Here is a 113,821-nt window from a genome sequence, read left to right as displayed (position 1 = left end):
TGATCACCGCCGACCGCGCGGGCAAGGGACTGCGGACCGCTCCCCGCGACGCGCTGATCACGTTGTCCACGCCGGAGAAAGACCTCGGGCGGGCGTTCGGCGTGCACCGGGCGATGGACGGGGTGGGCGCGTTCCTCGGCCCGTTGGTGGCCTTGGCGGTGCTCGCGGTCGCCGGCAACTCGTTCGATTCGGTGTTCGTCACCAGTTTCTGCATCGCCGCGATGGGCGTGGTGGTGCTGGTGATGTTCGTCCGCGACCACCGCACACCCGTGCCCGCCACCCCGGTGCGCCCTTCGGCGGCCTTCGGGTTGTTGCGGGACGCCCGAATCCGCCGAGTCGTGCCGGCGGCTTCGGTTCTAGGCCTGGCCACCATCGGCGACGGCTTCGTGTACCTGCTGCTGCACAAGCGGGAGAACCTGGCGATCGGCTGGTTCCCGCTGCTGGCGGTCGGCACGAGCCTGGTCTACCTGCTGCTCGCCGCACCGCTGGGCGCTCTGGCCGACCGGGTCGGGCGACTGCCCGTGATGCTCGGCGGGTATGCGTGCCTGGCCGCCGCGTACCTGCTGGTCTTCGGCCCGCTGGGCGGGTGGCCGCTGGTGGTGGTCGTGGTCCTGCTGTACGGGGTGTTCTACGCCGCCACCGACGGGGTGCTGATGGCGTTGGCCGGGCCGCTGCTGCCGGAGGGCCTGCGCACCACCGGTATCGCCCTTGTCCAGACCGGCCAAGCCCTGGCCTATCTCGGCTCGTCGGTCCTGTTCGGCCTGGCCTGGCAGTTCTGGGGCCCGGAGACCGCCACCCGCGCCGCCGCCATCGGCGTCGGCCTCGCCCTGCTCGCCACCTTCGCACTACTCGGACGCCGCTCATGACCTCCACCCGCACCCGCCTCACCGTGACCGCCGTCGCCGCCCTCGTGCTGGGCGGCGTGGCGGTCGGCTACACGGCCCTGTCCGCCCAGCCTCGGAGCAGCGCCCCCTCAGGCACCGTGACCGGGCCGAAGATCCAGGTGCTCAGCAACGGCGTGCTGTCCACCGCGTCCCGCACCGACCCTTCCGGCCCCCGCGAACTGACCGACCAGCGCTGCGACCGCGCTTATGCCGCCGGCGGCACCATCTCGTGCCTGCGGCCGGCCGGGGCTCTGAAAGCCGGGGAACTCGCGGTCCTGGACTCATCGCTCAACGTCGTCCGGACCCTGCCTTTGACCGGCTTCCCCAACCGAACGCGGGTGTCGGCCAGCGGGCGGATGGTGGGCTGGACGCTGTTCGTGGACGGCCATTCCTACGCCGCCAACGGTTTCTCCACGAGCACCGGCATCCTCGACGTGCGGACGGGGGCGGTGGTGCAGTCCCTGGAGGAGTTCACCGTGCTCGGCGAGGCCGGCGAGGACCGCAACTTCTGGGGCGTCACCTTCACCTCCGACGACAACCGCTTCTACGCCACCATGTCCACCGGCGGACACCGATACTTGGTAGAGGGCGACTTCACAGCCCGAACCGTAAAGCCGTTGGCAGACAACGTGGAATGCCCCTCCCTATCACCGGACGGCACCCGAATCGCGTACAAGGCAGCCGTGAACGGCGACCCGCAACAGGGCTGGCGGATCTCGGTGATGGACCTGTCCACCCGCACGATCACCCCCTTGGCGGAGACCCGCTCGGTAGACGACCAGCCCGCCTGGCTCGACGCGTCCACCATCGCCTACGGGATGCAACGACCCGACGGAACCAATGACGTGTGGTCGGTGCAAGCGGACGGCACCGGCACGCCAGCAGTCCTGATCCCCGAGGCCAACTCCCCTGCACCGCTCTAACTGCACGGACGGACTGCACGTGCAGGTTGACCCGGGCGGCGGGTTCCCCCGGCCGCCCGATGGGTGGGAAAATCGCAGGTGACAACGTTGTCATCACCTCCTCACCCTGCGGGAGGAAGAGTCATGCGCCTGCGTTTCCCTGCAATCGCACTCGTGACGTTCGCGGCCCTCGCCGTACCCCTGTCCGGTACGGCCTCGGCCATCACCGACCCCGCCCAGCACGTCAACCCCTTCGTCGGCACCAAGCCCGGCGGCCCGGACTTCGGGCACGGGGGTGGGGCGGGCAACACCTTCCCCGGCGCCGTCGCCCCGTTCGGCATGCTCCAGTGGAGTCCGGACACGGTCACCCACCAGCACGGCGGCTACCACTACGACGACAACCGCATCCGGGGCTTCAGCCTCACCCACCTGTCCGGCCCCGGGTGCAGCGACTTCGGCAACGTCCCCTTCATGCCGGTCCTCGGCTCCAGCCCGGTCGCCCACTCGACCTTCAGCCACGCCAACGAGCAGGCGAGCCCCGGCTACTACTCCGTCGCGTTCGACAACGGCATCCGCACCGAACTGACCGCCAACCAACGCTCCGGCGTCGCCCGCTTCACCTACCCGGCCGGCCAGAAGGCCTCCCTCTCCGTGGACGCCGCCCGCGCCTTCAACGCCGCGAGCGGGTCCATCACGGTCGGCACCGACTCCCTCTCCGGCTACACCGACAGCGGCGGGTTCTGCGGCGCGGGCAACCGGTACCGGCTGCACTTCCACGTCACCTTCGACCGCCCGTTCAGCACTGCCGGCGTGGTCCAGGGCGACACCGTCGACACCACCCGCCGCAGCGTCGAGGGCAGCGGACGCGGCAGTGTGCCGCCCTCGCCGAAGACCGCGCAGACCCAGGACGTCCCACCACCACCGGCCACCACCCAGGACGTGCAGCCGTTCGCCGCCGCCGCGTTCGTCTCGTTCGACGCGACCACGGTCACCGCCCGCGTGGGCATCTCGTTCGTCAGCCTCGACGGCGCCAAGGCCAACCTCGCCGCCGAGACCGGCACGAAGTCGTTCGACGAGGTCCGCACCCAGTCCCGGACCGCGTGGAACGGCTGGCTGGGCCGCATCGACGTCACCGGCGGCACCTCCACACAGTTGCGCACCCTGTACACGTCGCTGTACCACTCGCTGTTGCACCCCAACGTCTTCAGCGACGTGGACCGCCGGTACACCGGGTTCGACAACCAGGTCCACACCGCAGCCACCACCCAGTACGCGAACTTCTCCGGCTGGGACGTCTACCGCTCCCAAATAGCCCTCATCGCCCTCCTGGCCCCACAAGAGGCAGCCGACATCGCCCAGGCGGCGGTCAACCAGGCCGCGCAGGGCGGGTACTTCGACCGGTGGACCGTCGCCAACGGCGGCACGGGCGTGATGAACGGCGACCCGATGGCCGTCATCGTCTCCACGATCCACGCCTTCGGCGGCACGTCCTTCGACACCGCCCAAGCCCTGACCCGCATGGTCAACGGGGTGAACGACATCCGCCAGCGCCCGGGGTGGTTGCAGTTCAACAACTACGGCTACGTCCCGACCGGCCTGCCCGACGTGTGGGGTTCGGCGGCCACGACCCTGGAGTACACCAGCGCGGACTTCGCCATCTCCCAGTTCGCCGCACGCCTGGGCAACACCGCCACGGCGGAGAACTTCCTGCGGCGAGCGCAGAACTGGCGCAACATCTTCGAGTCCGGCGCGAAGTACCTCAAGCCGCGCAACGCCGACCTGACGTGGCCCGCGTTCAGCCCGACGCAGGAGAACGAGTACGTCGAGGGCAACGCCGCCCAGTACACGTGGATGGTTCCCTACAACCACCGCGGGCTGTTCGACGCTATGGGCGGCAACGCGAACGTCGTGTCCCGTTTGGACACATTCTTCACCGAGTTGAACGCCGGCCCCAAGAAGCCTTACGCGTACCTGGGCAATGAACCCACGCTCAACACGCCGTGGGCGTACGCGTACGCGGGTGCGCCCGCCAAGACGCAGGACGTGGTCCGCCGCGCCCTGACCTCGATCTTCCGGCCGGTGCCGGAAGGCTTGGTGGGCAACGACGACCTCGGTCAGATGTCGTCGTGGGCGGTGTGGGCGGCGCTGGGCATGTACCCGCAGACCCCGGGCCGGGCGGAGCTGGTGCTGGCCAGCCCGCAGTTCCCGTCGGTCCGGATCGTGCGCGGCAACGGGCGCACCATCACCATCACCGCGCCGGGCGCGTCGGACACGGCGAAGTACGTGCAGTCCTTGCGGGTCAACGGGGTCGCGTCCAGCAAGCCCTGGCTGCCCGCGTCCATCGCCAACGAGGGTGGAACGGTCGAGTTCGCCCTCGGCACCGCGCCCTCGTCGTGGGGCACCGCGCCGGCCGACGCACCGCCGTCCCACGACGTCGGCCCGTACCCGGCGCGTTCGGGCGCCATCACGGGCCTGGCCGCCAAGTGCGCCGACGCCGACCCGAGCATCGCGGGCAACGGCGCACCGGTGCGGCTGTGGGACTGCAACGGCACCCCCGCCCAGCAGTGGACGCTGGCGTCGGACGGCACTGTCCGCGCGCTGGGCCGGTGCCTCGACGTCAGCGGCAGCGGCCGGACCAACGGCACGAAGGTCCAACTGTGGGAGTGCAACGCCACGGGCGCCCAGCAGTGGTGGCCGCGCGGTGGCGCTCTGGTCAACCCGCCGTCCGGCAAATGCCTGGACGTGCCGAACAGCACCACCACGAACGGCGTCCAGTTGCAGATCTACGACTGCAACGGCACCGGCGCGCAGCAGTGGCGGGTGCCCTGACCTCGACGGGTCGTCCTCACGCCGTGAACCAGGGCGTGAGGACGGCCCGGCCGTCGTCGCCCACCAGGCGCAGCCGGACGGTCGGGTGCGGCAGCTCGGGCACCACCACCCAGCCGTCCTCCCCGATGCCGACCCGCCGCTCCCCCACCGGCGTCTCCACCACGACCTCGCCCGACGCGCCCCCGACCAGCGCCCGCAACCCGCCCGCCTCGGCCTGGACGTCCACCGACACGGCGTCGGTCTCGAAGGCCAGCACGTGGGTGTCGTCGCCGGAGCGGACCAGCTGGGCGGACTCCCACGAGTCGTGCACCAGCTCGGCCAGCTCCTCGTCCATCCGCCGGGTCGTCAACGCGGCCCGCGCCGCGCTGTCGACCCACTCGGGCACGGGATCCACCCGGTTCGCGATCGACCGCAACCGCTCGACCAGCTCGTCGTCGTCCATCACACCTCCTCGGCGAGCTTGCGCAGACGGTCCAGGCACCGGCCCCGGGACGGCCCGATGCTGCCGACCGCGATGTCCAGGACCTGGGCGATCTCGGCGTAGGAGGGCGGCGGGTCGGCCATCAGCAGCCGGATCAACCGCCGGCAGGCCTCCGGCAACCGGTCCACCGCCCGCCACAGCGCGTGGTCGCGCTCCGCGAGCAGCAACCCCTCGTCCAGCGGCGGGGCGTCGTCGGCCACGTCGGGCGGCTCCTCGTCCGCCGCCCGCCGCCGCTGCGCGCGGCGCAGCAGCTGGAGGCACTCCCGCCGGGCGGTGGTGGCCAGCCAGGCGGCCAGCCGGTCGGGCTCGGCGACCGTGCCGAGCTTCTCGACCAGCTTCAACCAGGTGTTCTGCACGACGTCGGCGCAGTCGGCGGTCCCCAGCCGAAAGCCCCGGGCGACGGACCACAGCAGCGGTGTGTAGCGCGCCACCAGCTCGTTCCACGCCGCCTGGTCGCCCTGGGCGGCGGCCGAGAGCAGCGTTGCGTTGTCCTCGCCCACGAGGCGGGATTGTTCCGCACACACACCCACGACAACCAGATGTCCCACCCGGACGTGCTGATGCACGCCACCGGCGGGCGGTTCCGCGCACAACCGCTCAGCGCCCGAACAGGCGTCCGGTGCGTCAGACCTGGACGACCTCGACACCGCGCTCGCGGAACCGGCGCACGTCTTCCTCTTTCGCGTCGGTGTCCGTCACCAGCACGTGCACCTGGGCGATCGGGCAGATCGACGCGAAGGCGCGCGCCCCGATCTTCGACGAGTCGGCCACCACCACGACCCGCCGTGCGCGTTCCGCCAGCATCCGGTTGATGTCCGCCTCACCCTCGTGGTGGGCGGAGGCCCCGGCGTCGGGGTCGATCGCGTCCACGCCCAGGAACGTCACGTCCAGGCTCAAACCGCTCAGGATCCGTCCCGCCAAAGGTGACATCAGCTCATAAGACTGCGGCCGGGCCACGCCACCGGTCACCACGAGCTTCACCTGGGGCCGCACGGCGAGCTCGTTGGCGATGTTCAACGCGTTGGTCACGACGGTGATCACCCCGTCGCCCTCGGCCCCGCCCACGTCGGCACTGGTCATCAACGCTCGCGCGACCTCGGTGGTCGTGGTGCCGCCGTTCATGCCGACCACCGCGCCGCGGTGCACCTGCTCCGCCGCCGCACGGCCGATACGCTGCTTCTCCCCGGCCCGGCGCACGGTCTTGTACCGCAACGGCAGGTCGTAGGCCACCGAGTGCGCCACGGCCCCGCCGCGGGTGCGCGTGAGCAGTTGCTGCTCGGCCAGGTGGTCGAGGTCCCGGCGGATCGTCGCACCGGACACCGCCAGCTCCTCGGCGATGTCGTCGACCTCGATCTTGCCGCGCTCGGCCAGCAGCTCCAGCAGCGCGTTCAACCGCTCGTACCGATTCACGGCCTACCTCCTGTGCATGAACATTAATGCACATTACAGATGCGCAAAAGTGCATCTGATGAACACGCCGTCACAGCGTCTCGACCCGCACCTGATCGTGCAGCCTGCGCAGCAACGGCACGTCCACGCTGCCCGCGACCGGCGCCGCGACGGCCGCCGCCGACCAGGCGACCGCCGCACGCAGCCGCATCGGCCACGACGACTGCTCCACCAGCCCGTTCGCCAGCGCCGCGACGGCCGCGTCCCCGGCTCCGGTCGGGTTGCCGCGCACCGGGAACGGCGGCACGGCCCGCCACCGACCCTCGCCGGTCACCGCGACCATCCCTTCCGGACCCAACGACAACACCACCGCGCCGGCACCCAGCGACCGCAGCCGTTCCGCACCCTCCAAGGCGTCCGCGCTGTCCACGACCTCGCGCAACTCCGCCGCGTTCGGCTTGAGCACGTCCGCGCCGGCCTCCGCCGCCGCCAGCAGGGCAGGTCCGCTGGTGTCCACGACGACGGGCACCCCCGCCTCCCGCGCCGCCGCCACCACCCGGGAACAGGTGTTCCGGGGCGTCGCCTGCGGCAGGCTGCCCGAGCAGACCAGCGCGGACGCCTCGGGCAACCGGCCCCGGACCAGGTCGAGCAGCCTGTCCCACTCGGTGTCCAGCAGCGCCGCGCCGGCCTCGTTGAACAGGGTCGCGTCCTCGTCGTCCACCACGGCCACGGTCATCCGCGTCGGCGCGTCCACGACCAGCAACGCGTGCGGCACCTCCGAGGCCACCAGGTCCGCGCGCAGCGACTCGCCCAGCACGCCGCCCACCGGCCCGACGGCCAGCGTCGCGATGCCCATCTCGTGCAGCACGCGGCTGACGTTGAACCCCTTGCCGCCGGCCCGTTCCCGCACCGACCGCACCCGGTGCGTGGTGCCCGGCACGAGCCGCTCCACCCGGTAGCTGACGTCCAGCGCCGGGTTCGGGGTCACGGTGAGGATCACCGGACGCTCCCGGCGGGCACCGCGTCCAGCACGCCCAGCAGCCGCGCCACCTCGCGTGCCATCCGGTCCCGCGCCGGACCCAGGTACTTGCGGGTGTCCACGAGCCCGGCGTCACCGAGTCGGTCGCGGACCTCGTCGGTGAAGACCTTGTTGAGGTGCGTGGAGATGTTCACCTTGGTGATCCCCGCCGTCACCGCGCGCCGCAGGCCTTCGTCCGACACGCCCGAGGACCCGTGCAACACCAGCGGAACGTCCACAGTGGACTTGATAGCGGCGATGAGGTCGTAGTCCAGTGCCGCGTCCCGCGTGGTCATCGCGTGCGAGCTGCCGACCGCGACGGCCAGCGCGTCCACACCCGTGGCGGTCACGTACTCCTTGGCCTCGCCGGGATCGGTGCGCACGCCGGGCGCGTGCACGCCGTCCTTGCCGCCGACCTCCCCCAGCTCGGCCTCCACCCAGATGCCCCGAGCGTGGCAGAACTCGGCGACCTCCTTGGTCTGCACGACGTTGTCCTCGTAGGGGGCGGTCGAGGCGTCGAACATCACCGACCCGATGCGGTGCAACGCGCCCTCCCGCACCAGCGGCACGGACTCGATGTGGTCCAGGTGCACCGCCACCGGCACCGACGACTCGGCCGCCACCGCCAGCGCCGCCTCCAGCAGCGGCGCGAGGGAACGGTGGTAGCGCACGCAGTTCTCGCTGATCTGCAACAGCACCGCGGTGCCCGCCCGCTCGGCGCCGGCGACGATCGCGGACGCGTGTTCGAGCTGGATGACGTTGAACGCGCCCACCCCGTGCCCGCCCGCGACGGCGGCGGAGACGATGGCGGCGGTAGGCCTCAGCACAATGCACTCCTCTTGGCCGCGAGCAGGGCCGCGCCACGACAGCCGGCCAGCCCGCCGAGTTCGGCCGCCACCAGGCGCGGCCGGCGTTGGAAGGTCAGGCGCTCGCGCAGCGCCTCGGACAGGGGCCGCAGCAGCACGTCGCCCGCCGCGGACAACCCGCCGCCGACGACCACCACCTCCGGCGCGAGCACGCTCGCCGTCCAGGCCAGCGCGTGGGCCAACGCCCGCACCGCGTCGTCCCACACGCGCACGGCGTCGACGTCCCGTTGCACCACCAGCCGCGCCACGTCGGCGGCTTCGGTGGGCGTGCCGGTGCTGGCGGTGTAGCGGCGGGCGATCGCGGATGCCGAGGCGATCGCCTCCAGACAGCCGGTCCGCCCGCACGCGCACGACTCGTCGTGGCCCACGTCGACGTGCCCGATCTCACCGGCGTACCCGCCCGCGTCGTGCACGCGCCCGCCCAGCACGAGAGCCGCCGCGATACCGGTCCCGATCGGCAGGAAGACGGCGTCCCGCGCCCCACGCCCGCCGCCGACCGCGGACTCCGCCAGCCCTCCCGCGCGCACGTCGTGCCCGAACGCCGTCACCCGGCCGAGCCGGTCGGCGAGCAGGGCGGCGAACGGCACGTCCCGCCACCCGAGGTTCTCCGACCACACCGCCACGCCCGCGGCCTCGTCGACGATCCCGGGGACGACCACGCCGACGCGTGCCACCCGCTCCGGGTCCAAGTCGCCGACCAGCCCGGCCACGACGTCGAGGACCCCCGCCACGACGTCCGGCCCGGGTCGCGGCGTGGGCGCGGCGGCCTGCGCGAGCACCCGGTCACCGTCGACGAGCACGGCCTTGGTGGCCGTACCGCCCACGTCGACCCCGACCACCAGCTCCACCCGCGCACCACCTGTTCACGACTGCGCTCAACTGCGCGCAATCATGCACTTTTGGTCAGAGTATGCGCAAGGAGCGCGCAGGGTCAGGCGCTGGCCGCGACCGGCACCACGACCGCCGGCGGCACCTTCAGCAGCTCGCGAACCACCCGTTGCACCAGCGGGTGTACCTCGACAAGCCCTTCGCGGTGGGTCACCAGGTGCACCCGGTGGAGGGCGCGCAACGCCGACAGGTCGTGCCCGTGCAACAACACCTCTTCGGGGATGCCATCAGACCCGAGCAACGAGACAAGTTCGAGCATCGCCGGCGCACCCGGCGACAAAGTCCGCGCCGCCTCCACCGCCCGCGCCACCACGTCCACCACCGTGCCGTCGTGCTCGTCGGCCGGCGACGACGCCGGGAACAGGTCGGCCACCGGCTGCCGGCGGTCGGCCAACCGGTCCAGGTAGGCGGGCACGGTCAGTCCCGTGTCGATCAGGAACGCCGCCGCTTGCGCCAGCGCCAACGGGTGCCCACCCAAGGCTTCGGCCAGCGCCGTCAGGTCAGAGACGTCATGCCGGGGATCGACCGACAACCGCTCCACGAGGTACCCGGTGGCCTCCTCGGTCGTGAACACCCCGACCGGCACGACCCGCACGTCCGGGCGCAGCAACACACCGTCCCGGCGGCGCGTGGTCACCAGGGTCCGCCCATCACCCTCGGGCCACAGCCCGGACAGTGAGGCGGGGTCGTCCAGGTCGTCCAACACCACCAGCCACGACGTACCCGTAGTTCGCAGCCACCCGAGGAAGAGGTCCGCCGCGTCCTCGTCGGACGCCTGCACTTCCCCCAACGCACGCCACGCCCGCGCGTACCCGGCGATCACCGACCGACGACTCGACGCCGACACCCACACCGCCACCTCGACACACGCCCGGCGGAACACAGCAGCGGCCACCTGCGACTTCCCGACCCCACCCGCCCCGGCCAGCACGACCCGCCCCGCACCCGCACCCGCCGCGACCAACTCGACCCGCTCCCGCAATGCCGCCGCCGCACCAGGCACGCGCCCAACCACAACCCGCCGTACCGCCCCCACCGGCTCCCCCGCGCCGGCCGCCGCCCCCACCACCGCCATCCCCACAGCCGCCGCCCCCGCGCCCGGCCGTGCCCCGGCGTCGGCACGCTTCTCCCGCGCCGCCCGCCACAGCTCCCGCAGCCGCCCCACTTCCCGCGACCCGCCGGTAGCCAGGACCACCGCGAGCACCGCGTCGAACTCCCGCGGCACCGACCGCCCGCCCAGCCACTCCCCCAGCCGCCGCGCGTCGACCGCCACCCGCCGCCCAGACGGCAGCACCACCCCGCCGGCCCGCCGCGCCAGCGCCTCGTCGGTCAGGTCCGGCACCCGGCCGCGCAGGCGCGCGAAAGCCGCCGCGAACTCCGACCTGGGGTCGCCCACCGCCGCCCACCTCCCTCGACAGCGAGGCTAGGTCGACCACACCCCGGTCCTCACCAGGAAGTTTCCGCTGCCTCTCGGCCCACCGGCGACCACTGGTCTGAACCGTTGACTTTCGCCGCGCGGTTCTGCAACTCTGCGAGCCCAGCACCGCAAAAACTCGACAACTGAGCGGAACTTCCTGACAAACAACGGGAACTACCAGAAGGGCCCGCACGCCCATGTCACCGACGACACGTGCCCCCGCACTTCTCACCGCCCTCGCCTTAGCCGCCTTGTCCCTGGTCACCACCCCCGCCGCGCACGCCGCCCCGGTCACCCACCTCGACCTGGGCACCCCCACGCGCATCGACCAGGTCCGCCTCACCGCCCCCGACACCGGTGACCGCACCCTCGCCGTCGAAGGCAGCCTCGACGGCCACTCGTACGCCACCCTGATCCCCGCCCGCTCGCACCGGCTCGGCCGCAACCCCACGACCCTGGACCTCGACCCGACATTCGTCCGGCACATCCGGGTCGTCGGCGATGAAGCCTCGCTCGACGTCCGCGAAGCAAGCCCCGGCGTCCAGCTCGCCGCCACCTACACCGCGAGCAGCCACACCGACGTCTACCAGCCGGCCAACGCCGGCGACGGCAACCCCGCCACCTACTGGGAGAGCCGCAACAACGCGTTCCCGCAGTGGATCCAGGCCGACCTCGGCACCACGAAGAAGGTCGACCGCCTGGTGCTCAAGCTGCCCACGGCCAACTGGGGCGCCCGCACCCAGACCCTGGCGGTGCGGCACAGCACGGACGGCACGTCGTTCAGCGACCTGCTCCCGGCGGCCGGCCACACCTTCGACCCCGCCACCGGCAACGCGGTCACCCTCGAGTTCACCGCCGCCACCACCCGGTACGTGCGGCTGGTCGTCACCGGTAACACGGGGTGGCCCGCGGGTCAGCTCGGCGAGTTCGAGCTGCACGGCCCCACCGGCGGCGACACGCAGCCGCCGACCGCGCCGACGAACCTCGCCCACACCCAGCCGCAGTCCGGTCAGATCCGCCTGACCTGGACCGCGTCCACCGACAACGTCGGCGTCACCGGCTACGACGTCTACGCCAACGGCACCCTGCGCACCACGGTCACCGGCACCACCTACACCGACACCCAGCCGGACGGGCTCGCGGTGACCTACCACGTCGTGGCCAAGGACGCCGCCGGCAACACCTCACCGCCCAGCAACACGGTCACCCGCCCCGGCACCAACAGCGAGAACCTGGCGCGCGGCAAGCCGATCACGTCGTCCGGGCACACCCACACCTACGTCGCCACCAACGCCAACGACGACAACGTGAAGACGTACTGGGAAGGCTCGGCCTACCCGAACACGTTGACCGTGCAGCTGGGCGCGAACGCCGACCTCAGCTCGGTGACCCTGCGCCTGGACCCGGACCCGATCTGGGGCGTCCGCACGCAGAACGTCCAGGTGCTCGGCCGTGAGCAGGGCGCGTCCACGTTCACGAACCTGGTGTCCGCCAAGGACTACACGTGGAACCCGGCCTCCGGCAACACGGTCACCATCCCGGTGTCCGGGCGGGCGGCGGACGTGCAGCTGAGGGTCACCGCCAACTCCGGCGCACCCGGCGGCCAGGTCGCGGAGTTCCAGGTGTTCGGCACGCCCGCACCCAACCCGGACCTGACCGTCACCGGCACGTCCTTCACCCCGGCCGCGCCGGTCGAGACCGACGACGTCACCCTGTCCGCGACCGTCCGCAACGCCGGCACCGCCCCGTCGTCCGCCACCGACGTGACCTTCTTCCTGGGCAACGACCCGGTCGGCACCACCGACGTCGGCGCGCTGCAACCGGGTGCGTCCGCCACGGTCACCTTCAACGCCGGACCGCGCGGCGAGGGGTCGCACGAGTACACGGCGAAGGTGGACGAGTCCAGGAAGGTGGTGGAGCAGAACGAAACCAACAACGCCCGCCTCCACCCGGACCGCCTGGTCGTCACCCCGGTCCCCAGCTCCGACCTCCTAGCCTCGCCGACCGCCTGGTCCCCGGGCAACCCGGCCAACGGCCAGACGACGACGTTCACCGTGGCACTGCGCAACCAAGGCACCATCGCCACCGCCGCCACGCAGAACGTCACCCTCACCCTCCTGGACGCCACCACGGGCGCGACCCTGCGCACGTTCACCGCGTCCCACAACGGTTCCCTCGCCGCCGGCACCACCACCGCCCCCATCACCCTGGGCACGTGGACCGCGGCCAACGGCAAGTACACCGTCCGCACGAAGATCGCCGTGGACGCCAACGAGATCCCCGCCAAGCAGGCCAACAACACCACCGAGCAACCGTTGTTCGTCGGCCGGGGCGCGAACGTCCCGTGGACACACGTCGAGGCCGAGGACGGCGTGACGTCCGGCGGTGCGACGAAGATCGGCCCGAACCGCACGGTCGGCGACCTGGCCGGTGAAGCGTCCGGCCGCCGAGCCGTGACCCTCGACTCCACCGGCGCGTCGGTCGAGTTCACCACCACGGTCCCGACCAACACCCTGGTCACTCGGTTCTCCATCCCGGACGCCCCGGGAGGCGGCGGCATCAACGCCACCCTGAACGTCTACGTCAACGGCACCTTCCACAAGGCCCTGGACCTGACCTCGCGGCACATCTGGCTCTACGGCAACGAGGCCGGCCCGCAGAACTCGCCCGGTGCCGGCGGTCCCCGGCACATCTACGACGAGGCGAACATCCTGCTCTCCAGCACCTTCCCGCCCGGCACCAAGATCAAGCTGCAAAAGGATGCCGCCAACACCACCTCCTACGCCATCGACTTCGTGAACTTCGAGGAGGCGACGGCCCAACCCAACCCCGACCCTGCCCGTTACGTCACACCGACCGGCTTCTCGCACCAGGACGTGCAGAACGCCCTGGACAAGTTCCGCATGGACACCAGCGGGAACCTGCTGGGCGTGTACCTGCCGGCGGGCCTGTACGAGACCGCGCAGAAGTTCCAGGTGTACGGCAAGCCGGTGCGCGTGGTCGGCGCGGGACCGTGGTTCACCAGGTTCTTCGCCCCGTCCGGCCAGGAGAACACCGACGTGGGCTGGCGCGCGGAGGCGTCCGCGAACGGCTCGCTGTTCAGCGGTTTCGCGTACTTCGGCAACTACACGACCCGCATCGACGGTCCGGGCAAGGTGTTCGACTTCCAGAACGTCTCGAACATCACGATCGAGAACCTGTGGGCCGAGCACATGGTGTGCCTGTACTGGGGCGCGAACACCGACTTCATGACCATCAAGGACTCCCGCATCCGCAACACCTTCGCCGACGGCATCAACATGACCAACGGCAGCACGGACAACCGGGTGGCCAACATCGAGGCCAGGTCCACCGGCGACGACAGCTTCGCCCTGTTCTCCGCCATCGACGCAGGCGGCGCGGACGAGAAGAACAACGTCTACGAGAACCTGACCTCGCTGCTCACCTGGCGCGCGGCGGGCCTGGCCGTGTACGGCGGCTACCTCAACACCTTCCGCAACATCTACATCGCCGACACCCTCGTGTACTCGGGCGTCACGATCAGCTCCCTGGACTTCGGCTACCCGATGAACGGCTTCGGCCCTGAGCCGACGACGTTCAGCGGCATCACCCTGGTCCGCACCGGCGGCCACTTCTGGGGACAGCAGACGTTCCCGGCGATCTGGCTGTTCTCGGCGTCCAAACCGTTCCGGGGCATCCGAGTGCAGGACGTCGACATCATCGACCCGACCTACAGCGGCATCATGTTCCAGACCAAGTACACCGGCACCACGCCGGAGAACCCCATCCAGGACACGGAGTTCCGCAACATCTCGATCAGCGGTGCCCGCAAGAGCGGCGACGAGTTCGACGCGAAGTCCGGCTTCGGCCTGTGGGCCAACGAACTGCCGGAGGCCGGCCAGGGACCGGCGGTGGGCGCGGTGACCTTCTACAACCTCCGGTTCGCCGACAACGCCGAGAACATCAGGAACACCACGACCACTTTCAAGATCACCATCAACAACTGACCGTTCGGCGCCGCCCTTCTTGGTCGAGGGGCGGCGCCTTTGTCGGCAACCGGACAGGCTGCCGGCGGACGGTTGACAGCGGTCGCGGCCGACTGCGAACCTGCGTCACGAGAGCGCTCTCACACCTCTCCTCCCTGCACAAGGAGCTGTCGTGAGACTGATCGCGCAAGGAAGCGCGGTGGCCTTGGCCATCGCGCTCACCACCCTGCCCTCGCCTGCCTACGCCACCCCGCCGTCTTCGACTTCATCTCTCGCCGAGGCCCTGCACCGCGACCTGCACCTGTCCCCCACCGACGCGGCCGTGCGCCAGGACCGGGAATCCCGGTCGGTCCCGGTAGAACAGGCCCTCCGCACCAGCTTGGGCGACCGCTTCGGCGGAGCATGGCAGGACAACGGCCTCACCATCGGCGTCCTGAACGACACCGACGCCGCCACCGTCCGCGCCGCCGGCGCCACTCCCGTCCGCGTGACACATACCGAGAAGTCGTTGTCCACAGCCAAATCCCGCCTAGACCGCACGTCCGTCCCGCAAGAGGTCCACTCCTGGTACGTCGACCCGGCCACGAACGCGGTCGTCGTCGAGGCCGCATCCACCGCAGCAGCCACGAGATTCGCCCACCAAGCCGGCGTCACCGTCCGCACCAAGATCTCCGCACCCCCGCGCCCCCTCTACGACCTACGCGGCGGCGATCAGTACGTGATCAACGGCAACACCTTGTGCTCCGTGGGCTTCGCCGTGAACAACGGCGGTTTCGTCACCGCCGGACACTGCGGCGGCACAGGCAGCCCCACACTCGGCTACAACAACGTCAGCCAGGGCACGTTCGCAGGTTCGTCCTTCCCCGACAACGACTACGCCTGGGTCCGCACAAACAGCAACTGGACCCCACGCCCGTGGGTGAACAACTACGCCGGCGGCAACGTCACCGTCGCCGGTTCCCAGGAGGCAGGCGTAGGGGCAGCGGTCTGCCGCTCCGGCCGCACAACAGGCTGGCGCTGCGGCACGATCCAAGCCAAGAACGTGACGGTCAACTACTCAGGCCGCCTGGTCCACGGCCTCACCTCCACCACGGCCTGCGCGGAAGGCGGCGACTCCGGCGGCGCATGGCTGGCCGGCAACCAGGCACAGGGCGTCACCTCCGGCGGCTCAGGCAACTGCTCGACAGGCGGCACCACCCTGTTCCAGCCGCTCAACGAGATCCTGAACGTCTACGGCTTGTCCCTGACGACCAGTGGTGGGATGACGAGGCGGATCGTCGGTTGGCAGGACAAGTGCATCGACGTGCCCAACTCCAATGGAGTGGACGGCCAACGCCTCCAACTCTGGGACTGCAACGGCACCAACGCGCAGAACTGGACGTTCCCCGGCGACGGCACCATCCGAGCATTCGGCCTGTGCATGGACGTGGCCTGGGGCTCGAGGGACAACGGCGCAGCCATCCAACTAGCCACGTGCAGCGGCAACCCGGCACAGCAGTTCGTGCTGAGCGCAGCCGGCGATTTGGTCAATCCTCAAGCCAACAAGTGCGTTGACGTCACTTCTTGGGGCGGCACCGGCACTCCTCTGCAACAATGGGAATGCACCGGCAGCTCCAACCAAAAATGGCACCTCTCTTAACCGCCTCAAACACGCTTCGCTTCCCCAACGCGCTCCGCGCTCTCAACCCCAACGCGCTTCGCGCTCTTTCGCGCGCGGAGCGCGCGGTAGGTGTTACCTACAAGTGGAGGGCCTCGGTTCCCCCACCGTATGGCCTGCCCGAAGGGCTACCACAGATTTCCCGGGGTGCAGCCAAAAAGTTTTGCGAGGAACGAGCAAAAGTTTTTAGCGGCACCCCGGGAAATCTGTGGTTGGCTCCGCCAGGCCATACGGTGGGGGAACCGACGCCCTTCACCCCCCATCGGTGGTCTCCCTGTTAGCTTTTGATCTTGAGAGCGCGAAGCGCGTCCGCTTAAGAGCGAAGCGTTGCTCTTAAAGATCTTGAAGAGCTTGAAAAGATTAAAAGAGCCTCGCCGGCGGGCAGGCCGCCAAGGATGGACACAAAGCAAAAGAAAAGGCGGGGGCTTCTTGCTTGTGTCATCCCCGTATGGCCTGGCAAAGCCAACCACATTTTCCGGGGGTTGCCGCTAAAACTTTTTGCTCGTTCCTCGCAAAAACTTTCGGCTGCAACCCCCGGAAAATGTGGTAGCCCTTCGGGCAGGCCATACGGGGATGACACAAGCAAGAAGCCCAGGCAGAGGTGTGCCGTGCGGCAGCCTTGTGAAAAGCTGTGCTGCGGTTTGGCGGTTTAGGCTAGTCCTCGTAGCATCAAGCTCCAATAGAGCCAGGGCAGTAGTCGTCGTTTGAAGAGCGTGTAGTCGGCTACTTCTTGCATGGTGTTGATGAGTGGGATCGATGGTTTTGGGCGGCCGGTGTAGTCGAATTCTGCTAGTAGCAGCGTCTTTCGGCTGGTGGTGATGGGGCAGGACGCGTATCCGTCGTATGTGCCGGGCAGGTCGTGTCCGGCTAGTGATGCCAGGAGGTTCGCTACCAGCACTGGGGCCTGTTTGCGTACTGCTGCGCCGGTCTTCGAGTTCGGGGTGTTGGCCACGTCACCTAGAGCGAAGACGTCCGGGAACTCGTTGTGCTGCAACGTTTCTCGGTCCACGTCTACGTAACCGGTGGGGCCGGCCAGTGCTGAGGACTTGATCCAGTCGGGTGCGCTCTGCGGTGGTACCAAGTGGGCGAAGGAGTAGGGCAGGGTGGTCGTGCCGTTGGGGCCTTGCACCACTACCTCGCGCGTGGGTCGGACCTCTACCGCCTCGCTCTCCAGGTGCACGTGGATGCCGTATCGCCTTGCCACGTCCTCCAGTACCGCCGCGTACTCCGGTACGGCGAACATCGTGGGTGTGGGCAGCACCAAGTGGATGTCGATGTTCTTGAGGACGCCCTTTTCGCGCCAGTAGTCGGCGGCGAGGTAGGCGATCTTCTGTGGTGCCCCGCCGCACTTGATCGGGCCGGAGGGCATGGTGAAGACGGCCGTTCCCGACCTGGTCCGTTGGATGAACTCCCAGGTCAACGGGGCGTAAGAGGCGGAGTAGTTGCTGGAGGCTCCGTCGTGGCCCAAGGCCTCGACCAAGCCGTCCAGACGGTGCCAGTCGAGTTGTAGGCCGGGGCACACCACCAAGCGGGCGTAGCGCAGGGACGTCCCGTCGGCCAGGTCTACCCGCCGTTCGAACGGGTCCACGCCGATGGCGGCCGTTCGTAGCCACCGTGTCCCGCGCGGCACGAGTTTGCGCATCGGTTTGGCTGACGTGCCGGACGGTGCTCGACCACCCCCGATCAGCGTCCACAACGGCTGGTAGTGGTGCACCTCGGAGGGTTCTACCAAGGCGACGTCACGGCCCAGGCGGCGTAATCGGGCCGCTGTGGAGATCCCGGCCGCGCCGCCGCCGATGATCACGATCTCGTGGTGCATGGCACCCCCAAGTCACCGCCGGAAATGTCCGTACAATGACGCTAGCGGGTGAGCTGGGAGCGGTTCAAGGGAGACTTCGGGCATGACGTCCCGCACGCTGGACCGGTCCGCCACCACGCCGCTGTGGCGGCAGCTCCAGGACGACCTCGTGACCCGGTTGCGGTCGGGTGAGTTCCACGCCGGTTTCCCCGGTGAGCTCGCTCTCATGGACGACTACGGGGTCAGTCGGCACACCGTGCGCCAGGCGTTGCAGCGGCTGCGTGCCGAAGGGCTGGTGGTCGCCGAGCGGGGGCGGCAGCCGAGGGTCAGTGCGGCTGCGGCCGTCGAGCAGCCGTTGGACACGCTCTACAGCCTGTTCGCCTCCGTCGAGGCGGCGGGGATGGAGCAGCGCAGTGTCGTGCGGGTGCTGGACGTGCGGGCCGATGGTGTCGTGGCCGACCGGCTTGACCTCGAAGGATCCACTCCGCTGGTGCACCTGGAACGGCTGCGACTGGCCGACGGGGAGCCGTTCGCGATCGACCGGGTGTGGCTGCCGGCCGACCTCGCGCGACCGCTGCTGACCGCCGATTTCACGCACACCAGCCTGTACGCGGTGCTGACGACCCGGACCGGCGTGCGGCTGGACGCGAGCCGGGAGACGATCAAGGCCGTCGTCCCGACCGCCGCCGAGCGGGCGCTGCTGGGGTGTGGTCCGGACGTGGCGTGCCTGTCGATCCACCGGCAGGGCAGTTCGGGCGGGCGGCCGGTGGAGTGGCGGCACACGATGGTGCGTGGCGACCGGTTCGCGGTGACCTCCGAGTTCCCGGCGGTGGGTCACCGGCCGACGAGGTCTGTGACACACCGCTGACCTCGCTTGCCCCGGTCCGTCATAATGTACGTACATATGACGGAGGTGCGTGCGATGGACGTCGAGACGATCGGCACCGCTTCGCTGGGCGACCGGAGCTACCTGGTGCACGACGGCGAGGTGGCCCTGGTCGTGGACCCGCAGCGCGACCTGGACCGGGTGGAGGAGGTCGTGGCCCGGCTGGGGGTGCGGATCACGCACGTCGCCGAGACCCACGTGCACAACGACTACGTGACCGGCGGCCTGGCCCTGGCCCGGCGGCACGACGCGGAGTACCTCGTGGCCGCCGCCGAGGACGTGGCCTACGAGCGCCTCGCCGTGCACCCCGGCGACACGCTGCCGGTGGGCGACCTGTCGGTGACCGCCGTCGCGACCCCCGGCCACACCCCGCACCACCTGGCCTACGTCGTCGGGCAGGACGGTCGGCAGGCCGTGTTCTCCGGCGGCAGCCTGCTGTACGGGTCGGTCGGCCGGACGGACCTGGTGTCCCCGGCGCGCACCACGGAGCTGACGCACGCCCAGTACCGCTCGGCGCGGGCGCTCGCGTCCCTCGCGTTGGAGAGCGCGACCCTGCACCCGACGCACGGTTTCGGCAGCTTCTGCTCGTCGGGGCCGGCGAGCGGCGCGGACGCGTCCACGATCGGCGAGCAGCTGCGGACCAACCACGCGCTCACCGATCCCGACGAGCAGCACTTCGTGACCACTTTGATCGCGAACCTCAGCGCGTACCCGTCGTACTACTCGCACATGGCGCCGTTGAACCGGGTCGGTCCGAGTGCCGCCGACCTGACCGTGCCGTCACCGCTGCGGCCGGCGGAGGTCATGGCCCGAGTCGCCACCGGGCACTGGGTGGTGGACCTGCGGTCGCGCGTCGCGTTCGCCGCCGGGCACCTGCGCGGCACGGTGGGTTTCGAGTACGGCACCAGCTTCGCGACGTACCTGGGGTGGATCCTGCCGTGGGGCGAGCCGGTGACCTTGCTCGGTTCGGAGGACGACGTGCGGGCCGCGATCCGGGACCTGGCGCGCATCGGCATCGACCGCCCTTCGGCGTCCTTCAGCGCACCCGACACCTACGCCCCCACCACGGAAGTCGTTTCCTACCAACGACTCTCCTGGCCCGCTCTGGCCGAGGCGACTTCCCCCGTCGTGCTCGATGTGCGACGGCCGGAGGAGTTCGCGGCCGGCCACATCGTCGGCGCGATCAACATCCCCCTGCACGAACTGCTCGACCGCCTCGACGAGGTCCCGGCCGGCACGGTCTGGGTGCACTGCGCGTCCGGCTACCGCGCGGGCGTGGCGGCGAGCCTGCTGCACCGCGCGGGCCGCGAGGTCGTGCACCTGGACGCCGACTGGTCACAGGTCCACGGCGTGCCCACCACATGACCGCGCTGTGCCTGGCCCTGCTCGCCGGCGCGGTGGTGGGGCTCTCGCTGGGCGCCCTGGGCGCCGGCGGCAGCGTCCTCACCGTGCCCGCGCTGATCTACTTCCTGCACTTCACGCCCCAACAGGCCACCACCGCGGCCTTGGCGATCGTCCTGGCCACGTCCCTGATGGCCCTGTTCACCCACGCCCGCGCCGGTGCAGTCCGCTGGCGCCTGGGCCTGCTGTTCGCCGCGGCCGGCGTAGCCCCGGCAGCCGTAGCCGGCACCTACCACTCCCACCTCCCCGCAGTGGTGCTGACCTGCGCTTTCGCCGCCGTCGCCACCGCAGCCGCCGTGGTCATGCTCCGCAAACCCACCCCCGCCGAACAGGTCCGCCCGCTGCGCGCGGCCGGCGTCGGCGCGGGCTTGGGCGCCCTGACTGGCTTCCTCGGCGTGGGCGGCGGCTTCCTGACGGTCCCCGCCCTGGTAGGCGCCCTGGCCGTCCCGATGACCACGGCCGTGGGCACCAGCCTGCTGGTGATCAGCGTCAACGCCGGCACCGCCTTCGCCGTCCGACTCGGCACCGTGGCCACCCTGAACTGGACCTTGATCGGCCCCTTCGCCGCCACGGCCCTGCTGGGTGCCTGGGACGGCAAACGCCTGGCAGCAAAGATCCGCCCCACCACCCTGCGCAGGCTCTTCGCCATCACCCTGCTGGGCATCGCGGCCTTCATGCTCACCGACGCCCTATTCCTCTGAGCCGCCGCTCCGCGAGCAGGGCCGCCTTCCTCAACACCCCGGCGTCCGAGCCCGAGCCCCGTCCCGCGCCGACCTCCCTATACACGGGACGCGCGAGTCGGCGTTTGGTCGCGGATCCTGCATGTCACACGATCGAGTGACTTCGATCCGGCCCCGACCTCGACCGTCTCGATCACAGCCCGCGGCACCCTACCAACCCTGTCCCGCACCCGCAGCGCGAAACGAAACGAAGCGAAGCGGAACGAAAGAACGGCCCTCGGCGCACTCGCCGAGGGCCGTCCACCGACCAGCAGGACTCAGATCTTGCCCGTCCCCGCCCCGCCGGTCACGATCGACTTCACGTTGCTCGCCGGGTCCAGCGAGTACCCGTACGGGATCGCCCTCACGGTGCCGCCCTGGTCACCCGAGCCCGACCCCACGAAGTGGTTGTTCCGGGCCACCAGGTTCGCCGCCGGCGAGTCGCCCTCGCCGCGGTGGAACGGGTCCCTGGTGTTCTCGAAGTAGTTGCCCTCCACGAGAACGCCGGCCTCCATCGTGGACGCCACGCCGTAGTCCGTCACACCGCCGTAGTAGTTGTTGTACACGTGCACGGGGTTGCCGAAGCGCACGCGCGGGTGGCGTTGTTGTGTGCCGCTGAACCAGTTGTGGTGGTAGCTGACGCGCAGCCTGCCGCGGTCTTCTCCGCCGTTGCCGTCGTCGTGGCCCAGCAGCATGGTCTTGTTGTGGCTGGAGAACTTGTTCCACGACACGGTCACGTAGTCCGACGCGCGCTTGACGTCGACCGCGCCGTCGTACCCGCTGGAGAAGCTGTTGTGGTCCACCCAGACCCGGGTCGAGTACTGGACGTTGATCGCGTCGTCGCCCCAGTTGCGGAAGTTCAGGTTGCGGACGATCACGTTCGACGCGTTGGAGATGTTCAGGCCCTGCCCGGTGATGGTGGCCGTCGAGCCGACGCCGATGATCGTCTTGTTCGACGTCACCCTCGCCATGCTGGACAGGGTGATGGTGCCGGACACGCGGATCACGGCCGCGCTGGACGAGCCGACCGCCGAGACGAACGCCGAAGCGGTGGAGACGGTCACCGGGGTGGCGCTGCCACCGCCGGTGGTGCCGCCGCCCTGGGTCGCCCAACCCTCCAGGTTGAACGACGCGGCCTGGGCCGGGACGACAGCGACCGCCGAAGCAGCGGCCACCGCCACGGCCGCCGCGAGCGCGCGCGAGATCGTGCGGGACATCAGGTTTCCTCCATACGACTGTGGATGGATGGCGGCGGTTTTCCAGCTAGGTGCAGGCGATCACCACCTCTCCACGGTGTGGGCGCGGATGTGCTCGACGTCCCAGGCGTCCCCGAGGCCGGGTGACGTCGGCAACGCGACGTGCCCGGAGGCGTCGAGCGGGTCGACGGCCGCGAGCCGGTGGGGCGGCACGCGGTCGAAGTCGTGGTGCGGGTGCAGGAGCCCGCGTTCGTACCAGCGGCCGGCTTCGGTGCCGCCCAGCACCGCCAGCGACGCGCTGCCGTCGCCGTGGATCTCGCAGTCGACGTTGAACGACTCCGCCAGGTGCACGGCCTTGATCGTGGGGGTGATCCCGCCGACGTCGGTCGGCCCGGCGCGCAGGATGTCGCACGCACCGGACCCGACCCACTCGGCCCGGCTCATGTGCTTGCCCCACGCCACTTCCGGCCCGATCACCGGGATCAGCAACTGGTCGGCCAGCCACCGGTAGGAGGACATCGACGCCTCCTCCATCGGCTCCTCGAACCAGTAGAAGTCCAACTCCTCCAAAGCTTTCCCGAGCTCCAACGCCTCGGTGCGCGAGTACCAGTGGTTGGCGTCCAGCATCAGCGCGATGTCAGGGCCGACCGCGTCCCGCACCGCCGCGCACGCTTCGATGTCCGCCCGAACGCTGGGCGCACCAGGTACGGGCGGCATCCACGTGTGCAGCTTGATCGCCCGATACCCCTGCTCCACCAACTGCTTCGCGAACGAGGCGTAGTCGCCGGGCGTGCTCAACCCACCCGGAGTCGAGTCGCCGCACATGGTGCTGGCATAAGCCGGGACTGAGGACCGCGCACCACCCAACAACTTCCACACCGGCAGCGAAGCCCGCTTCCCGACCAGGTCCCACAACGCGGTGTCCACGGAACCCAGGGCGCGGTCGGTGAACCGGCCGTGCGAGCCCCGCTGACGCCGAGCCATCAAGCGCCACAACCGTTCCCGGTCCCACGGGTCCGCCCCCACCAGCACCGGTCGGACGTAGGCCTCCAACACCGCCGGCCGCAACTGGTCGGGGTGCACCTGCACGCGCCCCACCACCCCATCGGAATCGGTGATCTCCAGCAAAGCCTCGCGCACCTCGTGCTCCGCGCTGGGGTGCCGGTGACCGCCGGAGTCCACCGCCGTCCACGCGGTCGTGGTGAACACGACCACCTCGACGCTCTCGATCACTTCCGCTCCTCCCACTCCTTCTGGGCGGCGGTCAGCTTCGTCGCCATCTCGTCCAGGAACGCCTGCGGCGCCAGGTCACCCAGCAGCACCTTCTGGTACTGCGGTTCGCTGTCGGTCTTGGTGATCGACGAGTACTGCGGCAGGTACACGGGCGCCGGCACGGTCACCGTTGCCGGGTCCTCCAGCACCCCGAGGGCCATCTTCACCGGCTGGTTGGACGCGATCCACCCCGCGTCGCGCACGTCGGTGTTCGCCGGGATCTGCCCGACCTTCTCGTTCCAGTACGAGTTCGACTCCTTCGAGGTCAGGAACTCCACGAACTTCCAGGCGGCGTCCTGGTTCTCGCTGTTCTTGAACACCGCGAACCCGTCGGTCGGGTTGGGCACCACGGTCCGCTTGCCGCTCGGCCCCACCGGCAGCGGCAGCGCCGCGACCCGGTCGCCCAGCGCCTTGGTGACATCGCCCCAGGACCCCAGGTTGTGATGCATCATCGCGACCGACCCGCCGGTGAACTGGGCGACCATCTGCGTGTAGCTGTTGTTGACGTCCGCCTCGGGCGTCGCCTTGCGGTACAGCGCGGCGACCTTCCCGACCAGCTCGGCGTTGCGCGGGTCGCCGACCGTGGACTTGCCACCGCTGAAGAACTCCGTCACCCCGGAGTACGAGTACGCCTCGGTGAGCAGCTGGAACACCGACCCCGCGCCCCCGCGGATGGTGTAGCCGTACCGGTTCGCGCTCGGGTCGGTCAGCTTCTCCGCCGCCGCGACCAGCTCGTCCCACGTCTTCGGGGGCGTGATCCCGGCCTGCGTGAACCAGTCGGTGCGGTACCAGATGACGTCGAGGTTGCCCGACGACGGAACCGAGTACAGCTTGCCGTCCGGCGCGGTCTGCCGCACGGTCTCCACCAGCGACGGCAGCAGCTTTCCCTTCAGCGCGCTGCCGTCGATCCGCTCGTCCAACGGCGCCAACGCTTCCTGCCCGACCAGGTGCGCCAGGTACGACGTGGTCACGCCGCCGACGTCCGGCGTCGAGCCACCCGCGATGGCCGTGTCGTACTTCTGCTGCACCGACGAACTCGGGATGCCGACGTACTCCACGTCGATGTCCGGGTTCGCCGTCTCGAACCGCTTGATCAGCTCCTCGTAGATCGGTGTCCGGCCAGGGCCGCCGTTGTTGTCCCAGAACACGATCGTCGTCTTGCCGTCACCGCCGCCCGACGAGCAGGCCGACAGCACCAGGGCCAACACGACCAGCAGAGCCCGCATGGTTCCTCCCGCAATCGTCATCCCTTGACCGCCCCTGCGCTCAGGCCCTGCACCAGGAACCGCTGCACGACGGCGAACACCAGCACCACCGGCACGGCCGCGACCACGCCACCCGCGGCCAGCGCGCCGAAGTCGGTGTTGAACTCCCCCAGCGCGTAGCTCAAGCCGACCGGCAGCGTGAACTTGTCCTGCCGGGAGGCGAACATCAGAGCGAACAGGAAGTTGTTCCACGCCCCGATGAACGCGAACGACCCCACCGCCACCAACGCCGGTTTCAACTGCGGCAACATCACCGCGAAGAACGCCCGCAGCCGCGTGCAGCCGTCCACCATCGCGGCTTCCTCCAGCTCCACCGGGATGTTGCGCACGAACCCGCTCATCAGGATCAACGCCAACGGCAGCTGGAAGGCCACGTCCGCGACGATCAACCCGGTGAGGCTGTTGAGCAACCCGGCCTCGCGGAAGATCACGAACAGCGGGATCAGCATCATCGCGCCCGGGATGAACTGCGTGCACAGCAACGCCACCAGGAACAGCCGCTGACCCCGGAACTTGAAGCGCGCCAACGCGTAGCCGCCCATCAGCGACAGGATCGACACGAACACCAGCACACCCAACGCGATGACCATACTGTTGTAGAAGAACGTGCCGAACCCGATGCCGTTCCACACCGTGTCGAAATGCTCGAAGGTGATCGGCCACGGCACCAGCGCGGTGGAACCCGTGGGGCGCAACGCGAACACCAGCATCCAGTAGAACGGCACGAGCGTGAACAGCAGGTACAGCCCCAGCGGCACGTGCAGCCGCAACACCCGGCTCATGCGCGACTCCCGAACTTCGACAACCGCAGGTACAGGATCGAGAAGAACAGCAGGATCACGAACCCGGCCACGGTCAACGCCGACCCGTACCCGAAGTCGTGCGAGTCGACGGCTTTCCTGGCCACGTACAAGGGCAGGGTGGTGGTCTGGTTGGCCGGACCGCCGCCGGTGAGCGTGTAGATCAGGTCGACGTTGTTGAACTCCCACACCGCCCGCAGCAGCGTGGACAGGATGATCGCGTCCTTGAGGTGCGGCAGCGTCACGCTGATGAACCGCCGCCAGCGACCCGCGCCGTCCACCGCCGCCGCCTCGTACAGGTCGTTGGGGATCGACTGGAGGTCGGCCAGCAGCAGGATCGCGAAGAACGGGACCCCGCGCCACAGCTCGGTCACCACGGTGGCCGGGAAGACGGTGGCCGGGTCGCCGAGCACCGACGTGCCCGGGTCGCCGATCCCCCACCGCGCCAGCTCCTGGAAGATGCCGGTGGACGGGTTGTAGAGCAGGATCCAGATCCCCGTGGTGAGCACCCCGGACACCGCCCACGGCGAGAACACCATCGCCCGCGCCACCCCGCGCCCGATGAAGGTCTCGTTCACGATCAGCGCCAGGACCAGGCCGAGCAGGAGCTGGAGACCGACCTCCACCACGACCCACTTGGCGCTGAACGCGAGGCTCTGCCAGAACAGTGGGTCCTCGGTGAGCATGAAGCGGAAGTTCTCCAGCCCGATGAACCCGTTCTTCCAGGGCTGGGTGACGTTGTAGCGCTGGAGGCTGTAGTGCACGACGCTGGCGATCGGGTAGACCAGGAAGACCGCCATCAGCACCAGCGTCGGCGCGATCAGCGCGTACGGCGCCCACCTCTTCGTCCTCACCGAGCGCCCGCCCGCAGGTGCTTGACCTTGTGCGCGGGCTCCAGGCCCCGGGTCAGCGTCGGCGTCCAGCCCGCGTCGCCGGCCAGCGGGGTGTCCGGGTGGGCGGCGTTGAAGGCGGCGGTGATGTCGACCCGCCGGCCGTCGACCAGGTTGCCGCGGGTGGTGATCGCGGTGCCGCCCCAGTGGCGGATCACGTCCTCGGCGGGCACGCCCTTGATGTAGTTGTTCTCCGCGACGATCTTGGACTGCACGCCCACGCCCCACGCGTAGTTGTAGGTGGGACCGGCTTCGTACAGGTTGTCGTAGACGTGGACCTGGCCGAACCGGACGCGTGGGGCGCGTTCCTCGACGTTGCGGAAGACGTTGTGGTGCACCGACACGCGGAGCTTGCCGGGGTCGGTGGTGGAGGAGTTCGAGGAGCCGATCAGCATGGTCTTGCCGTGGTCCTCGAACCGGTTGTAGGAGACCGTGACCAGGTCCGAGCCGTTGGTGATGTCCAGCAGGCCGTCGTGCTGCTCGTAGGGGCGTCCGAAGTGGACCTGCTCGGCCGATTTCGGCTGGTCGGTGAAGGTCGAGTGGTCCACCCACACGTTGGTGGCCGCGTTGAGGGAGACCGAGTCGTAGGAGGAGTTCCAGTTGCCCGTGGCGCCGTCGGTCGGGTCCCACTGCGGGAAGCAGTCCCGGGTATCGCGAAACGCAAGGTTGCGGATGATGACGTTACGTGCAGACTGCACGTGCAGACTTCCGCCGGTGATTCCCGCGCCGGGGCCGTCGCCGACGATCGTGGTGTCGTCGCCGACGCGCAACGTGATGGCCGCCGCTTGGTTGCGGGCGGACGCGGCGCGGGCGTCTTCCAGCGGGCCGGAGGGTTCGCGGTCACGGCCCCAGACATCGGGGTCATATGCGTCGAGATAAGCCTGCAAGGAATAGCCGCCGGTGGCATAAGTCGCGCAATCGGCGCGCAGGTCGATGACCCCGCGGACTTTCACCAAACGTGGCGCGGGAGCCGCCAGGGCGGCCTTCAATTCGGCCGGCGTCCGCACCACGTGCACGCTCGACGCATTCGAGCCACCGGTGGTGCCCGACCCGGCACTGGCCCAGCCGTCACCGGCCGGCAACACTTGTCTGCCCAGGTCACGCCCCGCCTGAGCAGGGGCGGCCAGCAGGCAGCACAGCACAACCGCAACCACGGCAATCCGCATGGCGACGTCCTCGACCGAAGATTTGTTCAGATTTGTGAACGCTTTCCAGAAGTGCGAACCGAGTATTACGACGGCGTGCACCCGGCGTCAACGAAATGCTTTCGTTCGATGCCCGTTCGACAGCAGGCGTCGAACACCCATCGAATTCGAATCGAATTCGATGGGTGTCGGCAAACGGTCGCGCCGGCGGTCAGAGGTTCGGCGTGAACCCCGCGATGCGGGCGGCCAGGGTGCGGGCGTGGGGGTCGCCCCGGTACCGGTCGGCCAAGTGGCGCAACGGTTGCAGTCGGTCCGCCACCCGGATCGAGCTCAGCTCGCACGCCTGCGCCACCGCGCGCGTCCCCACCGCGTCCGCGTGGTCGAAGTCCCCTTCGAGCAGGTGGTTGGTGGTCAGGGCGATCAGGCTGAAGGTCTGGCTGCGCGCCATCCGGGCCGGGTACCGCGTGACCGCCTTGGTCAGTGCCGGGATGGCGGTCGCGGTGTGGGACGGGTCCACCGTGCGGGCCAGTTCGGTGTGCACCATGCCGGTCATCGCCGAGAGGTCCGTCTCGTCGAAGAACCGTGCCCAGGTGGGTGTGTCGCCGGGTGCCGTGTGGCCGAACTCCTCATGCGCCTGACGGAGTCTGATCAGCGCCATGCCTTGATCACCCAGCCCCGCGTGCGCCCACGCCTCGTTCGCCCGCAGCACCGCGACCGCGTGCCGGGACCGTGCCCGCTTGGCGGCCATGACACCCAGCTCGAAGACCTCCAAGGCGTCCCGGCGGCGCGCGTTGTGCAGGCGCATCCGGCCGGAGCGGTAGTGGATGTTGGCAACCAGCTCGTCGTGACCCGCCTCGGCGGCCAGTTCCAGCGCCCGGTCCCAGTGCCGGGCCGCCGCCTGGTCCAGACCGGTGTCGAAGCAGGTCCAGCCCGCCAGGTTGTGGAGGTCGCCCAACGCGACCAGCAGCCGGGTGCGCACCGCGGCGGTCGCCTTGGCGCGCAGCAACTGGTCGCTCCACGCCGCGGTGACGATCGCCGCGTCCCGGCACGCTCCCCCGCCCAGGCGGTAGTCCATACCGCGCAACCGCTCGGTCTCCTCCTCCAACCGCACCACGTCACGCGCGCCGATGCGCGCGGGGACACGCTGTTGCTCCACCATCGCCGCACCTCACAGTCGTCTCCCGCCATCGTCTGCGATCACACTGGAGGTGCGCGGCAATCGGAAGGTGGTACACCGCCGGTACCACCCCGCCGGACGCACCCGTGGCGAGACGTGGACATTGGCCCCTGTCCTGGCCGGGTGGTCCGTATCAGGCTTGCTCCCGTGATCACCCGCGGCTCCGAAGGTGTGGCTGCCCCAGTCGACACCCCGAGGAGTACTCATGTACGGACAGGCACTCGCTGCCGCGCTGCGCCTGCACGACGGACGGGAGGTCTGGATGGCACCGCTGCGCCCCGACGACCGGGAGGAACTGGCCGAAGCGATCCGCCGCGCCGACCTGGACACGCTGTTCCAGCGGTTCTGCGGAGCGCCGCCGCCGGTCACCCCCGCACTGCTGGCGCACCTGACGGAACTGGACCACGTGCGGCGACACGCCCTGGTCGCACGAGACCGGGACGGACGCGGCGTCGGCATCGGCCGCTACGAAGCCACCCGCACCCCGCACGTGGCGGAGGTCGCGATCGCCGTGGCTCCCGGGTGGCGGCGCGTGGGCCTGGGCACGCTGCTGGTGCGGCAGCTCTCGGACACCGCGCTGCGCAACGGTTTCCGCTGGTTCAGCGTGACCCACCTGCCCGGGAACCGGGCGGTCACGCGGATGTTGCGCGCGGCGGGCGCCGTGCGGGTGGCCCCGGACGCGGAGGCGCTGGTGCGCTGCCGGCCGTGGGCGGGCCAGGCGCGGGCGGGGTATGAGACGCCGACGCGCTGAGATCACGATGCTGGTGGAGAGACTGGTCGCCCGGTGGGCCGCCAAGGACACCGCCGGGCTGAGCAGGTTGTTCGCCGACGAGGTGCGCTGGTGGACCGCGTCGGTGCCGGGCGCGCCGTGGCCCGCCGAGGTGCGCAACCCGCGCGAGGTGGAATCGTTCTTCCTCGGTTTCCGCGCGGTGCTGGAGTTGACCGGCATCACCACCCGCGACCTGGTGGTGGACGACGCCGACGCGGTGCTCACCGGCCGGCTGCACGCCCGCGTCCGCGCCACCGGATCGCCGCTGTCCTACGACTTCGCGCTGGTCCTGGGCGTGCACCGCGGGCGCATCACCGACTTCCGCCTGCACGCCGACACGCTGGCAATCGCACGTGCACTCGCACAGGATGTTCCGCCGGTATCACCGTGATGCTTTCCCGATTCACCCGGACGCGCTGGAAGAATGGACGCACAATCCGCAACGACCGAGAAAGGGGGAGGCACGGTGCCGGTGTCGGGTCCCATCAGCGAAATCCTCGCCCACCTGCGTCGCGGCCGGGGGCTGACCCAGGACGACCTGGCCGCACGACTGCACGCCGCGTCCGGCAACACCAGCGTCACCAGGGAAGAGGTGTCCCGGTGGGAACGCGGCAAACGGATCCCCGGGCCCTACTGGCGGAGCTGGCTGGGGCAGGTGCTCGACACTCCGCAGCAGGAATTGGAACGTGCCGCCGCAATCGAACGCGCCGCGCGGCGCGGGCATTGAGTTCCGGCACGGTTGTCGCGCGGCGCGGACCGCGGTGACAATCCACGACGTGTCGACCACGAGGGACGAACTGTTGGCCGCCGCGGCGGAGGCCTTCGACCGCCACGGCTACGCGCGGGCCACCATCGACGACGTGTGCGACCGCGCCGGCGTGACGAAAGGGGCGCTGTACGGGCACTTCAGCTCGAAGAAGGCGCTGGCGCTGGCCGTGCTGGAGCGGCGGGCGCGGGAGTGGACGCGGATCCGCGAACGCCTCCAGCGCGTCCACCGCAGCCCGTTGCAGGTCCTGGTGGACTTCGGGTACGCGGTGGACCGGGACCGCGCTGTCGTGCAGCGGCTGCTGTTCCAGGCGCCGCTGTGCGACGACGTGGCCCAGCGGCACGTCGCCCGGTGGACGGCGACCGTGCTGGACCTGTTGCGGCACGCCGAGAACCGCGGCGAACTGCGGGACGGCGTCGACCTGGCGGAGTGCGCCGACGGAGTGGTCGCCGCGCTGGTGGGAGTGCACCTGATGGCGATGGCGGTGGACGGGCGGAACGAGGCGGTCGCCGAGGTGTGGCGAACGTGGCTCCCGGCCGTGGCGAAGCCCCCGGTGTACGCGGCACTGCGGATCGCGCCGCGGTGAACGTGTCCCAGGGTGCCCGCACGCGCGCCGCGCTGGTTGCCGCGGGCATCGACCTGTTCGACCGCGACGGGTACGAGAACACGTCGCTGGACGCCGTGTGCCGCAGCGTGTCGGTGACGAAAGGCGCGCTGTACCGGCACTTCCCGTCCAAGCAGGCCTTGGCGGTGGCGGTGGTCGAGGAGTACTTCCGGCGGTGGCACCTGGTGCGCGCCGACTGTGAACCGCGGGTCAGTCCGTTGCAGGCCTTGGTGGACCTGACCCACCGCATGGCCGAGCTGACCGCGACCGACCCGACGGTCCGGGTGGGCGTGCGCCTGCTGTTCACCACCGAGCTGTTCGACCTCTTGGCGGGCATGCACTTCACCAGCCTCACCACCACCGCCCGCGACCTGCTCCGCCAGGCCGCGGCGGCGGGCGAGCTGAACCCGAACCTGGACCCGCGGCGGGAGGCGGAGGCGATCGTGTCGGCGGTGGTGGGCACCCAGGCGCTGACCGTGATCACCGGGAAACCCACCACCCGCCTGTCCACCGCGTGGCACCACCGCTTGGCCCACCTGGTTCCTCCGACCAGGCGCTCTCTTTACCGCATCGGCTAGCGCTCGTCACCGGGTCTGGTCCCGTGCTTCCATCAGGTGGTCGAGGTGGATCCGGAGCCGGGAGCCGGTCAGGGCGGTCCGGTACAGCCGGTCGAAGGTCTGGATGTGGTGCCGGACGTCGTCCGGATCGGTGATCACCACGTCACCCGCCAGCAGCCCGAAGACCACCATCGACTCGTCGTACACCCGGAACCCGGCGTCCGGCACGTCCACCCGCGTCAACCACGGGATCACACCCAACTCCACGGTCGGCGCCATGCTCACCTCCCGCAGCCACGCCCAGTTGTCCGGGTCCGACCGCAACGCGCTCTCCGACAGCACGACCATCAACCGCCGGTCGCGCGCCGGCGTGCGCAGCAGCTGCGGCGGGAGGCTGGTCAACCCCAGCACCCGCACGGTGTCTGCCGCCGCCTCGGTCCGCGCCACGACCACCTGCCGCCCGGAAACCCCGCGGTGCACCACAGCCCGCCGATGCGCCGCCTCCCCCACCACCTCCTCCGCCAACGCGAGCAACCGCCGCCGCACCTCCGGCGTCACCCGGTACACGTCGGCGAGCCGCTGCACGTCGACGAGCTTGGGCACCAGCCGCCCGGTCTCCACTTTGGACACCTTGGACTGGCTGATACCCGCCCGCCGCCCCGCCGCCGCACCCGTCAGCCCCGAAGCCAGCCGGGCACGCAGCAGTTCGAGCGACAACTCCTGCCGCCGCAGTCGAGCATCCCGAACCGGCAACACCCGCTTGACCTTGGACCGCCGGTGCCCTCGACTGCGCAGCAGAACGCCTTCTGCGACGAGCGTGCTGCGGACAGCGCCGTAGGACCGACCTGTCGCCGCGGCCAGCGCGCGGATCGTCTGCCCTTTCGCGTAGCCCTTGACGACAGTCCGGGTGAAGCTCATCGGTGAATCCCTCCTCGCAGCACGCACACCAGGCACACCGGAGGGAAACCACTAACGGCAAACCCACGCTCACCGCCGGACCCACGCGCCCCCGCGAACCACCCTCAGCCGCCAGCCCACGCCACCCCACCGGCAGCCCGTCGGCGGCCACCCCGTCGGCAGCCACTCAGTCGGCGGCCACCCGTCGGCATCCGCCGTGCCCGCGACCACTGACCCCGCAGGCACCCCAGGCCCCGCACCCCGATCCGACAGCCCACCAAACCGCCTCGCCCGGCGCCAGTCACCCAGTCCACAGCCCACAGCCCACAACTCGCTGTCGCTGCTCGCGGCTCGCAGCTCACCGCGCAGGGACGCAGTCGCGCAGATCCTCCCCCCGGAGTTCTTACCTTCAAAGTTAACCTGCACGTGCAGACTTCACGAGTACACCTTCGTGTGAAGACTGTCCTGTCCAACACAACAATGCGGCAGACTCGACCACCCACCCGATGGCGAACGAGAGGCGAGGTAGGCGATGCCCGGGAACGGCGCGAGTCCCACGGCGGCCAAGCTGAAGCTCGGACAGGCGCTCGCCCGACTGCGCGAAGCCAGGGGCATCAGCCAAGAGCACGCGGCCACGGTGCTGGACTGCTCGCCCGCGAAGATCCGGCGCATCGAGGTCGGCGACGTGTCCATCCGACACGGCGAGCTGACCATCCTGCTGGACCACTACGGCACTTGCTGCGAGGTTCGCGAACCGCTCGAAGACTTGGCGCGCGAGGCCCGCAAACGCCGTCCCCGCAACGGTTTCGGCACGGTCCTGCCGACGTTCTTCCGCAGGTTCCACGCTCTGGAACAGCTGGCGGTGGAAGTCCTTCGCTACCAAGCGGAACTGGTCCCCGGTCCACTCCAGACAGCCGACTACGCCCGCGCCCTGCTCTGCACCCACCCGCACCACGAGCCGGAGGACGTGGACCGGCTCGTCGGAGCGCGCCTCGCACGGCTGGACCGCATCATCGACGGCGAGCAGTGGCTGCACGTGATCCTGCACGAGGCCGCCCTGTGGACCGGCGTCGGCTCACCGGAGGTCATGCGCGGCCAGTACCGCCACCTGCGCAAGCTGGCCACGCTGCCCAACGTGACTCTCCAGGTCGTGCCGCTGGACGCCCCGGCGCACACCCTCACCGGCTACCCGTTCGTCCTGCTGCGCCTGCCGGACAGCGACCCGATCGTCTACCTGGAAGCCCTGACCACCGCCGCCACAGTCGAGGAACCAAGCCACATCGCGCGTTACGAGGAGTCCTTCGAAACCCTCCGCCGAACCGCCCTGTCCCCCCAGAAAACCTCCGCACTCCTGACCACGCTGGAGAAATCCCGATGACACCGGAGCCACGGACGACAACCTGGCGCAAGTCAACCCACAGCGGCGGCACCGGCGGCGACTGCGTCGAACTGGCCCACACCAACACAACAGTCCTGGTCCGCGACTCAAAAAACCCGCACACGCCCCCTTTGCGCTTCGCCCCAACCACATTCGGGACTTTCCTGCGAACGCTCAGGAGCGCTTGAGCCGCCACTCCCGTACGACGTGCTCGACGTCGAAGGTCATCAGGTTCAACGGCGGCCCGGACATCGGTTTGCGGATCGCCTCGGTGATCTTCGCGTTGATCTCCCCGAGAATCCGCCGCACCTCCTCCTCGGACGCCGCCCTCCCGGCCGCCTCACGAGCCTCCGCCGCCTCCTTGCGGAGCTGGAGGGTCGGCGGCAACACGCTGCCCTCTTCCCGGCGCACTTTCTCCTTGACCCACCACAACTCGTCATGCGCCCCGGACAACCCGGCCAACGGCTTGCCGGCCCCAGGCAACCCGTCGAACTCGCCCTTCTCCTGAGCCTCGCGAATCTGCCGCTCCACCCACGTCTCAAAGCCGACACCGGCAGGCTTGCGCTGGGTCATACCCCCAACGGTACCCGCGCCACCCCCTCCCCCGCCGCCACTGCGAGCCGCCGATTGCGCGCCGCCAGCCGGACCGCCAACTGCCGATTAGCCGGGGCTGCGGGCTGCGCGGGCTGCGGACTGCGGGATCGGGTCACCGCGGGTGGACAGAGCGCGGATGGGTGGGCTGCGGCGGGCCGAGGATGGGCCAGCGGGACTGGCAGGGCGCGGCAGGCAGGGCGCGGCAGGCAGGGCGCGGCAGGCAGGGCGCGGCAGGCAGGGCGCGGCAGGCAGGGCGGGGTGAGCCGGGGCGAGGCGGGGTCGCGGATGGGGGCCGCGCGGCGGGCGAGGCTGCGCGGCGGGCGAGGGCAGGTGTGCGGCGGGACGGGCGGAGGCCAGGCCGGGCAGGTGCGAAGCCAGTCGGGTTGAGCGCGAGTCCGCCGGGCGGGCCGGGGCCGAGGTGGGCGCTCGGGAGCTGGGCGGGGTCGGTGGTGGCGGGGTCGGTGGTGGGTAGGGGTCGAGTGCGGGTGTTGGGGTGTGGCGGTGATGGGGGCCGCCGTCTTGCCCGCCCGCTCCATATCACGGGACGCGTGACCTCCGAAGTGGTTCCCGATCCTGCATGTCACTCGATCGGGTCGAACATCCCCTCTACCAGATTCGATCTACCTGACACACCACCTGGTGCCTGTTCACAGATCCACCCACAACATGTAGTGTCCAGCCCGCTGGTGGATCACCGTCCTACCCGGTGACGCAAGAGGGAACCCGGTGTGAGTCCGGGACTGCCCCGCAGCGGTGAGCGGGAACGACAGCCGTCAACGAGCACTGGGTTTCGTGCCTGGGAAGCGACGGCCAGTAGGTCTGTGCACGGTGCCCGCGAGTCCGAACACCTGCCACCTGTGCGCGTGCCGAAACACCTCGGTGCGCGGTTTGGTCCTGCTCACGAGGAGAGAGCCTTGACCGTTGTCGACGCGCGGCCTGTGGACGGCCCGCGGTCTGTGCCGGATGCGCTGCGGCGGGAAGTGGCGCAGTTGGCCGGCGATCTGCCCGACGTACACACCGATCGGGTCCTGCGCCTGGTCGAGTCGGGGTTGAACACCGACGGTGACCCGCGTGACCTGGCGGTTCGTGCCGCTGCCGCGCTGACTGCCACCGACCCGCAGTACTCCAAGCTTGCCGCTCGCCTGCTTGCTCGGGCCATCGCCGAAGAAGTGGGGCAAGACCGGTTCTCGAGCGTAGTCGCGCGGGCGGCGCGGCTGGGGTTGTTGTCTGAACGGCTTGCTGGCTTCGTCGAGCGGAACGCCACAGCGTTGGACGCGACGGTGGACGAAGGTGCGACGGATCGGTTCGAGTACTTCGGGCTGCGGACGGTGTACGACCGGTACCTGTTGCGGCACCCCGAGGAGCGCACGGTCATCGAGGCGCCGCAGCACTTCTTCCTGCGTGTCGCCTGCGGGCTGTCCGAGACGGTCGAGGAAGCGCGCGAGCTCTACGCCCTCCTGTCCCGCCTGGACTACCTGCCCAGCTCACCCACCCTCTTCAACGCCGGCACCCGCCACCCGCAGCTGTCCTCCTGCTTCCTGCTCGACTCGCCCCGCGACGAGCTGGAGTCGATCTACCACCGCTACGGCGAGGTCGCCCGGCTGTCGAAGTTCTCCGGTGGCATCGGCATCTCGTGGACGCGCATCCGTTCCCGCGGCTCGCTGATCAGGGGCACCAACGGCCGTTCCAACGGCATCGTGCCCTGGCTGCGCACGCTGGACGCCTCGGTCGCCGCGGTCAACCAAGGCGGCCGGCGCAAGGGCGCTGCCTGTGTCTACCTCGAACCGTGGCACGCCGACGTCGAGGAGTTCCTGGAGCTGCGGGACAACACCGGTGACGAGGCGCAGCGCACGCACAACCTCAACCTGGCGCTGTGGGTGCCCGACGAGTTCATGCGCCGCGTCGAGCAGGACGCCGACTGGTCGCTGTTCGACCCCACGGACGTCCCGCACCTGACCGACCTGTCGGGCGCGGACTTCGACGCCGCCTACAAAACAGCCGAACACGAAAACCTCGCCAAAAGGACGGTGCCGGCCCGCGCGCTCTACGGCCGCATGATGCGCACGCTGGCCCAGACCGGCAACGGCTGGATGACGTTCAAGGACGCCGCGAACCGCGCCTCCAACCAGACCGCGGTCCCGGGCAACGTCATCCACCTCTCCAACCTGTGCACCGAGATCCTGGAGGTCACCAGCGACGACGAGACCGCCGTCTGCAACCTCGGCTCGGTGAACCTGGCCCGGCACGTCACCGGCGACGACATGGACTGGGACCGCCTGCGCGCGACCGTCCGCACGGCGGTGAAGTTCCTGGACCGCACGATCGACCTCACCTACTACCCCACCTCGTCGGCGGGCGGCGGCAACCGGCGGTGGCGGCCGGTCGGGCTGGGCGTGATGGGGCTGGCCGACGTGTTCTTCCAGCACAAGCTCGCGTTCGACTCCCCCGAGGCGCTGGAGCTGTCCACCCGGATCGCCGAGGAGATCGCGCTGACCGCGTTCGAGACCTCGGCGGAACTGGCCGAGAAGCACGGTCCGCACCCGGAGTTCGGCGCCACCCGCGCCGCGCGCGGTCAACTGCACCTCGACCACTTCCCGGACGCCGCACCGCGCCAACCCGAGCGCTGGCAACGGCTCCGCGACAAGATCGCCCGCCACGGCCTGCGCAACTCGCTGATCGTGGCCATCGCGCCCACCGCCACCATCGCGTCCATCGCGGGCTGTTCGGAGTGCATCGAGCCGGTGGTGTCCACGCTGTTCAAGCGCGAGACCCTGTCCGGGGAGTTCCTCCAGGTCAACCCGTACCTGGTGCGCGACCTCAAGGACCTGGGCCGCTGGGACCAGGCCACCCGCGACGCCATCAAGCAGGCCGACGGCTCGATCCAGGGCCTCGACCTGCCCGCCGACTTGAAGGCCCGCTACCGCACCGCGTGGGAACTGCCGCAGAAGGCGCTGATCGACCTCGCCGCCGCGCGCACGCCGTACGTGGACCAGAGCCAGTCGCTCAACCTGTTCTCCGCCGCCCCGACGATCGGCAAGCTGTCGTCGATGTACGCCTACGCCTGGCGCGCGGGCCTCAAGACCACCTACTACCTGCGTTCCCGCCCGGCGACGCGCATCGCCCAAACGACGATCACCACCACCGCGATCGCCTGCTCCCTGGAGAACCCCGAGACCTGCGAGGCCTGCCAGTGACCGCCCTCCTGCTCGACCCCGGCATGGACCTGACCCTGCGCCCCATGCGCTACCCCGACTTCTACGAGCAGTACCGGGCCGCGATCCGCAACACGTGGACCGTCGAGGAGGTGGACCTCGCCGCCGACGTCGCCGACCTGGCCCGCCTGACCCCCGCCGAACACCACCTGGTCAAGCGGCTGGTCGCGTTCTTCGCCACCGGCGACTCGATCGTGGCCAACAACCTCGTGCTCAACCTCTACCAGCACGTCAACGCGCCCGAGGCCCGCCTCTACCTCTCCCGCCAACTGTTCGAGGAGGCAGTCCACGTCCAGTTCTACCTGACCCTGCTGGACACCTACCTGCCCGACCACGACGAGCGCGCGCAGGCGTTCGCGGCGATCGAGCACATCCCGTCGATCCGCGCCAAGGGCGAGTTCTGCTTCAAGTGGATCGACTCGATCAACGGCCTGACCGCGCTGCGCACCCGTGAGGACCGCCGCGCGTTCCTGCTCAACCTGATCTGCTTCGCCGCGTGCATCGAGGGCTTGTTCTTCTACGGCGCCTTCGCCTACGTCTACTGGCTGCGCTCGCGCGGCCTGCTGCAAGGCCTCGCCACCGGCACGAACTGGGTGTTCCGCGACGAGTCCATGCACATGAACTTCGCCTTCAGCATCGTGGACACGGTTCGCAACGAAGAACCGGACCTGTTCGACGACGACCTGCGCGCTCAGGTGACCGCCATGCTCCAGGAGGCGGTCGAGGCGGAGTTCCGGTTCGCGCAGGACGTCTGCGGCGACGGCCTGGCCGGCATGAACGCCCGTGACATGCGCGAGTACCTGTCCTACGTGGCCGACCAGCGGCTGGTGCGGCTGGGCATGGACCCGGTGTTCGGCGCGTCGAACCCGTTCCCGTTCATGGAGTTGCAGGACGTGCAGGAGCTGACCAACTTCTTCGAGCGGCGCGTCTCGGCCTACCAGGTCGCCGTGTCGGGCACGGTCTCCCTGGACGAGGACTTCTGACAACACTGCCGGTTGTGCTCCGAGATGAGCACAACCGGCAGTGTCCACTCAGGACAGACCGCAGATCGGCGTGGGGTTCCAGCCGGTCGGGTCGCCGTTGACGATCATCCCGGTGGTCGCCGAACCGCCGGGCATGACCAGCGCGTTCCAGGACACGTTGCGGACGGTGACGTTCAGCCCGGACTGGCTGACCGTGCCGTTCCACACCTGCGCCACGGTCATGCCCTGGGCCAGCGCGAACCCGACCGACCAGGACGAGGTGGCCGTGGTGCCCCGGTTGGTGAAGGTGATCTCGACCTGGAACCCGCCCGGCCACTTGCTGACCACCTTGACCACCGCGTCACACGTGGACCCCGGCGAAGTCGTCGTGGTCGTCGTGGTCGTCGTCGTGGTCGTGGTCGTCGGCGAGACCCCGCCCAACGCGTTCACCACAGCGGGGAACCACCGGTTCGCGATCTTCCGGTCCCCCGACGCGTTGGGGTGCACCCCGTCCCCGGTGTCGGCGGACGTGGAGAACCCGGTCCACTGGTCCACCACGACCACCGGCGACCGGGCGGTGGACTTCGCCGCCGCCCACCCGGGGATCGCCGCGTTCAGGTCGACCACCCGCTGCGCGCACTCCGCGCAGTTGGCCGGGTTCATCGGGATGATCTGCGCGACCAGGACCTTCACGTCCGGGTTGTCCGCCCGCATCTGGTCGACCAGCTTGCCGAACGCGGCCAGGATCGTCGCCGGCGAGCGGTTGTTCCAGACGTCGTTGGTGCCGAAGTGCATCAGCACCACGTGCGGGTGGGTCTGCGCGAGCCACCCGACGAGCTGGTTCTGGTCGGCCACGTTCGTCGCCAGGAACCCGCCGTGGCCCTCGTTCTCCCCGTCGTAGGGGAACCCGCAGCCCTGCCCCGGCAACGTGCCCACGAAGTCGATCGCCGTGTGGCCCGCCGCCCGCAGGTCCCGGTCCAGCAACGCCCGCCAGCAGCCCGGCGACCCGGTGATCGAGTCGCCCAGGGCCATGATCCGCACCGGCTCGGCCGCCGAAACGGCCTGCCCGGGCGCGGCCACCACCAACGCCACAACCGCCGCGACCGCACCCAACAACGCGGCTAAGACACCGTTCCTGCGCATGTCACACCACCGCGCAGGACGCGCCGTTGAGGGTGAACGCGGTCGGCACGGAGTTCGTGCCGTTCCACGTGCCGATGAACCCGAAGCTCACCGAGCCCGCCGGCGGGATCGTCGCCGTGTAGGGGGCGTTGGTCATGGTGACCGCGTTGGACGCCTGCGCATAAACAGCCCCCCAACTTTGCGTGATCGTCTGACCGTTGACATAGGTCCACTTCAGGTTCCAGCCGTTGACCGCGGCCGAGCCCGTGTTGGTGATCTTCACGTCACCCTGGAACCCACCCTGCCACTGCCCGGCGACCTTGTACGCCACCGAACACGACCCGCCACCGCCGGGCAACGTCGTCATGGCCACCGTGCCCGACCGAGTGGACCGGTTGCCCGCGGCGTCACGCGCGTAGACGGCGAAGGTGTACGAGGTCGCCGCCGACAGCCCGGTCACCGTCGCCGACGTGCCACTCGACGACGCCGCCGGCGACTCGGACGTCCCGCTGACCCGGACCACGTCGTAGCCGGTCACGCCCACGTTGTCGGTCGAGGCGGCCCAGCTCAGGGTCACCGAGTTCGCGGTCACGCCGGACGCCGTGGGCGTGCCGGGCACCGAGGGTGCCTGGTTGTCGCCGCCGGTGCCGCCGAACACCGTGGCCTCCTTCGAGGTGGCCTTGATGCCGTTGGCGCCGTTGAACGCCCGCTGGCCCCACGTGGAAAGGTTGGTGCGGTCCCAGTTGACGGCCAGGTCGAGGTACTCGACACCGCCGCCGTTGCCCGACCACGACCAGGCCAGGTAGCCGATGCCGCGCTGCTGGGTGGTGGCGAAGATGGTGTCCTCGTCAGGGTTGCCGTCGGAGTGGTCGTGGCCGAACTCGCCGACCACGATCGGCAGGCCAGCGCTGACGAACCGGCCCAGGTAGTCGTTGATCTCCGCGGCCGTGTCGAACACGCCGTACATGTGGATGGAGAACACGAGGTTCTTGGCCGGGTCGGCGGCGAACACCGAGGCCGCGTTGTCGCGCATGGTGAACGACCAGTCCTGGCCCCAGTTCGGGGCGTCGATCATGATCGTGTGCTGGAAGCCCGCCGCGCGCAGCCGGGCGACGGCGTCCTTGTTGTCGGCCGCCCAGGTCGCGTAACCCTGGTTGCCGTAGGGCTCGTTGCCGATGTTGAGCAGGACGTACTGCTCCTGGCCGATCAGCGCGCTCTTGATGCCGATCCAGTAGTCGACGGCCTTGGCCAGGGTGATCGCGCCGCTCTGCTCGCCGTACCCGGTGGTGTCGTGCACCTCCAGCACGCAGATCAGTTTGTTGGCCTTGCACTGGCTGACGACGTTCGCGACGTCGGCGGCGTCGTTGCGCGTCCACCGGTCACCGCTGGAGAGCACCACGCGGACGGTGTTGGCGCCCAACGCCTTGACGTCCGCGAGCGCCTGGGTGGTGCGGCTGGTGTACCAGGTGTGGGCGTGGTTGACGCCGCGCATGACGAACTCGGCGCCGTTGGACTCGTACAGCTTGCCGCCGCTGACGTAGAACCCGGTGGCCGCCGACGCGGGCGGCGCTGCCGTCAGCAAGGAGAGGATCATGGCGGCGATGGCGGCGCCGACCACGGTGAATCGCTTGCGCATGGGTGTTCCTCGCGTAGTTGTCGACATTGACACGGGGCGAGCGCAGGGCAGCGCTCCCACACCAAAGCAATTAACCGCTTAAGTGTCAACGCCCGACTACCGGAACTCAGCCCACCGGCCCCGTGCTCGCCCTCGGGACCAACTCGGGATCGGAGGTCTTCACGTGCTCCACGGCCTCCCCGCCGATCACGTCGAGCAACAACCGGACCGCCGCCGCACCACGCTCCGCGATCGGCCGCCGCACCGCCGACAAGGCGGGCCGCACCAGCCGGCACAACGCCGAGTCGTCCCACGCCACCAGCGACAGCTGCTCGGGCACCGACAGCCCCAACTCGTGCGCGACCCCCAACGCCGACACCGCCATCACGTCGTTGTCGAACACCAGCGCCGTAGGCGGGTCTCCCCCGGTCAACACCCGACGCGTCACCCGCGCCGCCGCCTCGTCGGAGTAGTCGGTGTGCACCACCCGGGCCTCACTCAACCCCAGCCGCGCCGCCGCCGTCGTGAAGGCCCGCGACCGAGTCTGCGTGTGCACGAACCGAGTCGGCCCCGCCACCCGCACGATCCTCCGGTGCCCCAACGCCACCAGGTACTCCAACACCTCGGCTACCGCGGCCTCGTCATCAGTCCACACACACGGCACGTCATCAACGACCGGCTCCCCGAGCACCACCGCCGGCAACCGCAACTCCCGCACCAACTCGACCCGCGGATCGTCCTCCACAAGATCCACGAGCAGCACCCCGTCCACCCGCCGCTCGCCCCACCACCGCCGATAAGCCGCCAGCTCAGCCTGCGCGTTGTCGGTGACCTGCAACAACAAGGCAGTCGGCCCGCCCGCCAAAGCGCCCTGGATACCCGCGATCAACTGCATGAAGTAGGGCTCGACCCCGATCACCCGAGCCGGCCGGTCCACGACGAGCCCGATCGCGTTCGCCCGCCCGTCGCTCAACGACCGCGCCGCACTGCTGGGCACCCACCCGAGCCGATCGGCGATGTCCATGATCCGCCGCCGAGTGGGTTCGGACACCCCCGGCCGGTTGTTGAGCGCGTACGACACCGCACCGGTCGACACACCCGCGGCCTTGGCGATGTCCGAGATGGTCGGACGCTTAGCTCCCACCCGCGCCTCCTTGCCAGGGTGATCGCCGAGTCTAGACCGGCACCCACCCCCGGTGCTGCACTACTGTCGTTAAGCGCTTAACCACGATCCCCGAGGTGGCCCCATGCCCTGGTTCGACCTCCCCGAAGCCGACCTGGCGACCTACCGCACCAAGACCGAGGAACCCGAGTCCCTCGACACCTGGTGGCACTCCCGCCTCACGTCCTCCCGAGCCGCCGCCCAACCCCCGACCACAACCCCTTACGGCGAAGACACCTACGGCCCCCTCAAGGTCTGGGACGTGGAGTTCTCCGGCGCGAACGGCGACCGAATCCGAGCCTGGTACCTCCGCCCCGACACCACGGAAGACCTCCCCACGGTCATCACCTACATCGGCTACGGCGGCGGCCGTTCCGTCCCCGCGGACCACACCCTGCTCCCCGCAGCCGGCTACGCGACTTTCGTCATGGACACCCGAGGCCAAGGAGGCCGCTGGTCCACCGGCCAAACCCCGGACCGAGCCGAGGCAGGCCCAGAACACCCAGGCGTGATGACACGAGGAATCACCTCCCCGGAGACCTATTACTACACCCGCCTGATCACCGACGCCGCCCTAGCCGTAGAAGCAGCCGCCTCCCTGCCAGGCGTGGACCCCACCAGAATCGCCGTCTCAGGCGCCAGCCAGGGCGGCGGCCTAGCCCTAGCCGCAGCCGCCCTCACCACCGACGCAGTCCGCGTCTGCCACGCCGACGTCCCTTTCCTCTGCGACTTCCACCGAGCCATCACCCTCACCTCAGCAGACCCGTACGCAGAAATCGCCAACTTCCTGGCCCACCAAACAACCCTCATCCCCCAGGCCCTGAACACCCTCCGCTATGTAGACGCGGCCCTACTCTCCCGCCGCATCACAGCAACATCCCTCCTCAGCGTCGGCCTGATGGACGAGGTATGCCCACCCTCAACCGTCTACGCGGCCTACAACGAAATCAAGGCCCCCAAGCAAATAGCGGTCTTCCCCTTCAGCGGCCACCAAACCCCCCGCACCCACGAGGAAACCAAACTCCGCCACCTACACGACAACCTCTAAAAAACCCCCACCCCACGCACTCACCCACCCCCGGCGCGCGAAGCGCGCACACCTACCTCCAGCTTCGTTTCATCCCCGTATGGCCTGCCCGAAGGGCTACCACACTTTGGGTCGGGTGCAGCCGAAATTTTTGTGAGGAACGAGCAAAAATTTTAGCGGCACCCGGCCCAAAGTGTGGTTGGCTCCGCCAGGCCATACTGGGATGAAACGAAGCCCCACCCACCCAAGCCGAGCCCGACCGCCCCTCATCCTTGGCGGCCTGCCCGCCGGCGAGGCGCTTTTAGCTTTTGCTCTTATCTCTTCGACGAACCCACAAAAACGGGCCGTGAGGGGACCACCGCCATAGTCCCCTCACGGCCCCACCCGGTCAGCGGACGCTTCGGCTCTCCGGTGGCCCCAGATAACTGGGGCGGAGCCCGCCGGTGTCCACGACCAGCTTCTGCACCACCACTGTCGGGTCCACCACCCAGAACTTCAGGGTGTGCACCCCCGCCGCCAACTCGTGGCGCGTGGCGGTCCGATTCACGTTGTCCGAGGTGTTCCGCTCCCACTGCTTGTTCATGGTCGTGTCATTGGCACCGGTCGCCGCCGTGATGTCCACGACCTGCGGCACCTGGTCGTCGAACGACACCCCGTACCGCAACCCCGGCCCGCTCAACACCGGGTTGCGCGGCGACAAGTAGGCCCACACCGTCACCGGCCCGCTCGTCTTGAGCGTCAACTCGTACTCCAGTCGCGGCCCATCCGGCGCACGACTCGGCGCAGTCACCGGGAACGCTTTGACCGCATCCCCCGTCCGCCCCAAGTCCGGAATGACCTGCCACCGCACGCCATCTCCACCAACCATCCGGGAAGCGTGCGCCGCCTCCATCGAGACATACCCATTCGCCTCGACGAAACCACGCCCACTCAACGGAACGTTGTCCACAACCACATCGACCCGAACGGTCCGCCCGGCCCCCGACACCACGATCGGCGAGGTGCTCTTCCCCACCGGTGCACGAGCCCAGTCAATCCGCACAGACAACCGAACCTGCTTCTCAACCATCCCCGACGTACGCTCCACCACAACCCACGGCTCACTGGAGACGTCGAACGAGAACGGCACCGCCCCCCGGTTGAACACGTCGATGAACTGCCCCGGCTGCGACTGCCACCGACTGAACTCGGGCAACACCGCAGCGGACGAGGACGCCGGCCACCACTGGTCCGACCCGTCCACCGCCACACCCATCTCGGCCACCGCCGGCAACGACACCCGCTTCACCGCCGGGAACACCGCGTCCGGCAGGGCTTCGTGGTTCAACTCGGGCTGCTGCCACGGCGCGTTGGGTCCGTACCGGGCGATGTCGCCGTACCCGATCTTGGGCTGGGTCTGGAACCCCTGCCACTTCCCGCCCGCAAGCACGTTGTTGTAGTAGTCCGACATCGCCTGGTCCTCGGCGAACCGAGCCTCGGTCTCATCCGCCAACCCGTTGGCCGACGCCCGCCCCTGGCCGACGTACAGCAGGTTCTTGAACTCCGCCAACCGCAACGCGTACAGGTTCGCCGACGCCTTCACCGCGTAGTACACCAACTGGTAGTACGCGTCCTGCTGCCACGACGGCAGCGACCGCCGGATCCGCTCGGCCCGCTCCGCCAGCTCCTGCCACTCCGCGGTGACCCGCTCGATCTCCTGGTAGTCCGTCAGGCTGAACGGCGAAGCTTGATCGTCGTAAGCGACAACCGTCCCCTCACCGCTGATCTTCCGGTTCAGCAGCTCCGGCTTCCGGTCGGACTGCAACTTCGAGTAGTCGCGCAGCACCGACGCGATCCCGGCTGCCCGTGCCGCGCCGAAGTTCTGCGCCGCGTACCGCCGTTCCCACTCGCCCAGCTTCTCCAGCGGCCACCGCTTCGGGTTCCAGGCGTAGTCGAGGAAGAACTGCAAGGGCAGCTCGTTGTTCTTCAGGTCGCCGACGTTCACGACCCACAACCGGTCGACGCCGTACGCGTAGGACTGGTCGAGCTGCTCCCACACGTTCGGCAGCAGGTTGGTGTCCACCCACTTGTAGTTCCGGCCGCCGCCCACGTAGTCGAAGTGGTAGTACAGCCCGTACCCACCCGCCCTCGGCGGCAGATCCCGCCCCGGCAACTTCCGCATGTTGCCCCAGTTGTCGTCCGCGAAGACGACCGTCACGTCATCCGGCGGGCGCAACCCCTGGTCCCAGTACCGCTGGACCTCCTTGTACAGGGTCTGCACCTGCGGAACGTCCGACATGCCCTCCCGCTCCAGGATCTCCCGCTGCGAAGCCAGGATCTCCTGCATCAGCTCGATGCCGTCACCGTCCGGCAGCCCGACGTCGCCGTTGGCGCGCATCCCGAGGGTCACCACACCCTCGAAGTCCTGCTCCTTCATCCGACGCACACCATCGGTCCAGTACTGCTCGATGGCCGCCCGGTTGCGCCGAAAGCTCCAGTCGCCGTTGCCGCCGTACGGATCGCTCACAGCCGCCCGCGCGTGCCGGTTCCACTCCTCGATGCCACGCATCATCGGCGCCTCGTGCGAGGTGCCCATGACGACGCCGTACTCCTTGGCCGTCTGGTGGTTGAGCGGGTCGTCCTCGGCGAACGCCCGCCCCCACACCGCCGGCCACAGGTAGTTGGCCTTGAGCCGCAACATCGTCTCGAAGACCTTGGCGTAAAAATGCCTGTTGAACCCGTTCGGGAACCCAGGCGCAGCCCCACCACCGAAGAACTTCGGCGCCCACCGCCCCAACTGCGGGTTCTCGTCGTTGATGAAGAACCCGCGGTACTTCACCGCCGGCGTCCCCTGACTGTGCCGCCCAGGCAGGACGTGCAGTTCAGTCCTCTTCCGCGGCTGGACGTCATCCCAGAAGTACCAGGGCGACACCCCGATCTCCCGCGACACGTCATAGGCCCCGTAGATGGTGCCGCGCTGATCGGAACCCGCGATCACCAGCGCCCGCCGTACCCCAGGCAGCGGATTCTGGACGACCTGCTGAACCGACGTCTCCCACTTGCCCGCCAACCCGGAAACGTCGAGCTTGCCCCGCCGCACCAGGTCGTCCACCAGCGGACTGCGCCCCACGGTGCCGACGATGACAGCCCCGTCGACCACCTCGTGCCCGACGACCGGCTGCACCCCGGTCACGCGCGCAAGGTCGTCCCGCAGATCCCCGACAACCCGCACCACACCGGGAAAGTCCTCGGCACTCACCACCAGCGGCGCGACCCGACCCCCGGACGCCAACGGGAACCGCCCCTGCCCGCCGACATCGACCACATACCCTTCGACACGCGACTGCGAAGCAGAACCAGGTTCAGCCGACGCCGTTGGCACCACTGGCGCTAACAGCGCCAGTGGCAGCAACAAACGCAGCACCCTCACACAGCACCCCCGAGCGGTGTGACCCCGACGGGCGTCACCAGCACGCGGTCGTGCCCCACGACCCGCGTCTCCCCGGTCAACTGGACCGACCGCTCCCCGCAGATGTCCTCGCTGGAGGTCCCCACCAGCAACCGAAGCTCCCCGGGCTCCACCACACGCCGCCCGTCCCGCCCGGTGAACGAAGTCCGATCGGCGTGCAGCCGGAACGACACCCGAGCCGCCTCCCCCGCCGCCAACTCCACCCGCGCGAACCCGACCAACTGCCGCACCGGCCGCGTCACACTGGCCACCGGGTCGTGCAAGTACAGCTGCACCACCTCGGCCCCGTCCCGAGACCCGGTGTTGCGCACCACCGCGGACACCTCGACCTCGCCATCCGAGGGCAGGACGTCCCCAGCAGTGATCTCCGACAGCTCGAACGACGTGTAGGACAACCCGTACCCGAACGCGTACAGCGGCGACGGGTCCACCGAGCTGATCCCGCCCGGCCCACCCAGGATCGGCCTCAAATACGTAGTCGGCTGCCCACCAACCCCACGCGGCACGCTCACCGGCAACTTCCCGGACGGGTTCACCCGCCCGCTCAGCACGCCCGCGACCGCCCCCGCACCTTCCTCACCGGGGAAGAACGCCTGCACCACCGCCGCCGGCGACTGCACGACCGCCGACTGCCCGTCCACGCCGGCCTGCATGTACCGGCCCAGCGCGTAAGGCCGCCCGGCCAGCAGCACCAGCACCACCGGCTTCCCGGTGGCCAGCAGCGCCTCCAGCAACTCCCCCTGCACGCCCGGCAGTGACAGGTCCTCCGCGTCGCACCCCTCGCCCGACGTCCCCCGCCCGAACAACCCGGCCCGGTCACCCAGCACCGCCACCACGACGTCCGCGTCCGCCGCGACCTCCACCGCGCCCGCGATGCCGGACCGGTCGTCGCCGGAGACCTCGCAGCCCTGCGCGGACACGACGTCCGCCGCCGGGAACTCCGCCCGGAACGCCTCGACGAAGGTCGCGATCTCGATCCCCAGCGCCACCTCGGGGTGCTGCACCCCCACGTGGTTCGGGAAGGCGTAGCAGCCCATCAGCGACAGCACGTCGTCCGCGCACGGTCCCACCACCGCGACACGGGAAGCGTTCAGCGGGAGCACCCCGGCGGAGTTGTCCAGCAGCACCACGGACCGCTCGGCCATCTCCCGCGCCAGCTCGCGCAACGCGGGCGGGTCCAAGTCGACCGGCTCGCCGCGCACGACCGCGGGCGAGTCCGGGCTCCAGTCCGGGTCCAGCAGCCCCAGTTCGACCTTCTGCGTCAGCACCCGCGCCAACGCGCGGTCCACCACGGACTCCGACACCGCCCCGGACCGCACCATGTCCGCCAGCGGGTGCCCGTAGCAGCGCACCGAGGGCAGCTCGACGTCCACGCCGGCGGCCAGCGCCAACGCGGCGGCCTCGCCCGGCGACCCGGCCACGCCGTGCGCGGTCTCCAGGAACGACACCCCGAAGTAGTCCGCGACGACCACGCCGGTGAAGCCCCACTGCTCGCGCAACAGATCCGTCAGCAAGGAGCTGTCCGACGCCGGCGGAACACCGTCCACCTCGGCGTAGGAGTGCATGACCGACCGCGCCCCGCCCTCGCGCAACGCCATCTCGAACGGCGGCAGCACCACGTCGGCGAACTCGCGCCGTCCCATGTGCACGGGCGCGTGGTTGCGCCCGCCGCGCGACGCCGAGTACCCGGCGAAGTGCTTCAGGGTGGCCACGATCCCGGTCGACTCCAGCCCGCGCGTGTAGGCCGCGCCCAGCAGGCCGACCAGGTAGGGGTCCTCGCCGATGGTCTCCTCGGTCCGTCCCCACCGCGGGTCGCGCGTCACGTCCAGCACGGGCGCGAGGCCCTGGTGCACGCCGACGTCCCGCATGGACAGCCCGACCTCGCGCGCCATCCGCTCCACCAGGGCGGTGTCGAACGACGCGCCCCACGCCAGCGGCGTCGGGAACACCGTCGCCCGCCACGCCGTGAACCCCGACAGGCACTCCTCGTGCGCCATCGCCGGGATGCCGAACCGGTTGTTGGCCACCAGCCTGCGCTGCGTCTCGGCCAGCACGCGCGCGCCCACCAGCGGGTCCACCGGCCGGGTGCCGAACACCCGGGTCAGCTGGCCCAGGCCGGGCTTGGTCAGCTCGTCCCACGGCGGCAGCGGCTCGGCGAACTCGTGCTGCGCCGGCGCGACCTCCTCGTCGTCCTCGGTGACACCCACCCACACGCCCACCAACTGGGCCAGCTTCTCCTCCAGGGTCATCTCGGCCAGCAGCGCGGCGACGCGCTCGCCGACCGGTCGGCCCGGGTCGGCCCAGGTGTTCACGTGCACGGAGGCTCCTTCGTTGACGATCGGACGACCAGTTCGGTGGCCAGCTCCACCCGTTCGGTCTCCACCGGGCGGCCCGCGATCAGGTCCGCCAACATCCGCCCCGCGTGCCTGCCCATCTCGGTGAGCGGCTGGCGGACGGTGGTCAGGGCGGGCGACGACCAGACCGCGACCGGCAGGTCGTCGAACCCGACGACGCTGAGGTCGTTCGGCACGGACAGGCCCGCCACGCGGGCGGCCTCGATCACGCCCAGCGCCTGCTCGTCGTTGCCCGCGAACACGGCGGTCGGCCGGTCCGGCAGGCGCAGCAGCTCCGTGGCGCACCGGAAGCCGCCCTCGTGCTTGAAGTCCCCGTGGCGCACCAGGCCCGGGTCGAACGGCAGGCCGGCGCGGTCCAGCGCGGCGCGGTAGCCGTCGACGCGGGCGCGGCTGCACAGCATCCCGGCCGGCCCGCCGATGACGGCGACCCGCTGGTGGCCCAGCCGGATCAGGTGCTCGGTCGCGGCCAGGCCGCCCGCCCAGTTGGTGGCGCCGACGCTGGGCACGTCGGGGTTGGGCAGGTCGACCGGGTCGATGACGACGACCGGGATGCGCGAGCCCGCGAGCACGCGGCGGTCCGCGGCGGTGAGCTGGGAGGTCACCAGCAGCGCGCCGGCGCGCTTGGCGTCGACCAGGGACGCCGCCCAGGAGGAGTGGCCGCGCTGCCCGGCGGCCGAGGAGACGACCACGTGCAGCCCGCTGTCCACCACCCCGCGGATGATCTCCACCGCCCACGGGCTGTCCAGCGCGGTGAACACCAGGTCCACCAGCAGCTGGCCGGAGGCCCGGCGCGCGCCCACCGGCACGTAGTCGTATTCGGCCAGCAGGCGCCGCACGCGGGCCCTGGTCTCGGGTCCGACGTCGTCCTTGCCGTTGAGGACCTTGGACACCGTCGGGAGTGACACCCCGGCCGCGGCGGCGATCGTGGCCAATGTGGCTCGTCGCATGTCGCCGATAGTATCGAAACCAGATCGAAACTCAATAGGGTTGACCCGACCAGCGGAAACCTGCGGAAACGTCTCATTTCGACACTCCGCAGTGACCCTTGACACGCACTGTTCACCTGCCTAGGGTTCCCGCAAGTCGTGGATGTTTCGAAATGTTTCGACGCCGCGAAAAATCCGCAGCGTGGCAGAAGGGTGGCGGTCGCATGTCCCGCCGATCATGGATGCGAACCCTGATCTCCACAGGGCTCGTCGCCGTGGCAGCAGTGGTGTCCGCGTGTGGCACGGCCGGTCCGGCCGAGCCGGGCGCGGGCGGGGTGAAGGTGTGGGCGCTCCAGGACCCCGTCCTCAACCCGATCGAGCAGAAGTCGATCGACTTCTTCAAGTCCGGCGGCGGCAACGCCTCGCTGGAGACGTTCGGCAACGACCCGTACAAGCAGAAGCTGCGGGTCGCGATCGGCTCGCCGAACGCGCCGGACGTGTTCTTCAACTGGGGCGGCGGCAACCTCAAGGAGTACGTCGACGCCGGCAAGATCGCCGACCTGACCCCCGTGCTCGACCAGAACAGCGCGCTCAAGAGCGCGTTCCTGCCCAGCGTGCTCGACGGCGCGAAGATCGACGGCAAGTACTACGGCATCCCCATGCGCGGCATGCAGCCCGTGCTGCTGTTCTTCAACAAGGAGGTCTTCACCGCCGCCGGCGCGCAGCCGCCGAAGACGTGGGACGACCTGCTGGCGCTGGTGGACACCTTCAAGGCCAAGGGCATCCAGCCCATCTCGCTGGCCGGTTCCCAGGCGTGGACCGAGCTGATGTGGATCGAGTACATCCTGGACCGCATCGGCGGCCCCGAGGTGTTCCGCAACATCCGCGACGGCAAGGGCCAGGGCTGGAAGGACCCGGCCGTGACCGAGGCGCTGACCAAGCTCAAGGAGCTGATCGACCGGGGCGGCTTCGGCACCAACTTCGCCTCCGTCGGCTACGACGTGGGTGGCGCGTCGACGATCCTGGCGCAGGGCAAGGCCGCCATGCACCTGATGGGCTCGTGGGAGTACGTCAACCAGCTCGGCCAGAGCCCCGACTTCGTCAAGAAGGGGTCCCTCGGCTGGGTGGCGTTCCCGTCCATCCCGGGCGGCAAGGGCGATCCTGGCAACGTGGTCGGCAACGCGAGCAACTACTACTCGGTGACCTCGGGCTCCTCCCAGGTCGAGGCGGCGAAGAAGTTCGTCTCCACCGCGCTGCACGAGGACTCCTACGTGCAGGCGCTGGTCGAAGCCGGTGACGTGCCGGCCGTGGTCGGGGTCGAGGAGAAGCTGGCCAAGGCCGCCAACTCCGAGTACACGACGTGGATCTACGGCCAGGTCAAGGACGCCAAGAACTTCCAGCTGTCCTGGGACCAGGACCTGCCCGCCGAGAAGGCCACGGCCATGCTGACCCAGCTCCAGGAGTTCTTCCTGGGCAAGGTCACCCCGCAGCAGTTCGTCGACGCGGTGGCCGCGCGCTGATGCGTTCACAGCGACCGTCCGGCTGGTACGCCGTCCCCGCTTATGGGTTCTTCGCGCTGTTCGCGGTGCTGCCCATGCTGCTGGTGGTGTACTTGAGCTTCACGTCGTGGCAGGGACTGGGCACCCCGGTGCCCAACGGGACCGCCAACTGGTCCCGCCTGATCGCCGACGGGGAAGCCCACGCCGCCGTGGGGCGGACCGTGCTGCTCATGGTCGTGTCCTGGCTGTTCCAGACCCCGATCGCACTGCTGATCGGGGTCTGGGCGGCCGGGCAGCAGCGGTCCCGCGCGGTGCTGAGCTCGATCTTCTTCCTGCCCCTGCTGCTGTCCACGGCGGCCATCGCGCTGCTGTGGCAGGCGCTGCTGGACCCGAACTTCGGCATCGCGGCGGGCGGCATGCAGTTCCTGGGCGACCCCGACATCGCGATCTACACGGTGGTGTTCGTGATCTCCTGGCAGTACATCCCGTTCCACACGTTGATGTACCAGGGGGCGGCGCGCGCCATCCCCGCGTCGCTGTACGAGGCGGCGACCATCGACGGCGCTTCGCGGGTGGGCAAGTTCCTGCACATCACGCTGCCGCAGCTGCGGTACACGCTGGTGACGTCCTCGGTGCTGATGCTCGTCGGGTCGCTGACGACGTTCGACACCGTGCTGATCCTCACCGGCGGCGGGCCGGGCACGGCCACGCGGATCTTGCCGCTGCACATGTACATCACCGGCTTCAGCGGGTTCGAGATGGGTTACGCCAGCTCGATCGCCGTGGTGCTGGTGGTGCTCGGGACCGCGCTGTCGGTGGCGGTCATGCGGTGGAGCGGGTTCCGCGCGATGAGCAGCCAGCAGGAGGGCTCGTGAAGTCACGTCCGAACTGGCCCGCCGGGCTCTTCGCCCTGGTGTGGCTGGTGATCGTGGTCGGACCGCTGTACTACGTGGTGACGGCGAGCCTGCGCACCCGGCAGGAGTACCTGGGTTCACACCCGCTGGAGTTCCCGGCCAACCCCACGCTGGACAACTACGTGACCGTCCTGGACGGCGGGTTCGGCAAGTACCTGGTGAACAACATCGTCGTGACGGTCGCGACCGTGGCGATCGTGCTGCTGGTCGGCGTGCCGTGCGCGTACGCGGTGGTGCGCGGCACCGGGCGGTTCGTGCAGCGCGGGTTCACCCTGCTGCTGATGGGCCTGGCCATCCCGGCGCAGGCCACGATCATCCCGGTGTACCTGCTCATCACCCGGATGCACCTGTACGACAGCCTGACGGCGATCATCCTGCCGACGGCGGCGTTCGCGCTGCCCGTGGCGACGCTGGTGCTGACCAACAGCCTGCGCGACGTGCCGTCCGAGCTGTACGAGGCGCAGGCGATCGACGGGGCGGGGCCGTTCCGGGTGCTGGTGAGCCTGGTGCTGCCGCTGGCCCGACCCGCGATCATGACCGTGGTCGTGTACACGGCGCTCAACGCGTGGAACGGCTTCCTGTTCCCGCTGGTGCTCACGCAGTCGGAGTCCAGCCGGGTGCTGACCCTGGGCCTGTGGAACTTCCAGGGCCAGTTCGGCACCAACGTGCCGGCGCTGATGGCGGCGGTGCTGCTGTCGGTGTTGCCGATCTTCGCGGTGTACCTCTTCGCCCGAAGGTTCCTGCTCAGCGGCCTGACCGCCGGTTTCGGCAAGTGATCGTGCGGTGGGTGCCGGGCGGCCGTTTGCGCCGTCCGGCACATTTTACTCTCCGATAGTTTCGGTGCCGTAGACTGCGTCCATGCCGACCAAAGCCGACCAGTCTTCGCCGGATGACACCACCTCCGGCAAGATCACCATTGCCGACATCGCGGCCGAGGCCGGCGTATCGGTACCGACAGTTTCGAAGGTGATGAACGGCCGCGCGGACGTCGCCCCGCACACCCGGGAACGGGTCGAGGCGATCATCCGCCGGCACGGCTACCAGCGCCGATCCGACGAGCGGTCCCGCCGGTCGAACCTGGTGGAGCTGATGTTCCACGAGCTGGAGAGCGCGTGGGCGCTGGAGATCATCCGGGGCGCCGAGCAGGTGGCGGCCGAGCAGGGCCTGGCGCTGGTGCTGTCGGAGTCCCAGGGCAGGCTCACCCCCGGCCACGGCTGGTTGGAGGGCGTCATCGCGCGCCGGCCGCTGGGCGTGATCTCGGTGTTCTCCGACCTGACCGCGCAGCAGCTGGCGAAGCTGCGGGCGCGGGACATCCCCGTCGTGGTGGTGGACCCGATCGGCGAGCCCCAGGACGCGACGCCGTCCATAGGGGCGACGAACTGGAACGGCGGTCTCACGGCGACCCGCCACCTGATCGAACTCGGCCACCGCCGCATCGCCATGATCGGAGGTCCGGAGCGCGTGCTGTGCAGCCGGGCGCGGGTGGACGGCTACCGCGCGGCCCTGGAGACGGCCGGCCTGGCGTTCGACCCGGACCTGGTCCGCTACGGCGACTTCCACGTGGAGTCCGGCCGGCGGCAGTTCGCTCCCCTGCTCGACCTGCCCGACCCGCCCACGGCCGTCTTCGCCGGGAGCGACTTGCAGGCGCTGGGCGTGTACGAGGCCGCCCGCGCGGCGGGGCTGCGGGTGCCGGAGGACCTGTCGGTGGTCGGCTTCGACGACCTGCCGGTGGCCCAGTGGGTCGGCCCGCCGCTGACCACCGTGCGCCAGCCGTTGCAGGACATGGCCGCCGCGGGCACCCGTCTGGCGATCACGCTGGCCCGGGGTGACGAGCCCGAACACCGCCGGATCGAGCTGGCGACGACCCTGGTGGTCCGCCAGAGCACCGCTCCGCCCAAGGCTTGATCGAAACGCAGACGCCCCGCATGCCGATACAGCGGCATGCGGCGTTCGTCGGTGGCCTACGGCTTTTCGGTCCTGTCAGTCATCGGCATCGTTGTGGTGGGCGCCCTCGCCGACGCCGCGTCCCTCCCCGACAACGTGCGCTCGTGGTTATGGCTGTTGGTCGCCTTGCTGACCGTCGCCACCGTGGGATTCCAGCTGCGCACCTTCCGGACCGACCCGGGTGCCCGCCTGCCCGTGGACCTGCTGGCGGACGCCTTCGCCGACTCCGTGCGTCGACAGCCGGCCGCTACTGACGTCTCGTTGCGGGTGCCGTTGCGGTGGGCCGGTCCCTCGGACCTGGATGCGCCGGACACCGAGACCCTGGCGTCGGCCTTCCGCGCGTTGCCCGAGCGGCGCATGGTGATCGTGGGCGAGCCCGGGTCGGGCAAGACGGCCGCCGCCCACCGGCTGGCGCTGGAACTGCTCGACACCCGCGCGCCCGGTGACCCGGTGCCCGTGGTCCTCCCGCTCGCGCGCTGGACCGGCGAGGTGGTGTTCAGCGAGTGGTTGCCCGCCGAATATCCCCAGCTGACCGCGCTGGGCGGCCCGGACTCGGCGCGCTCCCTCGTCATGAGCGACCTGGTGTTGCCGATCTTCGACGGGTTCGACGAGATGGCGCCGGTCGGGCGGACCGAGTTCCTCAGCTGGGTCCGAGGGACTTTCCCGTCGTTCGTCATCACCAGCCGTCGCCCGGTGCGGGCGACGGCGCCGGTGCTCCAGTTGTTGCCGCTCCGGCCGCTCCACGTGGCCCGCTACCTGCGGGACCAGGTGCCGGACGGTGACCACCGGTGGGCGCCGCTGTTGGCCTTCCTCGCCGACCACCCGACCGGTCCCCTGGCTCGCGCGCTGTCCTCGCCGCGCGCGCTCGGGCTGGTGCTGCGCGCCTACGCCTCCCCGCAGACCCAGCCCGCCGAACTGCTCGACCCCACCCGCTTCGCCGACGTCGACGCCATCGAACGGCACCTGCTGGAGACGGCGTTGGTCCGGGCCGCGTCGGGGACCGCCACCGACGGGTACCAGCCGGGTGAGCGGGCGGCCGATCAGCTCGGCTACCTGGCCGCGCACCTCGACCGGTTGGACACCACCGACCTCGCTTGGTGGCGGCTGCGCGCGAGCGTCCCGCGAGCCGTGTTCGTCGGGGCGGCCCTGGTGGTCGGCGCGGTCACCGGGCTCGTCACCGGGCTGCTGTTGGGGGTGTGGACGGGGGTGCTGCTGGGCGAGGGCGTGGCGGTGATGGTGTCCGTCGGGCTGGGGTTGAACGTGGCTTCGGTGCCGTTCCCGACGCGCATCCGGCTCGGTCGGCGCAGTCTCGTCGTGCTCGCGCTGGGAGTGCTGATCGGCGCGGTGACGGCCGCCGTCGTGGGGGCGTTGGGCGGGTCGTTGGGCAGCGTGGCGCAGTGGTCGGCAGTAGGGGTGGTCGGCGGGGTGTTCGCCGCGTTGCGGGTGGCGGTGACCGGGTCGCGGGACGTCGACGTCGCCCGGCACCCGCAGGACTCGCTGTGGCGGGACCGGCGGATGGCGTTGGCGCAAGGCGCGGTCACAGGGCTGACGGTGGCGTTGGCGGTCGGGCTGACCGGCGGGTTCGAGCGGGACGTCCTGCTGGTGGTGTGCATGGGGTTGGGAGCTGGGCTGGTGGGTGTGTCGTTCAGCGCCTACGCCCTGTACTCGGTGAGCCGGGTCTGGCTGGCGCTGCGCGGACGGCTGCCGTGGCGGCTGATGACGTTCCTGGAGGCCGAGCGCCAGTTGGGGCTGCTGCGCCATTCCGGCGGCGTGTACCAGTTCCACCACCGTCGGTTGCAGGAGCACTTGGCCGCCGAGTACGGGGCCGCCAAGCCGCCGGTGGACGAGGACGCCGTGCGGATGGTCGGGCTGTTGCGCGGCGACCTGGTGGAACGGGCGTTCGCGCGGGCCGACGTGCAGGCGGTGATCGAGGCGCCGAGCATCCGGCGGTTGCAGGACGAGATCGTCGCCGAGATCGAGGACACGCGGGAGGACCTCGTCGTCGCCACGAGTGCGGCGCGGGAGCGTTACGTGGCGGTCAAGGAGCGGTTGCTGGCGCGGGCCGGTGTGCCTCGGGTGGCGCGGGGCGCCCGGTTCTTCGGGCACGTCAGCGGGCCGTTGGCGGCGTTGGCCGGTGGGGCGGCGCTCGCGGCCGGCGGAAGGTCGGCGGTGATCCTGCCCGTCGTGTGGACGGCGCTGGTGGTCACGGCGGCGGCTTTCCTCCTCCAGCCGACCATCTGGCGGTTGAACCTGGCGGTCGACGAGGACGGTCGGTCACGGGTGGTGGAGCGGCTCGCACGGTGGCACAGCGCGGTGGCTGTCCGGCTCGCCCCGCTGCACCGGGTGCACCACAGCGTCTACTTCGGTGTCGGGCTGTCTTGCCTTTTGCTGATCAGTTCGGCCGCCGCGCCGTTGGAGGTCGTGGCCGTCATGCGGTCCATACGCCCGACGTGGATGTACATCGTCGGCGGGGCGGCCGTGGTGTTCGGGCTGCTGTGGGTGTGGGCGCGGCCCTTGAAGAAGCGGTGGGACGCGCTGTCGGTCGACAACCCGGCTGTGTGGCCGGCGGAGACGGCGTTGCCACGCGGTGCGGCGCAGGCCCGGCGGGACGCGGTGCGGGCGTGGGAGGCGCTCGTCGAGGCGCTGGTGGAGAACGGCGTGCTGCCGATGGTGGCGGCCCGCGTCGAGGTGCTGGCGCAGCGGTCCTACGACACCCGGTTGCCCGACGCGTCGGTCAAGCGGCTCGGTGACCTGACCGAGAGCGCGCAGTTCGTGCCGACCGACACCAGCGCCCGGCTCAACCGGATGCTCGACGCGATGTCCGGCGGCGCGATCGGCCTCAGCGGTCCGCGCGGGATCGGGAAGAGCACCGTGCTGGGCATCTTCGGCGACCGGCGACTGGGCGGGAACCCCGACGACCTGACCGTCGTCGTGCCCGCGCCGACCAACTACAACAGCCGGGACTTCCTGGTGCACCTGTTCAGCCGGATGTGCATGGCCGTGCTGCCCCCGGACACCCGGACGGCTCGCGTGACCTCGCGGCGGGTCCGGGTGCGGTGGCTGGTGACCGCCGTGATCGCCGTGCTGCTGGTGGCGGGGGCGGTGCTGTGGCCGTCCGCGGTGGAGGCCGGGCGGTGGGCGTGGCGCAACGTGCGCGGGGTCGCGGTCGGGGCCGGGTTGGCGTTGTTGGTCGCTCTGGTGGTGGAAATGGTGGTGCGCAGGGGTTTCCGGCGCGGCGACACGTCGGTCGAGGACACGGCCCGTGCCCACTTGCGGGCTTTGCGCTACCTGGAGACGACCACCCGGACCGCCACCGCGGCGGTGAAGCCCGGGGTGGAGCTGGGCGGGTCGCTGGCACGGCAGCGGGCCGAGCAGGTCAAGACCTATCCCGAACTGGTCGGCGAGTTCCGGGACTTCCTGGCGTTCCTGGTGTCCCACCTGCCGACCCGGCCCGACCGGCGCGCGCCGCGGATCGTGGTGTGCATCGACGAGGTGGACAAGATCGCCACCGCCGAGGCGGCCGAGCAGTTCATCAACGACGTCAAGACGGTCTTCGGGGTGCCCGGGTGCTTCTTCCTGGTGGCGGTGTCGGAGGACGCGCTGGCGTCGTTCTCCCGGCGGGCACTGACCGTGCGAACGGCGTTCGACTCGGCGTTCGACAACGTGATCCAGGTAAGCAGGCTTTCGCTGACCCAAACCCGACGCCTGCTGGTGCAACGAGTGCTACGCCTACCCGAACCGTACGTGTGGCTGTGCCATGCCCTATCCGCCGGCCTACCCCGCGATTTGAACCGAACCGTACGGCAGCTGTACGACATCCGCGCCGCCACTGGCGTGTCGGACTTGGGCGACTTGGCGGGCGAGCTGGTCCGCCAGGACTTGGAGGTGGTGACACACGGACAGGTCTTGCAGGTGAACTCCGGCTCGGACGCAGTCAGCGGCGCCCTCCTGAGATGGCTGGCCCAAACCGCCCGCGTACCGATCGACCACGACTCCTTGGTCGCACACCGCGACAACGCCCCGTCGGCCGGGGTGGCGCTGCGGAGTTGGCCGCCGGAGCTGTGGGCGGTGCGGGAACGTTTCCAGGCTTACCTGTCGTACGCGGCGGCGGTGTTGCAGTCGTTCCAGGAACGCTCAGCCGAGGTGATCACCCACTTGTCCACTGTAGACACAGACGAAAAGAACCCCGTACGCCACTTAGCCGACGCCCGCGCCCACCTGTCGGTAGACGCAGCCTTGGCAACCTCCGCCGTAGAGGCCTACCGCTCAGAACTAGTCTGACCCTTTCCGCCACACGGCCTGAGTTTCCCTCGCACCTTCGGGATCCGCCGTCGAGCGCAGTGACCGCCTGCCCGTGATTCCTTCCGCGACCAGCACGCCGTGGATTGTCGGTGTGCGGTGGGACAATGGAGACGGGGGCCGGAGGCCACACTCGACCATGCGCATGGACTGCTAGGCGACGGCACTACGAGCGGCGGCGGCAGCACCAGCTCAGGCTCGGCGACTCAGCAGCACCGGGTCAGACCCAGCGGCCCGGGGCTCGGCAGCCCAGACTCGGCAGCCCAGGGCTCGGCCTCAGGGCTCGGCAGCCCAGACTCGGCAGCCCAGGGCTCGGCCTCAGGGCTCGGCGGCTCGGCAGCAGCGGTTTGAGGCGCGGCGGCACCGAATCGGAGCGCAGCGGCGGCTGGGCGGCGCGGGCGCGGCGATTGGGCGGCGCGGGTTGGTCGGCTCAGCAGCGGCAGCGAATTGGCGGCAGCACCGCGAGCGACGGCGGCAACGGGCCGCCACCAGCGGCGACTCAAGCGCGGCGGCAGCGGAGGCTCTGCGGCGGCGCGACTGACGGCGGCGCGGGCGGCGGGTTCGGCGGCGCAGCCAGCATGGGGCGGCGCAGGGGTTGGGCGGCGCGGGGGTTGGGCAGCGCGAGGGTTGGGCAGCGCGGCCGGCACGGGGCGGGTCGGGCAGCGCGAGCGGCGAGTTGGACAGCGCGGCCAGCACGGGGTGGGGTTGGGCAGCGCGGGCAGCGCGGGCAGCGCGGGCAGCGCGGGCAGCGCGGGGCGGGGCAAGTGAGCAGCGCGGGGGGGGGGCGAGCAGCGCGGCATGCGGCGGCGAGTGGGCCGCGGCGGCTGGGCGGCGCAGGCGGCACAACGCCGGCACCGCACGAAGCAGGCAGCGCGGCGTGCGGCGGCGACTGGGCGGCGCAGGCAGCGCGCGAATTGGGCGGTTCGGGCGGGAGTTGGGCGGCGGGCGATTGCCGTTCGCGCCTACGCTCGCGGATCCAGTGTGGCCTCCGGCCCCCGTCTCCATTGTCCCACCGCACACCGACAATCCACGCCGTGCTGGTCGCGGAAGGAGATACGGGCGGCGAGATGGCAGCCCAGCGGCGGCACATCGAGGCAGCGGCAGGAGTCGCTGTGGTGGGGGTCGCTGTGGGAGCTGTGGTGGGTGTGGAGGGTGTTCCGGATTGAGCGTGGAGGGTGGTGGACCCGCCCCCGGGTTTCGGGCTCCGGCAACCGCTAGCGGAGCTCGGCCGGGGGCGGGTTCCCGTCTCGTCCGTCACCGTCGTTGAGGGCGAAGCCGGACACCGCCGAGTCGGTTCGCCGTGGAGGTCGGTGGGGACGAGCCGTCAATGGTGGTGATGGCCCTCGAACTGGACGTACGTGCAGCCCGGCGCTTCAGCCGGGAGGGTGTGGCCCGCGCTCGGGGGAGGCGGGGTCGAGGTGCAGGTGAGTTGGTGCAGGCCCAGCAGCTCCAAGCCGATGGTGCCGCTGAGGGCGAAGCCGTTGCCGAAGCCGAAGTCCGGGTTGTCGCTGATCTGCCCGGCCTTCATGGCCTCCTGCCACGACCGCTGGAAGTCCGCCAGCTTCTCGCGCTGGAACACCACCAACCCCAGCCGCTCGTACGGACCGGCCTTGCACGTCGCCCATCGATCGACATAAGGCGCGTACAGCGTCGCCCGCAGCGGACCGACGAACTCGGCGAACTCCTCGATCGTGCGGTCGGTCGGGTCGTCGCACTCGCCGGTCTTCTCCTCCACCCACGCCGCGACCTCCGCCGGGCTGCCCAGCGGCGGGCCGAGGGCGCCCGAGCCCAGGCCGGTGGAGTCGGAGGCGCTGCACGCCACCGACCCCACCAGCAGCGCGACCAAGGCCACGCACCGGGCGAACATCACGCGCACCGCGCGCCGTTCAGGGTGAACCCCGTGGGCGCTGTGGTCGGGCCGGTGCCGTTGAACCCGAAGCTCGTCGACGCGCCCGCCGCGATGTTCCGGTTCCAGTCCGCGCCCTTGGCCGTGGCCTTGCCGCCGGACACGGTCACGGTGCCCGACCACGCCTGGCCGTAGGTCTGCCCGGCGGGCACGTCCCACACCAGTTCCCAGTTGCTCACCGCGGCCGTGCCGGTGTTCTTGATCGTCACGTTCCCGGTGAACCCGCCGGTCCACACGCTGGGCGTCCCCCAGGTCACCGTGCACGCCCCGGGTTCGCCGCTGCCGGGCTGGGTGGTCACGCTGACCGCCGCCGACGGCGGTGACGTGTTGCCCACGGCGTCACGTGCCACCACGTAGAACTGGTAGGCCGTCGCCGGCGACAGGCCGGTGATCGTCGCGGTGGTCCCGCTGCCCGAGGCGACCTGGACGTCCGTCGCGCCGGCCTCGCGGAAGACCTGGTAGCTGGAGACGCCGACGTTGTCCGAGGACGCGGTCCAGGACAGGCTCACCGAGTTGGACCCGGCGGTCGCGGTGGGGGCGCCGGGCGCGGTGGGCGCCTGGGTGTCACCGCCGCTGCCGCCCTCGAAGATCACGTCCGAGCAGCTGTAGAACGCCTCGGGGCTGTCGTTGCGCTGCCAGATCGAGTAGATGATGTGCCGACCCGACTTGTTCGGCAGCGTCGCCTGCCACGCGTACTCGCCGCCCGACGCGACCGGGTTGGTGATCGAGTTGAACGGCGCCGGCTCCAGGTCCGACCACTTCAGCGGCTTGGTGACGTCGAACCCGTCGCGGGTCACGTACTGGTCCCACGTGCCGGGGTGCGGCGCCCACGCGTTGTAGTGCAGGGTGATCGTCGACCCCGCGCGCAGCGTGGTGGTGGGCCAGTCGTCGCGGGCCAGGTTGTAGGCGTCGTACTTGGTGGTCGGGCCGCACAGGTCGCCGTCGGCGATGATCTCGCGGTGCTTGCCCGCGGCCTGCGAGATCAGGTTGCCGTACCAGTCCCACAGCGGCTGCTTGCCACCGATCGCCACGGCCTCCTTGCACGCCGGGTTGGTGGGCAGGAGGTCGCCGCCGCCGCTGCCCCTGCGGCCGTCCTCGTAACAGGCGTAGGTGCGGCTGGCCGGGTAGGTCATCGAGCCGTGTGCCACCGCGACACCGGTCTGCACGAGCACGGTGGTCACGCCGGCGACACCGAGGGCGGCCAGGGCCAGCGCCCCGAAGCGCTTGAGTCGCAAAGGATGTCTCCTTCAGATCGACGGTGATCTGGCAGGGGTGAGCGCGGGACCACAGGGGATCTGGGAGCGCTCCCAGAAACACGATGACACCCCGGTGACCCCGCGTCAACGACTCGTTTCATTTGGTGGTCGTCGGGTATGGCTCGACCATGCGCATCGCCGTGGTCGGGCAGCTGGCCCGCGACCTGGTCCTCGTCGTGCCCGAAGTGCCCGGTGCGGGCGCCACCGCCGACGTCCTGGAACGCCGCGAGGTGCTCGGCGGCAAGGGCGCCAACATCGCCGTCAACGCGGTCCAACTGGGCGCGTCGGCGGCACTGGTGGGCGTCGCCGGGGACGACGAGGTCGGCGACCGCCTGGTGGAACGGTTGCAGGCGGACGGAGTCGACACGTCGTCGGTCGCACGGCGCGGGAAGTCGGCGTTGATCGTGGACGTCGTGTGCGACGGGAAGTGGCGCTACCTCCAGGACATCCCGGACACCTCGCTGGTCGCCCCGACCGACCTCGGCCCGGTCGTGGCCGAGGCGGACGCGGTGGTGGTGCAACTCCAGCAGCCGCACGACACCGCGCTGGCCGCCGCGCGCAAGGCCAACGGGCTCGTCGTGCTCGACGGCGTGGCCACGCCCGACCTGCTCCCGCTGGCCGACGTGCTGCGGGCCGACCACCACGAGGCCGAGGAGCTGACCGGCCGCTCGATCACCTCGTCCGGCGCCGCGCTCGCCGCCGGACGGGCGCTGGTCGAGCGCGGGCCGAACCTCGTGGCGCTGGAGGTCCCGGGCGAGGCGAACGTGCTGGTCTGGTCGTCGGGCGAGGTGGTCGTGCCGCTGACCGAGGTGGACGTCGTGGACACGACCGGCGGCGGGGACGCGTTCGTCGCCGCGCTGGCCGTGGCGCTGGCCCGGGGTGACCGACCCGAGGAGGCCGGCCGGCTGGCGGTGGCCGCCGCGGGCAAGGCCGTCGACCACGCCGGCGGGCGGACCGACCTCGGCGGACTGCGCGCGCCCCGCGACTGACAGGACTACGGACCAGCGAAGCCGACTCCTCCCGGTAGCGCCTGAACCCGACCCCGTGATGGACGCCGGTGGTCGGGTTCCGTAACCTGTCCGAGACCTCGACGACCTTCACTCGTTCGGGGGATCCGGCGTTCAAGGAGGACCGCGCGACCGTGGCGTCGTACCCCGTTCAGCGCACCGTCCGCGCGGCTCTGGCGGCCACCGCCGTCCTCGCGCTGGCCGGTGGAGTGTCCGTGCCGCACGCCGCCGCCCAGCCGAGCAACGGCGAAGAGGCGGTCAAGAGGTACTTCGAACTCGCCCACGAGGCCGAAGAGCTCAACGAGCAGCACCTGCGCGCCCTGGACGACCTGGCCGCCGCGCAGGGCACCATCGAGCAGGCCAACCGCGACCTCGCCGCCGCCCAGCAGGCCCAGGGCCAGTTGCAGGGCCAGGTCGACCTGCTCACCGAGGCCTCCTTCGAGGGCGCCCGGTTCAACCAGCTCTCGGCCCTGCTGGTCAGCGACTCCCAGCAGGACTTCCTCAACCGGATGACCGCGTTGGGCGTGCTGGCCGGCGAGAACGCCGAGGCGGTGGCCGGTCTCAGCGCCGCCGTCGACAAGGCCAACGAGGCGACCCGCCGCGCCAACGAGGCGGTGGACAACGCCAACAAGGCCATCGCCGACATCGACCAGCGCAAGGCCGCCCTGGACGAGCAGATCGACGAAGTCCGGGCGGTCTACCGGTCGCTGCCCGAGTCCGAACGCGACCGGCTGGCCGGCGAGGGCTACACCGGTCCGGTGAGCACCCCGCCCGGCAAGGCGGGCGACGCGGTGCAGTGGGCGCTCACCCAGCGCGGCAAGGACTACGTGTTCGGTTCCAACGGCCCCAACACGTGGGACTGCTCCAGCCTCATGCAGGCCGCGTACCGGTCGGTGGGCATCGCGATCCCGCGCACCACCTACGGGCAGGCCACGATCGGGCGAGCGGTGTCCCTCAACGAGGTGAAAGCCGGCGACCTGATCATCTACTACGCGGGCCAGACCCACGTGTCGATGGCCATCGACGGCATCCGCGCCGTGCACGCCTCCACCGAGGGCGTGCCGGTCAAGATCCAGGACATCGAGTCGATCGGCCCGATCAGCACCATCCGGCGAGTGGTCGGCTGAAACGCGGGTACTCCGTGCTCGACCCGTGACCGTCGAGTCGAGGAGGGACCCGTGCCGGACGTCGTCGACCTCATCATGCAGGACCACCGCGAGGTGGAGCGCCTGTTCGACGAGCTGAAGAACAACCCCGAGAAACGACCACTGCTCACGCCCGTGCTGTCCGCGGTGCTGACCGCCCACAGCCGGGCCGAGGAGGACTCGGTGTACCCGGTGGCGCGGGACGAGGCCGGCGAGCGGGAGGAGATCCAGCACAGCCAGGAGGAGCACGTCGAGGCCGAGACGCTGCTGGCGAAGCTCATCGCCGCCGACCCGACCTCGCCCGAGTACGACCGGGTGCTGGAGAAGCTGGTCGAGGGCGTCACCCACCACGTGGAGGAAGAGGAGTCCACGGTCCTGCCCGGCATGCGGCGGCAACTGGAGGACACCCGGCGGGAGGAGCTCGGCGCGGCCTTCGCCGCCAGCCGCGCCCGGCACCTGGGCGAGCTGCCCGGTCAGGCCACCAAGGAGGAGCTGGTGGCCCAGGCGCTGAACAAGGGCGTCACCGGCGCGTCCTCGATGAGCAAGGACCAGCTCGAAAAGGCACTCCACTCCTCCTGATGACGTGCGTCACCCGGGTGTGCGGGCCTAGTCTGGTGGCGTGGACGCCCCGAACCGGTCGGGGGAGGTTCGCGCACCCGAGGTGAGCATGGAGGACAGCCCCGTCGAGCTGTCGGTGGTGGAGTCGACCCCGGACACCGTGGTCCTGCGGATCGCGGGTGAGCTTGACATGGCCACCGTCCCGGAGGCCACCGCGTTCGCCCACGCCCAGCTGGGCCGGACGCGGTACGAGCTCGTGCTCGACCTCAGCGGCGTGACCTTCTTCGCCTCCGACGGCATCACCCTGCTGCTGACCATGCGCTCGGCGTGCCAGGCGGTCGGGAAGTCGCTGCGGGTGGTGGCCACGACCCAGGCGGTCCTGCACCCGCTGGAGGTGGCGGGGCTGCGGGAGCACTTCGCGATCACCGACCACACCGAAGAGGTCAGCTGACCTGGCCGTTCTGCTCCATGACCAGGATGGCCCCGTTGGGCCGGCCGTCGTTGGAGCGCAGCGAGCTGCACACCACGCGCACGACGATCTCGCGGCCCTTCCGGTTCACCGCGTCCACCTTGACCTCCGTCAGGAACGAGGCGTCCGCCAGGGCCTGGCGCACGACCGGCCGCAGCACGGCCACCGGTAGGCCGATGTCGAGGTTGAGCAGGTGCTCGCCCTCCGCCTCGTCGCGGCGCAGGCCCCACAGCTCCTCCGCGCCCCGGTTCCAGGCGATGACCCGCATCCCGACGTCCAGCACGGCCACGCCCGCCCGCAGCGAGGTCAGGATGGACTCCAGGAACTCGTTGACCTGGTCCAGCTCCTGGGTGCGCTCGCGCAGGGTGTCGTTGATGTCCTGGAGTTCGTCGTTGGTCGACTGGAGTTCCTCGTTCATGGTCTCCAGTTCCTCGTTGGTGGACTGGAGTTCCTCGTTGGTGGTCTCCAACTCCTCCACAGTGGACTGGAGTTCCTCGTTCGTGGTCTCCAACTCCTCGTTGGTGGACTGGAGTTCCTCGTAGGCGGACTCGAGTTGGCGGTTGGCGTACTCCAAGTCCTCCAGCAGCCGCCGCGTCGCGGTGACGTCGTGGAAGACGATGGATACGCCCAGGATGGTGTTGTCCGCCGCGATCAGCGGGTTGAGGTGCACCTCGAACCACAGGGACTCCCCCGGCGGTCGGGACCACTCGACCTCCTTGACGCGCACGGCGCGGCGCTCGGTGCGGCACTGCTCCAGGTAGCCGCGCAGCTCGACCGGGCGGTAGGACAGGTCCAGGTCACGCAGGGGACGCCCGACGTCCTTGGCGCCCAGGCCGAACATCGTCTCGGCCTGCTGGTTCGCCAGGGCCAGGACGTCGTCGCCGGTGACCACGACCTGGGCGACCGGCCCCGCCGAGAAGGCGTGTTCCCGCAGCTGGTCCAGGCCGCCCACGTCGAAGCGCCGGTCCTGCACCAGGGCCTGCGTCACGAAGTGCGCCGGTCCGGCGCCGCCGTTGGCCACCTTGCGGAAGACGCGCCGCTTCAGGTCCACCGGGTCGAAGATCCGGGTGTGCGACAGCAGCATCTCCGCCTTGCCCAGGAACAGCACGCCGCGCGGCACCAGGGCGAAGTGGAACCGGCCGAGGATCTTGGCCTGGGTCTCCTGGGTGAAGTACATGAGGGTGTTGCGGCACACCAGCAGGTCGATGCGCGAGATCGGGGCGTCCTGGACCAGGTCGTTGCGGCCGAAGATGACCGACCGGCGCAGGTCCTTGCGGAAGGCGTAGCGGCCGTTGTGGTGGTCGAAGTACTTCGCGACCAGCTCGGCGGGCACGCCCTGGAGTTCGCGCTCGCTGTAGAGGGCGTGCCGGGCGTGGCTGAGGGCCTCGTCGTCGACGTCGGTCGCGTAGATCTTGACCCGCTGCCGGAACCGTTCCGGCCCCATCGCCTCGGCCAGCACGATCGCGAGGCTGTAGGCCTCCTCGCCCGACGCGCAGCCCGCGCTCCACACCCGGACCGGGTCGTCGGGGCCGCGCTCGGCCAGCAGCGTCGGCACCACCTCCTCGCGCAGGTGCTGCCAGGCCTCGTCGTCCCGGAAGAACCCGGTGACGTTGATCAGGATCGTGTTGAACAGGGCGTTGAACTCGTCGGCGTTGACCTGGAGGTGGTCGATGTAGTCGATGTAGTCGTCGATGCCGACCTGCGCCATCCGGTGCCGGACGCGGCGCATCAGGCTGGTGCGCTTGTACCCGGTGAAGTCGAACCCGCGTGACTCCTTCAGGTAGCGCAGCACCTCTTCGAAGTCGGCATCGGAGGTCTGCCCGTCACTCACAGCGCAGAACGCTACCCGCCGTGGCGGGCGGCATCCGATCAAGGCGCTCCGCCACTTGCCGGAGTCGTGCCGGGACCGTCGCGGGCCGCGGTCGTCACGCGCCGGAGTCGAGCACCGCCCACACGACCTTGCCGCCGCCCGGCCACGGCGTGTGCCCCCACGACCGGCTGACCTCCTCGACCAGGGCGATGCCCCGGCCACCGGGCCGCGTGTCCGGCTCGCGCCGTCGCGGCGGTGCCGGCTCGTCGTCGCGCACGGCGATGGCCAGCGTCCGGTCCCGCAGCTCCAGCCGCAGGTGGGGTGCGCTGCGGGCGTGGTCGACGGCGTTCTCCACCAGTTCGGTGACCACGAGCAGCGCGTCGTCGAGCACGCCGCGCAGGTGCCACCGCGCGCACGTGTCGCGGACGAACCGGCGGGCCATGAGCGCGCTCACCGGCGAGGCGGGCAGCCAGGTCTCGTCGCGCCGCCGGTCGGGCGCGCCGTGCGCGTGCGCGAGCGCCTCCCCCACGCTGGGGTAGTGGCGGACGAACCGCCCCGCGCCGCCCCCGGCGAGCAGCCGCCGGTGCTCCGCGCCCACGCCGACCAGCACGAGGGGGACACCGGGCCACTCCGACACCCGCATCCAGACGGTGCTGAACACCGACATCACGGCCGGTGTGGCGACCTCGAAGTCGTCGTCGAGCACCACCACGACCGCCGCGGGCTCGACGATCGCGCACTTGAGCAGGCCGTCACGGAACTGCGCGTAGGTGCTCAGGTCGAGCCGGCCGGTGGGGTGGACGACCGCCGCGCCGGCCTTGGTGTCGACGTCGAGGCTCAAGGTCATGTGTCGGGCTCCACGCGCGTGTGTCGGACCATCGAGCCGGACAGCAGGTGGGACCGCAGCACCTCGGCCGCCGACGACGCCTCCGCTTCGGCGGCCCGGTACCGCTCGACCAGCGTCCCGCTGTCGCGGGCCCCCGCCGACCTGCCCATCCGCTGCGCCAGGGTGGCCTTCTCCTCCAGCGTCCGCAGCGCGGTCCAGAGGGCTTTCTCCAGGGCGGTGTCCTGGGCGTCCAGGAGGGCCTCGGCGGTCCAGCCGTGGCCGACGTGGCAGCGGAACCGGGCGTGCTCCGCGTCCAGCGCGACCAGTGTGCCGTGGCAGTCCGGGCAGCTGAAGTTCGACGGTGTGCCCATCCGACTCACCTCACCGGGTGGCGCGCCCGAGTGGTCGGCGGCCAGTGCGGACTCCTTGCGCAGCAGGTCGGGGGGCTTGCCGGCATCCCCGACCGGACTGCCCACCACCTCCCGCAGGACGACACCCATCTTGGCCGCCGACACCACGTGGTCGACCTCGACGGTGCGCAGGACCGCGTTGGGCATGCCCGGGTGGAGAGCCTCCTCCGGGTCCTGCACCACCGCCAGCCCGCCCCGGGAGGTGATCGCGACCATGCCCGCCGCACCGTCGTCCAACGTGCCGGACAGGACGACGCCGATGACAGCGGGACCGCGGGCGACGGCGGCCGACCGGAACAACGCGTCGACCGACGGCCGGTGGCCGTTCTCGGTGGGACCGTGGGACAGGTGGAGGTCGCCGTCGGTCACGATCAGGTGGTGGTTGGGCGGTGCGACGTGCAGGCGTCCCTTGCGCAGCGGCATGCCGTGCCGGGCGCTCACGGCCGGCAACGGCCCGCTGCGGTGCAGGATCGCCGCCAACGCGCTCGACCCCCGAGCGGGCATGTGCAGGACCACCGCCACGGCGGCGGGCAGGTCGTCGGGAAGTCCCCCGGCGAACGCCCGCAACGCTTCGACACCTCCGGCCGACGCCCCGACGACGATCAGGTCCCTCGATGGCATGGGGTCACCTCTGGTCGGCGGATACCCCGGCGGTTTGGAGGGTAGTCGTTACGATTCGGACCTCGGGGGTCCGACACGGGACGGCGGTGGGGCGGTGCTGTGGAGTGCCGGCGCGGTGGCGCGCATGCTCGGCATCTCCCCCACGACCCTGCGCACCTGGGACCGCCGGTACGGGCTGGGCCCCAGCAGCCGTGAAGAGGGCAAACACCGCCGGTACAGCGAGGACGACGTGTCCCGCCTGCGCCGGATGCTCGCCTTGACCGGACGCGGGGTGGTGCCCGCTGCCGCTGCGGCGATCGCACTGGGCCGGACGCTGGACGTCGAGCCCCACGCCGAGCCGCGTGTCGAGCTTGACGTCGAGCCGCATGTCGAGCCGCATGTCGAGCCGGAGGTGGAGCCGCACGCCGAGCCGGATGACACGTCGCCGGCCGGGCGCGAGGTATCGGGCGGGCGGCGCACTCGGCTGGGCAGCGGGCCGGCGGAGTCGGCTCAGCGGGCACGAGCGGGCGGCGAGGAGGCGGGGCCGGACGACGGTGCCGGTGTGCGGGGGTGGTTGCCGGAGGCGCGGGGGTTCGCGCGGGCGGCGTACCGGCTCGACCTGCCCCTCATGACCGATCTCGCGGGTGGCTTGGTGGCACGGCACGGCGTCGTGCGGGCCTGGGAGCGGGTGTTGGTGCCGTTCCTGGTCGCGCTGGGCGAGAAGGTGGCCGCGCAGGGCTCCGGGGTCGAAGTCGAGCACCTCGCGACCACGGCCGTCCTGGAGGCGGTGCGGGGCCAGGTGCTGCCGGTGTCGGGGCGGCTGCCGGCCCTGCTCGCGTGCGCCCCCGACGAGCAGCACAGCCTCCCCCTGAACGTCCTCGGCGCGGCCCTGGCGGAACGCGGCTGCTCGACCCGGCACCTGGGTGCCCGCGTGCCCGCCGCGGCACTACTCGATGCGGTGAAGTTGCTGGAGCCGCGCGTGGTCGTGCTGTGGGCGCACGCGCCGGGGTACGCGGGCCTCGCACCCGTCAACGACCTGCTGGAACGCGGCCGTGAGGTGCTGCTCGGCGGCCCGGGGTGGGCCGTGGTGCCGCCGGGGGCGCGGCGGGTCGGGTCGCTGAGCGAGGCCGTGGACACCGTTCTCGACTTGAACCGATTTTGAATCGAATTTAGGCTCGACACGTCACCTCGACCCGGAGGACGTGAGCCCCATGCCCGAGCTGTCCCGCCTCCCCCAGCCGGTCGCCGAATCGTGGGACTGGCAACTGCAAGGCCTCTGCCGAGGCATGGACAGCGCGCTGTTCTTCCACACCCCCAACGAACGCGGTGCCGCACGGCAGCAGCGGGAGGCGCAGGCGAAGGCGGTGTGCGCCCGGTGCCCGGTGGTGGCGGAATGCCGAGCCCACGCACTGGCCGTCGAGGAGACCTACGGCATCTGGGGCGGCCTGGGCGAGAGCGAACTACGCCGCCTGATCGCCCGCAACCACCGCTGACCCACCCACACGCCCACGCACGCCCCCGCACCCGGCCTCGGCGCACCCGGCCTCGGCGCACCCGGCCTCGGGCATCAGGCCTTGGGGAAGGTCACCTCGCCTGGGCAGTGGCGGTCTTCGGTCGCCACTGGGTGTAGCCCGCTTCCTCGGCCTCGGCGATCGAGCGGAACGTGACATCGCCCTTCATCCGCTTGAAGTACGGCGAGTCCGGCGTGTGGAAGATCATCGACTTCGAACTGCCCTTCACCACGACCACCGCCGACTCGACCGACTCCGGCACGATCTCGGGTGCGGCAGCCGGGACCAAGTCCGCCTCGGGAGCGACCTCCAGTGCGGACTCCGGCTCCGGCTTCACGTCCCGCTCCGGCCTCACGTCCCGCTCCGGCTCGGCCTCTTGCTTCGGCTCGGGCTGGCGCGGGATGACCACCGTTGCCGCAGGACGGGCCGTTGCCGCGGGGAGGGCCGGCCGCTGGGTCGGGCGGGTCAGGGTCAGTTCGGCACGGAGGCTGCGGATCGTGGCGCGCAGCGGCAGCCACGTCAGCACCGCACCCGCCAGGAACGCGAACCCGCACAGGACGAACATCTGGGCGAACAACCAGAACACCGCTGCTCCTAGCTAATCAGGACGTCGACCTGGCGCGCAGCCGGGTCCGTGTTCTCCGGCGCGACGTCGAGCACGACCGCCGTCCGGATGCGCTCCGGCCGCACCCCCTGCGCGACGAACAACGCCCGCACCGCCTCCGCCCGCTGCCGCGCGAGCCCGTGAGGGTCGGGGTGCCCGGTGGATGCGTGGCCGTTGAGCGTGATGGTCGCCTTAGGGGCCACCAGCAGCAGCCGTCCGACGCGGTCCACGAGGACCGGGCCGTGCCCCTGCCATTCCGTGCTGGAAGGCGCGAAGCGGAAACCGCCATTGCCCTCGACCATCGCCGTGACCGACCGCTGGAGCGCGGCAAGGTCGATGTCCGAGCCTCCCAGCGAGCCGCCGACCTGCGCACCAACGTCGACCCGCGGCTCTTGGACACCCAAGCCTGTGAGCGCCTCGCGCAGGGTCGCGGCACGTCGCTCGTCGGGCACAGTGGCGCGAGCAGTCACCGTGCCTGCCGTGGCGACGGCCGTGAGGTCGTGCGCGGACGCGGCGACAGCGGCGGCAACCACACCGGCGGCGGTGGAGGACGTCAGCGGCGACCGGTTGCCGTGCTCCGCCAAGAGGTCCGTCACGCGATGGGAGGTGATCCCACCCCGGACGGCGTCCAACAGCACACGGTGCTCCGACTCGTCGGCGACATCGCCCACGAGCAGCACCTCATCGGTCCGCACGACCATCGCGACACGTCCGGCGGCTTCCCGCTCGGCGATCCGCGCCCGGGCGAAAACCCCCGATGCCGCGAGCAGAGCGGGCACCAGCACCGCACTGACGAGCCACGCCCGCCACGCCGGGGATCTCAGCACCGGGCGTTAGTACCGGAAGTGCCCGTGCCGATGCCACCAGCGCACGACGTACGCGCAGGACAGCGCCCAGCATTTCACCTGTCCAGGTGACGATCATTCGCCGCCAGAAGGAATCCGACGCCGGACGACCCCGAGCGCGCAAGACAACCCAAGGCAGCTCGACAAAGCCCGAGGCAGCGCGCGACAGCCTGCGATAGCCCGAGACCGCCGAGGCCCCTCCTCAGCCCGCCGCCAAAGATCGCCCCCCACGCGACCGTCCGGATGGGACGGGGTAGGGTTCCCCCATCGCACCGAGCGGTGACACCGGCGAGCGGCACCGCAGGACGCGGAAGTCTTGCGGGCACGGCGAATCCACGGCCCGACCGGTGACATCCAGACCGGCGAGTCGTCCGAAAGACCGCACACCTCAAGGCATGCGCCATCCCGCTCACGCCCTCAAGCTCCAGCGTGATCGTCACCTTCAAGCGGCGTAAGGCAACACCCCCGTTCGACATCCGCACCGGCTGCACACCGGGTGCGCGGGCGCCTGCACCACCACCTCGGCCAGCAGCCGACGCGAGTCCTCGAACGTCGGTGGCCGCCGGCCGGGCACTAACAACGAGTCCAGCACCTCCTGCCACCGCCTGGCCCGCGCCCGCGACCGCTCCACCGGGTCATGCAGCCGGGCCCGCGACCGCACCTCCTCCCGGGCCTGCTCCCCCGACTCGCCCAACGGCCGCCGGGGCCGGGGCGCGGTGAGCCGGGCGTTGCGGCGGTTGACCCGCCACCACTGCCCGAGCGTCATGCCCGGGACCGGGGGGCGCGCCCGTCGCGCGCCCCCCTGCCACCACGACCAGAGCCGCACGCGGAGGAAGTCGTGCGCGGCCTGGTCGCGGCTCCTGGGTCTGCCCTGCCTGGTCCCGTCGGGACGGGAGTCCACGGCCGCCAGCAGGGCGTCGACGCTCCACCCCTCGGCGAACCACGGCTCCACGACCTCGCGCAGCAGCGCGCGGTCCGCGTCACCCCAGCTCGCCCGCAGGCACAGCGCCTCGACGGCCGTGTCGATCTCGTCGTCGGTCTCGGGGATGACACGGCCGGGCCACTGCCGGGGATCGAGTTGTACGCGCATCCCTAGCTCCCTTCCGAACGCGTACCGAACAACTGTTCGAGATGGTGCCAGAGGGGTACGACAATTTCGGGTGGCCAGGGTGCGGAGTTCCTGACCGGAAGGTGAAAGGTGCAGGTCAGGACGCCGAAGACCGCGGCGGCACGAGGCCGTCGCGGTCTGGTTCCGGCAAGGTCGAGGCCGGTCCGGCACGGGATCGGGGCCGGTCGCGGCGAGCGGTCAGGGCTGGTGGCACCGGGTCAGGGCTGGTCGACGTCCGCTTCGATGCTGCTCAGCGTCGACTCGACGTCGTCGAAGCCGGGGTCCTGCACGGCGTCGTCGCGGCACGCCACCAGCGAGGCGAGGAGCGCCGCGAGGACCAGTGCCGCCCTCACTTCACACCGCAGTGCTCGGCCTGGAACTTGTCCACCCGCTCCTGCACCTTGCCGAGGTGGGCCACCTGGTCACCGCGGCGCTCGGCGCGCTTGTCCAGGCGTTCGGCGCGGGCGGTGTCGCCGGCGTCGCGCGCCTTCTGGGCCTGCGCCTTGAGCCAGGCGGTGGAGCCGATGACGTCGGCGCCGCCGTTGATGCGGGTGGTCAGGCGGGTCACCCGGTCCTCGATGCGGGGCAGCCGCTGCTCGCAGATCTTCTTGACCTGCTCGGGGCTGAGCGTGACGGGCGCGTAGGTCTTGTCCTGCGCGGACGCGACACCGGTCGTGGCCAGGCCGACCCCGGCGACCGCGGCGGCGACGGCGATGCGACGGATCCATGTGTTCATGCGTCCACGATGGCGGGACGCGGTGAGCGCTCCGTGCGGCGAGTGTTCGGGTTGTGCAAAGACCGGGGTTTGAGGAGTGCTCGCACCGGCAACCCTCCGCGCCATGACCGACACCCTGTGGGACGAGTTCCATCGCGTGGTCAACATGACCTCGCACGAACTGGAGGACTGGCTGCGCACCCGCTCGGCGGACGAGAACACCGAAGCCCTGCCCGGCCAGGCGGGCACCCCGACCGGTCAGGACGTGCTGAGGGTGCTGCGCAAGCGGCGCACCGACCTGACCACGGAAGACGTGCGCGTGATGCGCAAGGTCGTGGAACGGGTCCACGAGCAGCGCCGCGAGGACCTGGAGCCGACCGCGGGCGAGGCCCACTGGCGGCACCGCCTGATGTCCATCGGCCACGACCCGCTCAAGCCGGCCTGACGGCCATCGGTCACAGCCCTGGGGGCCACCGGCACAACCCGCCTAAGGGCACGTGGCCACGACCCGCCTGACGGCGAGTGGTCACGACCCGCCTGACGGCATCGGCGACAAGTCCTGCCCGGGTCGGCTCGGGCAGGGCACCTCACCGCATGGCTGTTGTAGGTCGCGTGCGCTCCCCCGGCGGCCTCCGGCCCCCGGTTCCATGATCGCACGCGGTACCGACAAGTTTCCGCGTCCGCCGAAGGGAAGCGTCAGCGCAGGACTGGGCCGGCGTCCACGCGGTCGGCGTCGGCCAGGCGGACGCCCGAGGCCGGGACCAGGCCGAACTGCACGACCTGGCGGCGGGTCAGGAGTTCGGTCAGCCAGTCCGCCGCCACGCGGATCCGGTTGCCCGGCATCGCCAGCAGGTGGTAGCCGCGGGCCACGAGCTTCGCGGGCCAGCCGGTCAGCGGGATGTGCAGCGGGTTGGCCACCGCCTGGCCGCCGGACAGGTCGACCACGAAGCCCAAGTCGCGGTGCCGGTACACGGCCGGGGTGCCGTGGCCCAGGGACGCGGCCACGTTGCGACCCGCGAGCTTGCCCTGGCGTTGCGCGTGCTGAGCCGTCATGGGGGTCGGCTTTCCACCGTTGTGCACGTCCGGCACCGCCGCCACGTCGCCGGCGGCGAACACGTGCGGGTGGCCAGGCACGGTCAAGTCCTCGCCAACGACCAAGCGACCCTTCTCCGTCGGCAGCGCGACGGACTCCACCAGCGGGTCGGGCCGGACGCCCACGCACCACACCACGGTCTTCGACGGGATCTCGCTGCCATCGGTCAGCTTGGCGCACGACGGCGTCACCTCGGCCACACTGGTCTTCAACCGCACATCCACCCCGCGCGAGCGCAGCACGTCCAGCGCCGGACCGGACAAGCGCTCGTCCAAGCCCGGCAGCACGCGCGGAGCCATGTCGACCAGGATCCACCGCACCCGCGGCGCGCCCGGCCTGCCCCGCAGCGCCGCGTTGGTCAGTTGCTGCCCCTGCGCCACCAGCTCGGTGCCGGTGTACCCGGCGCCGACCACGACGACCGTCGCACGGGCGGCGCGTTCGGCTTGGTCGGTGGCCTGTTCGGCCAGCTCGACCTGGCGCAGCACGTGGTCGCGCAGGAACACGGCCTCGGCGACCGACTTGAAGCCGTAAGCGTGCTCGGCGACGCCCGGGATGGACAGCAGCCGGGTCACGCTGCCCGAGGTCAGCACGATCCGGTCCCACTCCAGGACCTGCTCACGCCCCTCGACATCCACCGCCCTGCAAGTACGCGCCGTGAGATCCACGCTGGTCGCGTGCGCCTGTACCAACCGCGTCCGAGGCAGCTTGGGCCGCAGCGGCACGGCCACCCGGCGCGGGTCCAGCGACCCGCCCGCGACCTCCGGCAGCAGCGGGACGTACAGCATGTAGTCGGTCGGGTTGACCGCCACCAGCTCCGCGGCGTCCGGCGGCAACGACCGCTCCAACGCGCGCAGGCAGTGGTAGCCCGCGAACCCCGTCCCGACGACCAGCACCCGTGGCTTGGCCATGATCCGACCACCTCCCTCGGGTCACCGGGTACCCCGCGCCCGGAAGGGGTAGACACGAGGGCATGAGCATCGGGCTGCCCGACGGGATCACCGCCTGCCTCTTCGACCTGGACGGGGTGCTGACCAGCACCGCCGTGCTGCACCGCCGCGCGTGGCGGCGCACCTTCGACGACTTCCTGCGCCCGCGCGGCGAACCGCCGTTCGCCGAAGCGGACTACATCAAGTACGTGGACGGCCGTCCCCGCTACGACGGGGTGCGCACGTTCCTGGCGTCCCGGGGGATCACGCTGCCCGAGGGGTCGCCGGACGACCCGCCGGACCGCGACACCGTGCACGGCGTGGGCAACCGCAAGAACGAGCTGATCGACGCGATCATCCGGCAGGAGGGCGTGACCCCGTACCCGGGCACGGTCCGCTACCTCGACGCCATCGCGGGCGAGCAGCGGATCGGTGTCGTGACCTCCTCGGCCAACGCCGCGCGCGTGCTGGACGCCGCCGACCTGACCAAGTACGTCGAAGCGCTGGTGGACGGCGTGGTGATCAGCCGCGACGGCCTGCGCGGCAAGCCCGCGCCGGACTCCTTCCTGGTCGGCGCGCGGATGCTCGGGGTCGAACCCGCGCACGCGGCGGTGTTCGAGGACGCGCTCGCCGGGGTCGAGGCGGGCCGTGCGGGCGGTTTCGGGCACGTGGTGGGCGTGGACCGGGCGGGGCAGCGCGCGGCGCTGCTGGAGAGCGGGGCGGACGTGGTGGTCGAGGACTTGGCGGAGCTGCTGTGACCGGATACGACATCCAGCCGTGGGCACTGCGCTGGCACGGTCTCTCGGTGCCGGACCTGCGGCGAACCGAGTCGACGTTCGCGCTGTCCAACGGGCACATCGGCATGCGCGGCACGCTGGACGAGGGCGAGCCGCGCGGCCTGCCCGGGACGTACCTGAACGGCTTCTACGAGGAGCACGCCCTGCCCTACGGCGAAGGCGGGTACGGCTACCCCGAGGCCGGGCAGACGGTCGTCAACGTCACCGACGGCAAGGTGATCCGGCTGCTGGTCGAGGACGAGCCGCTGGACATGCGCTACGGGCGGGCGGTGGACCACGAGCGGGTCCTGGACTTCCGGACCGGCACGCTGCGGCGGCGCACCGAGTGGGAGTCGCCCACCGGCCGGCGGATCACCGTGCGCAGCGAGCGGCTGGTGTCGTTCACCCAGCGCGCGGTCGCGGCGATCCACTACGTCGTCGAACCGCACGACGACCTCCAGCTGGTCGTGCAGTCCGACCTGCTGGCCAACGAGCCCATCGAGCACGCGGGCGGCGACCCGCGCGTGGCCGCCGCGCTGGACGCGCCCCTGGTGTCGGACTTCGCGTGGGCCGAGGGGACGCGGGCCGTGCTGGCCCACCACACCCGGCACTCGGGCCTGCGCATGGCGGCGGGCATGGACCACGAGCTGGAGGTCAGCGACGGCCACCGCACCGACATCCACGCCGAACCCGACCTGGCGCGCTTCACCGCCGCCGTGGACGTCCCGGCGGGCGGCGCGCTGCGGCTGACCAAGTACCTGGGCTACGGGTGGTCGGCGCAGCGGTCGGTGCCGGCGCTGCGGGCCCAGGTGGACGCGGCGCTGGCGGGCGCCCGCCAGACCGGCTGGGAGGGGCTGCTGCGCGAGCAGCGGACGTTCCTGGACGACTTCTGGGAGGTCGCCGACATCGAGGTGGACGGCGACGACGAGATCCAGCAGGCGCTGCGGTTCGCGTTGTTCCACATCCTCCAGGCCGGGGCGCGTGGTGAGACGCGGGCCATCGCCGGCAAGGGCCTGACCGGTCCCGGCTACGACGGGCACGCGTTCTGGGACACCGAGATGTTCGTGCTGCCCGTGCTGACCTACACCGTGCCCGACGCGGCCCGGGACGCGCTGCGCTGGCGGCACTCCACCCTGGGCAAGGCGCGCGAGCGGGCCGTGGTGCTCGGCCAGCACGGTGCGGCGTTCCCGTGGCGGTCCATCAACGGCGCGGAGTGCTCGGCGTACTGGCCCGCGGGCACGGCCGCGTTCCACGTCTCCGGCGACGTGGCGCACGCGGTGGCCCAGTACACCGCGGCCACCGGCGACGTGGACTTCGACCGCGAGTGCGGCGCCGAACTGCTGGTGGAGACCGCGCGGCTGTGGATGTCGCTGGGCCACCACGACCAGCACGACGGGTTCCGCGTCGACGGCGTGACCGGCCCGGACGAGTACTCGGCCATCGTGGACAACAACGTCTACACCAACCTCATCGCGCAGAAGAACCTGCGCGAGGCGGCGGACGCGGCGGAGCGGCACCCGCGGCAGGCGGGCGACCTGGGCGTGAAGCCGGAGGAGGTGCGGGCGTGGCGGTTGGCGGCGGACAAGATGCTGGTGCCGTTCGACTCGCTGCTGGGTGTGCACGAGCAGGCCCAGGGCTTCACGGCCCACGCGGAGTGGGACTTCGAGGCGATGGAGGAGGACGACTACCCGCTGCTGCTGACCAAGCCGTACTTCGACCTGTACCGCAAGCAGGTGGTGAAGCAGGCGGACCTGGTGCTGGCCATGCACGTGCGCGGTGACGTGTTCAGCGTGGAGCAGAAGGCGGCGAACTTCGCGTACTACGAGGCCAGGACCGTGCGCGACTCGTCGTTGTCGGCGGCGACCCAGTCGGTGCTGGCCGCCGAGGTCGGTGCGCTGGACCTGGCGTGGGACTACCTGGCGGAGGCGGCGTTCACCGACCTTCACGACCTGCACCACAACGTCCACAACGGACTGCACATGGCGTCCTTGGCGGGCGCGTGGATCGCGATGGTGGCGGGGTTCGGCGGGATGCGCGACCACTCCGGGTTGACCTTCGCGCCCCGGCTGCCGCCGAGCCTGGGGCGGATGGCGTTCCGGATGTCCTACCGGGGCACGAGGTTGTGCGTGACGGTGACGCGGGACGAGGCCACGTACCGGATCGTGTCGGGCGGCGCGCTGCGGACCGCGCACCACGGCAAGCCGATCGTGGTCGAGCCGGGCGCGTCGCTGGTCCTGCCGATCCCGGACGCGCCCGTGCCGCCGGAGGTGCGGCAGCCGTTCGGGCGGGAACCGGTGCGGCGGACCCCGAAGCCCTAGCGGGCGAAAGACGTTTCGCCCGTGACCACTCCGGCGACGAACGTTCACGTTCGGGCGTGGGAAAGGCGCCCGGCCAGAGCTCCTCGGGGGGAGGGGAGCCCTGGCCGGGCCGACAGGCGGCCTCGGGGGGCTGTGGCCGCCTACGCCATCATCGTGGGTGCGGGCACCCCCGTTACGCGGTGATCAGCCGCCCACGTGGATACCGGGGCGGCGATCGGGGTCGTCCTCGCTCTTGCGCAGGATCTCCCGCACCACTGGCGCGGTGTCACCCTGCCCGAGGATGAGGTAGCGGAACAGGTGTGCCAGCGGATTTCCTTCCGACCATTCGAAATAGCAATGGGGGCGCACGTCCGTCGTATCGCGCAGCGCCAGCAGGACGGCCGCGATCGCGTTGGGCACGGCCGGGCTCTGCACCCGCAGCACGCGGTAACCGTCCACTTCGACCCCGCGCACCGTCAGCACGTCGCTGAACTCCGACGGGTCGACCACGTCGACCTCGAGGAACAGCACGTCCGCCGGGTCGGGCACCGGGTTCATGCCGCGCTGCCCGGCCTCCTTCGCCGCGTACTCCGCGCGGTCGCCCGCCTGCCGCTTGTTGGCGATGATGTTGAGCGCGTTGTCGTGCGACAGGGAGTCGGTGACGAACCGGCGGGCGTTGTCGTCGAACTCGATGCGGTCGGCGCGCAGCTCGGTGGTGCGGGACACGCGGGACACCAGGGAGATCACGACGATGCCGAGGATGAACGCGGCGGAGATCGCGATGCCGTCCGGCTTCTCCAGGACGTTCTCCACCAACGCGTACAGCAGGACGAGGGTCAGCACGGCGAACCCGACGCCGGCCCCGCGCTGCCGACGCCGCCACGCCGAGATGGTCACGGCGACCGAACCGGACACCATCATGGCCAGGATGCCGGTCGCGTACGCACCGGCCTGCGCGTTGACGTCGGCCTTGAACGCGATGGTGATGCCGATGCTGATGACCGTGTAGACCAGCACCACCGGCCGCACCGCCCGGCCCCACTCCGGCGCCATGCCGTAGGACGGGAGGTAGCGCGGGACGATGTTGATCAGGCCCGCCATCGCGGACGCCCCGGCGAACCACAGGATCAGCACGCTGCTGAGGTCGTAGACGGTGCCGAAGGCCTCGCCGAGGTGCTCGTGCGCGAGGTAGGCCAGGGCACGGCCGTTGGCGGGGCCGCCGGGCTGGAACGCCTCGGCGGGGATCAGGACCGTGGTGATGAAGCTGGTGGCGACCAGGTAGACCGACATGATGAGCGCGGCGGTGGTGAGCAGCTTGCGCGTGTTGCGCACGCGGTTGTCCATGCGTTCTTCGGGCGTCTTCCCGTCCGCCGCCACCAGCGGCATCATGCTCACGCCGGTCTCGAAGCCGGACAGACCGAGCACGAGCAGCGGGAACGCCAGGATCGCGGGTCCGATCACGTCCCCGAAACCGCCGCCGGCGGTCAGGGCGTCCACCCAGCGGTCGATGGCGACCGGCTCGGCGACGAGTTCGACCACGCCCGCGCCGACGATGACGGCGTTGAGGGCTAGAAAGACCGCGACCAGCGGGATGGCCACGCCGACCGCCTCGCTGAACCCGAGCAGGAACACCCCGCCCAGCACCAGCAGCAGGACGACGGTCACCAGCACTTCGTGGCCGTGCAGGAACCCGGGCGCGTGCGGGTTCTCCAGCAGGTGCACGGTCGCGTCGGCCGAGGACAGCGTGATGGTGATGATCCACGAGGTGGCCACGAACCCGAGCAGCACCAGCACGAAGATCTTGCCGCGCCAGAACGGCAGCAGGTCCTCCAGCATCGCCACCGACCCCTGCCCGTGCGGGCTCTCCCGGGCCACCCGCCGGTACATGGGCAGCATCCCGAGCAGGGTCAGCGCCACGATCAACAGCGTCGCCAGCGGGGACAACGCACCGGCCGCCAACGCGGCGATCGCGGGCAGGTAGGACAGCGTGGAGAAGTAGTCCACGCCGGTCAGGCACATGACCTTCCACCACGACTGCGGCTTGGCGTGCGCCTCGTCGCTCTCCGGGCCGACCGGGGCCACGCGGTGGCGCAGCAGCCACCGGCCGAGCGTCGAGCGGGGCGTTTCCGGACGAACCGGACTATCCACGCCGGATGGGATCGCGTAGTCGTTCTCCGTGGTCAAAGCCGCCTCCCCGATGTCAGCGGCGCCAGGATGCACGACCGGATCACCCTCCCGCACACCGGGGAGCGTTACCGCACTTCTGCGGATTTCACCTGAAGATGGGTAACCCACACAGGTGAGAAGAGCGGCGCGAAAGCGGTACGCCGGTCAGTATCCCGGGTTGTGAGCTCAACACCCATCTACGACGAGCTGGCGGCGACCTACCTCGCCGACCTCGACCTCAGCGCCCTGGACCGGCCCGGGCCGGAGCCCGTCGTCGCGCCCGAGCCCGCACCACCGACCGAACCGCCGACCCGGGGACGCGCGAAGGCGTGATCTTGACACCCCACCGCGCCCGGGAGTACTACGGCTGGTGACGTGACCAGGCCGCCGCCGGTCGAGGGGTGGGGGCGGCATGCGCGTGCGGGCGGTGCTCACGGCGGTCCTGCTGGTGGCGGCGTGCGCGACCGCGCCACCCGAGCACGTGACCCTGACCTGGTGGGACCCCCTCGACCACTCCCCCGTCGCCGACCAGGCCGTCGAGGCCCTCCTCGCCCGCCACCGCGCGGCCCACCCGAACGTCGAGATCAAGCGCACGACCGTGCCGCGCGAGCGGCTGGAGCGCGACCTGGAGCGCGGACCCCGGCCCGACATCGCCGCCGTGGACGTCGCCGCCCTCCCCCGCCTCGCCGCCGCCTCCGCCCTGACCGACCTCAGCGAGCGGTTCACGGCCTGGGACCCCGGCTTCGTCGGGCCGGCGCGGGACAGCGTCCGGCACGACGGCCGCCACTACGGCGTGCCGCTGCGCACCGAGACCGCCGCCCTGCTGTTCAACCGGGACCTGTTCGCCGCCGCCGGTGTCGCCGGGCCGCCCGCGACGTGGCAGGACCTGCGGGTCACCGCCCAGTCCCTGACCGGGCCGGGGCGGTGGGGCCTGTGCCTGGCCGCCGCGCCGGGCGACGACCTGACCGGCACGTTCCTGCCGTTGCTGTGGCAGTCGGGCGGTGACCTGCGGGACATCACGGGCACTGCGGTGTCCTTTATGGACTCTCTGATGGCGAGCGCGCACCCGGATTCCTTGCGGTGGGGCAACTCCGACGTCACCACCGCGTTCACCGAAGGTCGCTGCGCGATGATGGTGAACGGGCCGCGCGCCGTGCCCGCGCTCAACCAGGCGGGCCTGGACTGGGGCGCCGCGCCCCTGCCCGCCGGACCGGCCGGCACCGCGTCCCTCGTCGGCGGCGAGGCCTGGGTGGTCGGCGCGGGCAGCCCGCACGCCGACCGGGCGTGGGACGTGCTGCGGTGGCTGGCCGAGGAGCACGACAACGCCACCGAGTTCGGCGCGGCGCTCCAGGCGGTGCCCAACCGGTCGGACACCGCGCGGGACCCCGGCTGGCAGTGGGACCCCAACCTGCCCGCGTTCACCACCCAGCTCACCTCCGCCCGCTCCCCCTACACCCCGCGCCACGCGGAGGTCTCCGCCGAGCTGTCGACCATGCTGCGCGAGGTGCTGCACGACGACCGCCCGCCGGCCGAGGCGGTCGCCGACGCCAAGACCCGCCTCGACCCCCTGCTGCGCTGAGCTCCTTTGTGGCCTGCAAGTTGCAGCAGGCCGTCCGTTCACACCAGCACGGCTGCCGTTCACCGACGACGACCCCCGAAAGTGGGGACATCCGTGCCTGGCACGCGGCAAGGTGACCGGACCCGGGCGTCGCGCCACGGCGGTCGGGGTACCCGGCCGGCATGCGGAAAGAGGCACCGGTGAAGGACAAGGTCGAGAAGGGCGACGTCGAGACGCGCCCCTGGCTGACCCGTGCCCAGCTGCTGGCCCTGGTCGTCGGCTCGCTCCAGATCGTGTTCGCGCTGGTGCCGGTCCTGCCGATGAGCACCGGGAACCAGGCCCTGCACGTGTGCACCGGGCTGGTCGGGCTGGCGCTGGCGTGGAAGCACCAGTACGCGCGCCTGTACGGCCTCGCGCTGCTCCTGGTGTACGGCAAGCTCTACCTCGACGGCGTGGACGCGTCCACCTCCTGGCTTCAGCTGCCGACACTGGAGACGGTCGCCAACGGGCGGTCGGCGCTGGCGGGTCTGGTCATCGCGGTCGTGCCCGCGGTCACCCGGCGGTAATCGCCCGCGGTCATCGTGCCGTCGGGGTGGAAGCGCAGCTTCGGGCTGCTGCTGCGCGCGATCGACTCGAACATCGACCGGTCGGCGGGGGTGGTCGGCCGCCAGTACATGTGGGCGCCGTGGGTGACACCCATGTCGAGGTCGATCATGGTGGCGACGGCCCGGTCGTAGCGCCGCCCCGTCAGGGGGAGGCCGCCGGAGGCGTGGATGTCGAACACGTCGTGGTCGCCGGTCAACGGGCGCAGGACGCCACGCCGGTCGTAGCCGTGCACGACGCCGTCGCGCACGAGGTATTCACCGAGCCGTTCCAGCAGTGCCATCTTCGAACGCAGGAGGTCGAACTCGTCGCAGCGCTGGGTGAAGCGCTTCAGGAGCCGCTCGGTGACGCCGTAGCGGGGTAACCGGGGCCGGAAGAACCCGACCAGACCGCGGTAGCGGTGGCGGGCGCCGAGGCGGACGTCCAGGTCGTCGATGGTCTTCGCCTTCACGGCCTCGGGCTTGGGCAACGCGCCGTCGCGCAGCCACGCCACCGCGTGCGGGTTGGTCGCCCGCACGTCGATGACGAGGTCCTGCTCGGCGGCCACCTGCTGGAACTTGCGGGCGTTCTCGGTCGGCATGCCGAAAACCGGCTCCACCGACGTCATGGGGAAGAGGTGATCAGTGCGCACGGGTATTAAGGTCCGCCCGAAATGCGCGTGCACCAGAGCGCCGGCTTCGGTTAGCTCTAAGCGTGACCCCTGATGCGCTGATCGGACTCCTCGCCGGTCCAGACCGGTTGCGCGTGGTGGCCGCGCTGGTCCTGGGTGCCCGCAACGTTACGGAGATCACCGAAGCGACCCGTTTGGACAACCGCGTCGTGGACCGGGCGCTGCGCAGGCTCCGCACCGCGGGATTGGTGGAAGCCTACGGCGAGGTGCTGGTCCTGCGGGAGGAGGTCTTCGCCCACCTGGCCCGCGTGGAGCGCCCCCGGGAGGATCCGTTCCTGCGGGACGGACGGCTGCTCAAGCTGCCGGCGCAGCGGTCGCGCAGGCGCGAGGTGCTGGAACAGGTCTGCGTGGTGTTCGAACCGGGTCACCGGTACAGCGAACGCGAGGTGACCGACGAGTTGCGCAAATGCTGCGAGGGCGGCGAAGTGGACCACGTCACAGTGCGCCGCTACCTGGTGGACGAGGGCCTGCTGGACCGGGCCGACGGACAGTACTGGCGCTCCGGCGGCCCGGTCGACATCGACTGAGCCAGGCCGCCCCCAACGCGCGCCAACCCACGCCAGCCACGCGCCTCAGTCCCGCGCAATCTGCAAGTACAACCTGCACATGCAGTCTTCACCTACTACCTGCACCTGACTACCTGCACCTGACTACCTGCACCGACAGTCTGCACGTGCAGTCTGCATCGGCAGTGATCAAGTGCAGTCTTCACATGCAGTCTGCCGCCTGTGATCAGCTGAAGTGGTCCGGGTGGGGTCCGATGCGGTCGCCCGTGTCCAGGGTCGCGATCCGGTCCAGGTCGGACTGGTCGAGCTCGAAGTCGAACACCCGGAAGTTCTCCGCGATGCGGCTGGGCGTCACCGACTTGGGGATGACGACGTTGCCGAGCTGGAGGTGCCAGCGCAGCACGACCTGAGCCGGGGTGCGGCCGTGCTTGCCGGCGATGTCCGTGATCACGTCGTCGCGCAGCAGGTCACCGCCCTGGGCCAGCGGGCTCCACGCCTCGGTGGCGATGCCGTGCTCGGCGTGGAAGCGGCGCAGCTCGGCCTGCTGGAGGCGCGGGTGCAGCTCGACCTGGTTGAGCGCCGGCACCGCGCCGGTCGCGTCGATCACGCGTTCGAGGTGACTGGGCTGGAAGTTGGACACGCCGATCGCGCGGACTCGGCCGTCGGCGAGCAGCTTGCCCAGGGCGCGCCAGCTGTCGACGTAGCGGTCGCGCTTCGGGGCGGGCCAGTGGATGAGGTAGAGGTCGAGCTGGTCGAGGCCGAGCTTGGCGAGGCTCGTGTCGAACGCGCGCAGGGCCTCGTCGTAGCCCTGGTCGGAGTTCCACAGCTTGGTGGTGACGAACAGGTCGTCACGGGCGTGGTCGGCGATGGCGCGGCCGACGGCCTCCTCGTTGCCGTAGATGGCGGCCGTGTCGATGCTGCGGTAACCGACGCGCAGCGCCTCGCGGACCGCAGCCTCGGTGTCCTGAGTGGACACCTGGAACACGCCGAACCCGAGCTGCGGCATGGCGACGCCGTTGTTGAGCGTGATGGTCGTCATGGGGCCATCATGCGCCCTGTCAACGACTCCCACGTCATGGACGACGTTGACCGGCTTGTGGATCGTCTGGTCCGATCGATCCCGTGACCGAGGTGACGACCGTGGAGGTGACGGTCTCCATCCGCCTGAGCGCCCCATCCGCGCAGGTGATGGACGCCGCCGCACACCTGGCGGAGACACTCCGCGAGGCCCTGGACACGCCCTCCGCGGAGGTGGTGGTGGACTTCGCGGAGGCGGTGACGGACCTACCCCTATCCCACGCGGAACTACGCATCCTGGCCGACTCACGCCGTGTGCTGCACCGGGGCCGGGACGTGGAGCTGACCCGGCTGGAATTCGACCTGCTGCACCACCTGTGCACCCACCCCAGGCAGGTCCACCGGCGAACGGCGCTGATGAACAGCGTCTGGGGCGCGACCTCGTTCGTCGACACCCGAACGGTAGACGTGCACGTGCGCCGAATCCGCCGCAAGCTCGGCGAGGCAGCCTCCCTGATCACCACGGTCCGCGGCGTCGGCTACCGCGTGAACAACCCGTTCGCCGTCTCGGTCGAACACGACGCCCTAGCCGGCTGACCGCCCTAGCCGGCTGACCGCCCTAACCAGCCGCCCCCGCCTTCCCGCGTTCCTTCCTCTCTACGGGACGCGCGAGTCGGCGTTTGGTCGCGGATCCTGCATGTCACTCGATCGGGTGGAGCTGGAGACGGCCGGACCGACGCTGATCATCGTAGTGGCGGATCAGGCCATTCGGGCTATCTGCTGCTCGACATGTGGAGGAAGTCGGTGGCGCGAACGGAGGGCCGGGCGCAGCCGCAGCAGGGCTTCGGCCAAGGCGCCGCGAGCCGCCGGGTCGTGCAGGGCTCGGCGGGCCAGGGTCAGGGCCGCGCCGATCGCCACTGCTGGTGGGCGGCGGAGCCAGGTGGTCAGTAGGTCGTTGCGCAGTTCTCGTTGGCGGCCGGCACTCGCTGGGCCGCGTGAAGGTGAGGGGTGGTGGTGAGCCGTCACCGAGTCGACGTAAGCGCAGGCCCAACCCCGCGCGGCCATGTCCCAGGCGAACAGGCGCTCCTCGCCGCGGAAGAACAGCAGCGGGTGGAACCCGCCCACCTCCAAGAACGCGCTCCGCCGCACGATCGACGCGCAGCACAGGAAGCCGAAAACCGAAGGACCAGGCAGGTCGGCCGCACGACCCAGCGGAGAGGACGCCATCTCACGACAGATCGGATCCACCTCACCACCAGGCTCGACCAAAGTCCTGGCAGCGATCAAGCCCAGGCGCGGGTGCCTGGCGAACAACGCCTCCGCGCGCGGCAGAGCATCGGGAGCCCACCAAGAGTCGTCGTCGCTGAACGCCACGTACGGTGTGCGGGCGTGCCGAACGCCGTGGTTGCGGGCGATGGCACCCAGGTTGCGGCCCATCTCCAGGACCTCCACCCGCGGGAACCGCCGGGACACCCCGACCGTGTCATCGGATGATCCGTTGTCCACCACGACCACGGGGACGTCCAACTCCGCCAACCGGGTGAGCGTGCGCGTCAACTCCACCACGCGGTCGCGCGTGGCGATCACCACCGTGGTTCCCTCCACCGCCGGGTACTACCCGCACAACAAGTGGTTACACCCCGATTCCACGGGTAGCTCCTCGACATGGGCTTCGAAAGAGCTGTGGTGACCGGCGGCGCCGGGTTCCTGGGGTCGCACGTCTGTGAGGCGCTGCTCAAGCGTGGCACGCGGGTCACCTGCGTGGACGACTTCCGGACCGGGTCGCGTGACAACGTGCCCGACGGGGTCGGGGTGGTGGTCGCGGACGTCGCCAAGCCCTTGGACCTGCTCGGACCGGTCGACCTGGTCCTGCACCTGGCCTGCCCCGCCTCCCCCGTCGACTACCTGCGCGACCCGGTCGGCACGCTGAAGTCCGGCGGTCTGGGCACGCTGCACGCGCTGGAGCTGGCCAAGGCCAAGAACGCCCGGATCGTCGTCGCCTCCACCAGCGAGGTCTACGGCGACCCGCTCGAACACCCGCAGCGGGAAACCTACTGGGGCAACGTCAACCCGATCGGCCCGCGCAGCGTCTACGACGAGGCCAAGCGCTTCGGCGAAGCCCTGACCTGCGCGTTCCGCCGCGAGTACGGGACGAACACCGGCATCGTGCGGATCTTCAACACCTACGGCCCCCGCATGCGCACCGACGACGGCCGCATGATCCCCACGTTCTTCAGCCAGGCCCTGCGCAACGAGCCGCTCACCGTCCACGGCGACGGCAGCCAGACCCGCTCGCTGTGCCACGTGGACGACCTGGTCCGCGGCCTGATCGCGATGGCGCACAGCGAGCACCCCGGGCCGATCAACCTCGGCAACCCCGAGGAGGTCACCGTCCTCGACGTCGCCCGCAGGGTCGTCGAGGTCTGCGGCAGCGAGTCGGAGATCCGGCACGTCGAGCCGATGGAGGACGACCCGCAGCGCCGTCGCCCGGACATCTCCCTGGCCCGCGAGGTCCTGGGGTGGGAACCGCGGATCGACCTCTCCGAGGGTCTGCGCCGCTCGTTTGACCGACATCTCGTCGGGTAGTCGCCAGTCAACGCCAGAAAGGGGACGACCGTGCGCGTGCTCGGGATCAACGCGATCTTCCACGACCCCGCCGCGGCGCTCGTCGTGGACGGACACATCGTGGCCGCCGCCGAGGAGGAACGGTTCTCCCGGCGCAAACACGGCAAGCGACCGGTGCCGTTCTCGGCGTGGGAGCTGCCGGAGCAGGCCGCCCGCTGGTGCCTGGCGCGGGCCGGGCTGTCGCCGGGTGACCTGGACGCGGTCGCCTACTCCTACGACCCGGCGCTGGTCGAGCCGAACGACGTGCCGTGGGAGGACCTGCGCACGGAGTACGCGCGCCGCGCGCCGCAGTTCCTGGCCACCGCCCTGCCCGGCCTGGACCCGGGCATCGTGCGGTTCGTGCCGCACCACGTGGCCCACGCCGGGTCCACCGGGCTGGCGGCGCCGTTCGACGGCGACTGCGCGGTGCTGGTGTCGGACGGGCGCGGCGAGTGCGGCTCGCACTTGGCGGGCAGCTACCGCGGGCACCGGCTGGAGACGCTTGCGGCGCAAAAGCTACCCCACTCCCTGGGCCTGCTCTACGAGGACCTGACCGAGCACCTGGGGTTCCTGCGGTCCAGCGACGAGTACAAGGTGATGGCGTTGGCCTCCTACGCCAAGCCCGTGCACCTGGACCTGATGCGCGAGCACATCAAGGCGACCGACGACGGCGGTTTCCACGTCACCCCAGTCGACTGGCAGACCTTGGCCAAGCGGCGCGGCGCGGACGACGAGATGACCCGCGAGCACGCCGAGCTGGCCGCCAGTGTGCAGGTCCGGCTGGAGGAAGTGCTGCTGGACCTGGTGCGGTGGCTGCACGAGCGCACCGGGCAGCGGCGGCTGACGATGGCCGGCGGTGTGGCGTTGAACTGCGTGGCGAACACGCGGATCTTCGCCGATGGGCCGTTCGACGAGGTGTGGGTGCAGCCGGCCGCCGGTGACGCCGGGACCGCGCTGGGCGCGGCGCTGCACGTGGTGGCCGAGGCCGGCGAGCCCGCCGCCGCGATGCCGGGCGCGGACCTCGGGCGCGGCTGGAGCGACGACGAGATCGAGCAGTACCTGAAGCGCGCCAAGATCTCCTACGAGGAGCCGGCGGACGTGGCCGAGGAGGTCGCGCAGGCGTTGGCGGACAACAAGGTCGTGGCGTGGTTCCAGGGCCGCAGCGAGTACGGTCCGCGCGCGCTGGGCCGCCGATCGCTGCTGGCGAACCCGTGCTACGCCGAGAACCTTGAGCGGATGAACGACGTGAAGGGGCGCGAGCAGTTCCGGCCGATCGCGCCGATGGTGCTGGCGGACCGGGCGTCGGAGCTGTTCACGCGTGGCCCGTTGCCCAGTCCTTACATGCTTTTCGTGCACGATGTCCGTCCTGAGTGGAAGGACCGCATCCCGGCGGTCGTGCACGTCGACGGCACCGCGCGCGTGCAGACCGTCGACCCGGCCACAGAGCCTTTGGTGGCACGGGTGTTGGAGGGTTTCGCGGCGCGCACGGGCGTGCCGGTGATCGTGAACACCAGCTTGAACACCGCCGGGCGGCCGATGGTGGACGACCCGCGTGACGCGCTGGAGTGCTTCGGCTCGTCGCCGGTGGACCTGCTGGCGATCGGGAAGTTCGTGGTGCGGCGATGAGCCCCGATTACGCCGTGGTGATCCCGACCGTGGGCCGGGAGAGCCTGAGAGTGGTGCTGGACGCGCTGGAGCACGGGTCCGGTCCCCCACCGCGCGAGGTGATCGTGGTGGACGACCGGCCGGACCCCGGTGGCCCGCTGCCGCCCACGCACGGCGCGCGCGTGCTGCACAGCGGCGGGCGTGGCCCGGCGGCGGCGCGGAACGTCGGCTGGCGGGCGGCGTGCTGCGAGTGGATCGCGTTCCTGGACGACGACGTCGTGCCGCCGCACGACTGGAAGAAGCAGCTCGCGGCCGACTTGGACGCGGCGGACCTCGACGTCGGGGCCTCGCAGGCACGCATCACCGTGCCGCTGCCCGAGGACCGTGCGCCCACGGACTGGGAGCGCGGGACCGCGGGCTTGGCCGACGCGAAGTGGATCACGGCGGACATGGCGTATCGGCGGGCGGCGCTGGTGCACGCGGGCGGGTTCGACGAGCGTTTCCCACGCGCCTATCGGGAGGACGCGGAGCTGGCGTTGCGCGTGCAGAAGCACGGGTACCGGATCGTGCGCGGATCCCGGCGGACCACGCACCCCGTGCGGCAGTCGGACTTCTTCGCCAGCCTCAAGCAGCAGCGCGGCAACGCCGACGACGCGTTGATGCGCCGCCTGCTCGGCGAGGGCTGGCGGTCCCGGATCGGCGGGCACCCCGGCCGGTTGCGCCGGCACGCGGTGACCACGGCGGCGTTCGGCTTGACCATCCTCTTTGGACTGTTCCGGTCCCGCTTGGCCCTGGTCACCGGCGCGGTGTGGGCCGTTCTGACCGGCAAGTTCGCCTTGGAGCGCATCGCTCCCGGGCCGCGGACGCGCGACGAGGTCGTGCGGATGCTGGTGACCAGCGTCGCCATCCCACCCGCCGCGTGCGTGCACCGGTTGCGCGGCGAACTCCGGCACCGGGCGGTGCGTCCATGAAGGTGTTGGTGTTGCGGGCTTTGGGCCTGGGTGACCTGATGACGGGCATCCCGGCCCTGCGGGCGCTGCGGCGGGCGTACCCGGAGGCGGAGATCACGCTCGCCGCGCCGGGGTGGCTGTCCGACGCGGTGGACCGGATCGACGCGGTGGACCGGCTGCTGCCCACCGAGGGCCTGGTGCCGATCGACTTCGACCGGCCCGACCTGGCGGTGAACCTGCACGGGTCCGGTCCGCGGAGCGTCGACCTGCTGCGGGTGACCAACCCCAAGCGGCTCATCACGCACGGGACGCACGTGCCGTGGCGCGACGACCAGCACGAGGTCGACCGCTGGTGCCGGTTGCTGGCGCGGCACGGCATCCCGGCCGACCCGGAGAACCTGCACCTGGACCCGCCCGGCGGCATCCCCGCCGCTCGCACCCACCGGGAAGGGCCGGTGGTGGTGCACCCGGGCGCGTCGCACGGCGCTCGGCGGTGGCCGGTGGAGCGGTTCGCGGCCGTCGTGCGGGCGATCGGGTCAGACGCCGTGGTGACCGGCAGTCCCGCCGAAGCGGGGCTGGCGCGGGCCGTGGCGTCGGCGGGCGCGTCGCGGGTGCAGGTGGGCGGCCTGGCGGAGTTGCTGGACCTCGTGGCTGGCGCACGGGCGGTGGTGTGCGGGGACACCGGTGTCGCCCACGTCGCCACCGCTTACGGCACACCGTCGGTCCTGCTGTTCGGGCCGGTGTCCCCCGCGCACTGGGGTCCGCGTTCGGGCCCCCACAAAGTCCTGTGGCACGGCCGGACCGGCGACACGTTCGCCGACGAGCCCGACCCCGGCCTGCTGGAGATCACCGTCGAGGAAGTCCTGACGGCGTTGGGAGGTGTGTCGTGGCCCGGATCGGTGTCATCGGCGCGGGCTATGTCGGTCTGACCACCGCCGCCTGCTTCGCCCACCTCGGGCACCGCGTGGTGTGCGCTGACGTGGACGCCGGCAAGGTGGCCGCGCTGCGACGGGCGGAGGTGACCGCGCACGAGCCGCGCCTCGCGGAGCTGGTCGCCGACGCCGTGCACGACGGTTCGCTGGAGTTCGTGCTGGGCAACGGTCCCGCACTGTCCGATGTGGACTTCGTGTTCCTGTGCGTGCCCACGCCGACCGGCGAGGACGGCGCGGCCGACCTGAGCGCCGTGGAGGCGGTGCTCGCCGAGGCCGAGCTGACCGACTGCGTGCTGGTGGTGAAGTCCACCGTGCCGCCGGGGACCTCCGACCGGATCGCCCGGTCGCTGCGCGTGCCTGTGGTGGCCAACCCCGAGTTCTTGCGCGAGGGCCACGCCGTGGACGATTTCCTGCGTCCGCAACGGATCGTGGTGGGTGGTGAGGAGGAGCCGGCGCGGCGGGTCGTCGCGCTCTACCCGAACGCGCCGGCGGTGGTCACCGACCGGGCCAGCGCCGAGTTGGTGAAGTATGCCAGCAACTGCTTCCTGGCCATGAAGTTGTCCTACGTCAACAGCTTGGCCGAGCTGTGCGAGGAGGCCGGTGCGGACATCGAGGACGTCACCGAGGGAATGCGGCTGGACGAGCGCATCGGGTCGGCGTTCCTGCGGCCGGGTCCGGGGTGGGGTGGTTCTTGCTTCCCCAAGGACACCAAGGCGCTGTTGTCCACTTCGGACGAGAAGCATGTGGACTTCTCGTTGCTGCGGGCCACTATCGACACCAACGAGCGGCAGGCGCACCGGGTGGTGGACAAGGTGCGGGCGGCGGTGGGTGCGTTGCGGGGTGCGCGGATCGGGTTGCTGGGGTTGACGTTCAAGGCCGGCACCGACGACCTGCGCGACTCCCCCGCGTTGGCTGTGGCTGATTTGCTGGCGGAGGAGGGGGCGGTGCTGACCGGTTATGACCCTTGCGTGGACCATGACGCCGGTCCTGTGCGGGTCACCGACTCGCCGATGGCCGCTGCGCGTGGTGCTGCCGCTGTGGTGGTGTTGACCGAGTGGCCGGAGTTCGCCGAGCTCGACTGGCCGGCGTTGGCGGCCCGGATGGCGTGCCCGGTCATCGTGGACACCCGCAACCTGCTGCCCGCGGACAAGGTCACCGAGAGCGGCTTCCACCTGATCGCCCTGGGCCGCTGACCCGCGCGCCGGCCTCCGGCCCTCGGTTCGCACGCTGGCCTCCGGCCCCCGATTCCATTGTCCCACGGGGTACCGACAAAGTCCGGCCCAGCACGTGTCGACGGTTCTCGGAGAACCGGCAGCGGTGGGCGCGGTGTCAGACCGTGTGGCCGGTGTGGCCGGTGAGCATTTCGGCGATGACGACCGTGCCGGGTGCGTGTCGGCCGCCTGGACCCGGGCGCACCTCCACGTCGTCGACGTGCAGCTCGCCGCCGCAGTTGTCGCAGGTCACAACGGGTGTGGTGGGCTGGCCGCAGTCCCGGTGCACCAGGTCCATCGGCGCACCGTCGACGGCCAGGTAGCGGTCGCCCCACGCCATCAGGCTCAGCACGACCCCGTACAGCTGCTTGCCCGGCTCGGTCAGCTCGTAGCGGTAGCGCACGGGGTTGTGCTGGTAGGGCTTGCGTTCGACCAGGCCCGTGGACATGAGCCGGTCCAGGCGGTCGGACAGGACGTTCGTCGCCACGCCCAAGTCTCGGTGCAGCTCGTCGAACCGGGTCAGGCCCAGGAACAGGTCGCGCAGGACCAGCATTGTCCACGGGTCGCCGATCAGGCCCGACGTGCGTGCCACCGAGCACGCCATCGCGGTGAAGCGGTCTCTGTTCACATCTCTCAGGGTAGTGGCTTGCGATGAGCAAGTCACCGCACTAACTTGCCATTTGCAAGCCACTTCAGGGAGGACCACATGTACCACGCGATCGTGCGCGCCAAAGTCCGCAGCCTGTGGGCGCGCGTCGCCGACGGGGACTACCGCGCGGCGGTCCGGCTGGCCGACCCCGACGTGCGGTTCCGGTTCGTCGGCGACGCGCCGCCGGCCGCGTCCTTCACCGGCCGGGACGCCTTCGACCAGTGGTTCCGCGACCTGCTCGACCTGTTCCCCGGCATCCGGCTGACACCGCACGAGGTCATCGCCCGGGGTTGGCCGTGGGACACGACGGTGGTCACCCGGTTCCGCGTCGAGGCGACGCTGGCCGACGGCAGCGCGTACCGCAACGAGGGCGTGCAGTGGGTGCGGCTGCGCTGGGGACGCATGGTCGACGACTACGTGCTGGAGGACACCGCGCGGCTGGCCGAGGCCGTGCGCCGCCAGTCCGCCGCCGTCTGACGCCGGGGCTGGGCCTGGCCGAGGTGCACCACCTTCACGGTGGTCATCTCGTCCAGCAGCTCCGGCCCGTAGCCGAAGCCGGTGCCCGACATCCGCCGGGGTTGCGCGGCGCCGCCGGGCGCGCCGCCGAACACCGCGTTGACCTTCACCGTGCCGACCGGGAGCGCCCGCCACGCCTGTTGCGCGTGCGCCATCGACCCGGTCAGGACGGTCGCGGCGAGACCGTGCTCGTCGACCACCGCTTCGGCCAGCCCTTCGTCAAAGGACCCGACCACGCACACGGGTGCGACCGGGCCGAAGGTCTCCTGGCGCATCACGCGCATGTCCGGGGTGCAGCGGGTGAGGACGGTCGCCGGGTAGAACGCGCCCGGACCGGTCGGGATCTCGCCGCCGATCAGCACCTCGGCCCCGTCCGCGACCGCCTCGGCGACGTGGGCGTGCACGAGCTTGCGGTGCTCGACGTCCACCAGCGGCTGCGGCACCCAATTGCGCGCCTCGGCTTCCAGGGCGTGGAGGAACTCGTCGGCGACGGCTTCGTGGACGAAGATCCGCTCCACGGACGTGCACAACTGACCCGCGTTGGTGAACGCGCCCAACGCCGCTTGCGCCGCCGCCCACGCAGGGTCCACGTCGGCGTCGACGACCAGGGCGTCGTTGCCGCCGTTCTCCAGCAGCGCTTTGGCGCCGGTCCTGGCGGTGGCGGCGAGGATCGACCGACCGGTGGCCGTGCCGCCGACGTGCGCGACGAGGTCCACGTGCTGGTCGGCGGCCAGGCGCGCGCCGACTTCCCCGTCACCGATCAGGGTTTGCAGGACGCCGTCCGGGAAGGACTCGGCGAGGAGCTGCCCCATGAGCAGCCCGGTGTGCGGGCAACGTTCGCTGGGCTTGTGCACCACGGCGTTGCCGGTCGCCAGGGCGGCGCCGAGCAGTCCGCAGGCGACCGCGACCGGGTCGTTCCACGGCGTCAACGCCACCACCACGCCACGCGGTTCGGGCACCATGAAGTCGGCGGCGTCCCAAGAGCCGAGCAACGACCGTCCACGGTGGACCGGCCCCAACTCGGCGTACTGCTCCAGCGTGGACACGCCGGCCAACACCCCGTCCCGCCCCGACTCCACCGGCCGCCCGGTCTCCTGCTCCAACACCTTGGCCACGTCGTCGGCATGCGCCCGCAACACCCCCGCGGCCTGCCGCAAAGCCGCACCCCGCTCGGCCGCCGGCGTTGCAGCCCAGCTCGTGAAGACTGCACGTGCAGTCAGCACGGCCCCGGCAATGTCGCGTTCGGAGGCGCTGGGGAGGTGGCCGACGGGGTGGCCGTCACGGGGGCTGCGGATGTCGAGGGCACGCATGTCCGTCATGGCGACCGGGTACCCGAGCCGCAACTGGCAAACACCAGGGAGGAGCAGCCATGCCCGGACGCAAGGAACTGCCCAGCACGGTCGCCCGGTCGCCGAAGAAGGCGCAACGGACGTGGATCAAGGCCCACGACTCGGCGGTGGAAACGTACGGAGAGGGCGAACGCGCCCACCGCACCGCCTTCTCGGCCCTGAAGCACTCGTTCGAAAAGGTAGGCGACCACTGGGAACCGAAGGACCACAAGGGCCCTTCGGACAAACAGGCCGCCCGCAGCACGCCGAAGCAAGGCAAGACGGCCGGCGGCGTGGACGCGAACGCGAGCAAACAACACCTGTACGACTTGGCCAAGCGCCTGGACGTTCCGGGCCGGTCGAGCATGACGAAGCAGCAGCTGGTGGAGGCGATCAAGAAGGCCAACAACCGCAAAACGGCAAAGGCTCGCTCCTGAACAGCCGGTTTCGGGGGCAGGCCGAGGTAAGATCAACCGCCGAAGCCGCGACCCGAAACATCCCACTATCGAGTGACATGTCGGTTTCGGCACCGATCGGCTCCTCGCGCGTCCCGTGTAGTAGGAGGAGCGCGGGAAACGGGAGGCATGCCGGCGCGGGACAGCCCTGAGGCCCAGGTGGCCCCTGGTCGAAGCGGGTGGGACCGCCGCTTCGGGCGGGGCGGCGGGCTGGGGCTTCGGCGGGCGGCTGGGGCCTGGGCAGGGTCGGGGCGCGGCAGGGCCGGGGCGCGGCAAGGTCGCGGCGCGGCAGGGCCGGGGGGCGCGTGCGCCAGCCCACGGACCGTGGGTGTAGGCCAGGACCGTGGGCTGCAGGAGGGGCGGCCAGGGCGAGGCGGGCCGGGGGCGGGGCCAGCAGGGGCTAGGGCCAGGCGGGATGGGAGCCCGGCCAGCCGCCAGGGGTGAGGGCTCAGCAGCCGCCAAGGGTGAGGGCTCGGGTCGCGCAGCCGCCAGGGGTGAGGGCTCGGGGCGCGCAGCCGCCAGGGGTGAGGGCTGGGGGGGCGCCCAGGAGGTGTGCCGGCCTAGGGGGTGCGCCACTTGGTGTCGGTGAGCATGCCGGAGGCTTGGGGGCCCATGAGGAGCATGCCGCCGTCCACCACGAACGATGCGCCGGTCACGTAGCCGGCCGCCGGGGTCGCCAGGAATGCCACCACCGCTGCCACCTCCTTCGCGTGGCCGGGGCGGCCGAGGGGGACGCCGGGGCGGGGTTGGGTTTGGGGGTTCACGTCTTCCTGGCCGGTCATCGGGGTGGAGATTTCGCCGGGTGCTACCGAATTGACCGTTATGTCGTGTTCGGCCAGTTCTAGGGCCAAGACCTTGGTCAGCGCGCCCAAGCCCGCCTTGGCCGCGCAATAGGGCGCGGAGCCTACGCGGGGGGCGTGTTCGTGTACTGATGTGATGTTGATGATCCGGCCGCCCTTGCCGGCCTCGATCATGTGGCGGGCGGCGTGTTGGGAGCACAGGAAAGCGCCGTCCAAGTCCACCGACAGCACGTGTCGCCACAGGGCGAAGTCCATGTCCATCGCCTTCGTGGCCGAGCCGGTGCCGGCGTTGTTCACCAGCACGTCCACGCCGCCCAGCTCCTCCGCCAGGGAGTCGACCACTGACGCGGCGGCCGGCAGGTCGGACAGGTCCAGGCGGCGAACAGCCGCCTGTACGCCCAGGTCACGGACTTTTTCGGCCGTGCTGGAGGCGCCTTCCTCGTCCGTGTGCCAGGTGATGCCCACGTCCGCGCCGCCGCCCGCCAGGGCCACGGCGATGGCTTCCCCGATGCCCGAATCCGAGCCGGTCACGATGGCGCGTAGCGGCGCGCCCCTGCGGTCCTGTGGGAGTGGTGTGCCCATGACGTGCGGGTACCCCTGGCCGGGTTTGCGACACACCGTGACGGGAACGCAGCAGGGGTACGAGCTCGCAGGGCGTACCCAGCAAGCAGAGCAGGCCGAAGGGAGAAGCCCACCATGAAGGCCGTCACCTGGCACGGCAAGCGGGACGTTCGCGTGGACGACGTCCCCGACCCCATCATCAAGGAGCCCACCGACGTCGTCGTCCGCGTCACCTCCACCGGTATCTGCGGCTCCGACCTGCACCTTTACGAGGTGATGGGTCCGTTCATCGACGAAGGCGACATCCTCGGGCACGAGGCGATGGGCGTGGTCGAGGAGGTGGGGGCCCAGGTCACCGATGTGAAGCCGGGTGACCGGGTGGTGGTGCCGTTCAACATCTCCTGTGGTGCCTGCTTCATGTGCGGGCAGGGGTTGCAGTCGCAGTGTGAGACCACCCAGGTGCGTGAGCAGGGCACGGGTGCGGCGTTGTTCGGGTACACCAAGCTCTACGGGCAGGTCCCGGGCGGGCAGGCGGAGTACCTGCGGGTTCCGTTCGGTAACACGCTGCCCATCAAGGTGCCCGAAGGGCCGCCGGACGACCGGTTCGTCTACCTCTCCGACGTGCTGCCCACGGCGTGGCAGGCGGTCGAGTACGCGGGCGTCCCCGAGGGCGGCAGCCTGGTCGTGCTCGGACTCGGGCCGATCGGGGACATGGCGTGCCGGATCGCCAAGCACAAGGGCATCGCCAACGTGATCGGCGTGGACCTGGTGCCCGAGCGCATGGCGCGGGCGCGGCAGCGGGGCGTGACCGTGATGAACGTGAGGGACAGCCACCTCGTCGAGCACGTCAAGGACCTCACCGACGGGCGCGGCCCGGACGCGGTCATCGACGCGGTCGGCATGGAGGCGCACGGCGCGCCCGTCGCGAAGCTCGCGCACCAGGCCGTGGGTCTGCTGCCGGACGCCATCGCGGCCCGGTTCATGAAGACCGCGGGCGTGGACCGGCTGCACGCGCTGCGCTTGGCGATCGACCTGGTCCGGCGCGGCGGCACGATCTCCGTCGTCGGTGTCTACGGCGGCATGGCCGACCCGATGCCGATGTTGACGCTGTTCGACAAGCAGGTCCAGTTGCGCATGGGGCAGGCCAACGTGTGGCGCTGGGTGCCGGAGATCCTGCCGCTGCTGACCGACGGGGACCCGTTGGGCACCGAGGAGTTCGCAACCCACCACCTGCCGCTGGACCAGGCGCCGCACGGGTACGAGATCTTCCAGCAGAAGCGCGACAACGCCGTCAAAGTGCTGCTCAAGCCATGAGGGGATATCGTCCGCACATGATGCGGTGGTTCGGTGTGCTGGCCACGGCTCTCGTGGTCGGCGCGTGCGGTTCGAGCAGCACGGACCTGGTGCGGAGCGCGGCAGAGGAGTTCCTGTCCGCAGCGTCCTCCGGTGACAACGAGCGCGCGTGTTCGCTGCTCACCGAGCGCGCCGGGCAGGACTGCTCCACTGTGGACATCTCCGGCGGTACCGTCCAGGAGGTGCACGTCTGGGGTGATGCGGCCCAAGTGCGCACGTCCTCCGGCGACACGCTGTTCCTGCGCGAGATGAACTCCGGCTGGAAGGTCTCGGGCGCGGGCTGCAAGACCGTTCCCGAACGCCCGTACGAGTGTGAGGTGGGTGGGCCGTGACGCAGCGCGGGATGTTCTACCTCTACCTCGGCGGCGTGGTCGCGGGGCTGGTGTGCTTCATCGTCATCGGGGTGATGGGGCTGTGAAGAGGTTCTTGCGGACCAACGGTTTGGCGCTCGGTTTCGGGCTGCTGTTCCTCGGTTCGCTGCTGGGGCAGGCGTTCGCGGGCAACACAGACCTCAACAACCGGCGGCTCGTGGACGGCGGCGACCCGATCGGCCTGTGGCAGTACGTGTCCTCGTCGGACTTCGCGGTGGACGTGGCGGAGAACTGGCAGTCCGAGTACCTCCAGTTCTTCCTGTTCATCTTCGCCACGGTGTGGCTGATGCAGCGCGGCTCCAACGAGTCCAAGCCCGCGAAGCGGCTCGGCCCTGAGTCCGACGAGCAGCAGTACCTGGGCGCGCACGCGAAGCCGAACTCACCGCCCTGGGCGCGGGCCGGCGGGTGGCGCACGCAGCTGTACTCCAACTCGCTGGGCCTGGTCATGCTGGTGCTGTTCGTGGGTTCTTGGCTGGCGCAGTCCATCGCGGGGCGCAGCGCGTTCAACAACGAGCAGCTCATCGACTTCCAGGACCCGGTGAGCTGGTGGGACTACGTGCTGTCGGCCGACTTCTGGAACCGGTCGTTGCAGAACTGGCAGTCGGAGTTCCTGGCGATCGGGTCGATGGCGATCTTCAGCGTGTACCTGCGCCAACGCGGCTCGTCGGAGTCCAAACCCGTCGGCGCGCCCCACGACACGACCGACGAGTCCGGCTGACGTCCGGCGCGGAGGTGGTGCCGCGGTCGACCGGCGCCACCTCCGCGTCGGTCTCAGTCCAGGTCGGCGTCGTCGGCGGCTTCGATGGAGTCTTGGCCGCGTTCGCGCCACGGGAGCAGGAACCACAGGATGCCGAAGAAGGCTGCTGCCACGACGCCCATCACGATGGCCACCCAGCCGCCCACGATGACTTCCGCCAGCAGGAGGATGGTGCCGGTCATCGCCACTGCCAGGCAGGCCAGGCCCAGGACCGCGAAGCGGTTCGCCACCTCGATGATGTCCTCGCGCCGTCCGCGCCGGAACAGGATGCGGTGCCAGGACGCCGGGGCGGTCAGCAAGGCCACCGCGCCTGCTGCGAACAGGACGGTGATCAGGTGGGTCGAGCGCACGTAGAGGTCCGCTGACGCATAACGCTCTGTGAAAGCGATGGACAGCAGGAAACCGAACAGGATCTGCACGCCGGCCTGAGCCACGCGCAGTTCCTGGAGCAACTCGTTGAGGTTGCGGGCCAAGCGGCGTTGGTCGGAGAGTTCGGCTTCGCTCACCCGCACCGAATACCCGGCGTCAGCGCTGGTCAACCACCCTGATGGTGCGCAGGGACTCGTCCGTCGGGTCGGGCAGGTACATGCCTGCCTCGTGGCCGCTGAGCAGGTAGTCCACCACCGGCTGGGTGATCACCTCGCCGGGGAGAGCTGCGGGAACGCCGGGTGGGTACGGGCTTAGGGTCTCGGCGCAGATCCTTCCCACGGCCTCGCGGGCGGGTACGTGGGAGGCGGAGGCGAAGTGGGCCTCGCGGGGCAGCATTGCCTGGTCCAGCTCCAGCTCCCCCGGGTCCGGGATTTCGACCCGCTTGGCGCGGGGGAGGGAATCCGCGTGGTCGACCAGGGCAGCGACGGCCGTGACCAGGCGTTCGGCTGTGGACTCGTCGTCGGCGACCGTGATCTGGGCGGCGATGCGGCGGTGGTCGGACAGGCCCACGTCCACCGCGCACTCCTTGCGCAGCCACTCGTTGGCCGTGTAACCCGATATGCCCAGCTCGGACAGGTCCATGACGATCTTGAGCGGGTCGTGGTCGTCGGCTCGGTCGGGGCTGACGACGTGTTCGCGTTCCACGACCGTGACCAGGCCGCGTAGGCGGTCGCGCACCTCGGCGCACAGCTTCAGGGTCCGGTCCAGCAGTTTCGAGCCGTGTTCGACCATCTGGCGCCGCCAGCCGTCCAGGCCCGCGTAGACCAGCGCGGACGGGCTGGTGGTGTCGAGGATGTCCGAGCGCAGTGACAGCACGTCCGGGTCCACCCGGTCGCCTTGCAGGTGGTACACCGAGCCCTGCTCCAGGCCGGCGCCCATCTTGTGCACGCTGGTCACGCACAGGTCCGCGTCGGCGTCCATCGCCCACGCGGGCAGGCCGGGGTGGAACGGCAGGTGCGCGCCCCACGCCTCGTCCACGATCAGCGGCTTGTCGTGCGAGTGGCACACCTCGGCGGTCTTCTTGATGGCCGCGCACGTCCCGTAGTCGGTGGGCGTGATGAGCAGCATCCCCTGGGCATCCGGCGCCCGCGAGAACGCCTCCGCCACGTCGTCGGGCGCGGGTGGGTAGGACCACTCCCAGAACGCGTCCCACCGCGGGTGCACCCACACCGGCTGCACGCCGCTGATGATCAGCCCCGCGATCACGGACTTGTGGGCGTTGCGCGACACCAGCAGCTTCTGCCCCGGCCGCGCCACGGTGATGATGCACGTCTTGACCGACAGCGAGCTGCCGCACGTGGAGAAGAACGCCTTGTCCGCGTCCACGGCGTCGGCCATCAGCTCCTCGGCCTCCGCCAGCACCCCGCCGCTCATCATCCGGTCGTCCAAGCCGTTCATCATGATGATGTCGGACCGGAACACGTCCTTCCCCAGCACCTCCAGCACCCGCGGGTCCACGCCGCGCCCCTGCTTGTGGCCGGGCGGGATGAACGGCACGTGGCCGCGCCGGTGGTACTCGGCGATGGCGTCCAGCACGGGTGCTTTCGAGTGGTCCATACGCCCGTGTGCCACGGTCACACGACCTCCAAACCGTCGTCCCCCTTCCGAGTGGCGGGCAGCCGCAGGGTGAAGTGGTCGAGCGTGGCCGGGAACGGTGGTTCCAGGGTCGAGAAGTCCAGGTGCGCGCGGAGGGTGTCCAGCATGGTCCCGGCGGTGACCAGCACCAGGTCCCGCCCCGGGCACACCCCCGGACCGCTGCTGAACGGCACCAGCGCCGGCTCCTGCGTCGGCCACAGCTCGGGCCGGTAGGTGTCGCCGTAGAACCGGTGGAAGTACGGCGCGAACACGATGAACGTGGTGTTCTTCGGCAACCACGTGCCGTGCCACCGGGTCGCGGTGGTGCTCTCCCGCAGGATCACCGGCGTGGTCGGCCACAGCCGCGCCGACTCCAGGATGCCCGCCGGGCCGGACCCGCCGATGGCCAGCGCCCGCATGGTCACGATCCCGGCCGCGTCGAAGGCGAACAGCCAGTGCGGGGCCTGCGAAGCCACGTCCTCGGCGGGTGCGAGCGACGCCAGGCTGTTGGGTTCCGAGCGCGCCAGGTGCTCGTGCAGCCGCCGCTCGAACCGCCGCCGCAGCCCGCGCCGCTTAGGGTGCAGGAACGCCCAGTTCGCGTTGCCGCGCAGAGTCTTCAGGTCGTCGGTCAACGCCGTGTCGTCGCGCGCGCCCGCCCCGAGGACGATCCGCCGCGCCACCCGCCACCACACCTGCGCGAAGTCGTCCCAGGTCAGCACGCCGGTGTTCATCACGTGCCGCACCAACAGGTCCGCCTCGTCGCGCACCACTGCCTCGACGTCGAGCTTCTCCGGCCGCAGCACGACGTCGTTGAACCGCCTGCGCTTCTCCCGCTCCGGGCCGCGCGTGGCCAGCGATCCGTGCGGCTGGAAGTGCTTCAGGGCGGACCGCTTCTCCGCCGTGGCCGGGTGGAACGGCTCGGGCGTCTCGTCCAGCAGCCGCCCCACGTCCTCCGGGTCGAGCACCAAAGCGACGCTGCGCCCGGTGACCCGCAGCCGCAGCGGTTCGGGACCGTACTTGTCCCGCAACGCTTTCATCGTCCGCACGGCCTGCGCGTCGGCCTGCATCTTCTCCGCCACCGCCATCACGGGCGGGCGACGCACGATCACGCCCTTCGCCAGCGTGGGCAACAAGATCCGGGCGAACGCCCGTCCGGTGTCCAACCGGGAGGCTACGGCCATGACCCTTCCTCCTCATGTGCCACCACGAGCTCGCGGACCTCGCACCCGGCGGGCTGGCGCAGCGCGAACATGATCGCGTCGGCCACGTGCTCGGGCGGGTTGAGCTTCGAGTCGTCCGGCGGCCGGTACTGCTCCGCGCGGCCGTCGAAGAACCGGGTCTTCATCCCGCCGGGGATCAGCAGCGTCACCCCGACCCGGCCGGCGGTCTCGGCCGCCAGCGCCCGCGTGAAGCCGACGACCCCGAACTTCGAGGCGCAGTACGCGGTGGCGTCGCTGACGGCCTTGATGCCCAGGGTGGACGCCACCGTCACCACCCGGCCGCCGCCTTCGAGGTACGGCAACGCGGCCCGCACCACCGCGGCGGTGCCGAGCAGGTTGACCATGACGACCCGCTCCCAGTCCGCCGCCGGGACGTCGACCAGCTTGCCGCACGCGTCCGTCCCCGCCGCCGTCACGACGGCCCGGAGCCCGCCGTTGCGCTCGGCGATGTCCCGCACCGCCCGCTCGGCCGCCCGCGTGTCGGACAGGTCGACCGACTCGAAGTCGACCGCCTCGTCCGACGCCGGCGCCGCCTTGTCCAGCACCAACGGCTGACCGCCCGCCTCGCGCACCGCGTGCACCACGGCCGCGCCCAACCCGGACGCGCCGCCGGTCACCAACACCTGCCCCACCATGTCCTAACCCCTCCTAGCCAGTAGCCGGGTCGTGGACCGCCCCTGGTGGTACGGCACGACCACGGTCCGCCCGCCCCACGACCGCACCAGCGCGGCCTCGGGCAGGGATTCGGCGCGGTAGTCGCCGCCCTTGACCCATATGTCGGGCCGCAGCCGGTCCAGCACCCGTTCCGGGGTGTCCTCGTCGAAGATCACCACGTCGTCCACGCACTCCAGGGCGCGCAGGATCTCCGCCCGGTCGTGCTGCTTGGTCACCGGCCGGTCCGGCCCTTTGAGCCGCCGCACGGAGTCATCCGAGTTCAGGCACACCACCAGGCAGTCACCCAACGCCCGCGCCGCCTCCAGCGTGCGCACGTGCCCGGCGTGCAGCAGGTCGAAGCACCCGCCGGTCGCCACGACCACACCACCCCGCGCCCGCGTGGCATCCACACCCGACCTACGGACCGTGTGGAACCCGGAAGCCCCACCGGCCGCCAAAAAATCCGCCGCGGACGCCACCGCCGCAGCCACGGCGTCATCGGACGCCTCACCCCGCATCAGCCGCACGGCAGCGGTGACCGCGAACCGGTCCCCCGCCCCACACGGGTCCATCACGGCAACACGCGGCGCGGGCACGGCGACCGGCGTGCCGCCGTAGTGCAGCAAAGCACCGTCCGCGCCCAGCGTGACCACCACAGCCCTTGCGCCCCAACGCTTGCGCAGCGCAGCCGCCGCCTCCTCCGGGTCGTCGCACCCGCTGAACCGGGTCGCCTCGCTGTGGTTGGGCGTCACCAGCCGGGCGTCCGGCGTCGGCTCGGGACCGCGCGGGTGCGGGTCCCACACCACCGCCTTGCCCGCCAACGCCTGCCGCAACCGCTCGTCGAACGCCAGCCCGCGCCCGTAGTCCGACACCAGCACCATGTCCGCGTCACGCACCGCGTCCAGCATCTCGTCGGTGGCGCTGGGCTTGCCGCGCCCGCCACCCCGGTCCATCCGCGCGATGGAGTGCCCGGCGCAGCGCAGCCTGGTCTTGACCGAGGTGGCCGCCGGCGACGGCCCGAACACCGTCGGCACGTCGGCCAGCGCGTCCCGCAACCGCCACCCGTCGGCGTCGCCGGCCACCGCCGTCACCAGCGTCACGTCCACGCCGTCCCGTCTGGCCAGCGACGCCGCCAGCCCCGCACCGCCTGGTCGCACGCGCTCCTCGCGCACGTCCAGCACCGGCGCGGGCGCGTCCGGGCACAGCCGGTCGGCCGTGCCCTCCACGTCCACGTCCAGCAGCGAGTCACCGACCACGACCAGCTTCACGACACCCTCCGGGAGGACAGCGGCAGCGCGGCCTCGAACGCCTCGCACAGCGCGTGGACCGCGACCAACTGGGCTTCCTGCACGTTCGCGGGCGTGCCGGGCAGCGCCAGCACCTCGTCGACCACTGACGCCAGCGGGTTGGGCGCGGGACCGGTCAGCGCCCACACCACCGCGCCCGCGCGCCGACCGGCGTGCGCCGCCTCCAGCAGGTTCGGGCTCTTGCCGCTGGTGGACAGCAGCACCACCACGTCGCCGGGCCGCGCGTGCGCGGTCACCTGCCGGGCGAACACCTGCTCGTAGCCGTAGTCGTTGCCGATCGCGGTCACGCTGGAGGACTCCGCGCACAGCGCGATCGCCGAGAACGGCTGCCGGTCGTCCCGGAACCGCCCGACCAGCTCCGCGGTCAGGTGCTGCGCCTCGGCCGCCGACCCGCCGTTGCCCGCCGCGAGCAGCCGCCCGCCCGCGGTCAGCCGCCGGGCCAGCAGCGACCCCCAGCGCGTCACGCGCGAGGCCTGCTGCTCCAGCCCGGCCAGCGTCTCCGCCAGGCCGCGCAAGTGCTCCTGGACGGTCACTGCGCACCTCCCACGACCGCGTCTGCGGTCACACCGGCACCGGCCCGCTCGTAGACCCGCGCGGTGTCCGCCGCGATCCGGTCCCACGTGTAGCGGGCGTGCACCCGGTCCGTCCCGGCCAGCCCGAACGCCTCCCGCCGGCCCTGGTCGGCCAGCAGCGACCGCACCGCCCGCGCCAAGGCCACCGGGTCGCGCGGCGGCACCAGGCACCCGGTCACGTCGTCCACCACGGTGTCGGTCAACCCGCCCACCGCCGAGGCCACGACCGGCACGCCGCACGCCATCGCCTCCAGCGGCACGATCCCGAACGGCTCGTACCACGGCACGCACACCACCAAGTCGGCCGAGCGCAGCAGCGACGGCATCTGCGCGCGCGACACCTGGCCGATGAACCGCACCCGGTCCCGCACGCCCATCCCCCGGGCGTGCTCCAGCAGCCGCAGCGCCTCCGGGTCGGCCGCCATGTCCGCCGACCCGCCCGCCACGACCAGTTCGGTGTCCGGCACCGACCGCAGCGCGGTGATCACGTCCGCGAACCCCTTGCGCGGCACCAGCCGGCCCACCGTGACGATCCGGTGCGGCAACATCCGCCGGTCCCGCGGCCCTTCCGGCCGGAACAGCTTCGGGTCCACCCCGCACGGCACCACCGAGATCCGGGCCCGCGGCACACCCATGCGCAACAGCTCGAACACCTCGTCCGCGCAGGTGGCCGCGACCCGGGTCACCTCCCGCCCGACCAGCCGCTCGGTGGCGATGCGCTCCACCGGGCTGGTGTCCGCCCGACCCTGGTGGCGGCGCTTGACCGTGCCCAGCGCGTGGAAGGTCTGCACGACCGGGACGCCCAGCCCCCGCGTGGCCAGCACGGACGCCAGACCGGACATCCAGAAGTGCCCGTGCACGACGTCGGGCGCGTCGACCTCCCAGCGGGCGCGCAGGACGTTGGCGAACTCGCCCATGTGCGGCAGCAGCTCGTCCTTGGGCACCTGCTCGGGTGGTCCGGCGGGCACGTGGACCACGTCGTAGCCGTGCTCGGTGCGGACGACTTCGGGCAGGTCGGGGCTGTCGCGGCGGGTGTACACGGCGACTTCGTGCCCCTGTGCCGACAGCGCGGCGGACAGGGACGCCACGTGGACGTTCTGGCCGCCCGCGTCCACCCCGCCCAACGCCGCCAAGGGGCTGGCGTGCTCGGACACCATCGCGATCTTCATCGACTCACCTCCGCCAACAACAGGTCCCAACCACGCAGGAACGCGTCGAGCCCGTACCTCGCCAGGACGAACTCCCTGGCCTGCTTGCCCTTCTCCGCAGCCAGCGCCGGGTCGGCCACCAGCTCCGCCACGCCGCGTTCCAGCTCCGCGACATCGGTGGACACCACGCCCGCCTCGGGCGGCACGGCCCGGACCACCTCGGTGCACGCGAGCGCCACGACGGGCATGCCCAGGTGCATCGCCTCGACCAGCGACAGGCCCAGCGACGTCCACCGCACCGGGTGCAGGTAGAGCCGCCTGCGGGCCACCTCGCGGTGCAGCACGTCCAGCGGGTGGTCACCGCGACCCCACGCGCCGAGTTCTTCGGTGCCCATGCCGAACACGTCGAGCGGCGCCACTGCCGCGAACCTCGGCAACAGGTCGGTACCCACCACCCGGCCCCGCCGAACCGGGTCGTTCACCACAACGGCCGCGTGCGGCAGCTCACCGGTGTAGAGGTGGCCGGGATCGACCACGCCGTGCTCGACCACAGTCGTCCGAGTGGTGCCGCAGTCCCACATCAGGTCGTTGAAATGGGTCACGTGCACCAGCAGTCCGGGCCAGTCGGCCATCGGGTGCCGCTGGTTGGGCATGCGCGGGGTGTTGTGCTCCAGGTAGATAACCGGGATCCCCTTGGGCACCAACGCGAGTTGCTCGACCTCCTGCACCACCGCGACGTCGGCGTCCACTTCGGACAGATCGACCTCGCGCGCGGACGGCCAGTCCCGGCCCAGCAGGCCCTTGCCGTGGGGCGGGCCGGGCACCAGGTACTCGTGGCCGCCCCGGACGAACGCGTTCGCCCACGACCCGTGCACGTGCCACACCAGGACCTTCACGCCCGCACCCCCACCAGTTGCTCAACGGCGGCGACCACGTGGCCGGGCGTCACCCGGTCCAGGCACGGGTGGCCGGGCACTGGGCACTCCCGCGCCCGCGTCCCCGCGCACCCCGCGCGCTGGTCGCCCAAGAGGACATGCGGCCCGTGCGGCGCCCACCGGGCGGCGGGCACGACGGGCGAGAACAACGACACCACCGGCGTGCCGACGGCGACCGCGAGGTGCGCCGGGCCGGTGTTGCCCACCACCACCGCGTCCGCCGCCGCCAGCACCCCGGCCAGCTGCGCGAACGTCGTGCGCCCGCCCAGGTCCAGGCCCTGCGCGCCGGCGACGTGCGCGGTCAGTTCGGTCTCCGCGGGACCGCCGGTCACCACGACCCGGTGCCCGGCCTCGCACAACGCCTCGACCGCCGCCCGGCACCGGTCCGGCGACCAGGCCCGCGAGGGCACCGACGCGCCGGGGTGCACCACGACGTACGGCGGCGGGAACGGCGACTCCGGCGGCGGCAGCACCGCGAGCCGGCCGTCGTCGCCGGGCGGCAGCTCGAACCCGGCGGCCCGCGCCACGCCCAGCGCCCGGCTGGCCTCGGGGATGTCCGGGTCGTCGCGCAGCCGCACGTCCAGCAGCGACCCCGGGTAGTCCACCGACCGCGCCACGATCCTCGGCACCCCGGCCAGCCGCAGCAGCAACGCCAGCGGCAACGGGCTCTGGTGGAACGAGGTGAGGATCAGCGCCACGTCCGCGCGCACGCCTTTCAGAAGCGCCACAAGGCCTTCCACGTCCGGCGCGCGCACCTGCGGCGGCGGGGACGCGATCCACGGGCAGTCCCACTTCAAGATCCGCCGCACACCCGGCAGCAGCTCGGCCGCCTGCGCGCCCTTGTGCCCGCACAACAACACGACCTCGCTCGACGCCGCCGCCGCGCGGATCGCCGGACCCGCCAGCAGCACGTCGCCGTCGCTGTCCAACCGGGCCACGAGCGTCCTCTGTGGACTGCTCATCCGATCACCCCCAGCGCCGACACCAGGTCTTTCGCCGTGCGGGGAGCACGATCGACTTCCTCCCGCAACGTCTGTTCCGTCGGGACCAGCACCGACTGCGCGCCGGCGGCGTGCGCCGCGTCCACGTCCGCGCCGATGTCCCCGATGACCACAGTCCGTGACGGATCGACGCCCAAAGCGGCGCACGCGGCGATCACCAGGCCGGGTTTGGGTTTGCGGCACTCACACCCCTCGTCCGGGTGATGCGGGCAGATCTGCCACGTGCCGAACCGCCCCAGCAGTTCCTCGACACGAGCGTTGACGGCCGCGACCTGCTCCCGGGTGAGCAGGCCGCGGCCGATACCGGACTGATTGCTCACCACACCGGTCTTCACACCACGTGCGCGCAGGTCACGCACCGTTTCCACGGCTCCCGGCATGAGCGAAACGCGTGCCGGGTCACCGTTGTACGGCACATCTCGAACCAGCGTGCCGTCGCGGTCGAACAGCACGGCCTGGGGGTACGGGTCCACATCGGAGAGTTAGCCGGTTCTCCGGCGGACAAACACTTCTCGGCGAAGCGCTACTGACTGTCACCCATGTGTGGTGCGCGGCCCACCCGGGTAACCCCGGAGAGAACTCGACCAGAGGAGAGGTTGTTTCCTGTGACGACGATCGAGAAGTCCGTGGACGTCGAGGTCCCGGTGCAGACCGCGTACAACCAGTGGACGCAGTTCGAGTCGTTCCCTGAGTTCATGGAGGGTGTCGAGCGCATCGAGCAGGTGACCGCCACCCGCACGCACTGGGTGACCAAGATCGGTGGTGTGGAACGGGAGTTCGACGCCGAGATCACCGAGCAGCACCCGGACGAGCGGGTCGCGTGGCACACCGTCGACGGCCCCCCGCAGGGCGGCGTGGTGACCTTCCACCGGCTCGACGACCGGCACACCCGGGTCCACCTCCAGATGGAGTACGACCCGCAGACGCTGACCGAGAAGGCCGGCGCGGCGCTGGGCGTCGTGCAGACGCGCATCTCGGGTGACCTGAAGCGGTTCAAGGAGTTCATCGAGCAGCGCGGCACCGAGACCGGTGGCTGGCGCGGCGACGTGACCCGGCCGCCGCAGGCCGGCGAGACGCGCCACGACCTGCCCGACGGCGGTCGGCCCGGCGACCCGATCCGATGAGCACGCGGGCGGCACGGGGGCCGCGGAGACGGAGCTGGGCCCACCCGCCCATCCCGCGCCCCCGCCCGCCCGTCGACTTCCGCGCGTGACCGACCTCGGGGCTTGAAACCACAGGCCCCAGCGCCGAAAGAGGGGGCCTCCCGACCGGGAGGCCCCCTCTTCGCACGTCCTCAGCCGCGCTTGAGCCGCTCGAACACCTGGTTCACCGACTGCCACAGCGCCGACGCGGCGTCACCCAGCAGCGACGGACCGGTGCCGCGGGCCAGCTCGATGCCCGCGTCTTCCTCCTCCTTGGGGTGCACGTCCTGCGCCAGCAGCCGGCCCACCACCGCGAGCACCACGTCCGGGTGCCCCAGCGGCAGGGGCGCGGCGAAGGTCTGGACGGACTTCACCACCCCTTCGTGCTCGTTGGCCAGGTCCCCGACCCGAGCACCGGCCGCCGCGCCGGCCACCAGGTGCACGGGCACCTCCCGGTCGCGGAACTCGGCCAGCACGTCGTCCACCTCCCGCCACGGCTCGTCGGCCGCGGGCAGCCGGCACCACATCACCTGGAGGTGCTCGGTCAGCGGGCGCCACGTGGCGGGCAGGTCACCGTGCGACGCGGCGCCGGCGGGGTCGAGGACGACCACCGCGGGCGCGTCGACGGGACCCGCCCACACCACGGACGGTCCCTTGGTCCTGGTCTCACCCATGCGACACCTCCAGCACGGCCGGTTCCACGCAGTAGACGGTGAAGGCGGAGCGGATGATCGGCTGCGCCACGTTGCGCACCCGCACCCCGCCGGGGGTCATGCCGTGCTCCACGCCGAAGTGGGCGTGCCCGTGCACCGCGAGGTGGGTGCCGGTGCTGTCGATCGCCTCGCCCAGCAGGTAGGAGCCGAGGAACGGGTAGATCTCCGGCGGCTCGCCGCGCAGCGTGTCCGGCACCGGCGCGTAGTGCGTCAACGCCACCTTCACGTCGGTGTCCAGCTCGCGCAGCGCGTTCTCCAGGTTCCCGGCGATGTCGCAGGTGTGCTGGATGAACGCCTTCATCTCCCGCTCGCCGAACGCGCTGCCGCACTTCCCGGCGAAGCCGCCGCCGAAGCCCTTCACGCCGGCCACGCCGAGGGTGTGCCCGTCGACCGGGATGGTCACCGACTCGCCCTCCAGCACGGTCAGCCCGGCGTCCCGCAGCACCCGCGTGACCTCGTCGGGCTTGTCGTCGTGGTGGTCGTGGTTGCCCAGCACCGCCACCACGGGCACCGGCAGGTCGCCGAACTCGTCGGCCACGACCCGGGCCTCCGACACCGTCCCGTGCCGGGTCAGGTCGCCCGCGAGCAGCAGCACGTCGGCGTGCTCGCCGATCTTCTCCAACGCGGGCCGCAACCGCCCGCGCGCGTCCTCGCCGAGGTGCACGTCCCCGACCGCGGCGACGCGGATCATCGCAACTCCTCCCTGCCCTCCGGTTCACCGACCGGCGTGACCTTCACGTCGTCCAGCACGGTCAGCTCGGGCGCGACGTCGTGGATCACCGCTTCCAGCTCGGCACGCCGCTCCGGGGACGCCACGTCGCCGGACAGCAGCACGTGGTCACCCCGCACGGTCACCCGCACCCCGAGTTCGGTGGTGCGGGGGTCTTCGGCCAGCGCCCGGCGCAACCGGGCGGCGAGGTACTGCTCAGCGGTCATCAGGGGCTCCTGTGATCCCGAGGCGCTCGATCAGCACGAGGAACGCCTCCGCGTAAGGGGAATGGGCGGTCGCCTCGCGCACGCGCCGCCAGTCGATCTGCTCGCGCAACGCCCGCGCGAACGGCAGCAGCTCGCTGAAGTCGCAGCGGTGGCCGTCCAGCACGAGCAGCTTGCTGATCATCACCTCGGTCGCGGGCATCACCGGCAACGTCACCGACCCGACGGCCAACTCCTCGGCCCGCCCCAGCGTCTCGTCGGTCACCGGCCACTCGTTCGGGCGGAACAGCAGGTCCACCAGCGAGTCCCCGTCGTAGACCTTGAGCAGCCAGTCCTCGGGCGCGTCGGCCGCTCTCATGCCCGCGGCGACCAACGCGCTCACCGCCGGCTTGGCGTCCTCCTCGCGAACCAGGATGTCCACGTCGTGCTCGGTCGCCGGGCCACCCCGCGCGTACACGGCGCAACCGCCCGACAACGCGAACGGGATCTGCTGCTCACGCAACACCTTCGCCACCTTGGTCAAGGTGCGCAACAACTGGTCTTGAACGCCGCTCATGGTCCTGACTACCCCGAGCCACCACGCTTCACACGGGTCCACTCGGGTACCCGAAGCCCATGACCGCAACCCCTCCCGACCCAGACCCGGCCCGCACCCCCGGCCTGGAACCCGGCGGCGGCGTCGCGCCCGGCGACACCCCACCGGAGTCCGGCCAAACCTCGGGCTTGTCCCACCACGAACCGGAGCCATCGCGGGGACGCAACATCGCCGCCTTGGTGGCTGTGCTGGTCTTGACCGTGCTCGCCGTGGGCTTCGTGGTCGCCCAGGTGATGGGCTGGGCCAACCTCTTCTAGCGCTTGAGCGGCTTCTAAGGCTTGAGCGGCGGGCTTGCGTGGACACCTTCCTTGCGCCCCAGCCCGTCGAGCAGCTCGCTCAGGACTTCCCGCGCGTTGTGGCGGGGCGTCCACCCCAGCTCGTCGCGCGCCCTGGACGTGTCCAGCAGGGGCGCGGTCAGGGCCAGGTCAACCCAGCCGTGCGAGGTCGGCTGAAGCCGGGCCAGCCACGTCAACCGAGCCGCCGTGCGCAGCGCAACGGCCGGAATGGCCACGTGCCGCGACCGCATGACCTCGGCCAGTACCTGCGGCGTGACCACCGGGTCGGAGGCCAGGTTCACCGCTCCCCCGAGCTTCTTCCGCAGGATGAGCAGCAACGCCTCCGCGACGTCGTCGCTGTGCACGAATTGCAGCACCATCGTCTTCGGCAACGGCAGGATCGGCACGTTCGTCCGGAAGAAGAGGTGCGGCACCAACGGCCCGAGGAAGTACCGCTTGACCTCCGCCGCCGCGTCGGGCTGGAGGATCAGGGCCGGGCGCACCCGCGTCACCGTCATGGTCGGGTGCTCACGCTCGATCCGGTCCAACTGGTGCTCCACAGCCGACTTGTGACGGCTGTAGTAGGACGACGACACCCCGTCCGTCGGCCAACTCTCGTCCTTGAGACTGCTCTTGGCAGCAGGCGAGTACGCCCCCACCGACGACATGTGCACCAGATGCGGCACACCCGCTCTCAATGCCGCCCGGAACACCCGATCACTACCGGCCACGTTGGTCCGGTACATCTCCGGCTCGTCGTGACTCGGCTGGATCAACCAGGCAAGGTGCACCACAGCGTCCGCCCCGCGCAGAACGTCGGACAACGGCTCCTCGGCCCCTGGTTTGGCCAGGTCGACCGGCGTCCAGGCGATGTCGTAGGGCGGCTCGGGCTCCGGTGGACGGCGAGAAACGCCGTGCACGGTGATGTCCGACTCTTCGGCAAGCCTGCGCAACAGGGCGGTGCCCACGTTGCCGGTGGCACCCGTGACGACGATCCTCATGCCGGACCGGTTACCCACACGGGGACCAGGCGCAACCACGGGGAGGCGGGTTCGTGTTCGCAGCGGCGGGGTGGGGACTGCTGGCCGGATCGGCGCTGCTGGTGGGTGCATTGCTCGGGTACCTGGTGCGGGTGCAGGCCGGGGTGATCGCCGCCGTGATGGGTTTCGGCAGCGGGGTGCTGATGTCGGCGGTGTCGTTCGACCTGATCGACGAGGCACACGAGCTCGGAGGGTTGGTGCCGACTGCGGGCGGCGCGGCGGCGGGCGCGGTCGTCTACACGGCGGCGAACATGTACTTGGCTGGGCGGGGCGCACGGCACCGGAAGCGGTCGGGTGGGTTGCAGCCCAGCGAGTCGGAGCAGGCTGGGTCGGGGACGGCTATTGCCGTGGGTGCGTTGTTGGATGGGATCCCCGAGTCGGTGGTCATCGGTGCGAGCTTGATCGGTGGGGGCGGGGTTAGTGCGGTGACGGTGGTGGCGGTGTTCATCAGCAATGTGCCGGAGGGGTTGTCCAGCGCGGCCGGGATGCGGCGGGCCGGGCGGAGCCGGGTTTACGTTTTCGGGTTGTGGACCGGGATTGCGCTGGTCAGCGGGTTGGCGGCGCTGGTGGGGAATGCGCTTCTGGCCGGCGCGGATCCGGTGTGGTTGGCGGGGATCACGGCATTCGCGGGTGGGGCGATTCTGGCGATGATCGCGGACACCATGATTCCGGAGGCTTTCGAGAATGCCCATTTGCTGGTAGGCATCGTCACGGTAGCCGGCTTCCTCACCGCCTTCACCCTCTCCCACACCTAACCGCAGCTCGGCTTTTCCGCGCGCAGCGCGTTCTTCGCGCGCGGAGCGCGCGGTAGGTGTCACCTACAAGTGGAGGGCCTCGGTTCCCCCACCGTATGGCCTGCCCGAAGGGCAACCACGCTTTGTCGGGGTTGTCCT

At 70.8% G+C, this 113,821-nt stretch carries 106 protein-coding genes, 1 pseudogene and 1 riboswitch (1 of these 108 cut by a window edge); of the genes and pseudogenes, 50 read left to right on the top strand and 57 right to left on the bottom strand.

What is annotated here, in order from left to right:
• The 3 genes from WBN91_RS01795 to WBN91_RS01785 all read left to right on the top strand — a co-directional run.
• A protein-coding gene (locus WBN91_RS01795; protein ID WP_337722807.1) for an MFS transporter crosses the window boundary here: on the top strand, positions 1 to 866 show its 3' portion. Its footprint begins 346 nt before the window's first position; 866 of the gene's 1,212 nt are visible here — the last part of the coding sequence; its start codon lies off the left edge, out of view; its stop codon occupies positions 864 to 866.
• Positions 863 to 1,807 carry a hypothetical protein gene (locus tag WBN91_RS01790; RefSeq protein WP_337722806.1) on the top strand — a complete coding sequence of 315 codons (945 nt, stop codon included), beginning with the start codon at positions 863 to 865 and terminating at the stop codon, positions 1,805 to 1,807. The genes WBN91_RS01795 and WBN91_RS01790 overlap by 4 nt, the downstream gene beginning before the upstream one ends.
• 123 nt (positions 1,808 to 1,930) lie before the next feature.
• On the top strand, positions 1,931 to 4,615 hold the full coding sequence (locus tag WBN91_RS01785) for a lectin (protein ID WP_337722805.1): 2,685 nt from the start codon (positions 1,931 to 1,933) through the stop codon (positions 4,613 to 4,615).
• Positions 4,616 to 4,631: 16 nt separating this feature from the next.
• Here WBN91_RS01785 and WBN91_RS01780 read toward each other — a convergent pair whose 3' ends face one another.
• The 7 genes from WBN91_RS01780 to WBN91_RS01750 all read right to left on the bottom strand — a co-directional run bounded on the left by WBN91_RS01780 (position 4,632) and on the right by WBN91_RS01750 (position 10,653).
• Positions 4,632 to 5,057, bottom strand: coding sequence for a hypothetical protein (locus tag WBN91_RS01780; RefSeq protein ID WP_337722804.1), 426 nt, complete (start codon positions 5,055 to 5,057; stop codon positions 4,632 to 4,634).
• Complete coding sequence (locus WBN91_RS01775; protein WP_337722803.1) at positions 5,057 to 5,596, bottom strand: RNA polymerase sigma factor; 540 nt, start codon at positions 5,594 to 5,596, stop codon at positions 5,057 to 5,059. Before WBN91_RS01775 ends, WBN91_RS01780 begins: the two co-directional genes overlap by 1 nt.
• A gap of 124 nt (positions 5,597 to 5,720) precedes the next feature.
• The gene (locus WBN91_RS01770; RefSeq protein WP_337722802.1) at positions 5,721 to 6,506 is read right to left on the bottom strand and encodes a DeoR/GlpR family DNA-binding transcription regulator; all 786 of its coding nucleotides are present in this window, start codon (positions 6,504 to 6,506) and stop codon (positions 5,721 to 5,723) included.
• Between the two features lie 70 nt (positions 6,507 to 6,576).
• Positions 6,577 to 7,485 (bottom strand): 1-phosphofructokinase family hexose kinase, encoded by a 909-nt coding sequence (locus WBN91_RS01765; RefSeq protein ID WP_337722801.1) that lies wholly within the window; start codon positions 7,483 to 7,485, stop codon positions 6,577 to 6,579.
• On the bottom strand, positions 7,482 to 8,333 hold the full coding sequence (locus WBN91_RS01760; protein WP_443217643.1) for a class II fructose-bisphosphate aldolase: 852 nt from the start codon (positions 8,331 to 8,333) through the stop codon (positions 7,482 to 7,484). The genes WBN91_RS01765 and WBN91_RS01760 overlap by 4 nt, the downstream gene beginning before the upstream one ends.
• Entirely contained in the window at positions 8,324 to 9,217 is an 894-nt protein-coding gene (locus WBN91_RS01755; protein WP_337722799.1) for an ROK family protein, read from the bottom strand. Before WBN91_RS01755 ends, WBN91_RS01760 begins: the two co-directional genes overlap by 10 nt.
• Before the next feature lie 83 nt (positions 9,218 to 9,300).
• Positions 9,301 to 10,653 carry a hypothetical protein gene (locus WBN91_RS01750; protein WP_337722798.1) on the bottom strand — a complete coding sequence of 451 codons (1,353 nt, stop codon included), beginning with the start codon at positions 10,651 to 10,653 and terminating at the stop codon, positions 9,301 to 9,303.
• A gap of 272 nt (positions 10,654 to 10,925) precedes the next feature.
• Between WBN91_RS01750 and WBN91_RS01745 the strand changes: the two genes are divergently transcribed.
• Together WBN91_RS01745 and WBN91_RS01740 are read left to right on the top strand one after the other, a co-directional pair.
• A complete protein-coding gene (locus WBN91_RS01745; protein ID WP_337722797.1) occupies positions 10,926 to 14,681 on the top strand; it encodes a discoidin domain-containing protein in 3,756 nt (1,251 codons plus the stop codon).
• Between the two features lie 151 nt (positions 14,682 to 14,832).
• Complete coding sequence (locus tag WBN91_RS01740; RefSeq protein ID WP_337722796.1) at positions 14,833 to 16,299, top strand: ricin-type beta-trefoil lectin domain protein; 1,467 nt, start codon at positions 14,833 to 14,835, stop codon at positions 16,297 to 16,299.
• A 667-nt stretch (positions 16,300 to 16,966) separates the two neighbouring features.
• Here WBN91_RS01740 and WBN91_RS01735 read toward each other — a convergent pair.
• Positions 16,967 to 18,136, bottom strand: coding sequence for an NAD(P)/FAD-dependent oxidoreductase (locus tag WBN91_RS01735; RefSeq protein WP_337723792.1), 1,170 nt, complete (start codon positions 18,134 to 18,136; stop codon positions 16,967 to 16,969).
• An 82-nt stretch (positions 18,137 to 18,218) separates the two neighbouring features.
• On the opposite strand from WBN91_RS01735, the gene WBN91_RS01730 reads away from it, so the two are divergent.
• From WBN91_RS01730 to WBN91_RS01720, 3 genes are read left to right on the top strand one after another with little or no spacing between them, the layout of a single operon-like run.
• The gene (locus tag WBN91_RS01730; RefSeq protein ID WP_337723793.1) at positions 18,219 to 18,983 is read left to right on the top strand and encodes a GntR family transcriptional regulator; all 765 of its coding nucleotides are present in this window, start codon (positions 18,219 to 18,221) and stop codon (positions 18,981 to 18,983) included.
• 54 nt (positions 18,984 to 19,037) lie between these two features.
• Complete coding sequence (locus WBN91_RS01725; RefSeq protein ID WP_337723884.1) at positions 19,038 to 20,366, top strand: MBL fold metallo-hydrolase; 1,329 nt, start codon at positions 19,038 to 19,040, stop codon at positions 20,364 to 20,366.
• Positions 20,363 to 21,103: a sulfite exporter TauE/SafE family protein gene (locus tag WBN91_RS01720; RefSeq protein WP_337723794.1), complete on the top strand. Its 741-nt coding sequence runs from the start codon at positions 20,363 to 20,365 to the stop codon at positions 21,101 to 21,103. The genes WBN91_RS01725 and WBN91_RS01720 overlap by 4 nt, the downstream gene beginning before the upstream one ends.
• 296 nt (positions 21,104 to 21,399) lie before the next feature.
• On the opposite strand, the gene WBN91_RS01715 is transcribed toward WBN91_RS01720, so the two are convergent.
• The 7 genes from WBN91_RS01715 to WBN91_RS01685 form a co-directional block, all read right to left on the bottom strand.
• Complete coding sequence (locus tag WBN91_RS01715) at positions 21,400 to 22,338, bottom strand: pectate lyase family protein (RefSeq protein WP_337723795.1); 939 nt, start codon at positions 22,336 to 22,338, stop codon at positions 21,400 to 21,402.
• Between the two features lie 60 nt (positions 22,339 to 22,398).
• On the bottom strand, positions 22,399 to 23,550 hold the full coding sequence (locus WBN91_RS01710; protein ID WP_337723796.1) for an enolase C-terminal domain-like protein: 1,152 nt from the start codon (positions 23,548 to 23,550) through the stop codon (positions 22,399 to 22,401).
• On the bottom strand, positions 23,547 to 24,815 hold the full coding sequence (locus WBN91_RS01705; RefSeq protein WP_337723797.1) for an ABC transporter substrate-binding protein: 1,269 nt from the start codon (positions 24,813 to 24,815) through the stop codon (positions 23,547 to 23,549). The genes WBN91_RS01710 and WBN91_RS01705 overlap by 4 nt, the downstream gene beginning before the upstream one ends.
• A 17-nt stretch (positions 24,816 to 24,832) precedes the next feature.
• On the bottom strand, positions 24,833 to 25,636 hold the full coding sequence (locus tag WBN91_RS01700; RefSeq protein WP_337723798.1) for a carbohydrate ABC transporter permease: 804 nt from the start codon (positions 25,634 to 25,636) through the stop codon (positions 24,833 to 24,835).
• The gene (locus tag WBN91_RS01695) at positions 25,633 to 26,508 is read right to left on the bottom strand and encodes a carbohydrate ABC transporter permease (RefSeq protein ID WP_337723799.1); all 876 of its coding nucleotides are present in this window, start codon (positions 26,506 to 26,508) and stop codon (positions 25,633 to 25,635) included. The genes WBN91_RS01700 and WBN91_RS01695 overlap by 4 nt, the downstream gene beginning before the upstream one ends.
• Entirely contained in the window at positions 26,505 to 27,710 is a 1,206-nt protein-coding gene (locus tag WBN91_RS01690; protein WP_337723800.1) for a pectate lyase family protein, read from the bottom strand. The genes WBN91_RS01695 and WBN91_RS01690 overlap by 4 nt, the downstream gene beginning before the upstream one ends.
• A 190-nt stretch (positions 27,711 to 27,900) precedes the next feature.
• On the bottom strand, positions 27,901 to 28,848 hold the full coding sequence (locus WBN91_RS01685; protein WP_337723801.1) for a hypothetical protein: 948 nt from the start codon (positions 28,846 to 28,848) through the stop codon (positions 27,901 to 27,903).
• Positions 28,849 to 29,071: 223 nt separating this feature from the next.
• Here WBN91_RS01685 and WBN91_RS01680 point away from each other — a divergent pair, with 223 nt between their 5' ends.
• The 5 genes from WBN91_RS01680 to WBN91_RS01660 all read left to right on the top strand — a co-directional run bounded on the left by WBN91_RS01680 (position 29,072) and on the right by WBN91_RS01660 (position 31,583).
• On the top strand, positions 29,072 to 29,617 hold the full coding sequence (locus WBN91_RS01680) for a GNAT family N-acetyltransferase (protein WP_337723802.1): 546 nt from the start codon (positions 29,072 to 29,074) through the stop codon (positions 29,615 to 29,617).
• Positions 29,618 to 29,624: 7 nt separating this feature from the next.
• The gene (locus WBN91_RS01675; RefSeq protein WP_337723803.1) at positions 29,625 to 30,026 is read left to right on the top strand and encodes a nuclear transport factor 2 family protein; all 402 of its coding nucleotides are present in this window, start codon (positions 29,625 to 29,627) and stop codon (positions 30,024 to 30,026) included.
• An 81-nt stretch (positions 30,027 to 30,107) separates the two neighbouring features.
• Entirely contained in the window at positions 30,108 to 30,362 is a 255-nt protein-coding gene (locus WBN91_RS01670) for a helix-turn-helix transcriptional regulator (protein ID WP_337723804.1), read from the top strand.
• Positions 30,363 to 30,411: 49 nt separating this feature from the next.
• Positions 30,412 to 30,987 (top strand): helix-turn-helix domain-containing protein, encoded by a 576-nt coding sequence (locus WBN91_RS01665; protein ID WP_337723805.1) that lies wholly within the window; start codon positions 30,412 to 30,414, stop codon positions 30,985 to 30,987.
• Complete coding sequence (locus WBN91_RS01660; protein ID WP_337723806.1) at positions 30,984 to 31,583, top strand: TetR/AcrR family transcriptional regulator; 600 nt, start codon at positions 30,984 to 30,986, stop codon at positions 31,581 to 31,583. The genes WBN91_RS01665 and WBN91_RS01660 overlap by 4 nt, the downstream gene beginning before the upstream one ends.
• Positions 31,584 to 31,589: 6 nt before the next feature.
• On the opposite strand, the gene WBN91_RS01655 is transcribed toward WBN91_RS01660, so the two are convergent.
• On the bottom strand, positions 31,590 to 32,318 hold the full coding sequence (locus WBN91_RS01655; protein ID WP_443217642.1) for a Scr1 family TA system antitoxin-like transcriptional regulator: 729 nt from the start codon (positions 32,316 to 32,318) through the stop codon (positions 31,590 to 31,592).
• A 24-nt stretch (positions 32,319 to 32,342) separates the two neighbouring features.
• Positions 32,343 to 32,480 (bottom strand): annotated as a pseudogene (locus WBN91_RS39100) (helix-turn-helix domain-containing protein); the annotation flags it as partial.
• A 511-nt stretch (positions 32,481 to 32,991) separates the two neighbouring features.
• On the opposite strand from WBN91_RS39100, the gene WBN91_RS01650 reads away from it, so the two are divergent.
• On the top strand, positions 32,992 to 33,837 hold the full coding sequence (locus tag WBN91_RS01650) for a helix-turn-helix domain-containing protein (protein ID WP_337723809.1): 846 nt from the start codon (positions 32,992 to 32,994) through the stop codon (positions 33,835 to 33,837).
• Positions 33,834 to 34,025: a DUF397 domain-containing protein gene (locus tag WBN91_RS01645; protein WP_337723810.1), complete on the top strand. Its 192-nt coding sequence runs from the start codon at positions 33,834 to 33,836 to the stop codon at positions 34,023 to 34,025. The genes WBN91_RS01650 and WBN91_RS01645 overlap by 4 nt, the downstream gene beginning before the upstream one ends.
• On the opposite strand, the gene WBN91_RS01640 is transcribed toward WBN91_RS01645, so the two are convergent.
• Positions 34,012 to 34,410: a J-domain-containing protein gene (locus tag WBN91_RS01640; protein ID WP_337723812.1), complete on the bottom strand. Its 399-nt coding sequence runs from the start codon at positions 34,408 to 34,410 to the stop codon at positions 34,012 to 34,014. The genes WBN91_RS01645 and WBN91_RS01640 overlap by 14 nt on opposite strands.
• 691 nt (positions 34,411 to 35,101) lie before the next feature.
• A riboswitch (cobalamin riboswitch) is annotated at positions 35,102 to 35,301 on the top strand.
• A 44-nt stretch (positions 35,302 to 35,345) separates the two neighbouring features.
• Here WBN91_RS01640 and WBN91_RS01635 point away from each other — a divergent pair.
• Positions 35,346 to 37,625, top strand: coding sequence for a ribonucleoside-diphosphate reductase subunit alpha (locus WBN91_RS01635; protein ID WP_337723813.1), 2,280 nt, complete (start codon positions 35,346 to 35,348; stop codon positions 37,623 to 37,625).
• Positions 37,622 to 38,626, top strand: coding sequence for a ribonucleotide-diphosphate reductase subunit beta (locus tag WBN91_RS01630; RefSeq protein WP_337723814.1), 1,005 nt, complete (start codon positions 37,622 to 37,624; stop codon positions 38,624 to 38,626). The genes WBN91_RS01635 and WBN91_RS01630 overlap by 4 nt, the downstream gene beginning before the upstream one ends.
• A gap of 48 nt (positions 38,627 to 38,674) precedes the next feature.
• On the opposite strand, the gene WBN91_RS01625 is transcribed toward WBN91_RS01630, so the two are convergent.
• The 3 genes from WBN91_RS01625 to WBN91_RS01615 form a co-directional block, all read right to left on the bottom strand.
• The gene (locus WBN91_RS01625) at positions 38,675 to 39,748 is read right to left on the bottom strand and encodes a cellulose binding domain-containing protein (protein WP_337723815.1); all 1,074 of its coding nucleotides are present in this window, start codon (positions 39,746 to 39,748) and stop codon (positions 38,675 to 38,677) included.
• A gap of 1 nt (position 39,749) precedes the next feature.
• On the bottom strand, positions 39,750 to 41,363 hold the full coding sequence (locus WBN91_RS01620; protein ID WP_337723816.1) for a cellulase family glycosylhydrolase: 1,614 nt from the start codon (positions 41,361 to 41,363) through the stop codon (positions 39,750 to 39,752).
• Between the two features lie 106 nt (positions 41,364 to 41,469).
• Positions 41,470 to 42,486 (bottom strand): LacI family DNA-binding transcriptional regulator, encoded by a 1,017-nt coding sequence (locus WBN91_RS01615; RefSeq protein ID WP_337723817.1) that lies wholly within the window; start codon positions 42,484 to 42,486, stop codon positions 41,470 to 41,472.
• 103 nt (positions 42,487 to 42,589) lie between these two features.
• Here WBN91_RS01615 and WBN91_RS01610 point away from each other — a divergent pair, with 103 nt between their 5' ends.
• Positions 42,590 to 43,552 carry an acetylxylan esterase gene (locus WBN91_RS01610; protein WP_337723818.1) on the top strand — a complete coding sequence of 321 codons (963 nt, stop codon included), beginning with the start codon at positions 42,590 to 42,592 and terminating at the stop codon, positions 43,550 to 43,552.
• A 367-nt stretch (positions 43,553 to 43,919) separates the two neighbouring features.
• Here the strand turns inward: WBN91_RS01610 and WBN91_RS01605 are convergent, their stop codons facing one another.
• The 3 genes from WBN91_RS01605 to WBN91_RS01595 form a co-directional block, all read right to left on the bottom strand.
• Entirely contained in the window at positions 43,920 to 46,835 is a 2,916-nt protein-coding gene (locus WBN91_RS01605; protein WP_337723819.1) for a glycosyl hydrolase 115 family protein, read from the bottom strand.
• Between the two features lie 101 nt (positions 46,836 to 46,936).
• Positions 46,937 to 49,297: a glycoside hydrolase family 3 N-terminal domain-containing protein gene (locus WBN91_RS01600; protein WP_337723820.1), complete on the bottom strand. Its 2,361-nt coding sequence runs from the start codon at positions 49,295 to 49,297 to the stop codon at positions 46,937 to 46,939.
• Complete coding sequence (locus WBN91_RS01595; RefSeq protein ID WP_121219951.1) at positions 49,288 to 50,280, bottom strand: LacI family DNA-binding transcriptional regulator; 993 nt, start codon at positions 50,278 to 50,280, stop codon at positions 49,288 to 49,290. The genes WBN91_RS01600 and WBN91_RS01595 overlap by 10 nt, the downstream gene beginning before the upstream one ends.
• A gap of 203 nt (positions 50,281 to 50,483) precedes the next feature.
• Between WBN91_RS01595 and WBN91_RS01590 the strand changes: the two genes are divergently transcribed.
• From WBN91_RS01590 to WBN91_RS01570, 5 genes are all read left to right on the top strand, one after another.
• The gene (locus WBN91_RS01590) at positions 50,484 to 51,779 is read left to right on the top strand and encodes an extracellular solute-binding protein (protein WP_337723821.1); all 1,296 of its coding nucleotides are present in this window, start codon (positions 50,484 to 50,486) and stop codon (positions 51,777 to 51,779) included.
• A complete protein-coding gene (locus WBN91_RS01585) occupies positions 51,779 to 52,633 on the top strand; it encodes a carbohydrate ABC transporter permease (protein ID WP_337723822.1) in 855 nt (284 codons plus the stop codon). The genes WBN91_RS01590 and WBN91_RS01585 overlap by 1 nt, the downstream gene beginning before the upstream one ends.
• Positions 52,630 to 53,448, top strand: a complete 819-nt coding sequence (locus WBN91_RS01580) for a carbohydrate ABC transporter permease (protein WP_337723823.1) — start codon at positions 52,630 to 52,632, stop codon at positions 53,446 to 53,448. Before WBN91_RS01585 ends, WBN91_RS01580 begins: the two co-directional genes overlap by 4 nt.
• 82 nt (positions 53,449 to 53,530) lie before the next feature.
• Complete coding sequence (locus WBN91_RS01575) at positions 53,531 to 54,577, top strand: LacI family DNA-binding transcriptional regulator (RefSeq protein ID WP_337723824.1); 1,047 nt, start codon at positions 53,531 to 53,533, stop codon at positions 54,575 to 54,577.
• 36 nt (positions 54,578 to 54,613) lie between these two features.
• A complete protein-coding gene (locus tag WBN91_RS01570) occupies positions 54,614 to 58,897 on the top strand; it encodes an NACHT domain-containing protein (RefSeq protein ID WP_337723825.1) in 4,284 nt (1,427 codons plus the stop codon).
• Positions 58,898 to 60,239: 1,342 nt separating this feature from the next.
• Here WBN91_RS01570 and WBN91_RS01565 read toward each other — a convergent pair.
• Together WBN91_RS01565 and WBN91_RS01560 are read right to left on the bottom strand one after the other, a co-directional pair.
• Positions 60,240 to 60,782 carry a hypothetical protein gene (locus tag WBN91_RS01565; RefSeq protein WP_337723826.1) on the bottom strand — a complete coding sequence of 181 codons (543 nt, stop codon included), beginning with the start codon at positions 60,780 to 60,782 and terminating at the stop codon, positions 60,240 to 60,242.
• Positions 60,782 to 62,056, bottom strand: a complete 1,275-nt coding sequence (locus WBN91_RS01560; RefSeq protein ID WP_337723827.1) for a lytic polysaccharide monooxygenase — start codon at positions 62,054 to 62,056, stop codon at positions 60,782 to 60,784. Before WBN91_RS01560 ends, WBN91_RS01565 begins: the two co-directional genes overlap by 1 nt.
• 149 nt (positions 62,057 to 62,205) lie before the next feature.
• Here WBN91_RS01560 and WBN91_RS01555 point away from each other — a divergent pair, with 149 nt between their 5' ends.
• The 4 genes from WBN91_RS01555 to WBN91_RS01540 all read left to right on the top strand — a co-directional run bounded on the left by WBN91_RS01555 (position 62,206) and on the right by WBN91_RS01540 (position 65,238).
• On the top strand, positions 62,206 to 63,066 hold the full coding sequence (locus WBN91_RS01555) for a PfkB family carbohydrate kinase (protein WP_337723828.1): 861 nt from the start codon (positions 62,206 to 62,208) through the stop codon (positions 63,064 to 63,066).
• A gap of 68 nt (positions 63,067 to 63,134) precedes the next feature.
• A complete protein-coding gene (locus tag WBN91_RS01550) occupies positions 63,135 to 64,211 on the top strand; it encodes a C40 family peptidase (RefSeq protein ID WP_337723829.1) in 1,077 nt (358 codons plus the stop codon).
• A gap of 51 nt (positions 64,212 to 64,262) precedes the next feature.
• Positions 64,263 to 64,808, top strand: a complete 546-nt coding sequence (locus WBN91_RS01545) for a hemerythrin domain-containing protein (RefSeq protein WP_337723830.1) — start codon at positions 64,263 to 64,265, stop codon at positions 64,806 to 64,808.
• A gap of 40 nt (positions 64,809 to 64,848) precedes the next feature.
• Entirely contained in the window at positions 64,849 to 65,238 is a 390-nt protein-coding gene (locus tag WBN91_RS01540; RefSeq protein ID WP_337723831.1) for an STAS domain-containing protein, read from the top strand.
• Here the strand turns inward: WBN91_RS01540 and WBN91_RS01535 are convergent.
• From WBN91_RS01535 to WBN91_RS01525, 3 genes are all read right to left on the bottom strand, one after another.
• Positions 65,231 to 67,087, bottom strand: coding sequence for a CheR family methyltransferase (locus WBN91_RS01535; protein WP_337723832.1), 1,857 nt, complete (start codon positions 67,085 to 67,087; stop codon positions 65,231 to 65,233). The two genes, WBN91_RS01540 and WBN91_RS01535, sit on opposite strands and share 8 nt — an antisense overlap.
• Before the next feature lie 94 nt (positions 67,088 to 67,181).
• The gene (locus tag WBN91_RS01530) at positions 67,182 to 67,913 is read right to left on the bottom strand and encodes an ATP-binding protein (RefSeq protein WP_337723833.1); all 732 of its coding nucleotides are present in this window, start codon (positions 67,911 to 67,913) and stop codon (positions 67,182 to 67,184) included.
• Complete coding sequence (locus tag WBN91_RS01525; protein WP_337723834.1) at positions 67,910 to 68,923, bottom strand: chemotaxis protein CheB; 1,014 nt, start codon at positions 68,921 to 68,923, stop codon at positions 67,910 to 67,912. Before WBN91_RS01525 ends, WBN91_RS01530 begins: the two co-directional genes overlap by 4 nt.
• 94 nt (positions 68,924 to 69,017) lie before the next feature.
• On the opposite strand from WBN91_RS01525, the gene WBN91_RS01520 reads away from it, so the two are divergent.
• Entirely contained in the window at positions 69,018 to 70,064 is a 1,047-nt protein-coding gene (locus WBN91_RS01520; protein WP_337723835.1) for a MerR family transcriptional regulator, read from the top strand.
• A 49-nt stretch (positions 70,065 to 70,113) separates the two neighbouring features.
• Entirely contained in the window at positions 70,114 to 70,395 is a 282-nt protein-coding gene (locus tag WBN91_RS01515; RefSeq protein ID WP_337723836.1) for a WhiB family transcriptional regulator, read from the top strand.
• Between the two features lie 91 nt (positions 70,396 to 70,486).
• Here the strand turns inward: WBN91_RS01515 and WBN91_RS01510 are convergent, their stop codons facing one another.
• From WBN91_RS01510 to WBN91_RS01490, 5 genes are all read right to left on the bottom strand, one after another.
• Positions 70,487 to 70,999 (bottom strand): sunset domain-containing protein, encoded by a 513-nt coding sequence (locus tag WBN91_RS01510; RefSeq protein WP_337723837.1) that lies wholly within the window; start codon positions 70,997 to 70,999, stop codon positions 70,487 to 70,489.
• An 8-nt stretch (positions 71,000 to 71,007) separates the two neighbouring features.
• The gene (locus tag WBN91_RS01505; RefSeq protein ID WP_337723838.1) at positions 71,008 to 71,844 is read right to left on the bottom strand and encodes an OmpA family protein; all 837 of its coding nucleotides are present in this window, start codon (positions 71,842 to 71,844) and stop codon (positions 71,008 to 71,010) included.
• Positions 71,845 to 72,304: 460 nt separating this feature from the next.
• Positions 72,305 to 72,952 (bottom strand): hypothetical protein, encoded by a 648-nt coding sequence (locus WBN91_RS01500; RefSeq protein WP_337723839.1) that lies wholly within the window; start codon positions 72,950 to 72,952, stop codon positions 72,305 to 72,307.
• A gap of 236 nt (positions 72,953 to 73,188) precedes the next feature.
• Positions 73,189 to 73,323 carry a hypothetical protein gene (locus WBN91_RS01495; protein ID WP_337723840.1) on the bottom strand — a complete coding sequence of 45 codons (135 nt, stop codon included), beginning with the start codon at positions 73,321 to 73,323 and terminating at the stop codon, positions 73,189 to 73,191.
• Positions 73,320 to 73,706 carry a hypothetical protein gene (locus WBN91_RS01490; RefSeq protein ID WP_337723841.1) on the bottom strand — a complete coding sequence of 129 codons (387 nt, stop codon included), beginning with the start codon at positions 73,704 to 73,706 and terminating at the stop codon, positions 73,320 to 73,322. Before WBN91_RS01490 ends, WBN91_RS01495 begins: the two co-directional genes overlap by 4 nt.
• A 103-nt stretch (positions 73,707 to 73,809) precedes the next feature.
• Between WBN91_RS01490 and WBN91_RS01485 the strand changes: the two genes are divergently transcribed.
• Positions 73,810 to 74,130, top strand: a complete 321-nt coding sequence (locus WBN91_RS01485; protein WP_337723842.1) for a DUF3140 domain-containing protein — start codon at positions 73,810 to 73,812, stop codon at positions 74,128 to 74,130.
• A 251-nt stretch (positions 74,131 to 74,381) separates the two neighbouring features.
• Here the strand turns inward: WBN91_RS01485 and WBN91_RS01480 are convergent, their stop codons facing one another.
• Positions 74,382 to 75,686, bottom strand: coding sequence for an NAD(P)/FAD-dependent oxidoreductase (locus WBN91_RS01480; RefSeq protein ID WP_337723843.1), 1,305 nt, complete (start codon positions 75,684 to 75,686; stop codon positions 74,382 to 74,384).
• A gap of 62 nt (positions 75,687 to 75,748) precedes the next feature.
• Between WBN91_RS01480 and WBN91_RS01475 the strand changes: the two genes are divergently transcribed.
• Positions 75,749 to 76,462, top strand: coding sequence for an HAD family hydrolase (locus tag WBN91_RS01475; protein WP_337723844.1), 714 nt, complete (start codon positions 75,749 to 75,751; stop codon positions 76,460 to 76,462).
• The gene (locus WBN91_RS01470) at positions 76,459 to 78,798 is read left to right on the top strand and encodes a glycoside hydrolase family 65 protein (protein ID WP_337723845.1); all 2,340 of its coding nucleotides are present in this window, start codon (positions 76,459 to 76,461) and stop codon (positions 78,796 to 78,798) included. The genes WBN91_RS01475 and WBN91_RS01470 overlap by 4 nt, the downstream gene beginning before the upstream one ends.
• Positions 78,799 to 78,981: 183 nt before the next feature.
• Here WBN91_RS01470 and WBN91_RS01465 read toward each other — a convergent pair whose 3' ends face one another.
• Positions 78,982 to 80,796 (bottom strand): amino acid transporter, encoded by a 1,815-nt coding sequence (locus tag WBN91_RS01465; protein WP_443217641.1) that lies wholly within the window; start codon positions 80,794 to 80,796, stop codon positions 78,982 to 78,984.
• A gap of 327 nt (positions 80,797 to 81,123) precedes the next feature.
• Between WBN91_RS01465 and WBN91_RS01460 the strand changes: the two genes are divergently transcribed.
• The 3 genes from WBN91_RS01460 to WBN91_RS01450 all read left to right on the top strand — a co-directional run bounded on the left by WBN91_RS01460 (position 81,124) and on the right by WBN91_RS01450 (position 83,067).
• Positions 81,124 to 81,276, top strand: a complete 153-nt coding sequence (locus tag WBN91_RS01460) for a hypothetical protein (RefSeq protein ID WP_170199242.1) — start codon at positions 81,124 to 81,126, stop codon at positions 81,274 to 81,276.
• Positions 81,277 to 81,355: 79 nt separating this feature from the next.
• Entirely contained in the window at positions 81,356 to 82,522 is a 1,167-nt protein-coding gene (locus WBN91_RS01455; protein ID WP_337723847.1) for an ABC transporter substrate-binding protein, read from the top strand.
• A 161-nt stretch (positions 82,523 to 82,683) separates the two neighbouring features.
• Positions 82,684 to 83,067, top strand: coding sequence for a hypothetical protein (locus WBN91_RS01450; protein ID WP_337723848.1), 384 nt, complete (start codon positions 82,684 to 82,686; stop codon positions 83,065 to 83,067).
• Here the strand turns inward: WBN91_RS01450 and WBN91_RS01445 are convergent.
• Positions 82,977 to 83,735 carry a hypothetical protein gene (locus WBN91_RS01445; protein ID WP_337723849.1) on the bottom strand — a complete coding sequence of 253 codons (759 nt, stop codon included), beginning with the start codon at positions 83,733 to 83,735 and terminating at the stop codon, positions 82,977 to 82,979. The two genes, WBN91_RS01450 and WBN91_RS01445, sit on opposite strands and share 91 nt — an antisense overlap.
• 62 nt (positions 83,736 to 83,797) lie before the next feature.
• Between WBN91_RS01445 and WBN91_RS01440 the strand changes: the two genes are divergently transcribed.
• A complete protein-coding gene (locus WBN91_RS01440) occupies positions 83,798 to 84,301 on the top strand; it encodes a DUF2087 domain-containing protein (protein WP_337723850.1) in 504 nt (167 codons plus the stop codon).
• 205 nt (positions 84,302 to 84,506) lie between these two features.
• On the opposite strand, the gene WBN91_RS01435 is transcribed toward WBN91_RS01440, so the two are convergent.
• Entirely contained in the window at positions 84,507 to 85,319 is an 813-nt protein-coding gene (locus WBN91_RS01435) for an aldo/keto reductase (protein ID WP_337723851.1), read from the bottom strand.
• Between the two features lie 83 nt (positions 85,320 to 85,402).
• On the opposite strand from WBN91_RS01435, the gene WBN91_RS01430 reads away from it, so the two are divergent.
• Complete coding sequence (locus WBN91_RS01430; RefSeq protein WP_337723852.1) at positions 85,403 to 85,894, top strand: winged helix-turn-helix domain-containing protein; 492 nt, start codon at positions 85,403 to 85,405, stop codon at positions 85,892 to 85,894.
• Positions 85,895 to 86,056: 162 nt separating this feature from the next.
• Here WBN91_RS01430 and WBN91_RS01425 read toward each other — a convergent pair whose 3' ends face one another.
• The gene (locus WBN91_RS01425; protein WP_337723853.1) at positions 86,057 to 86,902 is read right to left on the bottom strand and encodes a glycosyltransferase family 2 protein; all 846 of its coding nucleotides are present in this window, start codon (positions 86,900 to 86,902) and stop codon (positions 86,057 to 86,059) included.
• Between the two features lie 60 nt (positions 86,903 to 86,962).
• On the opposite strand from WBN91_RS01425, the gene WBN91_RS01420 reads away from it, so the two are divergent.
• From WBN91_RS01420 to WBN91_RS01400, 5 genes are read left to right on the top strand one after another with little or no spacing between them, the layout of a single operon-like run.
• Complete coding sequence (locus tag WBN91_RS01420) at positions 86,963 to 87,883, top strand: NAD-dependent epimerase/dehydratase family protein (RefSeq protein ID WP_337723854.1); 921 nt, start codon at positions 86,963 to 86,965, stop codon at positions 87,881 to 87,883.
• 30 nt (positions 87,884 to 87,913) lie between these two features.
• Positions 87,914 to 89,527 (top strand): carbamoyltransferase family protein, encoded by a 1,614-nt coding sequence (locus tag WBN91_RS01415; protein WP_337723855.1) that lies wholly within the window; start codon positions 87,914 to 87,916, stop codon positions 89,525 to 89,527.
• On the top strand, positions 89,524 to 90,477 hold the full coding sequence (locus WBN91_RS01410) for a glycosyltransferase family 2 protein (protein WP_337723856.1): 954 nt from the start codon (positions 89,524 to 89,526) through the stop codon (positions 90,475 to 90,477). Before WBN91_RS01415 ends, WBN91_RS01410 begins: the two co-directional genes overlap by 4 nt.
• Positions 90,474 to 91,385, top strand: a complete 912-nt coding sequence (locus WBN91_RS01405) for a glycosyltransferase family 9 protein (protein ID WP_337723857.1) — start codon at positions 90,474 to 90,476, stop codon at positions 91,383 to 91,385. Before WBN91_RS01410 ends, WBN91_RS01405 begins: the two co-directional genes overlap by 4 nt.
• Positions 91,343 to 92,581 carry a UDP-glucose dehydrogenase family protein gene (locus WBN91_RS01400; RefSeq protein WP_337723858.1) on the top strand — a complete coding sequence of 413 codons (1,239 nt, stop codon included), beginning with the start codon at positions 91,343 to 91,345 and terminating at the stop codon, positions 92,579 to 92,581. The genes WBN91_RS01405 and WBN91_RS01400 overlap by 43 nt, the downstream gene beginning before the upstream one ends.
• Before the next feature lie 136 nt (positions 92,582 to 92,717).
• Here WBN91_RS01400 and WBN91_RS01395 read toward each other — a convergent pair whose 3' ends face one another.
• Positions 92,718 to 93,227 (bottom strand): winged helix-turn-helix transcriptional regulator, encoded by a 510-nt coding sequence (locus tag WBN91_RS01395; RefSeq protein WP_337723859.1) that lies wholly within the window; start codon positions 93,225 to 93,227, stop codon positions 92,718 to 92,720.
• 78 nt (positions 93,228 to 93,305) lie between these two features.
• Between WBN91_RS01395 and WBN91_RS01390 the strand changes: the two genes are divergently transcribed.
• Complete coding sequence (locus tag WBN91_RS01390; protein ID WP_337723860.1) at positions 93,306 to 93,725, top strand: nuclear transport factor 2 family protein; 420 nt, start codon at positions 93,306 to 93,308, stop codon at positions 93,723 to 93,725.
• Here the strand turns inward: WBN91_RS01390 and WBN91_RS01385 are convergent.
• Entirely contained in the window at positions 93,662 to 95,083 is a 1,422-nt protein-coding gene (locus WBN91_RS01385; protein WP_337723861.1) for an aldehyde dehydrogenase family protein, read from the bottom strand. The two genes, WBN91_RS01390 and WBN91_RS01385, sit on opposite strands and share 64 nt — an antisense overlap.
• 50 nt (positions 95,084 to 95,133) lie before the next feature.
• Here WBN91_RS01385 and WBN91_RS01380 point away from each other — a divergent pair, with 50 nt between their 5' ends.
• Complete coding sequence (locus tag WBN91_RS01380; RefSeq protein WP_337723862.1) at positions 95,134 to 95,529, top strand: ChaB family protein; 396 nt, start codon at positions 95,134 to 95,136, stop codon at positions 95,527 to 95,529.
• Positions 95,530 to 96,107: 578 nt separating this feature from the next.
• On the opposite strand, the gene WBN91_RS01375 is transcribed toward WBN91_RS01380, so the two are convergent.
• Positions 96,108 to 96,929: an SDR family oxidoreductase gene (locus tag WBN91_RS01375; RefSeq protein ID WP_337723863.1), complete on the bottom strand. Its 822-nt coding sequence runs from the start codon at positions 96,927 to 96,929 to the stop codon at positions 96,108 to 96,110.
• 114 nt (positions 96,930 to 97,043) lie between these two features.
• On the opposite strand from WBN91_RS01375, the gene WBN91_RS01370 reads away from it, so the two are divergent.
• The 3 genes from WBN91_RS01370 (at position 97,044) to WBN91_RS01360 (ending at position 99,350) form a co-directional block, all read left to right on the top strand.
• Positions 97,044 to 98,222: a zinc-dependent alcohol dehydrogenase gene (locus WBN91_RS01370; protein WP_337723864.1), complete on the top strand. Its 1,179-nt coding sequence runs from the start codon at positions 97,044 to 97,046 to the stop codon at positions 98,220 to 98,222.
• Positions 98,223 to 98,239: 17 nt separating this feature from the next.
• Positions 98,240 to 98,593, top strand: a complete 354-nt coding sequence (locus tag WBN91_RS01365; RefSeq protein WP_337723865.1) for a hypothetical protein — start codon at positions 98,240 to 98,242, stop codon at positions 98,591 to 98,593.
• An 82-nt stretch (positions 98,594 to 98,675) separates the two neighbouring features.
• The gene (locus WBN91_RS01360; protein WP_337723866.1) at positions 98,676 to 99,350 is read left to right on the top strand and encodes a DUF6766 family protein; all 675 of its coding nucleotides are present in this window, start codon (positions 98,676 to 98,678) and stop codon (positions 99,348 to 99,350) included.
• Between the two features lie 53 nt (positions 99,351 to 99,403).
• Here WBN91_RS01360 and WBN91_RS01355 read toward each other — a convergent pair whose 3' ends face one another.
• The 10 genes from WBN91_RS01355 to WBN91_RS01310 are packed head-to-tail and all read right to left on the bottom strand — an operon-like array spanning position 99,404 to position 108,682.
• Positions 99,404 to 99,928 (bottom strand): DUF6328 family protein, encoded by a 525-nt coding sequence (locus WBN91_RS01355; protein WP_337723867.1) that lies wholly within the window; start codon positions 99,926 to 99,928, stop codon positions 99,404 to 99,406.
• Positions 99,915 to 101,375 (bottom strand): aminotransferase class I/II-fold pyridoxal phosphate-dependent enzyme, encoded by a 1,461-nt coding sequence (locus tag WBN91_RS01350; RefSeq protein ID WP_337723885.1) that lies wholly within the window; start codon positions 101,373 to 101,375, stop codon positions 99,915 to 99,917. The genes WBN91_RS01355 and WBN91_RS01350 overlap by 14 nt, the downstream gene beginning before the upstream one ends.
• Before the next feature lie 17 nt (positions 101,376 to 101,392).
• A complete protein-coding gene (locus tag WBN91_RS01345; protein ID WP_337723868.1) occupies positions 101,393 to 102,574 on the bottom strand; it encodes a cytochrome P450 in 1,182 nt (393 codons plus the stop codon).
• Entirely contained in the window at positions 102,565 to 103,248 is a 684-nt protein-coding gene (locus WBN91_RS01340; RefSeq protein ID WP_337723869.1) for an SDR family oxidoreductase, read from the bottom strand. The genes WBN91_RS01345 and WBN91_RS01340 overlap by 10 nt, the downstream gene beginning before the upstream one ends.
• A 3-nt stretch (positions 103,249 to 103,251) precedes the next feature.
• Complete coding sequence (rfaE2, locus tag WBN91_RS01335; protein ID WP_337723870.1) at positions 103,252 to 104,535, bottom strand: D-glycero-beta-D-manno-heptose 1-phosphate adenylyltransferase; 1,284 nt, start codon at positions 104,533 to 104,535, stop codon at positions 103,252 to 103,254.
• Positions 104,532 to 105,107, bottom strand: coding sequence for a D-sedoheptulose-7-phosphate isomerase (locus WBN91_RS01330; RefSeq protein WP_337723871.1), 576 nt, complete (start codon positions 105,105 to 105,107; stop codon positions 104,532 to 104,534). The genes rfaE2 and WBN91_RS01330 overlap by 4 nt, the downstream gene beginning before the upstream one ends.
• Positions 105,104 to 106,315, bottom strand: coding sequence for a glycosyltransferase (locus WBN91_RS01325; RefSeq protein ID WP_337723872.1), 1,212 nt, complete (start codon positions 106,313 to 106,315; stop codon positions 105,104 to 105,106). The genes WBN91_RS01330 and WBN91_RS01325 overlap by 4 nt, the downstream gene beginning before the upstream one ends.
• The gene (locus tag WBN91_RS01320; protein ID WP_337723873.1) at positions 106,312 to 107,190 is read right to left on the bottom strand and encodes a glycosyltransferase; all 879 of its coding nucleotides are present in this window, start codon (positions 107,188 to 107,190) and stop codon (positions 106,312 to 106,314) included. The genes WBN91_RS01325 and WBN91_RS01320 overlap by 4 nt, the downstream gene beginning before the upstream one ends.
• The gene (locus WBN91_RS01315; protein WP_337723874.1) at positions 107,187 to 108,191 is read right to left on the bottom strand and encodes a glycosyltransferase family 9 protein; all 1,005 of its coding nucleotides are present in this window, start codon (positions 108,189 to 108,191) and stop codon (positions 107,187 to 107,189) included. The genes WBN91_RS01320 and WBN91_RS01315 overlap by 4 nt, the downstream gene beginning before the upstream one ends.
• Positions 108,188 to 108,682: a D-glycero-alpha-D-manno-heptose-1,7-bisphosphate 7-phosphatase gene (locus WBN91_RS01310; RefSeq protein ID WP_337723875.1), complete on the bottom strand. Its 495-nt coding sequence runs from the start codon at positions 108,680 to 108,682 to the stop codon at positions 108,188 to 108,190. The genes WBN91_RS01315 and WBN91_RS01310 overlap by 4 nt, the downstream gene beginning before the upstream one ends.
• Positions 108,683 to 108,835: 153 nt before the next feature.
• Here WBN91_RS01310 and WBN91_RS01305 point away from each other — a divergent pair, with 153 nt between their 5' ends.
• On the top strand, positions 108,836 to 109,354 hold the full coding sequence (locus tag WBN91_RS01305; RefSeq protein WP_337723876.1) for an SRPBCC family protein: 519 nt from the start codon (positions 108,836 to 108,838) through the stop codon (positions 109,352 to 109,354).
• Positions 109,355 to 109,524: 170 nt separating this feature from the next.
• Here WBN91_RS01305 and WBN91_RS01300 read toward each other — a convergent pair whose 3' ends face one another.
• The 4 genes from WBN91_RS01300 to WBN91_RS01285 are packed head-to-tail and all read right to left on the bottom strand — an operon-like array spanning position 109,525 to position 111,574.
• Positions 109,525 to 110,046 (bottom strand): hypothetical protein, encoded by a 522-nt coding sequence (locus WBN91_RS01300; protein WP_337723877.1) that lies wholly within the window; start codon positions 110,044 to 110,046, stop codon positions 109,525 to 109,527.
• Positions 110,039 to 110,776, bottom strand: coding sequence for a metallophosphoesterase family protein (locus WBN91_RS01295; RefSeq protein ID WP_337723878.1), 738 nt, complete (start codon positions 110,774 to 110,776; stop codon positions 110,039 to 110,041). The genes WBN91_RS01300 and WBN91_RS01295 overlap by 8 nt, the downstream gene beginning before the upstream one ends.
• Positions 110,773 to 111,021, bottom strand: coding sequence for a BON domain-containing protein (locus WBN91_RS01290; protein ID WP_337723879.1), 249 nt, complete (start codon positions 111,019 to 111,021; stop codon positions 110,773 to 110,775). Before WBN91_RS01290 ends, WBN91_RS01295 begins: the two co-directional genes overlap by 4 nt.
• Positions 111,011 to 111,574, bottom strand: coding sequence for a nucleotidyltransferase family protein (locus tag WBN91_RS01285; RefSeq protein ID WP_337723880.1), 564 nt, complete (start codon positions 111,572 to 111,574; stop codon positions 111,011 to 111,013). Before WBN91_RS01285 ends, WBN91_RS01290 begins: the two co-directional genes overlap by 11 nt.
• A 59-nt stretch (positions 111,575 to 111,633) precedes the next feature.
• On the opposite strand from WBN91_RS01285, the gene WBN91_RS01280 reads away from it, so the two are divergent.
• Positions 111,634 to 111,870 carry a DUF6480 family protein gene (locus WBN91_RS01280; RefSeq protein ID WP_337723881.1) on the top strand — a complete coding sequence of 79 codons (237 nt, stop codon included), beginning with the start codon at positions 111,634 to 111,636 and terminating at the stop codon, positions 111,868 to 111,870.
• Between the two features lie 14 nt (positions 111,871 to 111,884).
• On the opposite strand, the gene WBN91_RS01275 is transcribed toward WBN91_RS01280, so the two are convergent.
• A complete protein-coding gene (locus tag WBN91_RS01275) occupies positions 111,885 to 112,889 on the bottom strand; it encodes an NAD-dependent epimerase/dehydratase family protein (protein WP_337723882.1) in 1,005 nt (334 codons plus the stop codon).
• 53 nt (positions 112,890 to 112,942) lie between these two features.
• On the opposite strand from WBN91_RS01275, the gene WBN91_RS01270 reads away from it, so the two are divergent.
• The gene (locus tag WBN91_RS01270; RefSeq protein ID WP_337723883.1) at positions 112,943 to 113,683 is read left to right on the top strand and encodes a ZIP family metal transporter; all 741 of its coding nucleotides are present in this window, start codon (positions 112,943 to 112,945) and stop codon (positions 113,681 to 113,683) included.
• Positions 113,684 to 113,821 lie beyond the last annotated feature (138 nt).

It is taken from the genome of Saccharothrix sp. CCNWYY140 (genome assembly GCF_037401995.1).
Taxonomy (GTDB): Bacteria; Actinomycetota; Actinomycetes; order Mycobacteriales; family Pseudonocardiaceae; genus Actinosynnema.
Note: the sequence above shows the minus strand (reverse complement) of the source record. Positions and strands in the feature narration are given on the sequence as shown.

What these genes read in the sequence shown, in the direction of transcription:
- WBN91_RS01790 (WP_337722806.1), top strand. Translation starts at nt 863, where the DNA reads ATGACCTCCACCCGCACCCGCCTCACCGTGACCGCCGTCGCCGCCCTC.
- WBN91_RS01645 (WP_337723810.1), top strand. Translation starts at nt 33,834, where the DNA reads ATGACACCGGAGCCACGGACGACAACCTGGCGCAAGTCAACCCACAGC.
- WBN91_RS01715 (WP_337723795.1), bottom strand. Translation starts at nt 22,338, where the DNA reads ATGTCCCGCACGATCTCGCGCGCGCTCGCGGCGGCCGTGGCGGTGGCC.
- WBN91_RS01375 (WP_337723863.1), bottom strand. Translation starts at nt 96,929, where the DNA reads ATGGGCACACCACTCCCACAGGACCGCAGGGGCGCGCCGCTACGCGCC.
- WBN91_RS01455 (WP_337723847.1), top strand. Translation starts at nt 81,356, where the DNA reads ATGCGCGTGCGGGCGGTGCTCACGGCGGTCCTGCTGGTGGCGGCGTGC.
- WBN91_RS01565 (WP_337723826.1), bottom strand. Translation starts at nt 60,782, where the DNA reads ATGTTCGCCCGGTGCGTGGCCTTGGTCGCGCTGCTGGTGGGGTCGGTG.
- WBN91_RS01365 (WP_337723865.1), top strand. Translation starts at nt 98,240, where the DNA reads ATGATGCGGTGGTTCGGTGTGCTGGCCACGGCTCTCGTGGTCGGCGCG.
- WBN91_RS01480 (WP_337723843.1), bottom strand. Translation starts at nt 75,686, where the DNA reads ATGGCCAAGCCACGGGTGCTGGTCGTCGGGACGGGGTTCGCGGGCTAC.
- WBN91_RS01650 (WP_337723809.1), top strand. Translation starts at nt 32,992, where the DNA reads ATGCCCGGGAACGGCGCGAGTCCCACGGCGGCCAAGCTGAAGCTCGGA.
- WBN91_RS01485 (WP_337723842.1), top strand. Translation starts at nt 73,810, where the DNA reads ATGACCGACACCCTGTGGGACGAGTTCCATCGCGTGGTCAACATGACC.
- WBN91_RS01590 (WP_337723821.1), top strand. Translation starts at nt 50,484, where the DNA reads ATGTCCCGCCGATCATGGATGCGAACCCTGATCTCCACAGGGCTCGTC.
- WBN91_RS01725 (WP_337723884.1), top strand. Translation starts at nt 19,038, where the DNA reads ATGGACGTCGAGACGATCGGCACCGCTTCGCTGGGCGACCGGAGCTAC.
- WBN91_RS01390 (WP_337723860.1), top strand. Translation starts at nt 93,306, where the DNA reads ATGTACCACGCGATCGTGCGCGCCAAAGTCCGCAGCCTGTGGGCGCGC.
- WBN91_RS01340 (WP_337723869.1), bottom strand. Translation starts at nt 103,248, where the DNA reads ATGGTGGGGCAGGTGTTGGTGACCGGCGGCGCGTCCGGGTTGGGCGCG.
- WBN91_RS01295 (WP_337723878.1), bottom strand. Translation starts at nt 110,776, where the DNA reads ATGATCCGCGTCGCCGCGGTCGGGGACGTGCACCTCGGCGAGGACGCG.
- WBN91_RS01350 (WP_337723885.1), bottom strand. Translation starts at nt 101,375, where the DNA reads ATGGACCACTCGAAAGCACCCGTGCTGGACGCCATCGCCGAGTACCAC.
- WBN91_RS01730 (WP_337723793.1), top strand. Translation starts at nt 18,219, where the DNA reads ATGACGTCCCGCACGCTGGACCGGTCCGCCACCACGCCGCTGTGGCGG.
- WBN91_RS01435 (WP_337723851.1), bottom strand. Translation starts at nt 85,319, where the DNA reads ATGACGACCATCACGCTCAACAACGGCGTCGCCATGCCGCAGCTCGGG.
- WBN91_RS01585 (WP_337723822.1), top strand. Translation starts at nt 51,779, where the DNA reads ATGCGTTCACAGCGACCGTCCGGCTGGTACGCCGTCCCCGCTTATGGG.
- WBN91_RS01410 (WP_337723856.1), top strand. Translation starts at nt 89,524, where the DNA reads ATGAGCCCCGATTACGCCGTGGTGATCCCGACCGTGGGCCGGGAGAGC.
- WBN91_RS01385 (WP_337723861.1), bottom strand. Translation starts at nt 95,083, where the DNA reads ATGACGGACATGCGTGCCCTCGACATCCGCAGCCCCCGTGACGGCCAC.
- WBN91_RS01405 (WP_337723857.1), top strand. Translation starts at nt 90,474, where the DNA reads ATGAAGGTGTTGGTGTTGCGGGCTTTGGGCCTGGGTGACCTGATGACG.
- WBN91_RS01555 (WP_337723828.1), top strand. Translation starts at nt 62,206, where the DNA reads ATGCGCATCGCCGTGGTCGGGCAGCTGGCCCGCGACCTGGTCCTCGTC.
- WBN91_RS01345 (WP_337723868.1), bottom strand. Translation starts at nt 102,574, where the DNA reads ATGGCCGTAGCCTCCCGGTTGGACACCGGACGGGCGTTCGCCCGGATC.
- WBN91_RS01525 (WP_337723834.1), bottom strand. Translation starts at nt 68,923, where the DNA reads ATGCCATCGAGGGACCTGATCGTCGTCGGGGCGTCGGCCGGAGGTGTC.
- WBN91_RS01720 (WP_337723794.1), top strand. Translation starts at nt 20,363, where the DNA reads ATGACCGCGCTGTGCCTGGCCCTGCTCGCCGGCGCGGTGGTGGGGCTC.
- WBN91_RS01285 (WP_337723880.1), bottom strand. Translation starts at nt 111,574, where the DNA reads ATGAGCGGCGTTCAAGACCAGTTGTTGCGCACCTTGACCAAGGTGGCG.
- WBN91_RS01280 (WP_337723881.1), top strand. Translation starts at nt 111,634, where the DNA reads ATGACCGCAACCCCTCCCGACCCAGACCCGGCCCGCACCCCCGGCCTG.
- WBN91_RS01500 (WP_337723839.1), bottom strand. Translation starts at nt 72,952, where the DNA reads ATGCGCGTACAACTCGATCCCCGGCAGTGGCCCGGCCGTGTCATCCCC.
- WBN91_RS01290 (WP_337723879.1), bottom strand. Translation starts at nt 111,021, where the DNA reads ATGACCGCTGAGCAGTACCTCGCCGCCCGGTTGCGCCGGGCGCTGGCC.
- WBN91_RS01300 (WP_337723877.1), bottom strand. Translation starts at nt 110,046, where the DNA reads ATGGGTGAGACCAGGACCAAGGGACCGTCCGTGGTGTGGGCGGGTCCC.
- WBN91_RS01780 (WP_337722804.1), bottom strand. Translation starts at nt 5,057, where the DNA reads ATGGACGACGACGAGCTGGTCGAGCGGTTGCGGTCGATCGCGAACCGG.
- WBN91_RS01685 (WP_337723801.1), bottom strand. Translation starts at nt 28,848, where the DNA reads ATGGTGGAGCAACAGCGTGTCCCCGCGCGCATCGGCGCGCGTGACGTG.
- WBN91_RS01625 (WP_337723815.1), bottom strand. Translation starts at nt 39,748, where the DNA reads ATGCGCAGGAACGGTGTCTTAGCCGCGTTGTTGGGTGCGGTCGCGGCG.
- WBN91_RS01640 (WP_337723812.1), bottom strand. Translation starts at nt 34,410, where the DNA reads ATGACCCAGCGCAAGCCTGCCGGTGTCGGCTTTGAGACGTGGGTGGAG.
- WBN91_RS01380 (WP_337723862.1), top strand. Translation starts at nt 95,134, where the DNA reads ATGCCCGGACGCAAGGAACTGCCCAGCACGGTCGCCCGGTCGCCGAAG.
- WBN91_RS01275 (WP_337723882.1), bottom strand. Translation starts at nt 112,889, where the DNA reads ATGAGGATCGTCGTCACGGGTGCCACCGGCAACGTGGGCACCGCCCTG.
- WBN91_RS01700 (WP_337723798.1), bottom strand. Translation starts at nt 25,636, where the DNA reads ATGAGCCGGGTGTTGCGGCTGCACGTGCCGCTGGGGCTGTACCTGCTG.
- WBN91_RS01420 (WP_337723854.1), top strand. Translation starts at nt 86,963, where the DNA reads ATGGGCTTCGAAAGAGCTGTGGTGACCGGCGGCGCCGGGTTCCTGGGG.
- WBN91_RS01325 (WP_337723872.1), bottom strand. Translation starts at nt 106,315, where the DNA reads ATGAAGATCGCGATGGTGTCCGAGCACGCCAGCCCCTTGGCGGCGTTG.
- WBN91_RS01735 (WP_337723792.1), bottom strand. Translation starts at nt 18,136, where the DNA reads ATGCACCACGAGATCGTGATCATCGGCGGCGGCGCGGCCGGGATCTCC.
- WBN91_RS01690 (WP_337723800.1), bottom strand. Translation starts at nt 27,710, where the DNA reads ATGCGGATTGCCGTGGTTGCGGTTGTGCTGTGCTGCCTGCTGGCCGCC.
- WBN91_RS01465 (WP_443217641.1), bottom strand. Translation starts at nt 80,796, where the DNA reads ATGTGCCTGACCGGCGTGGACTACTTCTCCACGCTGTCCTACCTGCCC.
- WBN91_RS01490 (WP_337723841.1), bottom strand. Translation starts at nt 73,706, where the DNA reads ATGAACACATGGATCCGTCGCATCGCCGTCGCCGCCGCGGTCGCCGGG.
- WBN91_RS01785 (WP_337722805.1), top strand. Translation starts at nt 1,931, where the DNA reads ATGCGCCTGCGTTTCCCTGCAATCGCACTCGTGACGTTCGCGGCCCTC.
- WBN91_RS01675 (WP_337723803.1), top strand. Translation starts at nt 29,625, where the DNA reads ATGCTGGTGGAGAGACTGGTCGCCCGGTGGGCCGCCAAGGACACCGCC.
- WBN91_RS01530 (WP_337723833.1), bottom strand. Translation starts at nt 67,913, where the DNA reads ATGACCTTGAGCCTCGACGTCGACACCAAGGCCGGCGCGGCGGTCGTC.
- WBN91_RS01705 (WP_337723797.1), bottom strand. Translation starts at nt 24,815, where the DNA reads ATGCGGGCTCTGCTGGTCGTGTTGGCCCTGGTGCTGTCGGCCTGCTCG.
- WBN91_RS01515 (WP_337723836.1), top strand. Translation starts at nt 70,114, where the DNA reads ATGCCCGAGCTGTCCCGCCTCCCCCAGCCGGTCGCCGAATCGTGGGAC.
- WBN91_RS01370 (WP_337723864.1), top strand. Translation starts at nt 97,044, where the DNA reads ATGAAGGCCGTCACCTGGCACGGCAAGCGGGACGTTCGCGTGGACGAC.
- WBN91_RS01680 (WP_337723802.1), top strand. Translation starts at nt 29,072, where the DNA reads ATGTACGGACAGGCACTCGCTGCCGCGCTGCGCCTGCACGACGGACGG.
- WBN91_RS01570 (WP_337723825.1), top strand. Translation starts at nt 54,614, where the DNA reads ATGCGGCGTTCGTCGGTGGCCTACGGCTTTTCGGTCCTGTCAGTCATC.
- WBN91_RS01620 (WP_337723816.1), bottom strand. Translation starts at nt 41,363, where the DNA reads ATGCGCAAGCGATTCACCGTGGTCGGCGCCGCCATCGCCGCCATGATC.
- WBN91_RS01595 (WP_121219951.1), bottom strand. Translation starts at nt 50,280, where the DNA reads ATGCGACGAGCCACATTGGCCACGATCGCCGCCGCGGCCGGGGTGTCA.
- WBN91_RS01575 (WP_337723824.1), top strand. Translation starts at nt 53,531, where the DNA reads ATGCCGACCAAAGCCGACCAGTCTTCGCCGGATGACACCACCTCCGGC.
- WBN91_RS01315 (WP_337723874.1), bottom strand. Translation starts at nt 108,191, where the DNA reads ATGAGCAGTCCACAGAGGACGCTCGTGGCCCGGTTGGACAGCGACGGC.
- WBN91_RS01475 (WP_337723844.1), top strand. Translation starts at nt 75,749, where the DNA reads ATGAGCATCGGGCTGCCCGACGGGATCACCGCCTGCCTCTTCGACCTG.
- WBN91_RS01450 (WP_337723848.1), top strand. Translation starts at nt 82,684, where the DNA reads ATGCGGAAAGAGGCACCGGTGAAGGACAAGGTCGAGAAGGGCGACGTC.
- WBN91_RS01610 (WP_337723818.1), top strand. Translation starts at nt 42,590, where the DNA reads ATGCCCTGGTTCGACCTCCCCGAAGCCGACCTGGCGACCTACCGCACC.